The sequence below is a fragment of the Amycolatopsis tucumanensis genome, assembly GCF_021654135.1.
Lineage (GTDB): Bacteria > Actinomycetota > Actinomycetes > Mycobacteriales > Pseudonocardiaceae > Amycolatopsis_E > Amycolatopsis_E tucumanensis.
On the sequence record NZ_JAKGSD010000022.1, the window covers coordinates 25,298 to 124,475 of the forward strand.

Below are 99,178 nucleotides of genomic sequence, written 5' to 3' on the forward strand. Positions count from 1 at the left end.
ACGCGGGGTGGAGCAGCTCGGTAGCTCGCTGGGCTCATAACCCAGAGGTCGCAGGTTCAAATCCTGTCCCCGCTACGAGAGGCAGGGGCCCCTGTATCCGCGGAAAGCGCGGATCGGGGGCCTCTCTTCGTTGTGTCTTCTGGGGGTCGGACCCCCAGGCCCCCGGCAGGGGGCGAGCCCCCTGCACCCCCCGCGCGGTGCCGGATCTGTGGGGACGTTCGGTTGGGTGGGGCGGGGCCGGGTTTGCCCTTCGCGCCTGACGGCGCTGGGGCAATGGGTCAGCTGGGGTTGGGCGCGGATGCCAGGGGCTGGGGGTGTCTTGTGTGGACTGGGGGGCCGGGTTTGGGGGCCAGGGTGGGGTGTGTATAGTGGGTCTTACAGCGCGGGGTGGAGCAGCTCGGTAGCTCGCTGGGCTCATAACCCAGAGGTCGCAGGTTCAAATCCTGTCCCCGCTACCAGGGAAAAGGCCCGGTCTTCACGGACCGGGCCTTTTTCGTGCGCTTGGGGCACCCCCGATTGGGCCGGACGGGGGAAGGTAATGACCTTTGTGGACATTGATCGTGACCACTGTGGACAGATCGGCGGAAAAGTGGCACCTTGTAGGGGTGTCTGAACTCAATGCAACAGCAGCGGCATTGCTCGGCCTGCTCCAGGACGGCCCGGCCACCGGGGGGCAGCTGGTTGCGGCGGCGGAGGAGCGGTTCGGGACGTTCTTCAGCGTCACCCGCAGCCAGGTCTACCGTGAGCTGCCCGCCCTCGCCAAGGAAGGGCTCGTCCGGCTCGGCAAGCAAGGACCGCGCTCCAGCCAGCAGTACGTGATCACCGCCGCCGGGAAGAAGGCCTTCAAGGCCTGGCTGACCTCCGACGCCGGCCCCGACCACCTCCGCAGCCCCCTGATCCTGCGCCTCGTGCACGCCGCCTCGCTCACCGCGAAGCAGCGCGCCGGCCTCATCGAGACGGCCAGGGCCAGCTACCAGGAGGACCTGGACGAGGCCAGGGCCGCCGTCAAGGCAGCAGGCGACCCCTACACCAAGGCCATCGCCGAATTCGGCCAGGCGCACGCCCGCGCGGCGCTGAAGCTGATCGACGCGATCCCGGACGCCTGAGCGGCCACGGGGCCCCAAGCGGCCGGTTCCCGTAACCGGCCGCGCCCCGTGCCGTAACCTTGAAGGTTGTGAGTGGTGACTTCGCAGCCGACCTGAAGGACCTCGCCGGCAAGCTGACGCAGGTCGAGTCCGTCATGGACCTCGACGCCCTGCGTGCCCAGGTGGCTGACCTGGAAGAGCAGGCGTCCAACCCCAACCTGTGGGACGACCCGGAGGCCGCGCAGAAGGTCACCAGTCAGCTGTCCCACCGGCAGGCCGAGCTGCGCCGGGTCACCGACCTGCGCCAGCGGCTCGACGACCTCGAGGTGCTCCACGAGCTCGCCGAGGCCGAGGGCGACAACGCCAGCAAGGCCGAGGCCGAAGGCGAGCTGACCCGCCTCGCGAAGGAAGTGGACGCCCTCGAGGTCCGCACCCTGCTCTCCGGCGAGTACGACGACCGCAACGCGGTGGTCACGATCCGCGCGGAAGCCGGCGGCGTCGACGCGGCCGACTGGGCGGAGATGCTCCTGCGCATGTACCTGCGCTGGGCCGAGCGCCACGGCTACCCGACCGACGTCTACGACATCTCCTACGCCGAAGAGGCAGGCATCAAGTCGGCCACCTTCAAGGTCGCCGCGCCCTACATCTACGGCACGCTGTCCGTCGAACAGGGCACCCACCGGCTCGTCCGGATCTCCCCGTTCGACAACCAGGGCCGCCGCCAGACGTCGTTCGCCCACGTCGAGGTGCTGCCCGAGGTCGAGGAGGTCGACCACGTCGAGATCCCGGAGAAGGACATCCGGGTCGACGTGTTCCGCTCCTCCGGCCCCGGCGGGCAGAGCGTCAACACCACCGACTCCGCGGTGCGCATCACCCACCTGCCCACCGGCATCGTCGTCTCCTGCCAGAACGAGAAGTCGCAGCTGCAGAACAAGGCCGCCGCGCTCAAGGTCCTCCAGGCCAAGCTCCTCCTCAAGAAGAAGGAGGAGGAGCGCGCCGAGCTCGACGCGCTCAAGGACTCCGGCAGCAGCTGGGGCAACCAGATGCGCAACTACGTTCTGCACCCGTACCAGATGGTCAAGGACCTCCGCACCGAGCACGAGGTGGGTAACCCCAGCTCCGTGCTCGACGGGGAGATCGACGACTTCCTGGAGGCCGGCATCCGCTGGCGCAAGCAGGCCAACGCTGCGTAACCGCCGCGCCGGAGGCAATAGGCCAACCCGGGCTTAACGACGCCCATGGGTAGGATTGCCCACCGTGATTCGGCTCGACAGTGTCTCCAAGGTCTACAAGACGTCGACGCGTCCCGCACTCGAGAACGTGTCGGTCGACGTGGACAAGGGCGAGTTCGTCTTCCTGATCGGGCCCTCAGGGTCCGGCAAGTCGACGTTCCTGCGCCTCCTCCTGCGCGAGGAGGTCCCCACCAAGGGCCGGGTCTTCGTGTCCAACTTCGACGTGGCCAAGATGGCCCGCCGCAGGGTCCCCCGCCTGCGGCAGACCATCGGGTGCGTCTTCCAGGACTTCCGCCTGCTCGGCAACAAGACCGTCGCGGAGAACGTCGCGTTCGCGCTCGAGGTCATCGGCAAGCCGAAGCACACCATCAAGAAGGTGGTGCCGGAAGTCCTCGAGCTGGTCGGGCTGGAAGGGAAGGCCGACCGCATGCCCCACGAGCTCTCCGGTGGTGAGCAGCAGCGGGTGGCGATCGCCCGCGCGTTCGTGAACCGGCCGCTCGTGCTGCTGGCCGACGAGCCCACCGGGAACCTCGACCCCGACACCAGCCAGGACATCATGCTGCTGCTGGAGCGGATCAACCGCACCGGCACCACCGTCCTGATGGCCACCCACGACCACTCCATCGTGGACTCCATGCGGCGCCGGGTCGTCGAGCTCCAGCTCGGCAAGGTGATCCGCGACGACGCCCGGGGCGTGTACGGCGTCGGCCGCTGAGTCACCCCGAACCCCCCGCCTGCCCCCGACCTGAGGAACCACCCCCCGATGCGTGCCAGTTTCGTGTTCAGCGAGGTCTTCACCGGCCTGCGCCGCAACATCACGATGACCATCGCGATGATCATCACCACGGCCATCTCGCTCGGCATGCTCGGCGGCGGCCTGCTGATCGTGCGGACCATCGACAAGATGCAGGTCAACTACATGGCCGACGTCGAGGTCTCGCTCTACCTGACCCAGGACGTCAGCGCCAACGACAAGACCTGCACCCAGGACCCGTGCCGCGGACTGCTGGCCGACCTGAACAGCAACCCGGCCGTCGACTCCGTCGTGTTCGAAAACCGCGACCAGGCCTACGAGCGGTTCAAGAAGCTCTTCCAGGACAACCCGATCCTGGTGCAGTCCGCCCGCCCCGAGGCGCTGCCCGCCTCGCTGCAGGTCAAGCTCAAGGACCCGAGCCGCAGCGACGTCATCACCCAGGAGTACGGCACCCGGCCCGGCGTGTCCCGCGTCGACGACCAGAAGCAGTTCCTCGACCGGTTCTTCGGCGTGCTCGGCGGCGTCCGCGACGGTACCTTCGTCATCGCACTCATCCAGGCACTCGCCGCGCTGCTGCTGATCTCCAACACGGTGCAGATCTCCGCGTTCACGCGGCGCACCGAGGTCGGCATCATGCGGCTCGTCGGCGCCACCCGCTGGTACACACAGCTGCCGTTCCTCCTGGAAGCGGTGGTCACCGGCGTCATCGGCTGGGCGATCGCGGTCGGCGGCCTGATCGCGGCGAAGTTCGCGTTCATCGACCGCATCCTGTCCGTCACCGGCGGCATCATCCCGAACATCCAGGTGCTCGACGTGATCGTGGTGGCGCCGTGGCTGCTGCTCGCCTCGATCATCATCTCGGCCACCACCGGGTACCTGACGCTGCGGCTCTACGTGCGGCATTAACGCCGTGCTCCAGCCGGGACGTGTGGGATAACCTGGAACTATGCCCAAAGAACGAGGCTCCAAGGTGATCGCGTCGAACCGCCGCGCGCGGCACGACTACGCGGTGCTGGACACCTATGAGGCCGGGATCGCGCTGGTGGGCACCGAGGTGAAGAGCCTGCGCGCGGGCCGCGCCTCGCTGGTCGACGCGTTCGCCACGGTCGACGACGGCGAGGTGTGGCTGCGCAACCTCCACATCCCCGAGTACGAGCACGGCACGTGGACCAACCACGAGTCGCGGCGCAAGCGGAAGCTGCTGCTGCACCGCGGCGAGATCGAGAAGCTGATCGGCAAGACCAAGGAGGGCGGGCTCTCGCTCGTCCCGCTGTCCATGTACTTCAAGGACGGCAAGGTCAAGGTCGAGCTCGCCCTCGCCAAGGGCAAGAAGGCCTATGACAAGCGCCAGGACCTGGCCAAGCGCGACGCCCAGCGCGAGATCAGCCGCGCCGTGGGCAGGGCGTTGAAGGGCCGCCGCTAGGTGGGGCCGGAGCGCGACGAGGACATCCGGGACTGGGTGCGCGGCCTCGGCCTGGACGGTCTCGTCGACCTGCACCTGCACTTCCTGCCGGAACGGATGCTGGTCAAGGTTTGGGCCTACTTCGACCGGATCGGTGAGCGCACGGGCTACGAGTGGCCCATCCAGTACCGGGTGGCCGAGGACGAGCGGGTCGCGCTGCTCGAATCGTTCGGGGTGCTGCGGTACGCGCCACTGGCCTACCCGCACAAGCCCGGCATGGCCGAGTGGCTCAACGGCTGGCTGCGCGAGTTCGCCGAACGCGTCCCGGCCGCGGTGCCCACCGCGACGCTCTACCCGGAACCGTCGGCGGCCACCTACGTCGTCGAGGCGCTGCAGGCCGGCGCCCGCTGCTTCAAGGCGCACGTCCAGGTCGGCGCCTACGACCCGAGGGACGAGCTGCTCGACCCCGCGTGGGGTGCGCTCGCCGAGGCCGGGGTGCCCGTCGTCGTGCACGCCGGGCACGGGCCCGAGCGCGGCCCGCACACCGGGCTCGACGTGTTCGGCGAGGTGCTCGCCCGGCACCCGCGGCTGACCGCGGTGCTCGCGCACGCGGGGATGCCCGAGTACGCCGAGGCGCTCGCGCTGGTCGAGCGGTACCCGCGCGTGCACCTGGACACCACGATGGTCGGCGTCCCGTTCACCGAGGCGCTGATGCCGCTGCCGCCGGACTGGACGAGCCGGCTGGCGGACATCGCCGACCGGGTCGTGCTCGGCACCGACTTCCCGAACATCCCCTACTCCTACGCCACACAGCTGCGGGCGGTCGCCGGCTGGGCTGCCGACGACCGCCTCGGGGACGACTTCCTGCGGGCCGTCCTGCACGACACCCCGGCGAAGCTGCTCAACCTCTGACGGCGACCCGCACCGGCTTCGCCGCCAGCAGCAGCCCGGCCAGCACCAGCGCCACCCACGGCACGGGGCCGGCGAGCATCCCGGCGTCCAGCGGCGTGGTGAACCCCTTCGCGGCCAGGCCGAGCAGCCCGGCGGACGCGAGCACGGCAGCCGCGGCGAGCTGTCCGGCCGGGACGCCGCCCGCCGGGCTGGGCCGGGTTTCGAAGCGCCCGAACGCCTTCAGCAGACCGGCCAGCACGACTCCTGCCGCGCCGACCCACAGCGGGGCGACGGCGAACCAGTCCGCGCTGCCGGGTTCCGGTGTGGCGTAACCGAAGCCCAGCACGGCGATTCCGGCGACGACGACCAGCGCGGGCATGTGCCACAGGTACATGCTCATGAACCGCGGCCCGCTCCAGCGCAGCACGGCGGCGACGGCGGGGCGCTCGGCGAGCGTGGCCAGCGTGGGCTTGAGCGCCAGCCAGAACCCGGCCTGCCCGACGGCGAGGCTCATCAGCACCGCGGTCGGCGGGCTCATGTTGGACACCGGCGCGCCCGGCATGCCGATCATGCTTGCCGGGTACGGGCCGAACGCGACGGCCAGCGCGGTGACCCCGAACCCGGCCACGGCGAGCGCGGCCGCGCCACGACGGGTCAGCGTGCCGAGCCTGCCCTCGGCGTAGGAGAAGCCGAGCTGGTGCACCGCGAGCCAGACGAACACCGCGTTGGCGTAACCGAGCGGGCCGAACACCTCGAACCGTCCGAAGTCGACGATCACCGCGAGCCCGGTGAGCACCAGCGGCACGCGCAGTCCCCAGCGGCGGTGCGCGGCCAGCATGAGCGGCGTCGCGGCCACGGTGATCAGGTAGACGGCGAGGAACCACAGCAACTGCCCGGCGATCGCGCCGGCGATCTGCACCGGCTGCTCCGGCGCGCCGAGGTCGCGAAGCAGGTCCGGCGCCAGCAGCCACACCGCGAACAGCGGCAGGACCGGGACCAGCAGGCGCTTGAGCCGTGTGGACAGCCAGTCGCGCGTGGACGCGGCGCGGCGCAGCGACATCAGGTTGGCCGCGCCACCGGCGAAGAAGACCATCGGCATGACCTGGGACAGCCAGGTCAGCGCCCACCAGCCGGGGGTGGTCAAGGCGTTGCCGGTCGCGAGACGGCCGTGGTCGTAGCTGAGCACGGGCATCAGCCAGTGCTGCCCGATGACGGCGAGGATCGCGGTCGCGCGGACCACGTCGAGGAAGGTGTCGCGGGCTCCCGCCGGGGCCTGCCGCAGGCTTGTTCGCATGCGTTCAGCCTGGTCGGAACGGGTGCCGGGCACAGCCGGGCAGACCGCCGTCTTCGGGCGGGGGACAGGTGCAGGACCGTGGTGGGGTCCGCCCTACCTACAGCTCGCGAGCCTCGTCGACCTCGGAGGCGGGCAGGCCGCAGAGCCGGTACTCCCAACCGGCCTCCGGGGAGAACCCGAGCTGGTAGAAGGTCTCGATCTTGGGGCCCTCGTGCAGGTGGACGTGCCGCATGACCGTGCCGCTCACCGGGTCGTCGAGCGTCTGGACCCGGCCGTCGAGTGGGCCACCGAAGAACCGGACGTTCTCTTCGGTCATGGGGCCCTCCTCGTGCGGGGAAACGATGTCAACGTCCGCCCATGGTAGGTGAGCGGCGGACCGGGCGCCGCCGTCAGAACGGGTGAGGAGCGATTCACCACACCGGACGGACGGTGACCCTCCGGTGTCGCGCCATATCGTCCGCGAACGCCGACAACCCTTGGTGCATCCGGGCGAAATCGCCGGCGCCGATCAGGTGCACCCACCGTTCTTCGGCTGCCCGCGAGTGCGCCACCACCCGGTCGACGCACCGACGGCCGCGCGGCGTCAGGACGACCAGCCTGCTGCGCCGGTCGGTCGGGTGCGGCCGGCGTTCGACGTACCCGCGGGTGATCAGTTCGTCGACGAGCTGCACGGCGGCCTGCTTGGTGACGCCGAGGTGCTCGCCGAGCTCGACGGCCGTGGCGGGGCGGTGCGACAGGAAGTGGAACACGAAGCCGTGCGCCGGGCGGACGTCGTCGAACCCCTCGGCGGCGAGGTGCTCGTGGATCTCGTCCATCAGCGCGCGGAAGGTCAGCGCGAGCAGTCCCGGCATGTCGCCAGCGGTCATGGTCAAGCTCCTTGACTAGATGGTCAAGCTGCTTTACCTTAAAACTGGTAAACCTGCTTGACTACTTGGAGGTCGGAAATGCCTGTCGCGACGTTGGCGGAGGCGCCCCGGTTCGAGCGCGGCGGTGCGGTGTTCCGCCCGCTGGCCGTGCCCAGCCGCGGGTCCGCCGAGCTGGCGGTCTGGCTGCTGGAGCTCGAGCCGGAGCTGACCGGCGAGGAGCACTCGGTGAGCCGCGAGGAGGTGTTCGTGCTGCAGTCCGGGGTGCTCGAACTGACGCTCGGCGGCGAAGTCCACCGGCTCGCCCCCGGCGACGCGGTGATCGTGCCCCCGGACACCCTGTTCCGGCTGGACAACCCCGGCACGGAGCCGGCGCGGGCCACGGTCTGCACGTCGGCCGGAATGGTCGGAACGGTGGGCGGCGCCACGATCGTGCCGCCCTGGACGCGCTAGTTGTTGTGACCCCCGTGGAACGGGCCACTCCGAGCTGTTCAGCGATCCGCGCCGGCGGCCACCCCGCCTGACAACGCTGCACGATCAACTGCCGGGCATACACCGTGGTCCGTGCGTTAGCGTGACCCATCGAGGACCTCCAGGGCTGGTAGTGGATGCGTCGCAGCACCCACTCCGCCCGGAGGCCCTCCCCACAATCAACCCGACACGCCGTCCACGACCTCACCAGTCACAACAGCTAGGGGCGGCCGAGGTAGGTGAGGACCGCGCGGACCCGGCGGTGCTCCTCCGCGCTGGCCTCCAGCCCGAGCTTGGCGAAGATGTTGCCGATGTGCTTCTCCACGGCGCCGTGCGAGACGACCAGCGACGCGGCGATCGCGGAGTTGGACAGGCCCTGCGCCATCAGCCCGAGCACCTCGGACTCCCGCGCCGTCAGCGCGTCCAGCGGGTTCTTCCGTCCACGGGCCATGACCTGCGCGATCACCTCCGGATCGATGGCCGTGCCGCCCCGTGCGACACGGCGGACCGCGTCGAGGAAGTCGGCCACGTCGGCCACGCGTTCCTTCAGCAGGTAGCCGACGCCGCCTGCCCCGCCGGACAGCAGCTCGACCGCGTAGCTCTCCTCGACGTACTGCGAAAGCACCAGCACCGGCAGGCCCGGCACCGCCTCGCGCGCCGCCAGCGCGGCGCGCAAGCCCTCGTCGGTGAACGTCGGCGGCATCCGGACGTCGACGATCGCCAGGTCCGGCCGGTGCTCGGTGACCGCGCCGACCAGCTCGTCGCCGCGGTCGACCGCGGCGACCGTCTCGATTCCCTCGTCGGCGAGCAACCGCTCGACCCCGGCACGCAGCAGGACCGCGTCCTCGGCGATCACCACACGCATTCCGCCAACCCCCAGTTCGTGAGTGAATTCGCCCTATTCACTCACGAACCGGGTCACCAGGTACACGGCAGGTCGGCTCGCACCACCGTCGGCCCACCCTCGGGGCTCACCACCGTCATCACGCCGTCGATGGTGGCGGCCCGGTCGGCCAGCCCGGCCAGCCCGCCGCCGGGGCGCACCTCCGCGCCGCCGTGCCCGTTGTCGGTGATCTCGATGATCACCTTGTCGTTCGTGCGCCAGGCCTTGACCTGCGCTTCCGTCGCGCCGGAATGCTTGGCGACGTTGGTGAGCGTCTCCCCGGCGATGAAGTACGCGGTGGTCTCCACCGCGGCCGGCGGGCGCGGCTCGATGTCGACCGAGACCTCCACCGGGATCGGCGTCTTGGCCGCCAGCGCGGACAACGCCGCGTCGAGGCCGCGGTCGCCGAGCACCGCCGGGTAGATGCCGCGGGCGAGGTCCCGCAGCTCCGACACCGCGAGCTTGGCGTCGGTGTGCGCCTCCTCGATCAGCGCGCGGACCGCGTCCGGTTCCTTGTCCAGCTTGTTCTTGACCCGGCCCAGGTTCAATGCGACCGCGACCAGCCGCTGCTGCGCACCGTCGTGCAGGTCCCGCTCGATCCGGCGGCGCTCGGCCTCGGCGGCGTCCACCCCGCGCGCCCGCGAGGCCTGCAGCTGCTGCGCCTTCACGCGCAGCCGTTCCGCGCGGTTCGGTCCCAGCAGCGCGATGGCCAGCGAACCGTGCACCCAGCCGATCCACGGCGCGACCCAGATCGCCATCGGCACCAGCACGATCGACGCGAGGCCGACCGCGAACTCGACCACGCTCAGCGGGAACGCGATCAGCAGGTAGGCGAGGTCCCGCCACGTCGTGCTGTCCACCAGGCGCATCCGCCACCGGCGCAGCACCCCGCCCTCGACCGGCGCGCGGTCGGCGGGCGGCAGGGGAGTGCCCAGCATCCGGCGCACCCAGCGGCGCTCCAGGTCACCGAAACCACGCACCATGCTCGTGGTCCACAAGAGGATCGGGATGCCGACCCAGATCACCGTCGTCGCGATCCCCACCAGGCTGAGCGTCACGACCAGCACGAACTGGACCAGGCGCAACGCGAAGGAGGAGATCATGTACGCGATCGACTTGGCGGCCCCCGGACGCGGCTGCTCGATCGGCCCGTGCTCACCGGCCACGACGCTCATCATGCCACCGCACCAGGGCGCTCGGTGTCCGATTCGACGAGCCTGCGGGCCCGCGGCCCCGGACCGAGCATGGCCCGGGCGAACAGCGCGTGAGCCGTGCCCATGCCGCGGGTCAGCGCGATCGCGCACGCCAGGACGATCAACCCCAGCGCGGCCCACGGCAGCGCGTCGACCGGCGAATCCACCACTATCCAGCGCTCGTCGAAGGCCGGGAAGAAGTAGGCGCCACCAGGCAGGTAGGTGCAGTAGAACGGCAACGTCGTCGCCGCGAGCCCGACCGACCAGAAGGCGACCACGGTCGTGAACTCGGCGATCCCGAGCGGCAGCAGCAGCACCAGGTAGAGGACGTCCCGCCAGGTCGCGCCGTCGGTCAGCCGCGCACGCCAGCGAGCCTTCAGTCCGAACTCCGGCAGCGGCTTGTACGGCGTCACGATGTAGGCGCCCAGCATCCGGTACACCCTGGCGCGCTCGAACCGGCCGGCCGCGCGGGCGATCAACACCCCGGCGGCCAGCACCGGCAGCCCCACCCACACGATCGCGGTGCCCAGGCCGACCGTGAACAACGTCACCATCAACGCGAATCCGGCCACACCCAGCGGCAGGTTGCACAGCAGGTACCCCAGCGCGCCGAGCACCGGAGGGCGCGGCCGCGTGCCGTCCAGCGCGGAATACGTCGGCCCCATGATCCGTTCCTCTCTCTGCAACACGGGACCAGCATCGCGAGGTTCCCGCTGGTGAGCCATGGGGCGCGCGGGCGTCACCGGGGTAGGGACAACCCCACCGGTGCGGAACAAACCCGGTTGCCGGGGGCGTTATGCTGGTAACGGAACACCATCAAGGGGGTGAACGGTTTCGACTCTGGACGTTGAGTCAAGGGAAGCGTGCCGGTGCAGGCGAGAGACCACCGTTAAGCGTCGTCGTAACCAAATAAGCGCCAAGACTAATAGTCAGCGCGACTTCGCCCTCGCTGCCTGAGCGAGTGCGAGTCTGTCGGCCCGGGAGCGCCTCCGTCCCGGTAGCCGGCATCAGCTAGGAGGCTCACCTTCCGGACCCGGCCGCGGGGACCGGAAGGGAAAACCACAGCGGCTGGGCCCGTCACACCGGCTTGTTCGCGTGACCGGTGGGGCCGAGTAGAGGCACAGCGAACTGCGCACGGAGAAGCCTAGGCAAGGCGCCAGAGGACCCGGGTTCAATTCCCGGCACCTCCACTCGGCCGAAGGCCGAGGTCTGCTCGCGGAGAACGCTCGCAGGCCTCGGCCTTCGTCGTTTTCTCTGGGGGTCGAACCCCCAGGCCCCCGCCAGGAGGGCTTCGCCCCCTGGACCCCCATCTGCCGTGGTTGCGTCGCGTGGGTGAGTTCCGGTGGTGGTTGGGGCGCTTCGCTGCTGGCTTCGCCAGGGGCGCTTCGCTGTGGGTGCGTTGGGCGTTCCGAAATTGGGATTGGGTCTGGTGAGAAGCGTCGCCTGTTGAGGCGCGCGGTGTCAGGTGGGTGGGGGTTTGCCGCCTACCTGGCGCGTCAGTGCGGCTGCTGTCGCGGCGGCTTCCTGGGCCAGGTCGGGCCAGGTTCGCGTGCACCCGGTTTCACAGACGTGCCGGAACGTCACCGCCACGGACGCCAGCGGGCGCCCGTTGTGGTCGAACACCGCGTGCGCCACCGAGGCGAAATCGGCCGTCACCTGGCCGTCCTCCACCGCCCAGCCGCGTGACCGCACCGCGGCCAGCGCCTGCCGCAGTTCGGCGGGCGACGTCGGGCCCCGGCCGGTCCGCGTGACGAACGAGCGCGGGTACAGCGCCCGGACGTGCGCGTGCGGCAGGTGAGCCAGCAACACCAGGCCGCTCGCCGGCAGGTGCGCCGGCAACCGGACACCCACATCGGTCACCAGCGTCTCCGGCGCGGACGGCCTTTCCTTCACCAGGTACAGCAGCTCGTTCCCGTGCAGCACCCCCAGCTGCGCGGTGTGCCCCACCCGATCGGCCAGTTTCCGCAACAACGGCGCCGCCAGCCGCTCCAGCGGGTCGTGCCGCAGGTACGCCGAACCCAGCTCGAACGCGGCGATCCCCAGCCCGTACCGGCGCTCGGCCGCCAGGTGCACCACGAAACCCGCGGCCTCCAGCTCCGCCAGCAGGTGGTACGTCGTCGACCGCGGCAGGTCCAGCTCCCGCGCGATCGCGGCGGCCGAGATCGGCCCCGGCCGCGCCGCCAGGACCCGCAACACCGCCAGACCACGGCGCAGAGCGGGGACATCCGTCATCTGTCTGGGATACCAGACACAACCACCCCGCGGGGACCACCGGCCACCCCCGCGGCGGAGTGCAATGACGGCATGAGCACAGTGCGGTTGGACTCCGGACCACTCGACCGGCAGCAGGTCGTCGCCGTCGCGCGGCACGGCGCCAAGGTCGAGCTCACCGACGAGGTCCGCAAGACCCTCGGCGAGACCCGCCGCCACATCGACGCCCTCGCCGACGCCGACCAGCCGACCTACGGCATCTCCACCGGCTTCGGCGCGCTCGCGATCCGGCACATCCCGCCCGACCGCCGCACCGCCCTGCAACGCTCCCTGATCCGCTCGCACGCCGCCGGCACCGGCCCCGCCGTCGAGGCGGAGGTCGTGCGCGCCCTCATGCTGCTGCGCCTGCGCACCCTCGCCTCCGGGCACACCGGCGTCCGCCCGGCGACCGCGGACGCGCTGGCCGCGATGCTCAACGCCGGCATCGTCCCGGTCGTCCACGAGTACGGCTCGCTCGGCTGCTCGGGCGACCTCGCGCCGCTCGCGGCCGTCGCACTGGCGATGATGGGCGAGGGCGAGGTGCTCGACGGCCGTCCCGCCGCGCAGGCCCTCGCCGAGGCCGGGATCGCGCCCGTGACCCTCGCCGAGAAGGAGGGACTGGCCCTCACCAACGGCACCGACGGGATGCTCGGCATGCTCGTCCTCGCCCTGGACGACCTGAACCGCCTGCTCGACACCTCCGACCTCACGGCCGCGATGAGCGTCGAGGCACTCCTCGGCACCGACCGGGCGTTCGCGGCCGACCTGCAGGAGCTGCGCCCGCACCCCGGGCAGGCCCGCTCCGCGCGCCGGATGTTCGCCGCGCTCGCGGATTCGGAGATCGTCGCCAGCCATCGCGGACCGGAGTGCACCCGCGTGCAGGACGCCTACTCGCTGCGCTGCGCGCCCCAGGTCCACGGAGCGGCCAGGGACACCGTCGCGCACGCCGAACTGGTCGCCGACCGGGAACTCGCCGCCGCCATCGACAACCCGGTCGTCCTCGCCGACGGCCGGGTCGAGTCGAACGGCAACTTCCACGGCGCGCCGCTGGCCTACGTGCTGGACTTCCTCGCCATCCCGCTCGCCGACGTCGCGAGCATCGCCGAGCGCCGCACCGACCGGATGCTCGACGTGTCGCGCTCGCACGGTCTGCCCGCGTTCCTCGCCGACGACCCGGGTGTCGACTCCGGCCACATGATCGCCCAGTACACGCAGGCCGCGATCGTGAGCGAGCTGAAGCGGCTGGCCGTCCCGGCGTCGGTCGATTCGATCCCCAGCAGCGCCATGCAGGAGGACCACGTCTCGATGGGCTGGTCAGCGGCGCGGAAACTGCGCCGCGCGGTCGACGGGCTGACCTCGGTGCTGGCGATCGAACTGCTGACCGCCGCCCGCGCGCTCGACTTCCGCGCGCCCCTGCGCCCCGCGCCGGTCACCGCCGCGGTGCGCGACCTGCTCCGGGAACGCGTCGCCCCGCCGGGACCGGACCGCCACCTCGCCCCGGAAATCGCGGCAGCCGAGGAACTCGTCCGTTCGGGAGCCGCCCTCACCGCACTGGAGGAAGCATGAGCCGCACCGTCCGGGCCGCCCGCGGAACCACGCGGACGGCCAAGAACTGGCAGACCGAAGCCGCGCTGCGGATGCTGCACAACAACCTCGACCCCGAGGTCGCCGAGCGCCCGCAGGACCTGGTCGTCTACGGCGGCACCGGCAAGGCCGCCCGCGACTGGGCGAGCTTCGACGCGATCACCCGCTGCCTCACCGGGCTCGAGCAGGACGAGACCCTGCTGGTGCAGTCCGGCAAGCCGGTGGGCGTGTTCCGCACGCACGAGTGGGCCCCTCGCGTGCTGATCGCGAACTCGAACCTGGTCGGGGACTGGGCGACCTGGCCCGAGTTCCGGCGGCTGGAGAAGCTCGGCCTGACGATGTACGGGCAGATGACCGCCGGGTCCTGGATCTACATCGGCACGCAGGGCATCCTGCAGGGCACCTACGAAACGTTCGCCGCCGTGGCGGAGAAACGGTTCGGCGGCACGCTGCGCGGCACGCTCACCGTGACCGCCGGGCTGGGCGGCATGGGCGGCGCGCAACCGCTCGCGATCACCATGAACGGTGGCGCCGCGCTGGTCGTCGAATGCGACGCGGCCCGAGCCCGCCGCCGCCTGGAGACCCGGTACCTCGACGAGCTCGCGTCCGATGTGGACGACGCGGTGCGCCGGGTCACCGAGGCGAAGAAGGCCGGCGAGGCCGTGTCGGTCGGCGTGATCGGCAACGCCGCCGAGGTGCTGCCCGAGCTGCTGCGCCGCGGGCTCGAGGCGGACATCGTGACCGACCAGACCTCCGCGCACGACCCCCTCGCCTACCTGCCGAGGGGCGTCGACGTCGCCGACTGGCACGACTACGCGTCCGCGAAGCCCGACGAGTTCACCGACCGCTCCCGCGAGTCGATGGCCGAGCACGTGGGCGCGATGCTCGGTTTCCTGGACGCCGGTGCTGAAGTGTTCGACTACGGCAACTCCTTACGTGGTGAGGCGAAACTCGGCGGTTGCGAGCGGGCCTTCGACTACCCGGGTTTCGTGCCCGCCTACATCCGTCCGTTGTTCTGTGAGGGCAAGGGACCGTTCCGCTGGGCCGCGCTCTCCGGCGACCCGGCCGACATCGCCGCGACCGACCGCGCCGTCCTCGACCTGTTCGGGGACAACGAGACCCTCACGCGGTGGATCCGGCTGGCCGGGGAACGCGTGGCGTACCAAGGGCTTCCGTCGCGCATCTGCTGGCTCGGCTACGGCGAACGGCACCTCGCCGGGCTGCGGTTCAACGAGATGGTGGCCTCCGGTGAGCTGAGCGCGCCGGTGGTGATCGGCCGCGACCACCTCGACGCCGGCAGCGTGGCCTCCCCGTACCGCGAGACCGAGGCGATGGCCGACGGCTCGGACGCCATCGCCGACTGGCCACTGCTCAACGCGTTGGTCAACACCGCCTCCGGCGCCAGCTGGGTGTCGTTGCACCACGGCGGGGGCGTCGGCATGGGCCGTTCGATCCACGCGGGGCAGGTGTGCGTGGCCGACGGCACTTCGCTGGCCGCGCAGAAGATCGAACGGGTGCTGACCAACGACCCCGGCATGGGTGTGATCCGGCATGTCGACGCCGGGTACGAGAGGGCGGCCGAGGTGGCGCGGGACCGTGGCGTGCGCGTGCCGATGCGGGAGGAGGCGTGAGCCTGCTCGACGATCTCGCGGATGTCGGCCGCGCCCCCGGCGGCGGATACGCCCGCCACGGGTTCGACCGCGCCGAGACCGAGATGCGGGAGTGGTTCCGGGAGCAGGCCGGGCGACGCGGCCTGGACGTCGAGACCGACCGCAACGGGAACCTGTGGGCGTGGTGGGGTGCGCCGGGACCGGACGCGCTGGTGACCGGCAGCCACCTCGACTCGGTGCCCGGCGGCGGCGCCTTCGACGGACCGCTCGGCGTGGTCAGCGCGCTCGCGGCCGTCTCCCGGTTGCAGGACAACGGGTTTCGCCCCGCACGCCCCTTCGCGGTGGTCGTCTTCGCCGAGGAGGAGGGCGGCCGGTTCGGCGTGCCCTGCCTCGGTTCACGGCTGCTGACCGGCGCCCTCGACCCGGACCGGGCACGGGCCCTGCGCGATCCGGACGGGACGACACTCGCCGAGGCTGCCGCGAGCGCGGGCGTGGATCCGCGGCACTTCGGGCGTGACGACATCGCACTCGGGCGCATCGGCACGTTCGTCGAACTGCACGTCGAGCAGGGGCGGGCGCTGGACGTGCCGGTGGGCGTCGGCAGCACGGTCCTGGAACACGGGCGGTGGCGGTTCTCGTTCACCGGACAAGGGAACCACGCGGGTACGACAATTCTGCGCGATCGCCGGGACCCGATGTTGCCGGCGGCGGAAACCGTGCTCGCGGCCCGTAAAATCGCGTCCACAATGGACGTTCGGGCGACAGTGGGCCGACTCGTGCCGCACCCGGGCGGGACGAACGTCATCCCGTCCACCGTGGACCTGTGGCTGGACGCACGGGGGAACAGCCGCGAAGTGGTGGCGGAGCTGACCGAGGCGGCACAGCGGGCCGCGGCCGCGGAAGGGTGCGCGGTCACCGTCATCGAAGAGTCCTACGGCGGCACCGTCACGTTCGACACCGCGCTGCGCGACCGCCTGACCGGCCTGCTGAACGCGCCCGAACTGCCCACCGGCGCGGGGCACGACGCCGCGATCCTCGCCGCGCACGCGCCGACCGCCATGCTCTACGTGCGCAACCCGACCGGGATCAGCCACGCGCCGGAGGAGTTCGCCGAGGACGCCGACGTCGAGGAGGGCGTGGTCGCGCTCACCCGGGTACTGGAGGCCTTGTCGACATGACGACCTTGTGGGCCGAACGTGCCTGGCTGCCGGACGGCATCGCTTCCGCGGTGCGCCTGCAGATCGCCGACGGTGTCTTCACCGAGGTCAGCCCCGGCGCGCCACGCGAGGGAAACATCCTGCCCGGACTCGTGCTACCCGGTTTCGCCAACGGGCACTCGCACGCGTTCCACCGGGCGTTGCGTGGCCGGACGCACCACGACCGCGGCACGTTCTGGACCTGGCGCGAGCGGATGTACGCCCTGGCCGAGCGGCTCGACCCGGACTCCTACTACCGGCTCGCCCGCGGCGTCTACGCCGAGATGGCGCTTGCCGGGTACACGGCCGTCGGCGAATTCCACTACCTGCACCACGCGCCGGGCGGGCGGCGCTACGCCGACCCGAACGCGATGGGCCACGCCCTGGTCCAGGCGGCCGAGGACGCGGGCATCCGGCTCACCTTGCTGGACGCCTGCTACCTCACCGGCGGCTTCGGGCGCGAGCTGTCGGGCGTGCAACTGCGGTTCGGCGACGGGGACGTCGACGGCTGGGCAACCCGCGTGGCCGCGCTGAAGCCGGACTCGGCGCTGGTGGCGGCGGCCGTGCACTCCGTACGGGCCGTCCCAGCCGAGCAGCTGCCGTTCTTCGCCGACTGGGACGGCCCGTTGCACGTCCACCTGTCGGAGCAACGCGCGGAGAACGCGGACTGCCGCGCGCACCACGGCTGCACGCCGGCCGAACTGCTCGACCGCGCCGGCGTCCTGGGCTCGCACACCGTCGCGGTGCACGGCACCCATCTGACGGACACGGACATCGGACTGCTGTCGCAGGTCTGCTTCTGCCCGACCACGGAACGCGACCTCGGCGACGGCATCGGCGAGGCGCGGCGCCTGGCGGACGCGGGCGTGCGGCTGAGCCTCGGCAGCGACAGCCAGGCCGTGATCGACCCGTTCGAGGAGCTGCGGGCACTCGAACTGCACGAACGGCTCACGTCGGAGGAGCGCGGGCGCTTCGGCGTCGCGGAACTGGTGGCCGCGGGCACCCGCCACTCCGCCCTCGGGCGTGACGGCGGACGGCTGGCCGTGGGGGAGCCCGCCGACCTGGTCGTGGTCGCGCTGGACTCGGTCCGCACGGCGGGAACGGAGCCGGCGGGCGCCGTCTTCGCCGCCTCGGCCGCCGATGTGACGGACGTCCTGGTCGGCGGCCGGTGGATCGTGCGGGACCGGGCGCACCAGCTGGTCGACCGCCCGGCGGCGGTGCTCGCCGAGGAGGTGGCGGCGCTGTGGCAGTCCTGATCACCGGCATCGGCGAGCTGACCACGAACGACGACGAACTCGGCACGCTCACCGGCGCCGCGATCGTCTTCGACGGGCCCGTCATCGCCTGGGTCGGCCCCGCCGCGGCCGCGCCGGATGCCGACGAGCGGATCGACGTCGAGGGCCGCGCCGCGTTGCCCGGCTGGGTCGACAGCCACACGCACCTCGTGTTCGCCGGCGACCGCACCGCCGAGTTCGAGGCCAGGATGGCCGGTCAGCCGTACTCCGCGGGCGGCATCGCGGTCACGGTGGACGCGACCCGCGCGGCGACCGACGCGGAACTGACCGCCAACCTGCGGCGGCACGTGTCCGAGGCCGTGCGCCAGGGCACGACCTGCCTGGAGACCAAGACCGGCTACGGGCTGACCGTGGCCGACGAGGTCCGCGCCGCCCGCATCGCCGCCGCGGCCGCCGACGAGGTCACCTTCCTCGGCGCCCACCTGGTGCCCCCCGGCGCCGACGCGGAGTCCTATGTGGATCTTGTCTGCGGGGAGATGCTGGACTCCGTGGCGGGCTCGGTGCGCTGGGTGGACGTGTTCTGCGAGACGGGCGCGTTCGACGAGGCCCAGTCGGAGCGGGTCCTGCGCGCCGCCGCGCGGCACGGCCTCGGCCTGCGGGTGCACGGCAACCAGCTCGGCCCTGGGCCGGGCGTGCGGCTCGCGGTCCGGATGGGTGCGGCCAGCGTCGACCATTGCTCCCATTTGTCCGACTCGGACGTCGAGGCGCTCGCGTCGTCGGACACCGTCGCGACCCTGCTGCCCGCCTGCGACCTGTCCACCCGTCAACCGCTCGCGCCTGCCCGCAGGCTGCTCGACGCGGGAGTGACGGTGGCGTTGGCCACCAACGCGAATCCGGGCAGTTCGTACACCACGTCGATGGGCTTCTGCGTGGCGACCGCTGTCCTGCAGATGGGCATGTCCGTGGCGGAGGCAGTACGCGCGGCGACCCTCGGCGGCGCGAAGGCCCTGCGCCGGACCGATGTCGGCGTACTCCGCCCGGGCGCGCGGGCGGATCTGCACGTGCTCGACGCGCCATCCCGGACACACCTCGCATATCGCCCAGGGGTGCCCTTGACGTGGCGTGTGTGGCGCCAGGGAACGCCTGCGGCGTAAGGAGAATCACTTCGTGAACCGCGTTCACCACAAGTTCATCGGCCGAGCGGAGTAGCCCGTCACCCGAAAGGTACCGTGGGAGGTGTGGACCTCTCGCTGATCGTCCTGGTGGTCATCGTCGCCGCATTGGCCTTCGACTTCACCAACGGTTTCCACGACACCGCCAACGCCATGGCCACCTCCATCGCGACCGGCGCCTTGAAACCCAAGGTCGCGGTCACGATCTCCGCCATCCTCAACCTGATCGGCGCGTTCCTGTCCGTCGAGGTGGCCAAGACCATCTCCGGTGGGATCGTCGACGACACCAAGGTCACCCCCGTGGTCGTCTTCGCCGGACTTGTCGGCGCGATCCTGTGGAACCTCGTGACCTGGCTGGTCGGCCTGCCGTCCAGCTCCTCGCACGCACTGTTCGGCGGCCTGATCGGCGCCACCTGGGTCGCTTCCGGGGCCGACGCGGTGCACTTCGCCCAGGTCGTGCAGAAGGTCCTGATCCCCGCGGTGGCCTCGCCGCTGGTGGCCGGGCTGGTCGCGGTCGTCGGCACCTACCTCGTCTACCGGATCACCGCGAAGGTGCGGCAGGACGTGGTGGGCAAGTCGTTCAAGCGTGCGCAGGTGCTGTCGGCGTCGCTGGTCTCGCTCGCGCACGGCACGAACGACGCGCAGAAGACGATGGGTGTCATCACGCTCACCCTGATCTCCTCCGGCGCGCTGGCCGCCGGGTCCGGGCCGCCGCTGTGGGTCGTGCTCAGCGCCGGGCTGGCGATCGCGCTGGGCACCTACATGGGTGGCTGGCGGATCATCCACACGATGGGCCGCAAGATCACCGACGTGCAGACACCGCAGGGGTTCGCCGCCGAGACCAGCGCGGCTGCCACGATCCTGGCGTCCTCGCACCTCGGGTTCGCGCTGTCCACCACCCACGTCTGCTCGGGCGGCATCATCGGGTCCGGCGTCGGACGACGGCTGGCCGAGGTCCGCTGGAGCGTCGCGGGCCGGATGGCGCTGGCGTGGCTGCTGACCCTGCCCGCCGCGGCCGCGGTCGGCGCGGTCGCGGCGAAGGTCGCGACCCTGGGCACCGTCGGCACGGTGGTCGTCGGCCTGGTGCTGGTCGCCGCGGCGCTGGGCATCTGGCTCTGGTCGCGGCGCAACCCGGTGACGCCGCAGTCCGTGGCCGAGCCCGAGCAAGCCGTTCCCGTGGCGGTCTGAGGAGGCATTCCGTGCACATCGACTGGGCTGCCCTCGGCAGCGTGTTCGTGACGGCGCTGGCGGCGGTGGCCGTGGTGACCGGGCTGTTCGCGGTCGGCGTCCGCGGTGTCGCCGCCCGCGCCGACGCCAGGGAGACGGGGGAGAGCGGCACGGCGGGCGCGGTGACGGCGGGCGTGTGCTTCGCCGCGTGCGCGGCCGTCGTGCTCTACGGCATCTACCTCATCGTCGCGGCGTGAGCGAGCACGTTCACCACTGAGCCGCTGGGATCGGCCACGAAGAAACGCCGCACGCCCCACGCCTCGTCGGTGAGCGGGTAGACGACGCGCAGGCCCCGGGCGACGGCTTCGGCGTGGGCCGCGTCGACGGCGTCCGGAGCTCCCACGTCGACGCCGAACCGCGGTTCGGGTGACCCGGGCCGCTGGACGATGACCTGCGCCGCCGGGTTGCCGGGCGAGCGCAGGTTGAGCACCGGGTCCTCCATGGCCACTTCGAGACCGAGGACGCCGACGTAGAAGTCCCGCACTCCAGCGGGGTCCGTGGTGGTCAGGTAAGGCACTATTCGCTGGATCATGCCGTCCATGGTGGCGCCAGCGGCGGGCCGCCGGCTTGGACGAATGGGAACGGTCAGCGCAGGTGTTCCGGCAGCGCGGCCAGCCGCTCCGGCGGCAGCAGGTCGCGCACCTTGGTGATCCTCGCCGGGTCGTCGAGCAGCGCGGCGACCTCGGGCAGCGCGGCGTCCGGGATGAACTCCAGGCTGGTCACGATCGTCGCGTCCGGCAGGTGGTCGACGAACCGCGCGATGGTGATCCAGTCCCGCCGCCTGCTCAGCTCGCGCGCGACCGCGACGACCACCCCCGCCGGCAGCTTCGCGATGATCCCGCGCGCCCGCCGCGGGTCCAGCTCGGCGGCCACGTCGGCGAGGAACGCCGGGGACAGCCGCCCGGCGATCTCCGCCCCGCGGGAGGCTTCGACCAGGCCCGCGATGCGCGCGGCGAGCAACGGCCCGAACACCCGCTCGGCCATCTTCGCCAGCACCGGGATGGGCAGCAGCTTGCTCGCGCCTGCCATCCGCTCCAGCACGCCCAGGTGCGCGTCGAACAACACCGTGGTGGCGCGTTCCCGCAGCTCACGGAGGTCCTCGACGGGCACGTCGGCGAGGTAGCCGAGGCGTTCCGCGCTTACTCCGAGCACGCGGGCGAGCTTGCGGATCTCCGCTTCCTGGGGCGTCACAGGCCGACGGCCTTCCGGACGGCGGGCCGCAGCAGGGCGGGCACGAACTTCAGCGCGTCGTTGCCCGCCTTGGCCAGCGCCGCCGCCTGACGGCGCCGGGCGGAGCGCACGGCGTCGGCTAGGTCCTGCTGGTGGGCCGGGTCCAGCGCGGCGACGCCCGCGGGCGGTTCGGCGCCGAGCTGTTCGGCCAGGGTGCGTTCGGCCATGCCGATCATCATGCCTAATGTCGCGGCATGACACAGGACATCGAAACGTCACGGCTCACCGTCAACGGCCTGAACGCCTACCTCGCGCGGCCCGCGGGCGGCAGTGAGTCCGGGATGCTGCTGCTGCCGATGGTCACCGGCATCGGCGAGCAGTTGCGCGAGTGGGCCGAGGCGATCGCCGCGATCGGCGTCACGGCGCTGGTGTGGGACCCGTTCCACGGCCCGAGCAGCGACGACACGTCGATGCCGGACCTGCTGGCGAAGATGCCCGAACTCGACGACGCGGTCGCGCTGGACGAGCAGACACAGCTGCTGGACCACCTCCTCGGCGAGCTGGGCTGCGCCAAGGCGGGCGTCATCGGGTGGTGTCTCGGCGGGCGGTTCGCGTTGATCCTGGGTGGCCGGGATCACCGCGTGGCGAACGTGGTGGCGTACCACCCGACGGTGCCGGGAGAGACGCCGCCGAACCACACGATGGACGCGATCGCGCACGCCGGGCTGATCAAGGCGCCGGTGATGACGATGTACCCCACGGCCGACGAACTGGTCCCCCGGTCGCGCTTCGACGAGCTGCAATCGGCGTTGCAGGCGCGGGAAACCGGTCCGAGCCTGATCCACGTGTACCCGGCCGCCGAGCACGGCTTCGCCAACAAGACGCGGCACGGGGAGCCGGTCAACGCGGAGGCGTTCGCGATCTCGTGGCCGCAGGTCCTCGAATTCATCCGTGTGACGACAAAAACCTGTCTTTAGACAGATACCGTCCCTCCACCTTGGTCGGTACCGTTCCCTCTCGTGGGGAGATTCTGGGGAAGAACAGCGGAAGTGCTGGCCGGGGCGCCGGTCGTCGCCTTGCTGCTGTACGAGAGCAGGCACAACGCCCAGCCGTGGGAGCTGATCGGCGGGTTGGTGGCGATCGTGGTCGCGGTCGCCGCCACCCGGCGCAGCCCGTGGCTGTCGCTGACCGCCGCGGTGGCGTCGAGTCTCGCCATGATGTTCAGCTTCGGCGGCCGGGTTCCGGTGTGGCCGGTGCTGCTCATGGTGCCGTTCGCCTGCCTGGCCGGACGGCGGATGGAGTCGGTGCGCCCCGCGCTGGCGACGTTCCTGACGATCGGGGGCATCGGCGTCCCGCTGTCGCTCGCGATCGGCAGGCACGCCATGGCCGACTGGGGCGCGGTGATCGGCGTGATGCTGTTCGCCGCGGTGCTGCCGTGGCAGCTCGGCCGGTACATGCGTACGCGGGACGACCTGGTGCGGTCCGGGTGGCAGCGCGCGGAGGAACTGGAGCTGCGGCAACGGATCGTCGCGGAGGAGGCCCGGCTGCGCGAGCGGGCCCGCATCGCCAGCGACATGCATGACTCGCTGGGCCACGAACTGAGCCTGATCGCCCTGCGCGCGGCGGCGCTGGAGATGTCGGGAAGCGCGGAAGCCAAGGCACTGCGCGAAAGCGCCGCCGCGGCCACCGAGCGGTTGCGCGAGATCATCGGCCTGCTGCGCGAAGACGCCCCACCGGTCGACCCGGTCCATGGAGGCGTCCCTGCGCTGGTCGAGCGCGCACGAGCGTCCGGAGTGGACATCGAGTTCTCGGAAGAGCCGGCGGGTGTTGGGGTTGCGGGGGAAAACGCCGGTGCCCCGGCGCAGGCCGCCGCCCTACCGCAGGCTGCGGCGCGACCGCAGACTGCCGCTCCACGGCCGATTGATGCCACCTCGCCGCGGGCTGTGGCTCCGGGGTCGGCTGATGCCGCTTCGCGGCGGGCTGTGGCTCCACCATCGGCTGATGCCGCCTCGCGGCGGGCTGTGGCTCCACCATCGGCTGATGCCGCCTCGCGGCCGACTGTCGATCAACCGTCGGCCGAAGTCACCCCATCGCAGGCTGTCGCTCTACGGCCGATTGATGCCACCTCGCCGCGAGCGGTCACCCCACCGCAGGCTGTCGTTCCACGGCCGGCTGATGCTGCCACCCCATCGCAGACCGGCGCCCCAGCCCGGGCGGCTGCCGGTCCGCACGCTGATGCCGCTTCGATCGCCGACCCGACTCCGGGCATCGGTTCTGTTCCTCCGGTCGCCCCGGGCCAGGCCGGCTCCGGAAACGGTTCTGTTCCGTTCGCCGACCCGATGCCGGATGCCTCGGGTGCGGATGCTGCTCCGCCACTCGCACCGAACACCGACAACCCATCACCGGCTCCCAGCGCGCCGTCCTCTTCGGACGGACCAACCTCGGAACCGCCGATGGTCGAACGCGCCGCTTACCGCGTAGTCCAGGAGGCGCTCACCAACGTGACCAAGCACGCCCCCGGCGCCCGGGTCGCCGTCACCATCTCCCGCGGTCACCAGGAGACCGTCGTCCGGGTGTGCAACGGGCCGCCGCCCGCCGGGCCGTTGCCGGGTACCGTGTCCGGGCGCCAGGGGCTCGAAGGGTTGCGGGAGCGCGTCCGGTTGCTCGGCGGCACCCTCCGGGCCGGGCCGCTCGACGGCGGCTTCGAGGTGGTGGCCCGGCTTCCGCACGCCGCCGCTCCCGCGCCCGTCCAACCCGTGCAGTCCGAGTCCGCCCGCCGGCACGTCCAGGCCCGGCGTGAGGTGCGCCGACGGCTGCTCGCCGCGTTGATCGTGCCGCCCTCGATCATGGCGGGGCTGCTCGGTGTGGTGGGCACGGTCTACCTGTACGAGTGGCAGACCTCCGTGCTGGACCCCGCCGACTACGAGCAGCTGCGTCCCGGCCAGGTCCGCGCCGAGATCGCCGCCGTCCTGCCGCAACGGCAACGCGGCCCGCACGTCCGCGCGCCCGAGCCGCCCGGCCTGGCGTGTGAGTACTACGGCACCGGCCGCAGCATCACCCAGCTCCGCCTGGACGCCTACCGGCTCTGCTTCGCGGGCGACCGGCTCGTGAGCAAAGAACTCCTGACCGACGACAGTGACCGAGGAGAGGTTCCGACGTGATCCGTGTGCTGCTGGCCGACGACGAGGCCATGATCAGGGCCGGCGTCGCCGCCATCCTGTCCGCGGACGACGACATCGAGGTCGTCGCCGAGGCAGGGGACGGCCGCGAGGCCGTCGAGCAGGCCCGGCGCACCCGGCCGGACGTCGCGCTCGTCGACATCCGCATGCCTCGCCTCGACGGCCTCGCCGCGGCCGAGGAGATCCGCGGCCTGCTGCCCGGCACCGGCGTCATCATGCTGACCACCTTCGGCGAGGACGCCTACATCGAGCGCGCCCTCGCCGGCGGCGCCAGCGGGTTCCTGCTGAAGTCCGGCGACCCCCGCGAGCTGATCGCCGGAGTCCGCGCCGTCGCCGACGGTGCGGCCTTCCTGTCTCCGAAGGTCGCGCAGCGGGTGATCGCCCAGCTGTCCGGCGACCGCATGTCCCGGGCCGCGGTGGCCCGGGACCGCATCACCGTCCTGACCGCACGCGAGCGCGAGGTGCTCGCGCTCGTCGGCGCGGGACTGTCCAATGCGGACATCGCCGAGCGGCTGTTCGTGGTCGAGGGCACCGTGAAGGCCTACGTCAGCACGATCCTCGGCAGGCTCGACGTCCGCAACCGGGTCCAGGCGGCGATCATCGCCTACGAGGCGGGGCTGGTGACATGAGCTCAGGCATCCCGGCGCCGCAGCACCTCGTGCCCCACGACGAGCGCGGCGGTAGCCCACGCGGCGAGGATCAGCAGACCGGCCCACGACGGGTACGGCGGGACCAGCCCGGAGACCGGGTTCGGCTGCCCGGACGGCACGAGCGCCGCAGCGCCCGCGACACCGGGCATGTAGTTCACGACCCCGAGCCCGAGCGAACCGGCCACCATCGCGGTCATCAGCATCACCAGGAACGCCACCGTGACGCTGCCCGCAACGCTGCGCAGCGCTGTCCCGATCCCGAGGCTGAGCAAACCGGTGAGCGCGAAGAAGGCCCCGTTCGCCACGCACGCCTGGATGATCTCGCCGGTCGACGCGGCACGCCCGAAACCGTCCATCAACGGCGTCGCCACCGCGATCGCCACCGCCGCGACCACCACGCCGAGCACGAACAACACCGGAGCCAGCACCGCGCCCTTCGCAGCGAGGAACCGGCTCCGGACCGGCACCCACTGCAATGTCCCTCGGATGCTGCCCGTCGCGTACTCGCCTGCGATGAACAGGCTCGCCAACGCGATCACCGCGAACTCGGCGAGGTAGAAACTCCCGCCCGCCACCAGATCCGGCGCCGACTCCTGCGTGCTGCGGTTGTAGGCCACGGAAGTGGCCGACGGCAGCACGAACACCAGCATCAGCACCACCGCGCCGGCCAGGCCCCAGAAGGTCGAGCGCACGGACCAGAACTTGACCCACTCCGAGCGGATCGCCGCGGTCGTCGTCATCGCACACCAGCCTTCCGCGCGGAGTCCGCGCCGTACTCGACCGCGTCCGCGGTCAGTTCCATGTACGCCTGCTCCAGCGACGCCCGCTCCTCGCTCAACCCGTGCAGCCGGACGCCCAGCTCGAAGGCCAGGTCGCCGATCGACTCCACCGTCACGCCGGTCACGAGCACCGAGTCGCCCTCGACCCGCGCGCCGGGCAGCTGGGCCGCCAGCCGTGCACCGTCGGCCGGTTCCGCACAGCGGACCCGCACCACCGAACCGCCGGCGAGCAGCTCACCCAGCGGCGCGTCGGCCAGCAGGCGTCCCTTGCCGATGACGAGGAGGTGGTCGGCGGTCAGCTGCATCTCGCTCATCAGGTGGCTGGAGACCAGGATCGTCCGGCCCTCCGCGGCGAGCGAGCGCATCAGCTGCCGCACCCAGCGCACCCCGTCCGGGTCGAGACCGTTCACCGGCTCGTCGAACAACAGCACTCCCGGGTCGCCGAGCAGTGCCCCGGCGATGCCGAGCCGCTGCCCCATGCCGAGCGAGAACTGGCCGGCCCGCTTCCCCGCGACGTCCGACAACCCGACGGTGGCCAGCACCTCCTCGACGCGGCGGTCCGGGATGTCGTTGCTGCGGGCCATGGCCAGCAGGTGCTTGGCCGCCGAGCGGCCCGGGTGGAGCGCTTTGGCGTCCAGCAGCGCGCCCACCGTGCGCAGTGGCCACCGCAGGTCCCCGTACCGCTTGCCGTCCACCAGTGCCTCGCCGGAGGTCGGGCGGTCCAGCCCCAGCACCATGCGCATCGTGGTCGACTTGCCTGCGCCGTTCGGGCCGAGGAACCCGGTAACCTTGCCCGGCCGCACCGCGAAGGTGAGCTGGTCGACGGCGGTTTTCCCGCCGAAGCGCTTCGTCAGCGCGCGTACCGTGATCATGGCCTCGACGGTAGGAACCGGACACGCCGGGGCGCATCGGCCGAAGGGCATCCACGCACCTGCACTTTCGGCAGGGCAGAATGCGCCCCATGATTTCCCGGCGCAGGGTGAGCCCGCTCGACGTGGCGATGCTGGCGCTGGCCGTCGTCTCCGTCGGCCTGGTCGTCTACGTCACGTTCTTCCCGCACTCGCCCGAAACGGCGCACCGCATCTTCGTCATCGACACCTCGATCTGCGGGGTGTTCCTGATCGAGTTCCTCTGGCGGTGGTCACGCGCCGGGTGGGACAAGCGCTTTCCGCTGCGCAACTGGTACGAGATCCTCGGCATGATCCCGATCGCGCACCCCGCGCTGCGCAGTTTCCGGCTGCTGCGGATCGTGATCGTGATCGTGCGGCTGGCACGCACGGCCGACCGCGCGTTCGGCGAACTGTTCACACAGCGCCTGGTCGAGCGCATGTCCCGGCCGATCGTGTTGGCCATCAAGAAACCGATCACCATCGCGGTGCTCGACGAGGTCGTCAAGGTCATCGAGACCGGCAACTACCCGGAAAACCTGGCCAGGTCACTGGGCGAGAACCGGGAGACGTTGCGCGCCATCATCACCGAGAAGATCAAGGACGACCCGCAGGCGGGCAGACTGTCCAAGCTCCCGTTCCACGACGAGATCCTCCGGTCCCTTGTGGACACGACGATGCGGGTCATGCTCGAGGTGCTGATCGACCCGCGGACGGAAGCGTTCTTCGCCCACGTCGTGCGGGAGAACCGGGAGCAGATCCGGCAAGCGGTGGTGCTCGGCCTGCACGAGGAGGAGAACGAGGAGCTCGAGCGCGATCTGCCTGCCCGGCCGGAGCGGTTCTACGGCGCCTGAGGGTCCGCAGGCCAGGCGTGTTTGGGGTAGCGCCCGCGCAGCTCCGCCCGCACAGCCGGATACCCGCTCGCCCAGAACGACTCCAGATCGCCGGTGACCGCCGCGGGGCGGCCGGCGGGGGAGAGCAGGTGCAGCACGACCGGCACGCGCCCACCCGCGACCTTCGGGGTTTCCCGCCACCCGAACGCGAGCTGCAGCTTCACCGCGAGCACTGGCCGCCCGGACGCGTAGTCGAGCCGCAACCGCGACCCGGAGGGCACCTCGATCCGGTCCGGCGCCAGTTCGTCCAGCCGGCCGGCCTCCGGCCAGGGCAGCAGACGTCGCAACGCCGAGGCCGTGTCGATCCGCGCGAGGTCGGCGCGACGGCGAGCGCGGGACAGCTCCGGCTCCAGCCATTCGTCCACTCTGGACAACAGTGCGGCGTCGTCCACGGCGGGCCACGGGTCGCCGAGGACGTCGTGCAGGAAGGCGATCCGCGCCCGCAGGCGCTCGGCCTCGGTCGACCACGTCAGGACGTTTCCCTCGCGGAGGCCGGTCAGCAGGGCCTCGCGCACGAGAGCGGGGTCCGGGTCCCGCAGCGGCCGGTCACGCAGGACGATCGCGCCCAGCCGCCGGACCCGCCGCGCCACCACGTCGCCGTTCCAGGACACGTCGTCGTGTTCGGTCACCAGGTTCGGGGCAGCCCGCACCGCGAGCTCTTCGTCCGCACGGGCCGCGAGGCGGATCACCCCGTGCGCGCGGCCGGGGTCACGCGTCGCCTCGGCCACGGCGAGCCATTCCGCGTCGCCGAGGCCGCCGCTCGTGGGCAGTTCCGCGGCGGTGCCACCCGCCATCAGGTAGACCGGCGAATCCGGCCCCCGCCGCCGGGCGAGCCGTTCCGGGTGGGCGAGCGCGACCACCAGCGCCGGGTCGGGCGCTTCCGGGCCGCCGGGCACCAGCCGCTCCAGGCGCCGCACCTCGGCATGCCAGCGTGATCCGCGCTCGTCGCGCAGGCGGCGCAGCTCGGCCTCGACGTCGGTGAGCGTGCCGCCCGCGTCCATCAGCGCCACCACCTCCGCTGCGCAACGGGCGCCGACCTGGGCGGCCCCGTCGAGCAGCGCGCGGGCGAGGCGCGGGTGCAGGCCCAGCTCGGCCATGCGCCGGCCGCGTTCGGTGACCGTGTCGCCGTCCAGCGCGCCGAGCGTGCGGAGCAGGTCCTGGCCGGCGGCGAGCGGGCCGTCCGGTGGCGGATCCCACCAGGACAGGCCCGCGCCGTCGGGTGTCGACCAGCAGGCCAGCTCCAGCGCGAGCCGGGCCAGTTCGGCGGTGCGGATCTCCGGTTCGGGGTAGGCGGGCAGGCTGGCCTGCTCGTGCTGCGGCCAGCAGCGGTACGCCCGGCCGGGCGCCTCCCGCCCGGCCCGGCCCGCCCGCTGCTCGGCCACGGCCGCCGACACCCGGACGGTCGCCAGGCCGGGCAGGCCGCGGCGGTGGTCCACCCGGGGCACCCGGGTCTGCCCGGAGTCGACGACCGCCCGCACACCCGGCACGGTCAGGCTCGACTCGGCCACCGCGGTCGCCAGCACCACGCGGCGGCGGTCGCCGGGGCGCAGCGCCGCGTCCTGCTTGCCGGGCGCGAGCCTGCCGTGCAGGGGCAGCACGTCCACGTCCGGGAGGTCGAGCAACCCGCTGACCCGCGCGATCTCGCCCACGCCGGGCAGGAACGCCAAGACGTCGCCGTCGCCTTCGGCGAGCGCCCTGCGCACCGCCCGGGCGACGCACGCCTCGATCCGTTCGCCGCGGGCGGGTGGGACGTAGGTCGTCTCGACCTGGTAGGTGCGCGCCTGCGCGGTGACCACCGGCGCCCCGCCGAGCAGGTCCGCGAGCCGCCCGGACGCGACGGTGGCCGACGTCGCGAGCAGGCGCAGGTCGTCCCGCAGCCCGGCACGCACGTCCAGCAGGAGGGCGAGCAGCAGGTCGGCGTCCAGGTGCCGCTCGTGGCACTCGTCGAGCAGCACGGTCGCGACGCCGGGCAGTTCCGGGTCGTTCTGCACGCGCCGGACCAGCAGGCCGGAGGTGACCACCTCGACGCGCGTGCGCTTCGACACCTTCCGGTCGCCGCGCACGGAGTAGCCGACGGTCTCGCCCACCGGTTCGCCGAGCAGCGCGGCCATCCGGGCGGCCGCCGCACGCGCGGCGAGGCGGCGCGGCTCGGCCACCACGACGCGGCCGTCCGTCCGGGTCATCAAGTCCAGCGGGACGAGCGTCGTCTTGCCGGTCCCGGGCGGTGCGACCAGCACCGCGGTGCCGTGACCGGACAGGGCGTCGGCGAGTTCGCCGAGGACCGCGCGGACGGGGAGATCGGGCAGGTTCATGGCGTGAGCAACCGTAGACGGTGGGCGGTGGCTGAGTCCCTCGTCACCCGGACGTATGGCATTCGCGTGCTGGCCCCGGAACTCACAGGTTTCTCAGGGCAGGCCGCTAGCCTGGGTCCGTGTTCCGCCCGTCCCCCTCCGTGCTCGACGCCGTCGGCACCCTCGTGCGGCTCGGCCTGGCCGCGGTGTGGCTGGTCTCCGGGATCGCCAAGATCAGCGACTCCGGGCAGACGTACCTGGCCGTCAAGGCCTACGACGTCCTGCCCGACGCGCTGCTGCACCCGGTGGCGACCGCGTTGCCGCTGCTGGAGCTGGCCCTCGGCGTCTTCCTGCTGCTCGGGCTCGCCACGCGCTGGGTGGCCGTCGCTTCGGCCGTGCTGCTGGTGGTGTTCATCGCCGGGGTGGCCCAGTCGTGGGCGCGGGGCCTGACCATCGACTGCGGTTGTTTCGGCGGCGGTGGCGAGGTGGCGGCGGGGCAGACCCGGTACCCCCAGGAAATCGCCCGTGACGTGGGCTTCCTGGTCCTGGCCTGCTGGCTGGTCGTGCGCCCGGCGAGCCGGTTCGCGCTGGACGGCTGGCTTCGCGGCGGCGCGCCGCAGGCCGAGCTGGAAGAAGAGAGGATCTGAAGAACGTGGGTGGAGCGGAACGGTCCGCGCGCAAGCGCCGCCAGCAGCAGTCCGCGGCGGCCAGGGCGGTGACCCAGGCCCGCGGTGGTGGCGGCCCCAGCCGGAAGACGATCGTGTCGGTGGTCGCGGTGGTGGTGCTGGCCGCGGTGGTCATCGGCGGGGTGATCTGGACGAACGCGTCGAAGAACGAGACCGAGGGCACGACCATCACGCCCCAGACGGCGGCGGCCGCGCTGGACACCGCGGACGAGCGCCAGGGCGCCACGGTCGTCTCGGGCAAGGCCGACGCCAAGGTCAAGCTCGACATCTGGGCCGACTTCCTGTGCCCCTACTGCGCGCAGCTCCAGCAGAAGTACGGGACGCAGATCGAGGAGCAGATCCAGGCCGGGAACGTGCAGGTCACGTACCACATGATCCCGCTGCTGAACAACCAGTCGGACCCGGCGGGCTACTCGCTGGACTCGGCGAACGCCTCCCTGTGCGCGGCGGACCAGGGCAAGTTCACGCCCTTCCACGACAGCCTGTTCGCCTCCCAGCCGGAGGAGGGCAAGCGTGGCTACGACAAGGCCCAGCTGATCAAACTGGGGCAGGACCTGGGCATCACCGCGCCCGAGTTCGCGACGTGCGTGAACGGCGGCACCTACGACCAGCAGCTCAACGCTGCGCTGGCCGAGGTCTCGAAGGACCCGAACTTCCAGGGCACCCCCACGGTCCTGCACAACGGCCAGGTCATCAACTGGACGCAGGACGGCTGGCTGACGAACCTGGTCAACCAGGCGGGATGAACCGACGCGGGGGGTCGGTCTCGCACGACCGACCCCCCGCGAAACGGCCATCCCGGTGTCATGTAAAGTAGTCGCAGACGAGATGCGGAGTACAACTTCGCTCCGGGGCTATGGCGCAGCTGGTAGCGCACCACACTGGCAGTGTGGGGGTCAGGGGTTCGAGTCCCCTTAGCTCCACAGTTTTCAAGATCGCCTGACCTGCTTGAACTTGCAGGTCAGGCGATATTTTTTGGTGCACCTAAAATTTGTCCATTATGGATCGCGCTTCAGTTACCGTTCAGTAGGTGGGGCAAAACTGGGGCAGCGCCTGACCCCATTTGAAATGGGGTCGCGAAACCCGGCCCCAGGGTGGTCCTCCATCCGGGTGATCTTCCCGAGTGGATTTGGTGGCGGCCGAGGCGACCCGGTCAGGAGCGGTGGACGACGGCTGGCGACCGTGTAGCCCGTCGCGCATGCTGGAGGGGCCCGCCGGGGACGTGAGGGGGACAAGCATGAGCGCCGGAATCGGGGGCACGCTTCAGGCTAGGTTCAGCGCGGCGATCATGCTGGGCATTGGTGACGACGATGCCGTTGAGTGCGTGGTCGAGCAGGACTTCATGACCGAGCAAAAGGCTCGTCAATGGATCGAGCAGACCCTCCCGGCCACCCGTATGCCGGAGTGGGTCTACCGGCGCCCGCATGGCGCAGCCGGAGGCTTCCTGTTCGCCATCTACCGCGAGGGTTTCCGCGTCCACGATGACGACGGGGCTTCCCATTGGGAGGAATACCCGGACGACGCTCCCGAGCACACTGCGGATCTGGTCGATGGTCTTGTGACTTGGTGGCCAAGGGCTGAGTCCTGGTAAATGGCTGCAGCCCTGCGGTAGGGGGCTTCACGCCGGGAAGAGCGCGGGCCGAACGGGACGAGGCGGTGCGGGCGTGGCACGCCCAGCCCCGAACCAGGTGCCGAGACCTTACAGAGCCGGTAGCCCACGGGTGTCACCTGCGGCGACTCGCCGCCGCGAATAGTTCGCGAATATCTTGACCGACTTTTTTAAGTGTGCGACGATGGGGCCATGCTCCCGGACGTGATCTCGGAGGACGAGGCTCAGGCCCTCCTTGCTCCCCACCTCTCCAAGCTCGCCGAGGTGTGCGCCGCCGGCCTGCCCAGTTGGGAAGCGCTCCCGCCCGAGCAGACGATGAAGCAGAGCAAGTTGAGCCGAGCGACGTGGATCAGTGCTGCGATGGCAGCGAAGGCCCGCGAGTTGTTCGACAGTGAGCCGGGCGTCGATGTGTGTGAGAAGCGGGGGTTCCTGACCCTCACCTTCAGCGGTCGCCTCGTCGTGAGGTTCAAGAAGTTCAGCGGTCGGAATCTTCGCACGTCGGGGATACAGACGCTCCAGCGTCAGGCGTTCGAGTCGCAGCAGTTGAGCCTCGATGGTTTGACCGTGACCACGCTCGTCGCCGGGTACCTGTTGGACAAGCTCGAGCAGGAGTATGCCCGGTTGGCGATCGTGTGCCCGTTCAACGGGGACAACCTGTGGGAGATTAACCTGCAGATCCCGGGTGCGGGCGACGCTACGGTGGTTCCGATCGGTCCGAAGCCGACGCCACTTCCGGCCGTCGTAGTGGAGAGCGCTCACAAGAAGAAGACCAGCGAAGAGCAGGAGTAACGATGAACCCGCGCATGTTGGTCATGGCGCGGGAGTCGCGAGGGATGACCCAGAAGGACCTCGCGCAGGCGGCAGGCGTGCCGCAAGGCACCCTGTCGAAGGCGGAGAACGGCAGCACGGAGCTGTCCGAGGACAAGCTGCAGCGCTTGGCCGACGTTCTTCGCTACCCCCGCCATGTTCTTGAGTGGACGGACCCGGTCTACGGATTCGGCAGCTCGAGCTTCTATCACCGCAAGCAGCAAACCTTGCCACAGACGACCTTGCGGAAGATTCAGGCCAACGTCAACTTTCTCTCGATGCGGCTGCGACGACTCTCCAGCTCCATCGACATCAAGGCACCCTTCTCCGTGCCGTGTTACGACGAGGGCGAATACCCCTCTGCGACCGAAGTGGCGCGATCGATTCGCGCCCGATGGATGTTGCCGATGGGTCCGATCGACAGCGTCATCGCCATGCTGGAGTCCGCGGGCGTTTACGTCGTGCGACGCGACTTGGGATCGCCGAGGATTTCGGCCATCAGCGTGTGGCGTCCAGGCGAGAACCCGATGATGGTGCTCAACGAGGGGATGTCTGCAGACCGCGAGCGTTTCACCATGTGCCATGAACTGGGCCACTGGGTGATGCACTCCGAGCCGCCCCTCGAGGAAGGGCGTGCGGAACGAGAAGCTGACGATTTCGCGGCCGAGCTGCTGATGCCAGCAGCGGAAATCCGGCCGCAACTGCACGGCATTGACTTGGCGAAGGCAGCTGCGCTCAAGCGGTACTGGAAGACCGCGATGTCGGCTCTGATCCGCCGTGCCCGCGACCTTGAAGTGATCACCCCTTCTCGCTACCGGAGCTTGTGCGTGCAGATGTCGCAGCACGGCTTCAGCCGAAACGAGCCGGTCGAGGTCGCCCGCGAGGAACCGACCGTTGTCGACGCTATGGTTCGTATCCATCTTGCAGAGCACGGCTACAGTCGGCGTGAATTGGCCGACGTCGTAGGGCTCCGCAGTGACGAGTTTCTCGGTGAGTTTCCGGGGCCTGCGGTTGGTGGTCTCCGACGAGTTCAGTAATCGGAGTGCGGTTCGTCCGCCTTGGATCGCCGTCGCTGGCCTCGCGGATCCGGGCGTAACCAGCGCCGCGCCACGAGGGGTATCGGAGCCGAGTGCCGGCGGTTTACTGCCGGTGCTCGACCTCACCGACGAGCACGGGGCGCTTCATCAGCCTGACTGAGGCATCACACGACACCGGTGTGTCCGAACGGGCTTGCGTTCCGCTACGGCGGTACGAGACCTCGTTGGGGGTAACCGCGGCTCATGAACATCCCTTGCGGCATCCGACCTGAGAACGAGCGCCGTTACCGTGAAGCTGGTAACCGCCACTCGATCGTTGCTGGCCGCCGGCCCGTGGCCAAGAAGTCATGGGCGGTTCGCCGGATGATCTCGAGCGGCAGCTCCGCGTCGGCGGGGTACTCGGTGTCGTTGTCCTGGTAGTAGTACAGCGGCGGTTCCGGAAGCATCTCAGGGCCGTGCGAGTAATACGCCTGGCCGGATGCGCTGTAGAACGCCACGCCCCGGCCCCGCTCGCTGTCCAGTCCGATTTCGAGCATGCCTCGCCCGGGATCGCCAGCGACGAACAACTGGATGCTGTTCGCGCCTTCCCAGCCGGTGACGGTGTCAAGGACGGCGTCGAGGTCCGCGGGCGTCCGCACTGGGGTTGGGCCTTCGGCTTCGGGGTCGAACCACGCGTCTAGCTCCACCACGGTCGTGCGCCTCCTCGGTATACCTTCACTAGCGGCTGCCCATCGGGCTTGACACCGTGGACCGTGAGGGTCGAGCCCTTGGGCAGCAAGACGGGAACCAGCGTGTCACACCCGGCCGGACCAGTGCACGGGCGATTGTTGATCACCACGGTGGCGTGCCGGATGTGGTTCGCTGCCATGTGCGCCGCCAGCTTCATTTCGACATCCGCTGATCGAGTGACCGGCCGCAGTGGCATGCCAAGATCCTCCAGCCGTCGATCCACGAGCTGTTGGTCAGGGTCCCTGCCGCTGACGATCGGGACGGTCGCGCCGTCCGGGGTCCACCAGCGACCATGGGTCTTCCGCCCCCGCTCGCCCCGTCGAATGGGCGGGGGCAACTCAGCTCGAGCGGCCGCCACCGCGTCGTCTGCTGAGTGATCCTCAGCGGTCGGGGACTCCTTGCTGGCACGATCGTTCGGAGCACTCGGCCCAACCGCAGGCCGAGCTGATGTGGCGCCTAGGATTTCGAGGTAACGCTGCAGCATCGCTTCGACGACGCCCAGGGTGGAGTCGTTGCCGGTCATCTCCTGAGCAGCGTTACCGGCCTCGCTGGGGAGAGTGGCACCTTCACCGGTCGCGCCAGCGAAGGCCTGTCCCCAGTGTTCAGCTGCTTCTCCGGTGAGTCCCGCGGCAGTCCGCAAGGCGCGGCGGGCCATGCCGATGCATGCCAAGGCGCGGTGTAGACGCTCGGCTAACTCGTCGACCGACATGCAGCCCGCCCCCCAACAGTCGTCAGGCTGGCCCGGTGCAAATCCATACTCCCGCAAGCGATGTCCGTGTTTCCCGTCTTGCCAGGCTGCGGTGAGGAAATCGAGTGCGTCCTCGGGTAGCTGGTCCAGATTGGTCCACACCAGTTCGGTTCACTTGTGTGGCTTCCGGATGTGCGGGGTTCCGGTCCAGGAGTGGGCGGTGAAGAATAGGAAGTCGTGGGGATCGGGCATTGGCCTCCTCATCTGGCGGTGGCGAGGGCTCCGGGCTGGGTGGTGCGCGATCCGCTGACGTACTGGGAATGTCCTCGCAGCCGTCCTCGAACGCTTCTTTCACAGGTATTGTTCAACTGGTTTCGGTCAGGAGCGCGCCCGGTACTGTGCCCACGTTGTTGCGGCGTCGCGCATCCGCAGTTTCCAGGGGCGCGGGTCGTTGGCTGCGATCTCGGTCCACAGTGCGGCGTTGACTGCGGTGAAGGTGTCGAGCGCTTGCGGTGTCGCGGTGGTCCAGGTCGGGTTGCTGGCTGCCCAGGTCTCGGCGGTGACTGGGGGGTGTCCTTCGGCGATGAGCCAGAGTGCGGTGCAGGCGGTGTCGATCCAGGGCGCGCCGAGGGTCGGCCAGGTCCAGTCCACGAGGCGTGCCCCGTGCTCGGTGATGATGATGTTGTTCGGGTTGAGGTCGGTGTGCAGAAGATGGTCCCCGGCGAGTAGGGCAGGATCGGATGCGATTTGCTCGGCAGCGTCGGCCCACCGGTCTTCGATCCGGCGGCACCCGGTCGGCGGCGGCGGCAGTTCGGTGAGGTGAGCAAGCAGGGCAGCCACGGCCGGGAGATCGGTCGAGTGGGGCGAGAGGTCGGCTGGACGGCCTTCGAGGTGCTCGAAGCCGAGCACGTGCCACCCGGCGATGTCGATCTCCCACAGCAGGCGTGGTGCGATCGGGTACGCGTGTGGATTGATGAAGGCTTCCCGGCGTTGCGCGGCGGCACGCGCGCTGTGGGTGCCTTTGGCGAAAACCAGGCCCGTGTCGGTGTGCAGCCGCGCCGTGAACGCGGTGTTGAGTCCGGCGCTGATCGTCTCTGCGCGGCGGACTTCGCCGGCCCGTTCCTGCACGGCTGCTCGCACTGCCGTAGGCAACTGCTCCCACTGGAGCCGTGGTGCGGTGGGGTTCATCGCCTGCGCGGTGGACCAGGTGGAGGCGGGGGTCATGCGTGCACGGTGCTCGCATAGCCGAGTGGCCGCAGCCCTTCGGACAGGAACAGTCGATCGGATGCTCCATCGACACGTGTCTGGAGCAGTTGGTAATGGGCGCGGTGGTGCACGCTCCAGCGCTCGACGGCGCGCCACAGAGCTCGCCCGTGACCATGACCCCGCTGCCCAGGTAGGACCCCGAAGTACTGCGGCAGCAGCATTCGCCGGCCGGAGCGGTCGGAGATGATGGTCAGCGGGCCGATCGCGCCGACGACGCGGCCGCCGGCTTGGGTGACGAGGATGGGTCCGTCCTGGTGGCCGGCGTCGCGGCGATTGTGCAGGAATTCGAATCCGTGGTCGGCCATCGCTGCGGCGAAGTCGGCGAAGGTGGCGGCGACGTCGCGGTCGCAGTCGTCCAGTTCGGTCACCGCCGGGTCTGTCGTGGGTTCGGGGGCTGGGTGGTTGAAGTCCTTGACGAGCACCCGGGTCTGGTTTGCGTGGCCGGTGGGGTTGGTGCTGAACCACATCACCCGTCCGTGTGCTGCTGCGTAGGTGGTGCAGCAGCGGCGTGTCGCCGCCCGTAACGCGTCGAGATCAGGGGAGTCGCCGTAGAAGTAGGTCTTCACAGTGCCGCCGCCGCGTCGGGTGACGACTGGGATGATCGTGTGGTCAGGGCGGTGAACGATCTCGTCCATGAGCACCGTGTCGTCCTTGGTGGGGGACCAGCGGCGGTCCTTGTCGAACGGGAGTGCGACGCCGGTTCGGCTGGCGGTCAGCACTTCGGTGAACACGTCGATGAACATCTCCGGGGTGCACAGGTCGGGGTGCGCGGGTCCCAGAACCGGGACGTAGGGCACGGTCAGCACACGACTCAACCAGTCGGCCCGCAATCGCATGCGTTGCAGACTAGGACCGTACGGTGGGGCACCGGCGCGCGGACACGCCGATGCCCCAGTGGGCGGGTCAGTACGGGTTGTCGTCACCTGCGTTGCAGGAGCACTTCGAGGACTCGACCAGCACGTCGAGGTCGTCGACGAACTCCAGCTCGTCGGAGTCCGTACGCGGGGGCTGCAGCTCGAGCAGGACAGCGGTCACGGCGATCACCTCCTTCCGCGGGTTTCGGAGTCAGGATCCGTGTTGGCAGTAGGCCGATAGTGGTGCTTTGGCCTTGCGGTAGAGCTGCACCAGCGGCATACACGTGCCGCAGGAGCCTTGGAGCTGGCAGCCGGTGCAGCCGCCTTGGCGGAGCAGCAGCGCGTCGGCGATCCCGCCGAGCTGGGTCAGGCCCTCGACACCTTCGGTCATGAGCGGGATCTGCGGGTCGCGGCCGACTTTGCAGATGCTGGCCATGCCGTGCGGGTCGACGTGGAAGAAGGTGTGCCCGGCTGAGCAGCCGGTGAAGGGTTTGCGTTTGCGCAGGTACTCCTGCGACTGGGCGGGCAGGGACTCGGCGCCGCCGTAGATGGTCGGCGACATGTTGGAGAACACGTGGTAGGGCAGGTCGAAGCGCTCGGCCAGAGCTTCCATGGCGTCGACTTCGTGGGCGTTGGTGTTGGTGACGATCAGGTTGAGATTCATCGGCAGCCGGGCCTCGTGGGCGGCGGTGAGGCCGCGCAGGAACTTGTCGAACGAGCCGCGGCGGCGGGTCAGCCCGTCGTAGCTCTCGGCCGTGGCGCCATAGACGCTGATCGTCAGCCGGTACGGGCGCATCGTGGTCAGTAGCTCGAGGATCGCGGGGTTGTGCAGCCGGGAGCCGTTGGAGGAGATCGACAGCATCATGCCCTGCTCGAACGCGCACCGGTACACCTCGGGGAACAGCTTGTCGATCAGCGGCTCGCCGCCGGTCAGCTGTAGCCACAGCACGCCGGCGTCGCGCATTATGTGCAGCAGCCGCTCCCGATCCGGCCAGGACAGGCCCTCGAACTTCTTCAGCCCGAGGTAACAGTGCTTGCAGTCGTAGTTGCAGCCCAGGTTCAACTCATACGACGCCCGCCCATACCCGAAGGGGGAGACCGGACGAACCAGCACCGCCTCGCCGACCCGGTGGCCGGTGAGGTCGAGGTCGGGCCAGCGGCGCCGGACGGCGTCGACCAGCCACTGGGGGCATCGGCCCGTGCCGGACTGTTCCAGCTCCCGGTGTCGACGTGGGCCGATCTTGATCCCGCTGGGGCTGCCCGGACGCAGCAGAAGGAAGTCCTCGAGGAACTGGCTGGCGATCAGGTCATGCACGGGAACTCCTCGGAGTGTCGGCGAGAACGGAGTTGGTCGCCCGTGCCCGCGCGCGGGGAGGGTGCACAGTCGCGCGGGCACGGGCAGCTCAAGCGTGAGCCCGGAAGGACGGCCGAGTGCTGGCCTGCTCGATCCGCGTGGCCTCGTCCTCGAGGTAGGTCCCGACGTCGCGGAAGATCCCGGCCATCTCGCGCAACTCATGCGGCGGCAGGTGGCCGTGGGCGTCCTGGAACTCCAGCATCCGGCGCGTCGCGCCGCCCATACCCGCGTTGATGCGCATGAGGTTTCCCAGGACGTCGAACTCTCGCTTGACCTCGCTCACGCATCCAGCATCGCGGCAGCTCAGGTGCCTGTACAGCCCAGATAGCAGGTAGGTCAAGGGGATGTTGAGGGGATGATTGCTGGGACGTTCCCGGCTACCGGGCGGTTACGAACAGTGTCAGACTGAGCACGAACCCGTCGTCCGCCCGGAGCCCTGATGACCATCGAGCCGAACGACCGCCTAAAGCGTGCCCGCGAGCGCGTCGAGTCGCCCAATGCCACAGGTCAACCCCTCAGTCGGCAGGAACTCGCCGAGCTGGTCAACGCCTGGATCCGCACCCACAAGGATCGCCGTGACGACCTGAACGCCAACTACATCGGCAAGCTGGAGACAGGCCGCATCCGCTGGCCGCAGGACCCCATCCGCCGGGAAGCGTTTCGTGCCGTGCTCGGGGCGGCCACGGATGCCGACCTCGGGTTCCAGCGCCCGCGCCGTTCCCGCTCTACCGTGGCCGACGTGGACCGACAGCAGTTTCTTCGCGCAGCAGTAGGCGTGACCGCCGGTGCCGCGATCGCCAGGTCGTCCCTGGCCGATCTCCTGGCTCCCAGCGAGCGAACACCTGTTCCCGCCAGCATCGGCATGGACCACGTCCGTGAGGTCCGGACCGCGGCCTCCGCGTTCGGCTCCTGGGATGCCACGTACGGCGGCGGTGTCGTCCGCGAGGCTGTCACGGCGCAGCTGATTCATTGCGCGGAACTGCTCAATGCCCGCTGCTCACCTGCCGTGCGGCGGGACATGCTGTCGGCGGTCGGCTATCTCGCGCACGTCACCGCGTTCATGGCCTTCGACGCCTACGCCCACGAAGATGCCCGCCGCATGTTCGACTTCGCCCTCTTGTGCGCGGAGAACGCCGGGGACTGGCACTTGCGCGCCAAGGTGCTCTCCTCGATGGCCCGTCAGGCGATCTGGTGCGGGGACGCCGATGGTGGTCTGACCTACACCGAACTGGCCCTCGTGCGAGCGGATCGCCTCACCGCGACCGAGCAGGCGATGCTGCACACCGCCCGCGCCCGTGCCCTGGCCAAACTCGGCCGGGTCGAGGAAACCGCTGCCGCCGTGGGCGTCGCCGACGACGCGTTCAGCCGCAGTCAACCCGACAACGACCCGCCATGGATGGCCTACTACGACGCCGCACAACATGCCGGAGACACCGGACACGCCCTGTGGGACACCGCGATGCACGGCCATTTCAGGAGCGAGGCCCGCCGTCGCCTCGCCGCGGCCGTCGCGGGCCACGACGCGGGACACGCCCGATCACGTGCGATCTCCCAGATCAAGCTGGCATCCCTCGTGATGGTCACGGGTGACCCTGCCGAAGCGGCGGCGCTCGGGACACAGGCACTGGACTGGTCCGGCCCGATCAAATCACGCCGAGCCGCGGACGACCTGCGGGACCTGCGCAAACTGGCGCGTGACCATGATCGGGAGAACGCCGTCGCAGAACTGGCCCACCGAATCGGTGGAGCGGTGGCGCGATGAGCCGCGAGGACACCAGCCGTGCCGTGCTCGGCCAGGCAGCCCATCTGGCCGGGCTTGACGCATCCGGCGCCACCCTCATCCGCCTCGGGGAGAACGACCTGTGGCGGCTTCCGGGCGGCGTGGTCGCCCGCATCGCTCGTGCCGGGCAGGACGCCGCGGCTGCCAAGGAGGTCGCGGTCGCTCATTGGCTGGAGGAGGGCGGCGTAGACGCGGTGCGCGTGATCCGTGACATCGACCAGCCGGTGCACGTCGTCGGACGTCCGGTGACGTTCTGGCACGAGCTGCCACCTCACGAACAAGGAACTGTGGCCGACGTCGCCGCAGCCCTCCGCCAGGTGCACAAGCTGGACCCGCCGGCCGGGTTCACACTGCCGGCACTTGCGCCGTTCGTTCGGCTGGCCGAACGTATCGATAGGGCAACCACGCTCACTGGCACCGATCGGGCATGGCTGGCCGGGCACCTCACCGCCTTGCAGGACCGGTACGCCGGCCTCCCCGCCGGCCTACCTCGCGGCGTCGTGCATGGTGACGCCTGGCGCGGCAACATCGCCCGCACCGCGAACGGCCGGGCGATCCTGCTCGACCTCGAGCGCACGGCGATCGGGCCGCCGGAGTGGGATCTCGTCTCCACGGCTGTGTCCCGCGTCACCACCGGGTGGCTCGCCGAACCAGAGTGGACTGCCTACTGCGGCGCCTACGGCCACGACGTCACCACCTGGCCGGGGTTCGACGTCCTGAGAGACATCCGCGAGTTGCGCATGACGCTCATGGCCTGTCAGCTCGCTGCGGAGAATCCGCGCTACCAGGAGCAGGCCGCGCATCGGCTGGCCTGCATCCGGGGCGAGCGAGGGCCACGGCCATGGGCTGGGTGGGCAGCCGTCCCCTGACACACGTTCGAAGCAGCACGTGCCGGGACCTGCACGTCCCGGCGTGAGCAGCTGGCCGGCCGGAACCGTCTTGGCGGGTACTCCGACGGTGCATTGCCTGCTCGAAATCCGGATCTCGGGGCCGGCTTCAGCCGACGCGGACTCTGGGCCTTCAGTTTGAGCGCGTCCGCCGACCGTGAGTTTGAGGCCTGGCTAAGGTCGAGTCCATGGTTAGAGCGACCAAGGACTAACAGGTCAGCACGTCGTTAAGGGACTGGCGCTGGGTGTGATCGCCGCTCGGATCGAGGGCTTGACCAGCGACAAGATGGCGCTGGAGCTGAACTTCAACCACGTATGGGGGCGCTGGGGCGCGGCGGCGCGGTTCCCCAGTCTGGGCGGCATGAACCCGGGCAACCTGTTCTGGGGCGACGTTCACCGGTCCGCCGCGCGCAGGTGGGCCTCAACCGCGTGGGAGATCGACGGACAGTGGATTAGGCCCTACCTGAGAGATGGTTGGATGCTCGAGGAAGTCGCAACCTGCTTGGACGATTTCGCGGACGACCGTGCATCAGCGGCCGATTGGCTTGAACTCGGACGTTTTTATGTGGACAGGTTCACGGCAGAGGAGAAGATCCTCGGCTAATACTGCAACGGCAGTTGGCAGTGTTGTGGTAGATCATCCTCGTGGTGGTCGATGTGGTGATGGAGCAGCTGGATCGGGTGCATGAGCGGATCGGGGGCCGGTTCGCGCGGTCGGAACCGCGTGGTCGTGCGCGGGTGTATGTGTCCGGGCTGGTCGCGGGCTTGGAGCGGAAGAACGGGTGGACACTGGCCGAGCAGGCCGGCGAGATGTCGCCGGATGGGATGCAGCGGCTGCTGCGCTGGGCGGACTGGGACATCGACGGCGTGCGGGACGACGTCCGGGACTACGTGATCGAGCACCTCGGCGAGCCGGGCGGGGTGTTGATCGTGGACGACACCGGCTTCCTGAAGAAAGGCACACGCTCGGCCGGGGTGCAACGGCAGTACTCCGGAACCGCCGGGCGGATCGAGAACTGCCAGATCGGAACCTTCCTCGCCTATGCATCGCCTCGTGGGCATGCGCTGATCGATCGCGAGCTATATCTGCCCGAGCCCTGGATCGCCGACCCTGCCCGGTGCCGACGGGCGGGGATACCGGAGGGAACCGAGTTCGAGACCAAGCCGCGGCAAGCCATGGCGATGCTGGGGCGCGCGTTCGCCGCGAAAGTGCCGTTCGCCTGGATCACCGCCGATGAGGCATACGGCCAGGTCAAGTATCTGCGGATGTGGCTGGAAGCTCACGATGCCGCGCATGTGCTGGCCACCAAGGTTAACGACACCCTGGTCACCACCGGCGGCCGCGAGGCCCGAGCCGACGAGCTGATCGCGGGCCTGCCCACCCGGTCGTGGCGGAGGCTGTCGGTCGGCGCCGGGGCGCACGGGCCGCGGGAGTACGACTGGGCGCGGGTGCCGATCCGGATCGGCTGGCAGCCCGGACGCGGGCACTGGCTGCTCGCCCGCCGCTCACTCTCGGATCCGACCGAGATCGCCTACTACGTCTGCTACGGACCCCGCCGCTCGAGCCTGCTGGACCTGGCCTGGATCGCCGGCACCCGCTGGCGGATCGAAGAATGCTTCCAGCAGGCCAAGAACGAAGCCGGACTCGATCACTACCAGGTCCGGTCATGGCGCGCATGGTATGCCCACATCACGCTGTCGATGCTCGCCCATGCCTGGCTCGCCGTCTCCAGATCCCTTGCCATAAAAGGGGAATCGGTGTCAGCGAGCCGGGCATGATCGGGTTCACGCTACCGGAGATCCGACGACTGCTCACCAAACTCGTCCTGCGTGTCGCCGACACCGCCGAGCACGTCTGGGCCTGGTCATCCTTCCGCCGCCGACGACAACACCAAGCCCGCCTCAGCCACTACTAACAACGCGGCTACCCACTCACCTAACTGCCGTTGCAGTACTAAGCCACGATCCGGGGCGGCTAGGTCACCCGCCGCGAGGGCTGTGAAGGCCAAAGGGGCCACTTTCGTCAAGACCTTACGGGCATTACTTCGTGTGGTCGGGTACCGAGGGCAAGGTGGCTTGCGTTGCTCCGCTCAGCTCTCCGCGCACATCAGTGTGCGAAGTGCTTTCTCGAGATGATCGTGAGTCTGCTCGGCGGTTAACGCGAGACTGCCCAACTCGGCCAGGAGCGTCCGGTACCGTGCAACGACCTCCGGATAGGCCAGGTAGGTCGCGGTGTCGAGGTGCTTGAGGTAGACGACACTGTGGCCACCTTCGCGGTCGTACAGGACGAAAGCACCATGCTGACCGTCGTGCCAATCGAGTCTGTCCGGAACGACTCGCAGTTCGACGTTCTCCTGATCGACAGCCGAAAGCAGCCGTTCGATCTGCTCGGCCATGACGTTATCGCCGCCTACCCGTGATTCCAGCGCCGACATTCCGAGAAACACATTGTACTGTTTTGCCCTGTTCTGGAAAATCAAGCTCTGACGTCCAAGTTTCAACGCCACGTCCTGCGCAGGGTTCCTCGGCTCGGTACGGCGAGCATATCTCGCGGTTTGCAGAAGGTCGGGAACTCGCAGCGGTGACCATTCCGCGACCACGGTTGCTTCTGACTCGACTTCGAGGACTTCGGTCACTTGATCGGAGACGCCGAACAAGCCCACGGCGCCGCCGTGCGCGCTGACCCACCGGGTGACCTGCAGCAGATCCTCGCGTGCGCGGTCAGTTAGGCCGAGGGCGTCGGCGAAGGCCGATGTCTGGTCCTCTGAGGGGACAAGCGAGCCGTCGAGCCACCGGCTCAGCGTTGTGTGTGCCACGCCGAGGCCTTTCGCGATCGCCCGCATGCTCGTTTGCGGAGAGCGGGTCGACCAGTGGGCCCGAAGGAGTCGCGCCAAGGGCTGATCTCCGCTCGCAGGTATGCCTCCGCCGTGACTCGACATGAAGTGAAGAGTACAGACGCAGATCTCTTCCTGCGAACGACCCGATTGGGCTATTGCTGCCTCGTATCGACGTAATGCACGGTCGATGGTGGTGCGGTGACCGGGACCGCCCGCACCAAACATTAGGAAGAGGGAGTCATGTGGCGTTCAGAATTGTTTGCCCGGTCGTTGTCCAGGTTTGTTGGCCGAATCAAGGGGCAGCCTGGTTGTCGTCATGCGAAGGCTAGGCGGGAGAAGGTTGTCCTCAACGAAAAGAATGGCTGGGGGCGAGTTCGTGGAGTTCGGCGATGACCGAACGAGTCCGTGAACCCCACTATCGATATCTCGTCGCTTTTGAGGCCATCAAGTCGCGCATCGAAGCTGGGGAGTTGCCGCCGAATGCGCCGCTTCCGGCTGAGCGGCGTCTCGCACAGGAACTCGGCTTCGCTATCGGGACGGTTCGGCATGCGACTCGGCTACTTCGAGAGCATGGCTTCGTCGTCACTGTCCGGTCGAAGGGAACGTTCGTTGCGCCCGACGTTGGTCCATCGGATGGGGGTGAGAATGATGCAATACAGGAATAGGGAGTTCCTCTGCAGATGTCCTGAGTAGTTTTACTCAGCACCCCGTCGTCTTTTTACTTATGGTCCCTCACCCATCTGGGGTAACTGGGTTTCGGTCGGTTGCATGGAGTCAACTGATCAAGGTATGCAAGTGATGTTGCTGCGGGAGTGTCGATGCTGCTGTAAGACCAGGTCCCCAACGGTCACCGGGCATGGCGCAGTACGTATCTGAAGGGTCTGTACCCGTGTTGCGGTGCGGAGCCCGCTGGTCGGGGGGAACGTGAGGTCGATCAACAGCTTCGCGGCGGCCGTCCATCGTTGGCGGCGAGAGCGCGGTATGTCGCTGGGCGACGTCGCGGTTCGGGCAGGCTACAGCGTCAGCTACCTGTCGAAGATGCTGCATGGCCATCGCCGCCTACTGCCCTCAGTCGTCACGCGGATCGACGAGGTGCTAGGCGCGAGCGGTGAGCTCGAGCGGATCGCGCGCGACCAGGAGCCGTCGCGGCGGCCCCCGCCCAGGCCGATGCAATTGCCTTCGGGTGCTGCCGACTTCGTCGGCCGCGAAGCATACCTGCATCAGCTCGACACCGCCTTGATCACGAGGGCTCGGCCAGGCGCCGCAGCCACCATCGTCATCGAGGGCGGATTCTGGGTGGGTAAGACCGAACTGGCGCTGCAATGGGCCGCTCGCGTCCAGTCACGCTTTCCTGGTGGCTGCCTCTTCGCCGACATGCGGGGCTTGGCTCCCGGGGTGGCCGCTGACCCTGACGAGGTGCTGGACGCCTTCTTGCAGGCACTCGGTGCGCCGCCGGAAGCCCTGCGCGGTTCCACTGGTGACCGAGCGGCCCATTACCGTTCGCTGTTGGCACAGCGACCTGCGCTCGTCGTGCTGGACAACATCGCGAGTTATGACCAGGTGCACCACCTGTTGCCGGGAGCCGGCAGCGCCGTCGTGCTAACCAGTCGAGAGCACCAGTCCGCCCTCTTGCTGCGCAGCGGCGGCCTGCACATGGAGCTGCCGCCACTGTCGCGGGAGGAGGCGCTGACGCTACTGAGGCGCCGGGTCGGCGAAGCGCGAGTCGACGTCGAAGTCTCAGCGGCCGAGGCGTTGATCGAGAGGTGTGGCAGGCTTCCGATGGCCGTCCTCATCGCGGCGGAGCACATCCAGCAACATCACCACGGCTCGTTGGCGGGTTTCGCCGGCGAACTGACGGCCGAAGCGCGCCGGCTCGATCTGTTCGCCTCGACGGAGCCTGCGGTCAACATCCACGGCGTCATTGACCTGTCGTACCTTGCCCTCCCGCTGCGTGCCCGGCGGGTGTTCAGGCTGACGGGAATCAGCCCGGCCCCGCTCATGAGTGCGGAATCCACAGCTGCGCTGACCGGGCTGTCCCGGGACGAGTCGCGTGAGGATCTGGATCTGCTGCGCGCTGCACACCTGCTTGAAGACGTTCAGGGCGGCCGGTTTCGGATGAACGACCTCCTGCACGCCTACGCGCATCAACGCGCAGTCGTCGAGGAGTCTCTCGCGGAAGTGGAGCGAGCGCACGATCGTGTGCTGCGCTGGTACACCGCGACGGCTTGGCACGCTGCCAACGCGTTGGCCCCGCATTGGTCAGGGATGGCGTTGGCTCCGGACGCCGGTCGCGAGATCGAGCCGCTGACCTTCGAGGACAGCGGTTATGAAGGCGCGATGGCTTGGTGTGACGCGGAGGCGGAAACGGCGATCCACGTCGCCCGACGAGCGAAGAGCCACGTCGCGCGAGATGCGGTGTGGATGCTGCCGACCCTGTTCCTGCCGTACTTCTACATCACCAAGCAGTGGGGCAACTGGCTGACGGCGGCGACCGACAGCCTGGCAGCAGCACGCCGGTCAGGGAGTCGCCGTGGAATGGCCTGGTGTCTACACAGCCTTGGCTGGGCCCAGCACGAACTCGGTCGTACTGACGAAGCGTTGCACAACCTTCGCGACGCTCTCCGGTTGCGCAACGAACTCGGTGATGACGACCGTGTGCGAGGCTGGACGCTCTTCGCCCTGGGTACCGCCTGTCTCGGTGCGGGTGAGTGTGAGGAAGCACGCCGGCACCTCGACGAGGCTGACCAGCTCTTCGCTGAATTGGCCTTCTCGTTCGGAAGGGCGTTCACCTGCGCCTCTCTTGCGCATGTACACCAGGTTTTCGGTGATGTCACTGCCGCGACTCAAGCCGCGCTGGATGCCCTGACGTATGCCCAGGAGGTCCCAGCCGTGCCGGTGCTCAGCCTGGCACATCACCAGTACGGCCTCTTGTTGCTGGAACAACGGCACTACAGGACCGCATTGAGCCACTTCGATGCGGCGCTGAGGCTTCGACGGGCAAGTCGCGAGCGATGGGGCGAAGCTGACACCCTCATCGCGCGCGCCGACGCCCTGTCAAAGTCGGGCAATCTACCCGCGGCCCGCGTGTCGTATCACGAGGCCGCCGAGATCCTGGAGGCGCTTCACGATCCTCGCGCCCTCGACATCCGGACCCGGATCGCCAAACTCAACGCTGATCTCGACGACGCGTAAGGCGCGCGGAGTAACTGCCAGATGAAAACTCTTGTCGTTTTGACAAGATGAGCACAGGATCATCACCGAACGCAGGACAGAACTGTCCTCTGGGAACTGTTCCGTACCGCTCCTGGGTGCGACATAGTCGGCCCATGCGAGATCAACCTTTCGGGTTCACCGATTCAGCCGGGGGATCGATGACGCTGAAAGGTTTCGCGAGCCGGGTGGTGTCGTGCCCCCAGACTCCGCCCGGCTCATTCCTCCCCGCCACCGGGATCGCCCCGGGTGAGTCACTCCGAAGACGGTTACTGGCCTGGTCATTCCCGTGATTCGCCACGCGACGCGTCTAGCCGGTAACCGTGACCACAGCCAGCACGCCGCCGAGGAAACAGGGGCCGAACGGCACGACGGCCGCCCCGCGCTCATCTCGTGTATGTGCTCGCGGGATCGCGGAAAGCACCAAGGCCAGGACGGAAGCCACGAGCAGTGCAGCGGCGACGGCGGGCCAACCGGACCAACCCGTCACGAGGCCAACCACGGCGGCGAGCCGCACGTCCCCTGCGCCGATTCCGCCTCCGGTCGCCAGAGCCAGTATCAGACAGCATCCGGCCGAAGCCAGCAGAGCCCAGAGTGCTCGAAGGCCCGGGGCGGGATCAGCGCGGATCAACGACAGAGCCGCGAATCCCACCGCGGCGCCGACCAATTGGGGCAAGACCAACGCCCGGGGTAACCGATGTTCGCACCAGTCGATCACTGCCAACGGCACTCCCAGCACGGCCGCAACGCCGTACACGAAAACTTCACCACGGGTGCCGATTCGCCAACTGAGGAGCGCCAACACAGCTGCGGTGAGCACGGCGCCGAACCAGCGCGACCTGGCGACGGTGCCGCCCGTGAGCAGGAAGCGGCGAGTGAGGTCAACGGTTCCGGTGCCGAGCAGGGCGCCCGCAGCCGCCCAGCCTGCGGGCCACCACCAGTCGGTAGCCATGCTCTGCTCCAGGTCGCTTGTCAGGGCGTGAGTCTCCTGTCGGCCATCGTGCCAGCCCAGTGGCACCACGACCCGAACAACAGCGTGGAATGCGGTGGTACTTCGGGCAGTGTCCGCCCAACGGGTGAACTTCGCGTCAAACAGGCGGGGTCGATCTTCGGTGCGGCGAAGGTCGGATTGGACAAGAACGGTGAGCGCCCTCTGCCAGCGGCTTGCGCTCACCATCGAGAGTCGAGGCCGTGGGGGAACGCAATGGGAACACACCGTCGTCAGACGCTCGCCGGTATCGCGTGCGTCGCGTTCACTGTGGCCGGGTGCAGTTCCGGCGAGAGCGCGAACGTCGCCGAGCCGGCTCGGGCACCCGCACCTTCCTCCGCCGCCAGTGCCAGCTCGACTTCGCCCGTGGAGACCGCGCAGCAGAAGGCGGTGGACTCCTACCTGCGCATGTGGGAGGACGTCGCAGCCGTGGCGACTACCTCCGACTGGCAGTCGCCAAAGCTGGCCGACCACGCCACCGGCGACGCGCTGTCGGTGCTGTCCCGGCAGATGTACGCCGATCATTACAACGGGCTGGTCACGAGGGGAAAGCCGGTCAACAACCCGGTGGTCCAGTCCGTCGAGCCTCCGGACGTGCCCACCACAGTCCTGATCCGCGATTGCTCGGACGCCAGCAACTGGTTGAAGTACCGCGCCGACAACGGGCAGCTCGCTGATGACGAGCCCGGCGGAAAGCACTTGATCAACGCCGAGGTGAAGCTGGCTGTGGACGGCTCTTGGCGGGTGACCCGGTTCGCCGTCGAGGGGACCGGGACATGCTGATCGTCAGACGCGCCGGCGTCACCACAGTTCTGATCTCCATGGCACTGCTCGCCAGCGCAGCGCCGGCGATGGCGGGTGACTGGTACGGCGACGTCGACTGTGGTCAGAACCCGTATCCCGGGTGCGAGCTGGGAGCGGGCAGCCGCGACAACAGCGCACCCCAGCGCCGCCCGGTCGCAGTACCGTATCCGGGCACCCAACAGGCCCAGGAGCACAGGCTTGGCGAGAAGGCGCCGCCCCCTGGCGACCGCATTCTCGGCGGCGATTCCGGCCTGGCGAACTGTTCCTACGTCCGGAGCGACTACCAGCCGCCGTCCAATGGCGTGGCCACTGTGAGTCATCAGCCTCGTCCGGCGCGTGGCACGAGCGTGCATCTCGTCTCGCGCATCTCCGGCTACGCGAAGGGCGTGGTGCTGGCACAGGCTCCGGGGGAGAGCGGTGCGTGGTACGTCTACCAGTGTTCGGGCCCGGGCGGCCGGGATGCGCTGTACCGGGCTCCGGTATGGATTCCGGACGGTTCGGCGCCTGGGGCCGCGGCGTTGCCGTCGCCAGAGGAGTTGGCGGAGCACGCTCGGTCGCAGTTGCGGTTGCCCAGCCCCGTGATCGCGTCGAACCCTGCGGGCACGCAGCTTGTTCGGTTGCCGACGTGGTTGTGGGTGGACCGGGCGGTGTGGCAGCCGCGATCGGCGACGGCGTCGGTGCCTGGGGTGTCGGTCACGGCGACGGCGACTCCGACGTCGGTGTCGTGGTCGATGGGTGACGGCGGGACGCTGACGTGTACCGGCCCGGGGACTCCCTTCCCCGCGGGTGGCGACCCGCACGCCGCGTCGCCGGACTGCGGGCACACCTACCGGCGGTCGTCGGCGTTGGCGCCAGGGGAGCGGTTTCCGGCGGCGGCGACGGTGCACTGGCGCGTGACATGGTCGGGCGCTGGGGCGTCGGGCACGTTCCCGGACATGACGACGAGCGGTGCGGCGTCGTTCCGCGTCGCGGAAGCCCAAGCGTTGGGAACCGGATAAGACCCGCGATTCGACACAACCGAACTCTGTCCCTTTTCTGACTGCGTATTCCCCGTATGAATGCGCGGTTGGGCGAGCTTTGCCTGGAGGACCTACCGTGACCAGCACCGACACGCCCCACATTCGTGTTCAGGAAAGTTCTGCCGAATCGGCGGGACGATGGCTGAATTCCGCGGGGGCCCCGTCGGCGCCGCCTCGCCGGTCGCGCCGTCGGTTGCCGCACCTGGTGCTCGGTCTGCTCCTGGTCGTGGTGTGTGTTGGGGGCGCCTTGTGGTGGACCGCAGGCAGCGGGGACCGCGTGCCGGTGCTGGTGGTCGCGCGCCCGGTCACCGTGGGCCAGGTTCTGACGTCGGCGGATCTCCGTACTGCCGAGGTGGCGGTGCCGTGGGGTGTGGCGACCGTGCCCGCAGAACAGGTCTCGGGGGTGCTGGGGCGTCCGATGGCGACCAGCCTCGCGCCTGGTGCGCTGCTGACCCCGGACAGCGTCGGCGCTGCCGCGATCCCCGCACTCGGCCGGGCCGTGGCAGCGGTCGCGGTTAAGCCTGGCCAGTTTCCGCCCGAGCTCAGCCCCGGTGCGCCAGTGACGGTCGTCGTCACCGCCGACACCGCGGCGCCCGCCGTCGGCAGCGCGGGGCAGGGACAGGGCGTGCCCTGGCGAGCCACGGTCATCGGGGTCTCGCCCGCCGGCACCGATCAGGCCACGGTGGTGTCCCTGGAGCTGGAAAGCACCGCGGCCACCCAGCTGGCCCAGGTCCCGGCTGGGCAGCTTGCTCTGGTGATGCAAACGTCGGGAGGGACGCGCTGATGCTCATCGCTCTCGCCAGCTTGAAAGGCTCACCCGGCGTCACGACCCTTGCGGTGGCGCTCGCCATGCAGTGGCCCGAGGCCGCGCACGTACGGCGCCTGGTGGCCGAGATGGACCCGAGCGGGGGAGATCTGGCGATGCGGTTCGGGCTGCCCACGACCCCGGGCCTGGTCAGCCTCGCGGCTGCGGCGCGCCGCACTCGCGACCCCGCGATGGTGTGGGAGCACACCCAGGTCCTGCCCGGCGGCGCTCGTGTGCTGCCGGCTCCGCCGGGCGGGGTGCACGCCCGGGCCGCCTTGACCACGCTGACGGCGGCGCCGGACGGGCCAGTTCTGGACGCGACCGCCCGTGAGCCCGGCGTGTTGGTCCTGGCCGATTGCGGGCGGATCGATCCCGGCTCTCCGGCAGAGTCCCTCGCACGGCGCGCGGATGCGCTGGTGCTGGTCACCGGCACCTACGGGGACGATCTCGCGCACGTCGCCACGCGCCTGTCCGCGCTGTCGCGCTGGACGCCGCGGCCGGCGCTGCTGCTGACCGGGCTGGGCTACCCGACCCGTGACGTCGAGCGTGAGCTGGGCGTGCCGACGATCGGCCGGATCCCGCACGATCCGGCCACCGCGGCGGCGCTGGCCGGGCACCGCCCACCCGGCCGACGCCGCAGCGCCCTCGCGAGCAGCGTCGCCACGCTGGCTCGCACGCTGGCCGCTCCGCAGGAATCGGGCACGGCATCCAGTGGTCTCGCGAGTGTGCCCGGCGTTCCCGCCCAGCAGGTGCGCAATCCGGCCGGCACGGTCACCGGCCCACCCGACTCCGGTGGCTTCCTCCGCTCACCGCGTGAAGCCGAAACCGCGTCCAGTCGCAACGGCCATGGGGCGAATGGCCTGCCCGGAATGGAGTTTCCGCTATGACGTCGCTTGCCCACCCCACCTCCGCGAGGTCCGGGCACGACTCAGCGGCCGGGGATGCGGAGCAGCAGCTACGGGCACGGCTACGGCGCGTGCTGACCGCGGAGTTGCCGGAGCGGGTCGAAGCCGCCGCCCGGGCTGGGGAAGGCCCGTTGAGTGTGGCGCGGCGCCGGCAGATCGGCCGCGAGGTCTTAGAGGACGCGATCGCCGCGCACACCGAGGCCGAGTTGCTCGCCGGGCGCGTGCTGCTGGATCGCGCCGTGGAGCAGCGTGTCGCCGATCAGGTGTTGGACGAGGTGTTCGGTCTGGGCGGGTTGCAGCCGCTGCTGGCGGACAGCTCGGTGGAGACGATCAACGTCAACCGGTTCGACCGGGTCTTCGTCCAGTACGCCGACGGCCGCCGCGCTCAGGTCGCGCCGATCGCGGCGTCGAACGAGGAGCTGACGAATCTGGTACGTACGCTCGCGGCGCGCGCTTCCTCGGAGGAGCGCCGATTCGACCGCGGGTCGCCCGCGCTGAACCTGCAACTGCCCGGTGGTGAGCGGTTGTTCGCAGTCCTTGGGCTGACCGCGGGCGGGGTGACGGCGTTGACGGTGCGCCGCCACGGCTATCTGACCGCCACCCTTGCCCAGCTTCGCCGCCGCGGCACGTTGGACGCCGGCCTGGAGCGGTTTCTGCGTGCTCTCGTGCGCGCTCGGAAGAACCTGCTGATCACCGGCGGCACCGGCGCCGGGAAGACCACGCTGTTGCGGGCGCTGGCCGCGGAGATGGATCCGATGGAGCGCATCGTCACCGTGGAGGACGCGTTCGAACTCGGCCTCGGGCTGGACCCGGAGCTGCATGCCGACGTCACCGCGTTGCAGGCGCGGGAGGTGAACGTCGAGGGGGAGGGCGCGATCGACCAGGCCGAGCTGGTGCGCTGGGGGCTGCGCATGAGCCCGGACCGGGTGATCGTCGGAGAGATCCGCGGCGCCGAGGTGATCCCGATGTGCAACGCGATGAGCCAGGGCAACGACGGCTCGATGGCGACGTTGCACGCCTCGTCGTCGAAGATCGCGTTCACCCGGCTGGCGTCTTACGCCGCTCAGGGGCCGGAGCGGCTGCCGCTGGAGGCCACCGCGTTGCTGGTTGCCTCCGCCGTGCACTTCGTGGTCCACCTGGACCGGGCTGCCGACCGCACCACCCGCGTGATCGCCTCGATCCGGGAGGTCGTCGGGGCCGAGGGCGGCGCGGTGATCTCCAACGAGGTCTACCGGCGTGGTCCCGACCGGCGTGCGGTTCCCGTCGCGGGGGCTCTGCGGGCGGACACCCTCGATGACCTGGTCGCGGCCGGCTTCGATGCGGACCTGCTGGCCCAGCCCGAGGGTTGGTGGACGTCATGACTCTCGACACGGCGGTGGCCGCAGTGTTCGGTCTCGGTGCCGCGGCTGGGATCCTGCTGATCCTTGCCGCCTTGCGTCGACCGGCCGGGACGGTGTCGTCGACCTCAGCGTTCGGCGGGCGGCTGCGTGCTGTGCGCGGGCAGGATCGCGATCGCCGGTTCGTGCTGGGTGTGGTGCTCGCCGTCGGCGCCGGGCTGCTGACCGGCGCGGTCACGGGCTGGGTGGTCGGTGGGGTCCTGACCGGGGCGGCGGTGTGGTTCCTGCCGCGGCTTGTCGGTCCGGATCGCGCCCACGCGCGTCGCGTCGCCCGGATGGAGGCAATCGCGTCGTGGACGGAAATGCTGCGCGACGTGCTCGCGGCCGCGGCGGGGCTCGAGCAAGCCATCCTCGCCACCGCGCCGCTCGCGCCAGCGCCGATCCGCGGCGAGATCACCACGCTGGCCGCGCGGTTGGAAAGCGGGCAGCGGCTGGCGCCGGCGCTGCGCGGACTGGCGGGGGAGCTGGCCGACCCAACAGCGGACCTGGTGATCGCCTCCCTGGTGCTGGCTGCCGAGCACCAGGCGCGCCAGCTCGGCGACCTGCTCGGATCGCTGGCGACGACCGCCCGCGAGCAGGCCGCGATGCGGATGCGGGTCGAGACCGGGCGGGCGCGCACCCGCACCTCGGTGCGGGTCATCGTCGCCACCACCCTCGCCTTCGCCGCCGGAGTCGTGGTGTTCAACCGCGCCTATCTCGGCGTCTACGACACCGTCACCGGGCAGTTCGTGCTGCTGCTCATCGGGGGCCTCTTCGTCGCCGGGTTCGCCTGGCTCTCGCGCATCGCCGCCGGCGGCGACCAGGCCAGGGTGCTCACGCTGGACGTGCCGGCCGTCGAGAGCACGGCACCTGCCGCTCCCGGGGGTGAGCGCGCATGATCCCCGCCATCCTGTTCGGCACCGGGGCCGGTCTTGGCCTGTGGCTGCTCGTGGTCTGGGCGGTGCCACCGCGGCCCGCTCTCGGCGTTCGGCTGGCTCAAGTCAGCGCACAACGGCCCGTCGCACCGATCCTGCGTCCGGACGATGCGCCCTGGATCACCACCTGGGGGCGGGTGTTCGTGCCCGCCCTGCGCGCCGCGGGCCTTCCCGGCGCGAACCTGGTTAACGACCTGCGGGTCGTCGGCCGCGGTACCGATACCCATCTCGCGTCCAAGGCGGTGCTCGCGTTGGCCGGGTTGGCCGCGCCGTGGCTGCTGCAGGCGCTGCTGGCCCTCGGTGGTCTCTCCCTCGGGTTCGAGGTGCCGCTGCTGGCCGGGCTGGTGCTCGCCGGCCTCGGCTTTCTGGTCCCGGATCTCGATGTCCGCGCCCGGGCAGCCCGGCAGCGGCGGGAGTTCCGCACTGCCTTGTCGGCGTTCCTGGACCTGGTGTGGATCACCCTCGCCGGCGGCGCCGGTGTCGAGGGCGCGCTGCTGGATGCCGCCGCCGTCGGCCACGGCCCCGCGTTCGACAAGATCCAGCGCGCACTGGACGCCGCGCAGCTGACCCGCACCACGCCCTGGAACACCCTGCGCCGGTTGGGCGAGGAACTCGACATCCCCGAGCTGTCCGAACTCGCCGCCTCGATCTCCCTGGCCGGCACCGAAGGCGCCCGAGTCCGCGGATCCCTGGCGGCGAAAGCACAAACGCTGCGCACCCATCAGGTCACCGACGCCGAAGCCGATGCGCAGGCCGCCACCGAACGCATGGCACTGCCGGTGACGCTGCTGTTCATCGGGTTCCTCGGCTTCATCGCCTACCCGGCCCTCATTCAAGTCCTCAATGGACTCTAGGTCGGCCTGGGCGACGGAAAGGATTGCACGACAAGGAAAGAGGCGAACTCATGTTGTATCACTGCCGGACAGTGTGGAGCCTGATCCGGGCGCGGACCATGCTGCTGCGGGAAGACCCGGAGCGCGGCGAGATCACCACGACGGTCATCGTGACCGCCCTGATGGCCATCGCCGCGATCGCCATCATCGCGATCATCGTCGCGAAACTCACCGAGAAGGCGAATTCCATCGACCTCGGCCTCGGCGGTTGAGGTGTACGGCGCAAGAATCGCCGGTCCCATCCGGAGGGCGACCGGACAGGCCCTGCGGGGCGACCGCGGCGAGGTCACCGTCGAACTGGTCATCGCCACACCGCTGCTCCTGCTGGCGTTGCTGGCGATCGTCCAGTTCGCGCTGTGGTCACACGCCACCCACGTCGCGCAAGCCGCGGCCTCCCAGGCGCTCGCCGCCGCCCGCATGCAGAACGGCACCTCCTCTACAGGACATACTGCGGGGCAACGCCTGCTGGACGAGCTGGCGTCCGGTCCGCTACGGAACTCGCGGCTGGATGTGGCCCGCAGCGCAACCTCGGTGGCGGTGAGGGTCCAGGGCGAGGCGACCCCGGTGCTGCCAGGCGTGCATCTGCACGTGCAGGCCGAAGTGTTCGGTGAGGTCGAACGCTTCTTGCCCGATGTCGCCAGCGGGAGTGCGTCATGACGCGCACGGGTGACGGCACTCGGGCGACGATCGGACTTGGTGTCGCGCGGCCCCCGGCCGGCAAGGGCAGATGCGGGGCCGGTGTCGAGACTGCGCGGCGGTGGTGGAGCGGTGAGCGGGGATCGGTCACCGCGGAGGCGGTGCTGGTCGCGCCGCTGCTGGTCATGCTGATCGTGTTTGTCGCCGTCGTGGTGCACCGCGGGGTGGATGCCCGGTTGCGGCTCGACGACGCCGCGCACCAGGCGGCCCGAGCTGCCAGCATGCAACGCAGCAGCCCGGCGGCCACCGACGCCGCGCGCGCGACCGCTGCGAATGCGCTGGCCCAGGCCGGGGTGGTGTGCGGGGGCGTCACAACCAGTCTCAGTGGCGCGGTGGTGCCAGGCGGCACGCTCACCGTCAGCGTGCGGTGCACAGTGGACTTCGAAGAGGCAGTTCTACTCGGGGTTCCGGGTAGCACCACGCTGGAATCGACGGCCAGCGAGGTCGTCGACACTTACCGCTCCCAGACGGCCGGGACCACGCCATGATCAGCCGACGCTGGCAGGGATGGCGTGCGTGGTGGGTGGGCGAGGACGGCCGGGTGTCGGCGTTCGTGCTCGCTCTCATGCTGGGCCTGCTGGCCTTGGCTGGGTTGAGCCTGGACGGCGGTCTTGCGCTCGCGAGCAAGGTCCGTGCCGGCGGTCAGGCCGAGTCCGCGGCCCGCGCCGGCGCTCAGGCCCTGGATCTGACCGCCTACCGCGCGACTGGTGAGGTCCGGCTCGACCCCGCCCGTGCGCGGGACTTGGCGCAGCGCTACCTGTCCGCGGTCGGCGCCACCGGCGCTGTCCAGGTCGCGGGGGACACCGTCACGGTGCAGGTCACGACCACTTACCGCACCCAGTTGCTCTCGTTGATCGGCATCGACGACATCCACGCCCACGGCAGCGGCGCGGCCCATCCCCAGCGCGGCGTCACCGCCGTCGAACCGTAACAGCAGGGAAGGAGACCCGGCATGGTCACATCGGAAGAGGAAATCACCCGCCGTCTCAGCGAGAAGGACACCGCTCGCAGCGCCCGCCGCGCCGAGGCGGCCACCATGGTGGGCGAGCTTGCCCGTCGGCACGCCGCGCTCGCCGCCCAGGTTGCCGAGCTCGAGCGCGAACTCGGCGAGGTCCTGACCGCGGCCGGGGATGTCATCGACGTCTCCGAGCTGGCCCAGGTCACCGACATCCCCGCCGCTGACCTGACACGCTGGCGCGACAGCAGCAGCCGCGGCAAACGCCGTCGCAGCACGACAACGAAGGCCCGCAGCGGTGCCACCAACGGCCACCCCACGACCATTCCGCGTCCCACGCCGAAGCAGTCGGCCGAGTCCGCTGTGGCGGCCGCGAGCACGTGATGGTGCCGCTCACCCGCCGAGCCCGGCCGCTTCGTGCTGCCCGGCTCCTGGGGCGGGCGGTGCGCGGGCTGGTGGCTGCGGCGATGCTGCTCGCGCTGGTCGGCGGTCTGCCGTGGGCGTTGGTGCGGTTCGTGGGCTGGCCGCTGCCGGATCACCTGCCCACCCTGGACGAGATCGGCGCCGTGCTGATGGCTCCGATGTCCACGAGCTTCCTGCTCGACGGCGTGGCGTGCCTGGCGTGGCTGCTGTGGTTCGTCTTCGCCCTTGAGGTCGCCGCCTGCGCCCTGGATGTGGCAAGCGGGGCACGAGCGCTCGAACTGCGGCTGCGGACCGGACCGCTTCGCCGTGTCGCCGCCGTGCTGGTGGGCACGCTGCTGGTGGCCGTGCTCGGCCGCGCCGCCAGCGCCGCACCGGTCACCTCCGTCGACCCGGCACGGCCGGCGGGCCACGCGCCCGTCGTCGCGACCGCCCCCGCCTGGACCGCCACCCAACCGGAGAGCCACACGGCTCTCTCTTGTCCGCCGGGAACCGAGCGCGTCCGCGAGGCGGCCAACGGGGTGCACGACTCTCTGTGGCGTGTCGCGCAGCGGTGCCTCGGTGACGGCGACCGCTGGCCCGAAATCTGGGCCCTCAACCAAGGCAGCACCCAACCCAGCGGGCGCCTGCTGACCAACCCGAACCGGATCCACCCCGGGGACGTTCTCCGGCTCCCCGCTCAGGTCACCCCGGTGCCGCCCTCGGCCACCGGGGAGGACACCCCGCCTCCCGCACCGCAAACGCCGACCCCCACCGGGACACCGGCACCCGCACCGGCGAGGCCGGCTGACCCGCCGGCGGAGGACATCGGCGGGGGCGGGGTTACCTGGGGCGGCGAGATCTTCGTCAGCCTGGGCTTAGCGGGGGCCGTGAGCGCTCTGCTGGTGCTCGCACGGCGCCGGCGCCACGCGCGCTACCGGCCTGGCAGCGGCCGACGCGCCGACGATCTGCCTATCCCGCCCGCGGTGTACCAGCTGCGGCTGGCCCACCTGCGCGCCCAACACGGCGACGAGGACGAGGCGCTCCAGGCCGAGACCGCCGACACCGAATCCCCAGCTGGACCGCGCAGCGAGGACCAGATGCAGGTCCTCGCTGCGCGCGTCCGGCACGTCGTCCCCGCGCTGCGTTGGGACAGTGGCCTCGACACAGCCGTCCGGGAGGTCGACGGCAACGAGATCGAGCAGATCGCGCTCGATCTCGCGGCGGTGCATGGCCTCGGCCTGGTCGGCCCCGGTGGCTACGCCGCGGCCCGGGCCCTCGTGCTCGCCGCCCTCACCACCACCGACGGCCCGGTCACGGTGCTCGTCCCCGCCGACGACCTCACCCGCCTGCTCGGCCTTCCGGTCGCCGGACCGCTCCCGGACCGGATCACGGTGGTCGCGGACCTCGATGCGGCGCTGACCGTTCTCGACTCCCATCCCACGCACCAGGAGTCTCGGCAACCGGGCCTGCGCACCATCCTGGTTGCGTCCCCGCCACGCGAGCCAGAGCCGCAAACACGACTGCAGCAGCTGCTGGACAACGGCGCGCCATCGGGCATCAGCGCCGTCCTGCTAGGCCAATGGCGCGCCGGCGTGACCGCCTACGTCACTAGTGACGGGATCATCTCCGCGACCGACCCCGGGCACGGTGAGCCCCTGCGGGGCGCACGGGCCTTCACCCTGCCCGACACCGCCACCCGCGACCTGCTGGCCTTCCTCCACACCACCCAATCGCCCCAACCTTCACAGCCCCACGACGAGTCATCCGCCGAGGAGGCTGCGCCAGCCGACAGAACCCAGCGGCTGGAGATCGTCACCGGCCCACCACCCGCCGAGTCCGACGACGACCATCCCGCCCCACCGACGACCGAAGACAGATCGCCCGGGGTGCACACCCCGTTGACGCTGGCCATCTTCGGCGGGCCGACCCTGCATTGGCGGCCCGACCCTAACCGGCCGGGCGACCTGAGTGACGTGACCGGACACCTGACCAGCCGGCTGCTCGAGCTGCTGGTGTTCCTCGCCGTCCACCCCCGCGGCGTGTCCCGGGACGCGATCGTCGATGCCCTCTGGCCCGACCACCCGCCCCGCAACCCGGCGAGCGTCCTGCGCACCGTGCTCTCCCGCATCCGCCGGGCCCTCGACACCGCCACCCGCGGAACGATCCCGGACCTCGTGCTGGGCGAGCACGGCCACTACCGCCTCAACCCGGCCCTCGTCCACGTGGACTACTGGGCCTTCACCGACGCGGTCTCCCGCCGCCGCACCGCCCCCACTCCCGACCAACGCATCGAGGCCTACGAGGCAATCGTGGCTTGCTACGGCGGCACCCTCGCCGACGGACTGGACGCCGAATGGCTCACCGCCGCGCGTGAAGCGACCCGGCGGGACGCCCTCGACGCCGTCGCCGCGCTCGCCCGCGCCCACGTCGACACAGACCCCGACTACACCCTGGACCTCCTGGAAACCGCGCGCGCATTCGACCCGCACAACGAACTGCTCTACCGCGACATCATGCGCCTGCAACACGTACTCGGAAAGCACGACGCCATCTCCCGCACCCTGACCCTGCTGCACACCCGCCTCACCGAAATCGACGCCACACCCACCCCCGACACCATCGACCTCGCACAGCGACTACGCGCCTACCACACCGGAATCCCCACCGAGAAAACTCGCCCCTCCCCGGAACCATGAATCGGCGCACGAACGCGACTCGATGGAGGAAAAAGACTCGTCGGGAACAACGAAATACCTCGATTACCAGCCCCCAATCGGGCGGATCCAATGCTAACGTCGACGTGGCAGAACCACCGTCAAGGCCGGAAAAGAACTCCGTGCGCACCTTTCCAAATGTCTTTTTTCGATCGCGGGGATCGCGGGACCAGCGCCCGCAATTCTGTCGTGTGCGTGCGAACGATCTCAGGCAGAAGGGCGCCGGTGGGGACCTCGCCAGCGGCCGACCATCCCGTGCTGTCGCTGCGGGGCTACCTGCCGCGGGACGCGAGTGCCAACGGAGGAGCCGCTCACCGGACCGCTCAGCCTCGTCCTCCGGTATCCGCTTAAGTCGGATCCCCTGGTGCCCGCCGTCACCGCAGGTCATGCACCCGGTAAGGGGATCCACCGGTGTCCCAGACTCGCTTGCCGCCAAGCCGGTAAGCACATCAGGTCCGGCGGCGATGTCACGTACCTTCCGCATCCTGATCATGCTGGCAGCCTGTGTGCTCTGCTCACGTTCAATTCTCCCGATTTCTCTTAATTTTCTCTGGAGAAGACGACATTTCTATCCGGCTTTTCGACTGGCCGCCGGGCCGTTTCTGCATCCGCCTCAAACGTGCCTGACCTGCGCAAACGGCACGGAAATGTGAGCCAATTCGATGATGAAAAGGCGAACAAAATTCCCTGAGATCGACGGCGGAAAACTATTGCACGCCGCCCGGGATCGAGTTACTTTTGATGTGTCACCGGGAAAACCGGAAACCGTCACCAACCGCCCGCCCGGCGAATTCAGGAACGGGGATAGTTATGTGCTACACCGACGTCACCACGCACGCCGACGGAACCGCCACCGCGTTTTGCAACTGCGGGTGGACCGAAGAACACCCCAGCCACGCCGCCGCCGCAGCGGCCACCGACGCCCACCACGACGCCGAACTGGCCTACAGCTGAACCGCCCGAAAACCCGCGCCACATCCCAGAAAAGGGGGCCACGCCGTGAACCGCAACGCCAGCACCCCGCGAACCCCGGCGGTGCACGTCATCGACCCGATGGCCGATCCCGCGCCGCTGCCGGAAATTACCGTCGACCACTTCATGGAAAACGGCTGCGCGGTCGTGTGCGTGGTCATCGACCCCGCCGACGCGCAACAACTGTTGTACGGCACGGTCACCCGCCCCGACGGAAGACTCGCCGGGACCTACTACCCGGCCGACCGGGTGCGCGGCGACCACTGGCGGATCGTCGCCGCCGACGGCACCCACTACCACGCCGCCAGCGAATACGACGCCGTCGAATGGCTGACCACCAGCAACCGCGAAACCAGCACCCCGGACACCGGCACCGTCGAATGCGGCCACTGCTCGCAACCGTTGGAGATCACCCGCCAGCAGTGGGAGCGCGACAACGTCGCCCCCTGCCCATGCGGGGGCCACGCCGACCTCAACTTCCATCGGCGCCACGCCGAATGGGGCGAAAACTTCCAGCCCGGCTGACCTTGTGCCCCCGCTTGTGACCGCGAACGTCTGAAAGGGACACCGAACCATGAGCACGCCCGCCACGACTCCGGACCACGGCACCGCGCCCGCTGTCCCGGGCGCGACCACACCCCGGCTGCGCAACGGTGAACTCCGCCGCATGGTGGCCGAACAACTCGCCAAAGACCCCAACGCCGCGCTCACCGCCGGTGCCATCGCGCGCCGACTGGGGAAGTCCTCCGGCGCGGTCGGCAATGCGCTGGTGACGCTGGAAGCGCTCGGGCAAGCGCGACCGGTCGGCACCAAACCGGTCAGCTACCGTGCGACCGACAAAACCGCCGACGCCGCGAAAACCGTCACCGTCGCCCCGCGCACCACCACCGTCCCGACCACGTCGGCCCCCACCCCGCCCCCCGCCCCAACCGCCCTGGTCACCCGTCTGGTCCGCCGCCCGAACGGGCAGATGTACCACCCGCGCAAGCTGTCCGGGCTGTCGGACGTCACCGCGCTCCGCCGACTGCGCGCCGCCGGGGTGTCCGCGCTCATGTACGGCCCACCCGGCACCGGGAAGACCTCGGTGGTGGAGGCCGCGTTCGACGACCTGATCACGATTCAGGGCGACAGCGACACCGTCACCGACGACTTCGTCGGCTCCTACACCCAAACCCCGGACGGGCGCTACGAATTCGCCTACGGCCCGCTGGTCACCGCGATGCGCGAGGGGCGCGCACTGTTCATCGACGACGCCACCCTGATCCCCCCGACCGTGCTGGCCGTGGTGTACCCCGCGATGGACGGGCGCCGCCAGATCATCATCAAATCCCACCGCAACGAGGTGGTCGACGCCGCCCCGGGGTTCTACGTCGTGGCCGGACACAACCCCGGCGTGCACGGCGCGGTCCTCACCGACGCGCTCTCGTCCCGGTTCGCCGCCCAGATCCACGTGTCCACCGACTACGACCTCGCCGTCCAACTGGGGATCGAACCGAAAGCGGTGCGGGTCGCGCGGAATCTGGCCGCACGGCAGGACAAAGGCGAGATCGGCTGGGCGCCCCAGTTGCGCGAACTGATCGCGTTCAACCGCATCGCCGCCGTGCTGGGCACCGCCGCCGCCGCTGGCAACCTCGTGGGCATCGCACCCGAGGAGGACCGCGAGGTGGTCGCCGAAACGGTGCGCAACGTCTTCGGCACCAACGTCGCCCCGCTGTCACTCGGACCGCAGTTCTAGCCCGCCCACCACCCGCCCGACAGTCCGGAAGGGACACACCGATGAGCACCCACGTCGCCACCGCCGCCGCCACCCCCACCGCCGTGTTCCCGGCCGCCCCCGGATGGCTCACCCTGTCCGCCGCGTTCGGCGACGAGGTCCCGGCGATCGCCGACCGCGACGACCTCGTGGTGACCGTCGTGCCCGGAGCGGGCCACGGCGCCCCCGCGTGCTTCTTCCCCGACCTCGCCACCATCGAGGTCGACGGGGCTCACGTGGACAGCGGGGTCGATCCCGCCACCGTCGCCCCGCACCGGGTTGGCGACCGCAAGCGCTACCGCACCGCGTGGGGACTGCTGACCCACGAATGCGCGCACGCCAAACACTCGGTGTGGCGACCCCCGGACGACGCACCGCCCGGGGCAGCGGCGGCGGCGGAACTGCTGGAGGAGTCCCGCATCGAAGCGGCACACCTGCGCCGCCGCCCGGGCGACCGGTACTGGCTGCGCGCCAGCGCCACCAACCTCATCCTCGCCGACCTGCACGCCGACGACCCCGCCACCGCCCCGACGATGGCCACGCAGGACGCCGCCCAATGCGCCGCGCTGCTGCTGGCCCGGGTGGACGGTGGCGTCCTCAACCGCCGCGAAACCGCCGCCGTGGCGCGCCAGGTCGCGCAAATCCTGGACGCCGGCACCCTCGACACCCTGCGCGAGATCTGGCGCGAGGCACACCGCACCGCCGACGACGACGCCGACACGATGATCGACCTCGGCCGCCGCTGGTGCGAGGCCCTCGGTACCGACCCCAACGACCCGCCCCCCGAACCCGGCAACGACGGACAGAACCGCAACGGCACACCGTCACCGCTGGCGAAAGCGGTCACCAGCGCGGCGGCAGCGATCAACCGCGCCGTCGCGGCCGAAACCGCACCGACCGACCCCGTCACCCGGGCGCGGAAAGCGGCCGCCGTCGACGACGCAGCACGCCAGCAGGCGCGACGCGCTGCGCGCGCCGTGTTCGACGACCCCGGCGGGACCCCGACCTACGGCACCACCATCCGGGGCACCCGCCCGCCACACGCGTCGGAACGCACCGCCGCACGCCAACTCGCCCGCGCGCTGACCACCGCCGGAACCCGCGACCGCACCGTCACCAAAACCCACTCGGCCCTACCCCCGGGACGGCTACGGATGCGCGGCGCCATGACCGCCGACGCGCAACGAGCGGCGGGCGCGATCCCCACAGCCGAACCGTTCACCCACACCACCCGCGCGATCGTCCCCACCCCACCGCTCCGCATCGGGATCGCCTGCGATGTGTCCGGGTCCATGGGCGCCTTCGCCGGACCGGTCGCCTCGGCAGCCTGGATCCTGGCCAACGCCGCCCGCCACACCGCCGTCCCCGCCACCACCGCGACCGTCATCTTCGGCTACCACGTCCGCCCGATCACCCGCCCCGGCAGCACCCCGCACCGGGTCACCGAATTCGACACCGGTGACAGCGCCCACCACATCGACACCGCGATCAACGCACTCGACGGCGCGCTCGACCTGTCCCGGCCCGACGCCGCCCGCCTCCTGGTGATCATCTCCGACGGCTGCTTCGAGAACGCCACCAAAGCCCCGGGCCAGAAAATGCTCGACCGGTTACGTGCCAGCGGCTGCGCGGTGCTGTGGCTGGCACCCGACACGCGCTTCAACGAACCCATGCACGGCGCCACCGTGCACACCCTCACCGACCCCGCCACCACCGCCCGCGCCATCGGGCAGGCCGCCACCGCCGCCCTCCGCGCCACGCACTGAACCACCCCCCGAAGGAACGCAACGGAAGGAAACGCCAGCATGACCAGCGACACCTGCCCGAACGACCCCACCGTGCCACCCACCGCGGTCGCCCTCGTGCCCGCACCGCCGGGAGAGGTGCCGCTGCGCGCCCCCGCCGACACGTGGGCTCTCGTGGTCACCACCGTCCGCCTCACCCTGCCCCAGCAGACGGACACGCCTCCGCCCGCGCTCGCCGCCGAGCTGTTCGCGGGAGTGTGGCTGCCCGTGCCGCCGCCCGCCGAGGTGCACCGGGGCGATGTTGCGGTCCGGTTGCACCCGCCCGCCGACGGCGACCCGGCCCGGACCGATGTCGAGGTCCTCACCGCCACCCCGCAGTGCTGGCGGACCGTGCACACCCTGCCCGGGGTGGACACCCACTGGCCGCACGACGTCGCCGCTGTGGTTGTGAACTGGATGCGCGCCCTCGCCGACGAGGCCGAACGCAAGGTCGGCCTGCGGCTGTTCAGCTCGTCGATCGGCCGAGCCGTGGACCCGATGCTTCCGGGCCCGGACACGCCCGACGCGCTTACTCAGATGATCGACAGCGGGCTGGTCGCGGTCGGCGAGCAGCTGGGGTGGAACGGGCACACCGCCACCGTGGGCCCCGGCGGCGCCCTGGTGCACGGCACCGAACCCGCCCTGAGGTTCCCGTCCGCCGTCTCCGCGCTGGCGACCTGGCTCGCGAGGCCGGCCACGGTCAACGGCTGGTACCTGTGGCGCCGCACCCACGATGATCGTCCTCTGGTGGAGCTCCGCGCCGAACTCGCCACCGCGTCCCGGAGCGCGGAGCGATGACCCGCGACCGCGCTCGGGACGAGGACTTCGCCTCGTCGCGGTGTGGGGACGTGCGCGACACCGGCACCGGGCTGCCGCGCCTGCTGAGTACGAAGTGCACCACCTGCATCTTCCGGCCCGGCAACCTCATGCACCTGCCACCCGGCTACCGCGACCAGCTCGTGCAGGAGGCGCTGGACCGCGACAGCTGGATCGTCTGCCATGCCACGCTTCCCGCCACGGGAAACCCGATCGGCACTCAGGCCATTTGCCGAGGCTTCTGGGACGTCCACGCCACCGAGTCGGCGGGCTGCCGCCTCACCACCGCGCTGGGCGGTCCCGTCCTCGCCCCACCACCCGACCCCCACAACTTCTGACAAGGAGAAACCGATGCAGGACAGGAAGAAACGAAAAGGGTGGACCGTACTGGCCGTGGTGCTGCCGGGACCATGGACCCCGGTCATCGTGCTGGCCTACCTCCTCGGCCGCGCAGCCGAGAGCGACCAGGACACCGCCCCCGGGGCCCGTCCCGCGCCGACCCATGTACCCGGCCCGGACCCGTTCGCGCCGCCCCGCAACCCGACTTCCTACCCCACTGGAGGTGCGTGATAAGCCGCTCGACCACCCACGACTTCTACCTCGGGCGCGGACCTGACGCCGAGTGGATCGGATCGATCCACCTCGGCACCTGCGCGTGCTCCAGTGTCGAGAAGATCGGGCTGGCGCGTTCCGCGGACGAATTCGCCGATCTCGTGAACTCGTTCTTGCACGCCGCCGAGGTCGGTCAGGTCGGCGAGGTCACCCACCGAGGCCACCCCTGGCCGTGGCTCTGGCCGACCAGCCACGGCACCGATTACACCCACGCCTTCGACAGGGGCACGGTGTGGACAGCGCGGCGAGGGCAGCGCTGGTCGATGCGCGCGGGCGAGTACATCCCACCAGGACTGGGCGAGACCCCGGTCGTGTTTCCGCACGGCCGCGACACCTGCGGCTACACCGGGATCGACGCCGCCGATACTGTGGGGCGCCGCTACGGGCCGCTCCTGGGCGAGACCCACCGCCACGACCTGCATCAGCTCGGACTGCGCATCCTCGCCGACCTCACCCTGCCGTCACCGGGCCCGGCGCCCGCCCAGCTCGTCGAGCTCCGCGCGCAACTCCCGCCACACCTGCGGTACGTCATCAACGCCCACGAGACCACGGCAGAGCTGGAGATCGAGGTGTTCGGCTACCGAGACGGCGACCCCGCCGCAGACGCTACCGCGCAGGCCCTCACCGCACTGCCCGCCCTCTACGGGTGGACCGACCCCAACGGCGCGCCGCCCCGCTTCGGCACGCGCGTGCTCCTCGCCGATGACGAGCGCCACCTCACCCACCCCGCGCTGGCCGACCGTCACACCCGCGCAGTGCTGACCACCACCTGACACCCCCGCCACGACGACACCGACAGGAGGTCGACATGACTGACATCGCCGATTCGCTCGACGAGCTCTGCCCAGACTGTCACGCCGAGATCGGCCAAGCCCACACCGAGGGCTGCGACGTGGCCCGCTGTCTGGCCACCGGGCTGCAGCGCCTCGGCCACGGGCCGTGCCGCTGCCCTCAGGACGTGTGGACCGGGCGGTGGCCCGGGGAAGCCGAATGCGCCGAGTTCGGCTGGATGCTCGGTCCCGGCCTGCCCGACCTCAACCGGTTGGTCACCACCGCAACCTGGGACCCGGTTGCGTACCGCTGGACCCGCCCCTCCCATGCCACGAACGGTGAAGGTGACGCCCGATGAACACTCTCATCGCCGCCACGGGGCGTTCCGCGGGCATGGGAACCTCGCCCGCCGACGAGCCAAACCCTCCCGCCCCTGCTCGAGGTAAATCGGAAGGTGAAGCGTGAAGCATGTGTTTCCGCCCGGCGAGGTTCTGGTGGCGCCGCCGCATGAGCCCGCGTTCCCCGGAATCCCCACCGGCCAACCCCCAGCCACCGTCATCAACATCCTGGACACGCGCCCCGAACCGGACAGCGAGGACCGCCGGAGGGAGATAGGCCTGCGGTGCCGCCGATCCGTGGCGCAATGGATCGGCATTTACCTGGAAGCGGTCTACGGTGGCGCGCAGATCCGCTACGACTGGCAGGGTGACGTCGTGCACATCCATGACGACCCCTGGAGGTTCTCGCAGGAACCCCAGCCTCGCGTCATCCGGCCCGACGACGACGGCCGCTACGAGATCCGTGACGTGTGGTTCGCGCTCGCCTCGCCCCTCTCCGCCCAGTTGCAGCACCGCCACGGCGCCGCGCTGGCGGTTTTGGCCGGTAACGCTCCGCCGCGCGCGACGCCGGAGATGCTGACCTACCTTACTGATTGGCCCCGCACTGGACGGAACACACGCGACAACCTCGAAAAGCTGCTGGCCCGCGTTCACTGAATCCTTCCGGCGCCCCGCCCGTCCACCGGGCTTTCGAAGGAACAAGCTGTCGCCTGCGCTGCTACTGGTCTCCGCCGCTGTGAGGAGAAGTCGTAGGTACCGCCGCGGTGCCGCCGGCCGAGGAAGGGATTGATCGAACAAGGCGGCTCGCCGTGCGAGCGGATCAGTCCACGCGGCACAGGACAGGTTTGCCGCACTACAACCGCTTCGAATCCGGTCGTACCTACTGCGCCTGGTTCCTCACAGCCGTCCACGCCCTCACCAACGACGGGACGGCCTACGCCACCAGTTCCCAGATCGGGGTCGTTCCCTCTGTCCGCCAGCAACTCCATGACGACTTGATCCGCACGATCGTCTTTTTAGGACAAGCGCTTGACAAGGAGGCGGTGACGAAGCGTCCATAGTCGTGCAGCCCGAACCACCGGATGCGCACCGGCGGGCCACCGCTCCGGCCGGGGCATGACCAACAGATTTCATTCAGCACACAGGGAGTTCGTCATGTCCCCTAAGAACCACACGAACCGGACCACCGCCACCACCACCGACGACCGCCACTTGCACGCGGTCCCCGATCAGCAGAACGTGGCAATGGCAACGGAGGACAAGGTCCGCGCCGCGCTAGCCGACAATCCTGGGTTCACCGCGGCCGAGCTGGCGATGGCGGCCGGGGTCGGCCGCTCGACCGCCGCGAAGATCTTGGCCCGCTGGGACCGCGACGGCCACGCGATCCGCACCTCTGGCGCCGGTCCACGCAACCCCGACACCTGGGCCCTCGCACCGGCGTACGCCACCACCACGCCGGACGTCGACGACGAGCAGCCCGACGCGACGGGGACGGCGCCCAGCACCGATCAGGGAACCGATGACCCCCACAGCGCCGACGAGGCAGCCCCCGGGGATTCTGCCACCACCCAGGTCAGTGGCCCGGCCGTGGAGGAGTACCCGGCGGCCGAAGAGCGCAGCACCACACCGGAGACCGATGACAATGCCGTCCCCGATAATGCGCCGACCTCAGCGGCCGACGACAGCGCACCCACCGACGGTATTGCTGCTGCCCAGCTGGCCGAAACACTGACCACGTCTTCGGTCGACAACACGACCACGACCGAGTCGTCCAGGGACGTCCCCGCTGCGGACGCGGCATCCGTTGACACCACTCCGCCGGACAAGGGGCGGCTACGCAAAGGTGGGCTGCGGGCCTTGGTGGAGGAGTATCTGACCGAGCACCCCGGCGAGAGCTTCGGGCCCGCCAAGATCGGCAAGGACCTCGGCCGTTCCGGCGGCGCGGTCAACAACGCCCTGGAGAAGCTCGTCGCCGACGGGTACGCGCTCAAGACCTGCGAAGCCCCCAAGCGGTTTGCGATCAATCCGGCCAAGACCGACATCCCGCAGGAGGCTCGCGATAGCGCGTAGGAGCCCAACCGGGAGGCCGATATCTGCGCGTGCGGTCGTCGTCCGACGGGGCGGCGGCCGCACGCACGTGTCGATCCTTCGCATGTCCACGGCCCGCGCTCAGAACCTTGGGGCAGGGATTCCGCGTGCCTCGGATCCTAAGTCGAGGGGCGCGTGGCGCCGACGTAGGTGTCGTTGGGGTGGCGGTAGTTGTTGATCTGGACGGGGCTGCCGAAGATGGGTGCGTTGATCATCTTGCCGTTGCCGAGGTAGAGCGCGACGTGGGTGATGCTGGCTGGGGTGCCGTAGAAGACGAGGTCGCCGGGAAGTAGTGGGGATCCGTCTGGGATGCGGGTTCCGGTGTGGAATTGGGCGTGGGCGGTGCGGGGGAGGGTGATTCCGGCGGCGTTGTAGGCGGCTTTGGTCAGCCCGCTGCAGTCGAATCCGCGGTCTCCGCTGTCGGGTCCGTTGCCGCCCCAGATGTAGGGCAGTCCTCGTTGGCCGCAGGCGTAGTTGATGGCGGTCAGCGCCGCTGATGTCGGGGCTTGGATGTTGTTGCAGTCTCCGGTTCCGTCGAGGGCCGGTACTGGTTCGCAGCGGATGCCGGCGACGGCGGCGACGATGCGGCGGGCGTCGGTTTCGTGTGGTCCGTAGGCGTGCGGGAAGCCGGAGCGCTGGACGGCTTGGGTGGCGGCGTTGATGCTCATGGCTTGCCAGTTTGGGATGGTGAGCAGGTGCTCGTAGAACTGGGTCGCGGCGTAGGTGGGCGTGGTGATTTGCTCCGGGGTGCCCCAGCCCATCGAGGGGCGTTGCTGGAACAGGCCGAGGCTGTCGCGGTCGCCGTAGTCGAGGTTGCGCAGCCCGGATTCCTGGATGGCGGCGGCGATCGCGACGACCCAGCCCTGCTCGGGCACCCGCATCTGCTTGCCGACGCCCACGATGACGGCCGCGTTGCCCAACTGCTCGGCGGTGAAGCCCGGCACCGCGCCGGTGGGCGTGCCGTCGGGGGTGCAGGTCAGCGAGCCCGTGGCGCTGCTGCCGGTGAGGGCGCTGACGACGCCGGCGATCCCGGCGGCGAGGAGCAGCGGAATGGCCAGGACGAGCGCGGCGACCCCGGCCCCCAGTCGGCTTCCCATGGTCCGGCTCGGCTCCTTTCCGTGGCGTCGAGTCAGCGGGCGAGTCGGTTCGGCGTCGCGCGGGGCGGGACTGGGCTGGGCGGTGGTAGCCGGTAGGGCGCGGCGGCCGCGGTGTCGGCGTCCTCGTCGGCGGTGGTGGGGTCTGCTGGTGGGGGGAGCCCGGGCCAGGCGTCGGGCAGCTCGGTGAGGCGGTAGCGGGGTCCGGCGCGGTCGGCGCGTGCGGTGATGAGCGGCAGCCACACGGCCTCGGCGGGGCTCGGGTGCGCCGTGCGCGGGTTGAGCTGGTCGGCCGCGGCGGTGGCGACCGGCACGGCGCGCCGGTTGTCGAGGTCGGCGTGCACGCGGGCCAGCGCGGTGCGGGCGCCGGCTTCGCGGCGGGTGGTGGGCAGCCAGATGAGCACGGGGGTGGCGATGCCGGTGGCGTCGGCCAGCCGGGCGTAGCCGATGAGTTTGCGACCGACCTTGGTGAGGGATTCGGTGCCGGTGTCGAACTCGAGGAACCACTCGATCTCGCGGGTGGTGGTGCGCCAGCGGCCGTAGCCGTCGGGGATGACGAGGTCGCCGAAGTGGCGGGCGCAGCGTGCTTCGGACCACCACGCCACCAGCGCCTCGCTGCGGGTGGTGCGGGTGTGGGCGATCAGGGCGGTGAAGAAGTCGTTGACGCCGACGGTGTGGGCGAGGCGCTGGTTGTGGGCGATGGCCATGGCGCGGTCGTGGCGGTAGCCGAGTTCTTTGACCTCCAGGCCGTGTTCGGCGGCGAGGACGGCGGCGCCGGCGGGCCCGAGGACGTAGTGCATGGGGGCGGAGCCGCGTTGCCGGAACGGCTGGAACCGCGACACGACTCGCCACAGGTAGAGGTCACGCAGGCGTTGCCGGGCCGAGCGGCCGGAGGGGAACGCGGCGTCCTGGATCTGGCTGCTGGTCAGGACCCGGTGTTCGTGCAGCAGGGCCAGGATCCAGCGGTCGCGGGCGGTGAGCCGGGCGGCGAGCATGGCTTGGTGCTCGACCGAGCCGGCGGCGCGGGGGCTGCGGCGGCCGGGCAGGTGTCCGCGCAGCGTGTGCTGACGCGTGGTCGTCGTGATCACAGGCGATTCCTCAGGTCAGGGGCGGGCGCGGCGGGGGTCGGTTTTGCGCGGCCGGGTCGGCGCGACCGGTCGTGTGGTCGGCCGGGGCCGCGTGGTGGTGGCGGGCGGGTGTGCGCCGGTGCTGTGGGCGCGGCGCTGGGCGCGCAGGGCGGAGCGGATTTCCCGTGCTCGTCCGGGGATCGGGTCGGGCAGGGGTGTGGTGGTGAGGGTGAAGGGTTCGGTTTCTTCGCCGTGCACGACCAGGCGGGCGGCGGCGTGGTAGGCGCCGAGGTGGGACAGGTCGTGGTCGGAGAGCCGGGGTGTGGTGTGGCGGGCGAGTTCGCGGGCGTCTTCGGGGCTGGCGGAGAAGAAGATCTTTGAGCGGGCGTTGGTGGAGATGCCTTCCTTCAGTTCGCGGGGCAGCTGGCCGAGGTGCTGGTGCGCCAGGGTCATCGCCACCCGGAATCCCCGCGCCTCGGCCAGCATGTCTTCCAGCGGGTAGGGCAGGTTGAGGAAGTTGTGGCATTCGTCGACCACGAGGTTGGCGTCGGGCCGCAGGCGCTGCGGGACCCGGGCGCGGGCGGTGGTGGCCTGCCACGTACGCGCCACCACCAGCGAGCCGACCAGCCGGGTGGTTTCCTCACCGAGCGAACCTTTGGGGATCCGAACGAGGCAGATGCCGCCCTCGTCGAGGACCTGGCCCATGTCCACAGTGGAACGGCCGCCGGCGATCGCTTCTTTGACGAAGGGGCGCAGCAGGAACGCGCGCAGCTTGTTCATCAGCGGCGAGATCACCTGGCTGCGGGAGCTGTCGGTGAGGTCGTCGTACCACTGCCAGAATCCGGTGAGCACCGGGTCGGTCAGGCCGGCGGTGATGCGGGCCCGGAACGCCTCGCTGGCCAGCAGCTTGGGCAGGTCGGCCAGCGTGGGCACCCCGTCCTGGGCCCGGAGGGTTAGGCAGGCAGCGCGCATCAGGTCGTCGGTGCGCGGCCCCCAGAACGCCGAGTACACGCGGCGGAAGACGGAGACGAGGTTGTCCACCTCCCGGTCGGTTTCACCGCCCTCCAAGGGGTTGAGCACGGGTGGGCGGTGGCGGGAGTCGGCGTCGAAGAGCACCACCCGCTCGGCCGCGGTGCGGGGGAGGCGGTTGAGGATGTCGGTGACGAGGTCGCCCTTGGGGTCGATCACCACGACACCGCGGTGGTTCGTGGCGTCGTTGAGGACCAGGGTGCCGAGCAGGGTTGATTTGCCGGAGCCGGTGGCGCCGAGGACGTGCAGGTGGTGGCGGGCGTCGGCGACCCGCAGCCCGACCGGGCGGGTGTGGCCGGTGTCGGCGCGGCCGAGTGGTTTGACCTGCGGTCCGGGGGTGGCGATGCCGGGTGGTGGGGCGACGGCCTTGGCGCCGGCGCGTTCGACCCCGGGGATTGCGGCGTCGGTGGGCAGGTGCGCGATCGCGGCCAGCTCGGGCACCGAAAGCAGGTCACCGCGGTCGAGCCGCCGGGTGGCGAGGGCGCGGGCGGGGTGGCGCAGGCGGGTGCGGGTGTAGTGGTTGTGCTCGGTGTAGGCGGCGAACGCGGCGGCCAGCGCGTGGGCCCGGCCGCGGGCGGTGTCGCGGGCCTGCCGCACCAGCTCGTCCGGAGCGTCCGCGGGCACGTCGGCGGCGACGGCGTAGCGCACGAGGGTCTCGTACTGGGAGCCGCGTTGCTTGCCCACGATGGCCTTGTTCTGGGCGGAGTACTCCAGCGACAGCTGCGGGTCCTGGCTGATCCGCCGCGCGTCCGCGGTCCGGCCGCGTCGGGTGGCGTTGGCGCCGGGGGTGATCGCGTCGAGGATCCGGCCGCCGAGGCGGGCGGAGGAGCCGTGGTGGACCCGGCGGGCCGCGCGGCGGGCCTGGGCGACGCGGCGGCCGGTGACCGGGCGGGCGAGGATCTGGACGCAGGCGTGCTCGTCGCGGCCGAGCCCGACCGGCGCGCCGAGCAGGCCACGGATCGGGTCGGCGTCGAAGCTGGTGCGGATCGGCAGCGATTCCGGGCGGGCCAGGCGCAGCTGCCCACCCACCACAACCCGGCGTTGCCCGGTCGCCGGGATAGGGAAGGGGGAGGTGGCGGGGCTGGTGCGGGTGTGGGAGCCGGGCCAGGCGGCCTCCACCGCTCGCTCGACCATGTTGGGCGGGATGACGCCGGGAACCCAGAACTGCACGGTGACGCCGTGCTCGCCGAACACGTACTCCAGCGCGAGGTGAGGCTGGCCGGCCCACCACCGCCGCCACGCTGGGCGCAGGAGGCCGACGAGGTTGGACCAGACCGCGGCCCCGCCGGCGGAATCCACGGTGGGCGGGGCGAGCACCGTGATCCGGCGAGCGTCGACCTGCAGCGCGGCGTGCCGGCGCCGCAGCCACCAGCGCCGTGCCGCGACCCCACCCGCCACGGCCACGAGCAGCGTCGGAACGGCGACCGGCCCCCACATCAATGCCAAGCCCCGCAGGACGGCAAGCAGATCGGCGGTGACGCCGCCGGGGTCACGCAGGTAATCGCCCACCCAGCTCTGAGGTAAGGGTGTCGGCATGGCGGCCCTCCTTTCTGGACATTCGTCACTGGACCGGAGGGTCAGGCGGGATCGGTGTCATCGAGCAAGTCGTCGTTGGCGGGGCCGAGGTCGATGTAGGCGTCGGCGAGGCTGTTGTCGGTGGCGTCGGGGTCGTTCTCGGCGAGGCGGGCGAGTTCGGCGGGGTCGGTGGTGACGAGGAAGTTTTCGGTGGGCGAGGCCAGTGACTGGAACGCCACCCGCTGGGTGCCGGCCGACAGCAGCCCTTGGCCGCGGTCGGCGGAGAGCAGGAACTGCCGCTCCCCGGCGGACAGGCCGAAGGTGTCGGCGATCTCGTCGATGGCTTGCGGGGCTTGGCGCAGCAGGACCTGGGTGGCGGCGTTGGACACGATGGCCTTGCCGAGGTCGCTGCCGAGGACGTCGGCGGTGTCCTGGGTGGCGACGGTGAGCCCGGCCCAGTGTTTGCGGGCGGCTTTGGCCATGCGGAACAGGAACTTCGCGCCCTCGGGTTGTTGCATGAGCAGCCAGGCCTCGTCGACCACGACCAGCCGGGGCCGCCGGTGGGCGGGGTTGGACACCCGGCGCCAGACCGCGTCGAGCACGAGCAGGGTGCCGATCGCGCGCAGCTCGTCGGGCAGGTCGCGCAGGGAGAACACGACGAGGTGCCCGTCCGGGGTGGCGGTGGTGGGGCCGGCGAACAGGTCGCTGAACGCGCCGTCGACGAAGGGGTGCAACCGGGCCGCCAGATCACCGGCCACCGCGTCCCCGCCGTCCCCGGAGGCGGCGAGGGTGTCCCGGAGGTTGCGCAGCAGCGGTGCGGGGCGGGTCCAGGTGCGGGCGTCGCCGGTGATGCCGGCGCGGGCGTAGGTAGCGGTGATCGCGCGGTCGAGCACCGCCCGCTCGGCGGCGGTGACCGGCGTGCCGAACAGGACGGCGAGCACGGTGTGCAGGAAGAGGCTGCGCCGGTTGAGGGCGTCCTGCGGGGCGGTGCGCCGTCCGCGGGCGTCGGTGTGCACGGGCAGGTCGAACGGGTTGAGCCGCACCCCGCCCGCGCCGAGGTGCACGTAGGTGCCGCCGACCTGGGCGGCCAGGCGGGCGTACTCGTCCTCGGGGTCGACGACGAACGCCTGCACCCCGTCGGAGGCCCACGCACCGCCCTCGTCACTGTCGTCGTTGAGGTTGCGGTAGAGGCTGCGCAGGGTTTCGAGCTTGACGAAGTAGGACTTGCCGGCGCCGGAGCGGCCGAGCACGACGGAGTTGTAGTTGTCGCAGGCGAAGCGGTCCCAGTGCACCAGCCCGGAGCTGCCGACGTTGTAGCCGTAGAGCACCCCGGACGGCGCCGACGTGGTCGGGTCGGTGGGTGGCAGGTCCGGCGAGGTGAACGGATAGGCCGCAGACACCGCGGCCGTGTCGAACGTCCTCTTCAGACCGAGCGGGTCCAGGCCGAGCGGCAGAGTGGAGACCCAGCCCTGCAGTGCGCGGTAGGTTGCGGGTTTGGCGTCGAGCAGCAGCGACGCGCACAGCGACCGCAGCGCCGAGACCTCCTCGGCGAGCGTGTGCTCGTCCGGGGCGTGCACCGTCAGGTACAGGCCGAACCGGAACAGTTTCCCGTCGCCGCGGGCGATGCGGCGGGACAGGTCGGCGGCGTCCTCGGCGGCGGCGTCGAGGTCCGGGTCGTCGAGCCGGTCGTGCCGGGCGTTGTGCCGGCGGGAGGATTCCAGCCGGGCGCGTTGCTTGCGCAGACCGCTGGCGGCGGTGGCCGGGTCGACCGGCTGGATGTGCACGGACACGTCCAGCCGCGCGGGATAGGTCAGCAGCGGTGCCAGCCAGCCGGGATAGACCTCCTGCGGATAGCCGGTGACGCCGAAGCTGGCGACGAACTCGTTGCCGACCTCCAGGTGCCGGGCGGCCACCGACAACGAGTCCGGGGTGAACGCCCCCGCCGACCCGGACCGGAACTGGTGCCTGGTGCGCGCCATAGGGTTACCTGCTTTCGATCTCGTCGTCGTAGTCCCAGTCCTCGTCCTCGGACAGCCACGGCCCGGCCGGCGTACTGCCCCGTGGACGGGAGGGTTCGGCGGGTTGGTCGGGTTCGTAGAGGTCGGTGAAGGTGGTGGTGGCGGTGACGACCTCATCGGCGGCGGCCAGCGCGGCCGAGGGCGGGAGGAAGGTGTCGGGGTTGCAGGCCGAGGCCAGCACCCCGGTCGCTGCCGCGGCGTCGAGCGGGGCGACGACGATCCCGGCCGCCGACAGCAGCTCGCTCGCCTCGCCGAGGCGGCGCACCAGCCGTTGCTCGGCCGCCTGCCGCACCCCCGCATCCACCGGCTGCGCCGGGCGGCGTCGGCGGAGTACACCGGATGGGGCGGGGACGGGGTTGGTGTGCAGGGGTTCGCGTAGCACCAGCAGCACCTGGCGGCGCAGTAGCTCGGTCTGTGCGGTGAGCTGGGCGAGGTAGTCGGCGTGGTCCCGCGCGGCTGTCTCCAGCGCGGGGTGGGGGAGCCCGCCGGCGCGGGCGCGGAGTTGCGCGATCTGGGGTGCGAGGTCGAGTCGTTCGGCGCGGACGAGGATCTGGACCGGCGCGGTCAGGCTGTGCAGGTAGCGGGCGAAGGAGGCGACGAGCGCTTCCTGCTCGGCGGGGGTGCGCAGGCTGAAGTTGACGGTGGAGCACACGGCGATGACCGCGAGCCCGTCGCTGCCGAGGTCGACGATCCCGGCCTGCGCGCCGCTGTCGGCGACTCCGCTCGCCGGGAGTTCCAGCGGTGCCGGGGACACCGCCTCGGCACGACCACGCTGCGCCTGGTGGGCGGTGAGCCAGGTGGGGGCGGGGCGTACGCCTTCGGGGGCGGCGACCCGGTGCCGGGGGGCGAGGTGCTGGCGGATCGCGGCGAGGGCGAGCTTGTCCAGCGGGAGCCCGTCACGCTGCCCGAGCGCCAGCACGGCGACCGCGATCCCGGCCGGCACCGCCACGAGGAGGAACACCGCAAGCGGCAGCACCGTGCGGGTCAGCGAGTACAGGCCATAGAGCAGCGTCCCGGCGCCGGCGAGGATCGCCAGCTGCCGGGCGGTCAGCGGACCCAGCACTCGGTCCGGGCGGTCGACGTCGGCCGGAACACGCACAGGACTGGTCACGGCGAACACAACCTCACTTCCTCTTCCTGGCGCCCCGGCGGCGGGGCAGGTCCAACGGCAACGGCAGCTGCGTGCCCGGCCGCGGCTTCCGCACCGGAGTGCTCTCGCTCGGCGAAGGCTGGGGTTTGGGTTGGCGGCGCACGGCGAGGGGGAGTGGGTACTGGCCCGAGGCCAGTGGCCGGTTGCCGGTGTAGGCGTCGGGCTGGGGGCGGCGCGGGGCGCGGGCGGCCGGGTTGATCTGCCCGGACGGGGTGAGCAGGCCGGGCCCGGTCTGCCGCGGCGGCGGGACAGTGGGTTCGTCGGCCAGGGGGCGGCGAGCGGGTCGCGGTGGTGCGGGGCGCAGGTGGATCGGGAGCATCCCCGCGCTGGGCGCCACCAATGCCTGGGGCAGCCGCGCGGGTGGGCGCGCGTGGCGGTTGATCCGCCCGTCCGGTGTCAGCAGCCCGGGCTGCGGAACCGGCGAAGGAGGCTGGGTGGGGTCGTCGGCGAGCGTGCGGCGCCCGACCCGGTCCGGGTCGTACCGCGTGGTGATCGGCAACCCGAGCTGATCGGCTGGCAGCGCGTGCGGCAGTACGTCCGGTGGCAGCGCCCGCGGGTTGGGCGACACCTCCCGCTCGTCACCGGACCCGCTCGCGGTGAACAGCGACAGCTGCCCGCGACCCGGCCTGCGCTCCGACCCGCGCGCCGTGGTGGGCACCTCGCTCAGCCGGGGCGAGCGTGGGGCGGGGGAGCGGGTGCGGCGCAGCCGCAGCGGCAGCATGAACTGGCCCGACCGGGTCGCCGGAGGATCCGCCGCAGCGCCCCCACCACCACTTGGCCGCTTGCTTCCCTTCCGGCCGAGGGCGGTGCCGGCGCCGCTGAGCAGGCCCATCGTCTTATAGGCGATCAGGCCGCGGGCGAGGGAGCCGAGTAGCGAGCGGCGCCCGGTGCGCAGCGGTGCCAGGCACCAGAACGGGATCTTGATGAGCACCCACATCAGCGCCAGGCACAGCAGCAGGTTCACCAACCCTGACAGGGTCGGCCCGAACACGGTGAACCCGCCCGGGGCGAAGAACACCCGCAGCGCCACGACCATCGCAAGCGACTGCCCGATCTGGATGGCCAGCACCCCGCCGAAGGCCTTCCACCATGCCTGCGCGATGCCCTCGGTATGGGGGAGGGCGTGCCACATCAGCGCGATCGGGGCGGCCGCGATCAGCAGCACGGTGAGCATCACCCGGACGATGAAGGTGAGCAGCAGGACCACGACCATCACCGCGAGCGCGAGCCCGATGAAGATCAGCCACAGCCCGCCGCCGTTGAGCGCGCCGAGCACCATGTCGGTCAGCGCCTTGCCCGCGGTCTGCGGGTTCACGCCCTCGCCCATGACGGCCTGGGCGAGCGCGTTGGCGATCTGGATCGCCTTGGTCGCCACGAACAGCGACAGCGTCCCGGCGAGGAACCCGATCGCGACCCGGGGTGCGATTTCCTTGATGGTGTAGCGGGTCTGCAGGGTCTCGTAGCCCATCACGACGATCCCCGCGACGACCACGATGATGACGTAGACGGCGAGCAGGATCCGCCACGACTCGGCCCACAGCTGTCCGACACTCGGCAGCGCCGACGGCTCCGGGGTGGTCAGCAACGTCTTCCCGAGGAGCTCGAGCAAGGGGTTGAGTGCGTCGGTCACCACGGTGCGGAAGAAGTCGTCGATCGCTTCGGTGACGCAGGCGACCGGATTGGTGATGCCGCACGAGTCCTCGCCCTCCCCATCCTGCCCAGGCACCGGTGTCTGGCCCGGGCCGCCGGGTTCGAGCGGGGTCGGCTGTGGGATGCAGTTCGGCCCCTCACACGACGGAGGCGGGGTGGGTGTGGGTGTGCCGGTGCACTCGGGCATCAAGGCGCCGGGGAAGCACGACACCGGCGGCGTCGACGGGGCCGGCACCAGCGGTGTACTCGGCACCCCCGAGGGCGGCGGTGGGTTGCCGGTCGGCAGCAGGCATGCCGGGTCGGTCGAGCCCGGTGTGCACGACGGGTCGGTCGGCGGGAGCGGCAACGGCGGCGGTTGCGCCGGAGCGACTGCGACCGCGGTGGCATGCGGTGTCGAGCTCGTGGTGGCGAACGAGAGTCCGGCCAGCGCCGCCAGCAGCGGCACCAGCACCGCGAGCGTGCGCGCCGCACGCCGTCGGGGCGGTTGCGGCGGGTGGGTGGATGGGGTGGTCATGGCTTACACCCCGCCCACGATGCCCTTGAGGATCTCGACCACGAGCGGGGCGAGCGCGGCCAGCCCGAAGCCGATGCCGGCGGCCTTGAACGCGCCCTTGGCCTTCTCCACCTCGCCGGGATCACCGGAGGCCATCAGGTAGCGCAGCCCGCCGATCGTGAGGAACACGACCGCGACCCCAGCGAGGATGCCCATGATCCAGTTGCGGATGTTGTTGAGCACCTCGTCGACCGTCTGCGCGAGCGCGATGATGCGCACCGTCTCCGCCCGGGCGGCCGGGGAAGTCAGCAGCACCGCAGCGGTGAGGAGCCACGCCGTGAGCAGCGCGACCCGGCGAAGACGACGGTGGCAGTGGTGTGGGTTCAGTCGCATGAGCGGGCCTCCCGACGGGTGTGCGCGGCCGGGCCCGAGGTGGCGTCGTGGGTGCGGGCTCGGCGGTCTGCGGGCAGGCGGGTCCCGCGTGAGGCAATGCGAGATTGCGGGTCGTTCGGAGACACTTGTGCGCGCACTTTCCTCGACGCTGCGGCCTCCGCGCGGGTCGCGTTGCGTCGCCGGATTCGGCGAGTTCTGCCCGCCGACGCAGCGGTACCGGTGTGTTGTTCGGCGAGGTAGGCGCGGAGGCGGTGCTCGGCCCGGATGCGGCTCTTCTGGACCGTCTTGTACGGCAGCCCGCGCGCCTGCGCCGCCTCGGCGAGCGGCACGTCACCGACACGCGTCTCGGAGATGAGCCCGGCTTCCTCGGCGGTGATCACGCCCGCCTTCACCGCCGCGGCGAGGACCAGATCCGGGTGGCCTTCCGGACGCGGCGGCGGGCCGGAATCGAAACCCAGATCGCCCGCCGGGATCGGACCGCCGGCGGCCTCGTGCAGCGCCAGCCGTCCCTCCCGGTAGGCGGCCCAGTACAGCCGCGCCAGGATCGCCGGCCGGCCCAGATCGACCTCGCGCAACTCGTGCAGAAACCCGGTCAGCACGGCCGCGTTGAGGTCATGAGTGTCACCGGTGAACCGGCGCGTCACGATCGCCGCAGCCCGCAACAACACGGGCAGCGCCAACCCGACGCACGCCACCGTCCAGGTACCGCCCTCGGCGCGTGCTCGTCTGATCAAGTACGCCCACGCCGCGTCGCGCGTGGCCTGGGCGCAACCCCGCCTGAGCAGCACCGCGCCCAACTCGTCCAGCGGCACCGGGCGCGGCGGCAACCCCGCGATTTCGCGACCGTCCACCGACACCGGGTTCGGTCCGGTCACCAGCCACGCGAAACTGGTCCGCGCGGTCGCGAACACGTCCGAATCCCGGACGAAATCCGGGTTGGCGCGCACGTAGTAGCTCGGCTCGCGGGCCGGATTCGGGCGCGAAGAAGAATTCATGACAGCTCCCCGAAGAATCGGCTCTTTCGTGTGTTGTCAGGAAGCCACGCCGGGCGCCTCAAAACGGCCTCAAAACCGCCTCTGCGGCGCGACAAAAGTGCCTCAAAGCCGCCTCATTCGTTCTCGGACGATTTGGAATAGATGATCTCTGGTCAGGCTCATCGGTATGCCGACCTGCGGAAAGAGAGTGATGCCTCAAGGTGATTCGCGGCGTAGCGGGGCTCCAAAGACGAAGGCGCGAATGTTGTCGAGGGTCGAGGGAAACGCGTGGTGGCGGGCGCTGTCTCCAACACGCTGATTCTCCGGTATTGCCTCCGACAGCACGAATCAAGCCGGTTACTGGCCCGGCGTTTCTCGTCCGAGGAGGCCCCTCACATGGCCCAGCGCCCGCAGTCTCCGGACGGCCGTTCCGGCCGCCGAGGTGACTCGACCCGACCGCCGCGAACCAGGCGCGGCGGCGACCGCGTTCCCTACCCCGGAGCCGGCACTCACGACACCGCTGGGCGGGCCCGCGCGACCTCGCGTCCGGAGGGCCGGTCGACAGCGTCCCGGGCGCGCACGGCGGTGCCGATTCCGGCAACTGTCTGGAAGTCCGGGCCGGAGCCGATCGATGCGCACGAGCAGTGGCCGGTGCCGATCGTCGAGACCATCACGACCGCGCTCACTGAGCCCGGCGCGCGGGTCGTGCTGGTATCCGCCGGCACGTCGCCAACAACGGACGCGCAGCAGGCGGTGCGCGCACTCGGACGCACCGTTGGCGCCCTCGACTTCACGTCGCGCGCGGACGTCCCTGCGACGCAGTCACGACCGTTCTGGACGGGCTTCGTCACCTCGACCGGGACCGTTTCAGCGCCGCCGACGAACTTGCCACACGAAGGGGTGGCCACGGGTCCCGGTGCCCCGGCGGGACGCACTTCCGGGCGCGCGGATTTGGTGCTCGCGTCGCTGCCCGCGCGCGCCGCCGAGGCGGTGTCACTGGACCGGCTCGCCCTCTTGGCCGCGGACCGATTGCGGTGCGGCGGGATCTTCGCGGTCTACACGCACAGCGACTGGAACCCGGGCGAGCTGGCCGACCCGACCGGGGCGATCGTGGCCTCCGCGCAGCACGCCGATCTGCTCTACCTCCAGCACATCGTCACCCTGCACGCCCCGGTCCGCGAAGGCCGGCTGGACGCTGCGCCGACGCCCGCGATGGCGACCGAGTTCGCGCGAGCACGACACCGGGCGACTGTGCGCGGGCTGCCCGCGCCGCACCTACGCGTACACGGGGACGTGCTCGTCTTCGCACGCGCCGCGACCTCGCCCGCTGCTGCCGGGCACGAGCCCGATGAGGACCGCCGATGACACCGCCGTTCGCGCGCTCGCCCGAAGCCAGTCCAGCCGTTCCCCCGCGCACGGAAGGTGCCTCACCGATGTCTCACTCCGACCGTCCGGACACCACCCACACCCTCCCGGCTGGGTCACCCAACGACGGGGACGACGCGCCGACCATGCCGATCCCGCGTGCGGTCATCGACGCCCTCGACACCACACGCGAAGATGCCGCGACGGACCCGCGCATCCCCGCAGCAGGCAACCAGAGGGACACGGCCACCGCGACCGATGTCGCCGAGGACGAGGGGCTGCCGCTGTCGGTCTGGGTGACCGCGCAAACCTCTCCGGCCGCCCAGCGCAAGGGCCGCTACGTGGGCGACTCCACTGCCCATCCGGCGAAGATGCTGCCCGCGGTCGCCGCGCGCGCAATCCGGCACTACACGCGTCCCGGCGAGCTGGTCTTCGACCCCATGGCCGGGGCCGGCACGACCCTGGTGGAGGCGATCGACGCCGGGCGCCGCGCGGTCGGCGTGGAGTACGAACCGCACTGGGTCAAGGTCTGCCGCGCCAACCTCGAACTAGCCCGCGAACGCGGTCACGACCACGACGCCGAGATCGTGCACGGCGATGCCCGCCGCCTCCCGTATCTGCTCCCGGATCGCTACCGGGGGCAGGTGGCGCTGGTGGTCACCTCGCCGCCGTACGGACCGTCCACGCACGGGCAGGTCATCACCGCCGGAGACCCCAGCGGCGACGGCAAGGTGCACAAGTTCCACCACCGCTACGGCAACACCCTCGACCGCGGCAACCTCGCCAACGTCGGCCACCACCGGTTGCTCGCGGGGTTCACCCGCATCCTGGCCGGTTGCGCCGCTGTCCTGCGCCCGGGCGGGCACGTCGCCATCACGGTGCGCCCGTGGCGGGAGCACTCCGAGCTGATCGACCTGCCGTCGCAGATCATCGCCTGCGGCACGGCCGCCGGTCTGATCCCGGTCGAGCGGTGTGTGGCGCTGCTGGCTCGTGTCGCCGAGCGCGACCTCGTCGTCCGGGGAAGCTTCTTCCAGCGCGACTTCATCCGGAAACAGCGCGAGCAGGGCCTGCCACTGCATCTCATCGCGCACGAAGACGTGGTCGTGCTCCGCAAGCCCCTCGAGCCCACCGCGACCTCGTTTCCGGCACTCACCGCGGCGGCAGGCCGTGTCCGGGACTGACGTTACTGCCACGGCGGAGGCAGGATCGCCGCGGCAGGGGAGCGTAGCCGGGACGAAGCCCTGGGCGGCGCGCGCCGCGGGCTGGGGCGCGACGGGAATCCACCTGGCGGGGATCGCCGGGGCGAACTGGGCCAGTAGCAGCATTGCGGTCGTGCTGGGATCGCTCGTCATCCCGGCCGGCGCGGTCGTGGCCGGTGTGGTGCTCACGGCACGCGACGTCGTACAGGACACGCTCGGGTCGACAGCGGTGGTGGCTGCGATCGGTGGGGGCACCCTGGTCTCGCTGATCGTCGCGCCGCCCCGGCTGGTGCTCGCCAGCGCGGCGGCGTTCCTGGTCGCCGAACTCGTCGATTGGTGGCTCTACACCCGGCTCCGCCGCCGCAGCCGGTCCGCGGCGATCGCGGGGTCCAACCTCGGCGGGCTGGTGCTCGACAGCGTGGTTTTCGTGCCGTGGGCGTTCGGGTCGCTGGCGTTGCTGCCCGGGCAACTCGCCGGCAAGACCCTCGCCACAGTCACGGCCCTCGCGGCGACGGCCGCGCTGACCGCACGACGACGAGGCGGGGTGCTGCCATGAAGTTCTACCTGGGCGCCCACCAGCCCACGTGGCTGACACGCGACCTCGGGATCCCACTGCTGGTTTCGCACCGGCGCCTGGCACCCCGGCGCAGCCTGCCGCGGGCGACGGGGGAGTGGGCGCTCGACTCCGGCGGGTTCACCGAACTGTCGCTGCACGGCCGGTGGCGCACCGACGCCCGCACCTACGCCGCCGCGGTGCGCCGCTACGCCGCGGAGATCGGGCGCCTGTCCTGGGCCGCGCCCCAGGACTGGATGGTCGAGGCCCACATCCGGGCCCGCACCGGCGCCAGCTTGCGGGCCCACCAGCGCCGGACCGTGCGCAACTATCTCCAGCTGCGCGAGATGGCCCCGGAGCTGCCGTTCATTCCGGTCTTGCAGGGTGACTCCGTCGCCGACTACCACTGGTGCGCCGACCTTTACGAGCGCCACGGGGTCGCGCTGGCGAGACTGCCGTTGGTCGGCGTGGGCAGCGTGTGCCGCCGGCAGCACAGCGACCAGGTCGCGCGCATCATGCGCTCATTGCGCGAACGGGGCCTGCGCCTGCACGGGTTCGGCGTCAAGGTCGGGGGCCTGGCCCGCTACGCCGGCACGCTGGCCTCCAGCGACTCCGCGGCGTGGAGCTACAGCGGCCGCTACCAGCCGGGCTGTACCCCCAGCCACCGAACCGAGTCCAACTGCCTGCGCTACGCCCTGGACTGGCACACCCGGCTCTGCAGCACGTTGACGACCGCCCGGGCAACGGCCCGTCCCAGCGGAGCGGGAACACGGCCCACTCCGCCCACGCGACCGCGCGAGCCGAGCCACGCGCCGCGGTCGAGGCGACCGGACAACAGGCAGGAGGTGCACCATGCCCGCTGACCCGACGACACAGGCGCGAGGCGGGAGTGACGGGCTGCGATTCGTCGCGACCGAGGGCCCGGTTATCGGGTCATTGTGCACCGGCGTGGGCGGGCTCGACCTCGGCGTCGCCGCCGTACTCGGCGGGCGGATCGCCTGGTACTCCGAAGTCGACCCACACGCCTGCGCGGTCCTGGCCGCACGCGTGCCCGGCGCACCGAACCTCGGCGACCTGCGCGCGGTCGACTTCACCGCCGTCGAGCCCGTCGAAGTGCTCACCGCCGGCTTCCCCTGCCAGGACATCTCCGCCGCCGGGCGACGCGCCGGCATCGAGAAAGGCACCCGTAGTGGACTGTGGTACACCATCCTGGACGCCATTCGCGTACTGGGACCGCGGCTCGTCGTCGTGGAGAACGTCGCCGCCCTCCGCTGGCGCAACGGCGGACTCGACCGCGTACTCGCAGGGCTGGCCGAAACGGGGTATGACGCGGTCTGGCGTTGCGTACGAGCCAGCGACATCGGCGCCGCCCACCGACGAGAACGGGTGTTCTTGTGTGCCGTCCCCCAGCCGGAACGGCATCCGGATGATGCCGACCCCGCAGGCGCGCGACGGCGAGCCCCGCGGTCCCGTCGACCCGGCCCGCCGACGCGCGGGCGGGCACCAGGTCAATCTCAACGACGCGGTGGACTCGGTTCTCAATCCGGCCCGGCTGCTGCCGACACCGACGGCAGGGGACTCGCGGTCGGCCGCTATCCAGACCGTGCGGAAACCGGGACGCCCGATCCCAGCCGGATGCGTGACGCTGACCGACTCAGTACGGCTATTGCCCACACCAACTGCGTCCGACGCCAAGAACTGTACACACGCAACACACTTCGGCGGGCCGTCGCTGCCCGACCGCGCCCGTACTCTCACGAACCCGCCACGCACGGACCACGAAACCGGTTGCGCAGCATCAAAAATCGGGGGGGGGGGGGCTTCGTAGATGTCTCTCCCCGGGCGCGTGGGAGGGCGCTGCTGCCGACACCGACCGCGCACGACGGCTCCTCCAACGGAATCTCCGCCAAGTCCCGTCAAGGAGGCGCGTCTCTCCTGGAAACGCTACGCCTGCTTCCCACACCGCGCGCGACCGACGGCACGAAAGGCTGCCCGGCGCAGCGCGGCTCCAAGGGCGATCTGATGCTTCCCTCGGTCGTCATCGCCGTCACCCGCATCCCACAGGCCCAAGCGCCGGGAGGTGGTAACCATGATCGCGCGCACACCTCGCGCCCGCCGCGGCGCACAAGCTGAACCGCCACCGTTGGACTGGGGCGAGTACGCCGCAGCCGCACACCGGTGGGAGCTCATCACACAGCGATCAGCGCCATACCCCACACAAGCCGGCCGACACGGACGTCCCGTGCTCGCGCCACCTTTCGTCGAATGGCTCATGGGACTTCCACCGGGCTGGGTCACCGCCGAGCACCTCAACCTTCCCCGCACCGCGCAACTGCGTGCACTGGGCAACGGCGTCATGCCCCAGCAAGCCGCCCATGCGCTGCGTTTGCTGCTCGACGACCTCACCAGGCTTCGACTTGGACTTCGTGCCTATCGCGACTGAGGTGTGCTCAGGAGGGGCAGCAGCATGACCACCACGACCAACCCAGGAACCTCCGCTACCAACGGCCCGGGACCGGAGCACCGCGGCACTACCCCCGCACCGCCAGACGCCAGCGCCACGGCGGAACCACTTCTGTACACGCCTGCCCAGGCGGCCGAGAAACTCGCTGTTCCCGAGTCCTGGCTCCGGCGCAAGGCCGGCCTGCGCGTCATCCCGTGCACCTTCCTCGGCAAGCATCTCCGCTTCTCCGAAGCCGACCTCCGCGCCATCGTCGTGAACGGCAGCCGTCCGACGGGAGCTCAGCGGCGGCGTACGCGCCGGAAGCGTACGCGCTCTCTCTGAATCCACCGCGCCTCCAGGAGCGGAAACGAGTCTCTTTGTGCCAGGGACTGGCTCTCTGTCGCTAGTGGAGCGTTGATGGACGTCCGCGTTGACGCGGACCCCCACACCACTCGGAAGGAGTTCATCGTGCCGTGGCCCGAACCGGTCGGAGATGGAACTTGGCGAGTTCGCTACCGACGCGATGACGGCAGCAAAGGGGCTGTCCCCGGCTTCCCGGACGTGAAAGCCGCCGAAGCCTACATCACCGACATGGAGTCGGAACAACGCAAAGGAACCTGGATCGACCCGGCAGCAGGCCGGATTGTCGTTGCCGAGTGGGCGCCTGATTGGCTCGACGCGCTCGACATCGACCAGCGCACCGAGGAAAACTATCGAAGCATCGTCCGCAAGCACGTCGTCCCTCGCTGGGGGAGCACGGCCTTCAGCGACATCACCAACCTCAACGTTCGCAAGTGGGAGAAGCACCTTCGTGCCAGCGGACTGGCCAAAACGACGGTCGACGGCATCATTAAGTGCTTCTCGTTGATGCTGACCGACGCAGCGGACGAAAAGATCATCGCCACCAACCCCATCCAGGCCCGTCGCCGGGGACGGCGCCGCCGAAGTCAGCGCACACCCCGCAAGATCTGGGCCGAACCATCCGAGGTGCTGACGATCGCCGATCAGATCGCCCAGAAGTACGGTCCAGGGGGTGCGGTTCTGGCGGTGACCGCAGGCTGGACCGGAGCACGCTGGGGCGAACTCGTCGGACTGCAACGGCCGAACCTGCACCTGTTCGACGACGACACCGGCCAGTTCCTCGTCGATCCGGACATCGGATCCCTCCACGAGCCCAACACGGGGCCCCTGTTCCTGGGGCCACCCAAGACCGAGGAATCCGCCCGCATCATCACCCTGCCGCCCTTCCTGGTGCGACTGCTCCGCACACACTTGGCGAGTCACAGCCACAGGCACGTGTTCGTCACGCCGCAGAACGAACTGCACCGGCGCAGCAACTTCGCCCGCCGAGCGTTACGCCCCGCCGCCGACGGCAACGCCCACATCGCAAATCCGGCGATCCGGTTGCGCGCGGTGAAACCCGGGCTGACGTTCCACGGACTGCGGCATAGCCACAAGACCTGGATGATCGACGACGGCGTCCCCGAAATCGCCCAGGCGCTTCGCCTGGGGCACGTCCTGCCCGACAAAGTCCAGGAGACCTACTCCCACGTCGCGCGTGCAGTGGAACAGCGACTCCTCGACGCCCTCCAGTCCCGATGGGAAAAGGCCGTCGCCGACAGCGCCGCGCCGCCCGAGCGCACGATCTGGCGGGCGGCTGCTTAGCAGCCGGAGAGCTGCCGGATCGGGCTGACTTCACCCGCGCCGGCCTTCAACCCGTCCTTCGGCTAGGTTTGCACCGCGGTCGTGCACCGCGTCCATGGCAAGGTCATCAGAGCCCACGCGCCGAGAATGAGCGTGATCTCAGGGATCAGGTACCACGGCCAAGGACCCAGCACGTCCAGCAGGGAACCGGTCTCGGGTTTGCGGTTCAGGAAGCCGTAGTTGGTGCCGGTGAGGGTGTTGAAAACGAAAGCGGCGATGGCCCAGCAGGACGTGATCGCGACCGCCACCCGATAACTGTGCCACGTCGGCCGAAAGCCCAGGCCCCAGGTGAGGTAGATCGCCGCCCACACGACGAGCAGGTGCGTTCCCCAGAACACCAGGAACCCCGGATGCGGGAAGTCTGGGCCCTGCAGAACCGGCGCGACCAGGGCCTGGGTGCTCAACGCGAGGCCCCAGTAGTAGGTGAGGGCGAAGGCCCACCTGCGACGGGACCACAGAGCGTAGGCAGTCGCCAGACCGGCGAGGTCGGACAGGTGCAGGGGCAGAGACCCTTCGATGTTCCACCGCGCGGGTGTCAGAGCGTGGACCTGCATTCCCAGCTGCAGCCCCAGCAGCACCACAGCGAACGCACGGGTGAAGAGGCGATTCGCCCCCGAATCCCGGTGTTTGCGGCCGCAGATGACGAGGGCGGCCGAGCCTGTCGCGAACAACCCGAGGACCAGCCAGTGCGACAGGCCGTAGGCGGCGAATTCCCGTCCCGCCGAGCCCGGATCCACACCCCTCATTATCGCTGCTGTGCACGATCGCGAGCTTCCTCGCCCACTTTCTCGTTCAAGAAAGGGAGCGAGCCGCGGCAACTCGCTCCAGCGCGGATCGCCCCGCTGCTCCGAAGCGGTTCCGGCCCTACGGCGTGGCCTGGTGCTGCCCGGCGGCCGTCGGTTCGTCGCCGCCGAGGGCAAACGTGCCTGTCAATCGGGCGATCATCTCCTTCATTTCGAGTACGAGCTCGAGAACCGGGGTGTGCACGTCGCCCGAGACGAATTCCGACTCACATTTGTCGCGAAGGACCGGCCACAGCAGCTTGGCCAGTTCGACTTTGTCCTCCCTGAGGCCAAGTCGTTGGAGTGGCACCTTCACGTCGTAGTGGTTCGCGCGTGCCATGTGGAGTTCTGCCCGGACATCCTGCTCCCAGGTAGCAGAACTCATGCGCGGATTTCCTTGACGTTCCGCGAGCCTGGTAAGCGCAGGCAGCAGGTCATCATCGGCGAAGTTGGCGAGTTCGTACGTGTCGTCGCCCCAGACCCGGACGCGAACCAGGAAGTCCAGGTCAGCCTGGCTGATCTCGGCGTCCTGATACCGTACTTCCTCCCGGATGGCCTCCTGCAGATTCCGCCGAACCTTGTCTCGCTGGGCCGGCGTCGCGAAGTGGTTCTCCGGGTCCATCGCGATGAGCAAGGCGGTCGGTGATGCATCGAGGAGCCAACGATCTCCCAGCTTCCGGCCTACCCGCGGTGCCGCACTGTAGCGCGCGATGAGGTGAGCGTTGATCTTCGAGCTCTTGGTGTGCTGGACCCGGACGTCCTGCGGCTCCGTGATGCCGAACTCGGCGAGGAGTCGGGGGACGTGATAGCGCTCGGTCTCGCCCTCGATCAGGAGGACGACCTTCGGATGCGGCGACAGTCCCAGCTCGGCGAGCGCTCGCTCGAGGGTTTGCGCTTCCTCGAAGCGTGGCGTGAGCCGGTCGTGTTGCGGCGCGTGCCAAGACGCGCCTGTGAGGTCGGGTAGTGGCTCGACGACGCCCGCGGTGGCGAGCTCTTCGTGGGCCCTCAGGAGTACTTCGGCGGCGGTCCTCCGCCACATCGCGTCGAGTGGCTCACCGCGAAGCTTCGACCAGCCCCGGTAACTCGCGTGACGCACCAGCGGCAGCCACTTGGCCAGCGGATCGTTCTGCGCCTGCATGAGCAGGAAGTCGGCCTCTGCCTCGAGTTCGGACGGGTCGAAACCCGCGGTCCGGAGGAGCCCGGAGACATCGGCGGCAGCGCGGTACTCGCGGAGCCCCTTCTGGTCGACACCGGCCGGGAGGCTGAGCTGGCCCAGCACGCCCGGCAAGTAGGGTGTGGCCAGCGCGGCAAGGGCGAGCGTTATCCGCCGTTGCTGGGCGAGACGTCGGCGCACGCCGGGAGGTACCTGCCGGCTCGACTGCAGGAACTGGTAGTCGCTGACAGCGGCATCGACGTGCAACAACTGCCAAGACGAGTACACGAACCCGTTCCACCACGCGCTGGACTGCTCGTCCGCGGGCTGCTTGAACGGCCCGGCCGTCGAACGGTCTTCCGCGCCATCGCGAAGGCGTCCATCAGCGGCCGCTTCGAAAGTCCACCTCGTGACATTGATATTCATGCTCGGGGATACCACGGGAATGCGGCGGCCCTCGATGGCATCGTCGGTGACATGGTAAAGCGGTGGCAGGAGCCGGTGGCGGTGAAGATCCTGGAGATCGTCGAGAGTCAGGATGTGGCCGCGCTCTCGCGCCGCACGAAGGAATTCACCCGTCGTGAGCAGTCGATCCTGTGTAAAAACGTACGGGATCGTGAGAAGTGGCAGAGTGCTCACAGGTGAAGGGCAGTCGTTGTCATCCTCCGCGTTGGATGCCACGAGCGCATCCTAGCAATATGCGGGGTCTAGTTCTTGCCGAGCCGGTGAGGTGCGGGGTGTCAGGAAGTCACCCCGCACCTCACCGGTCTACGGACGGTTGTCCAGCGCCTGAGCTCGCTCGGCTGCGCTGAAACCTTGGCGCGTATGCGAGCCGTCGCAGAACGGCTTGCGGGCCGAATGCCCACAGCGGCACAGCACCTGTGTCCGGCCGGGGCCGAGCTCGTACTCGTTGTTCTCGTGGTCGACGATGCGTACCGGCCCCTTGATCTGATATGGACCGTTGTCCACCGTCTTGATGACGACGGGAGGCGTGGGCGCTTGCTCGGTCATGGGTGACGTCGCCGCCGTCGTCAGCCGACTACCGAGTAACCGACATCGGCGATCGTCTTGCGGATGGCCTCGCTGTCGATCGGCTCGTCGCTGATGACGGTCAGTTCACCGGTGGCGATGTCGACATCCACGTCCGACACGCCGTCCACGGCCGTCACCGCGTTGGTGACCTTGTTGACGCAGCCGGAGCAGGTCATGCCCTGGACGGTGTAGACGGTTGTGCTCATCGGTTTGTCCTCTCAGATCCGCTGTCTCGCGGTCGTTCACCCGCGCTCGCCCCGACTATACGACCTACCCCCAAGGGGTATCAAGGCGAGCACCGTGAGGAGGCCGCGGGCCGGGGTCAGTGGTGGTACGCGTGGGCGACCGCGTGTCCCTTGCCTCTGCCGATCAGCCACTTGTTGACCGGCATGGTCACCAGGAAGGCCACCAGGAAGGCGAAGGCCAGCGCGCCCCAGAACAGAGCGCTGTTCAGGCCCGCGTCCATGGCGCCCGGAACCACGACCATCACCGCGTTGTCGATGATCTCCATGACGGCGATCGACACGGTGTCGGCTGCGAGGGCGACCTTGAGCGCCTGCTTGAACCCGACGCCGGCGCGGAGCACGCCGCGCATGCTCAGCGCGTATCCGAAGAAGAAGGCCATTGCCACGGCGAGGATGATCGTTGGCACGGTGTGCCAGCCCAGCGCGGTGCCGATCACCATGCCGAGGATCTCGCCGATCGCGCAGCCGGTGAGGCAGTGCAGGGTCGCGGAGGCCGCCACGCCCCAGGTGGCTTGCTGGTGACCGGTGTGATGCTCGCCGCCATGGCTGGCGTGATGGGTGTGCTGATCGCCGTGCTCGTGGTGGTCGTGGTGCGACCCATGCTCCATGGAGGTGTGGTCATGCTGCTGCGCTTCGGGCACGTCGAGGCCTTTCTGTCGGTTTTGTGTAGTTCCTATACGGGGTACCCGTACGGTGCAACCGGGTTTCGGCGAACCACCTTGGTGCCCTGTTCGGCCCGCCTCGGGTGGCGGCCGATGAGCAGGTCGGACGACTAGCGGGCAGGTCGAGTGTGATCAAGGCGACGATCGCTCGCTCGGCGGCCCAGTGGACCGGGCCCTTGCGTCATATACGGGTGGGGGGTATAAATGGCTCCGTCAGGAAGTTAACTCACTACCCGTAAGGGGTATGCTGGGGAGGCTGACTGGTACAGGAGTTCAGGAGGGCTCACATGCGCGGCTACACCGGGGACAAGGACAACCTGCTCAAGCGGCTACGCCGTGTCGAGGGGCAGGTGCGTGGGTTGCAGCGGATGGTCGAATCCGACGAGTACTGCATCGACATCCTGACCCAGATCTCGGCGGCGACCAAGGCCCTGCAGTCGGTGTCGCTCGGCCTGATGGACGAGCACCTCAAGCACTGTGTGGCGGAAGCGATCGCCGAGGGCGGCGACAAGGCCGACGAGAAGGTCCGCGAGGCCAGCGAGGCGATCGCCCGCTTGGTCCGCTCCTGAACCGAAGATCACGATCAGCAGGAGGGAATCAATGTCCGAGGCTGTGTACACGGTACGCGGGATGACCTGCGACCACTGCGTCCGTGCGGTGACCGAAGAGGTCGGCAAGATCGACGGGGTGACCGGCGTCGAGGTGGACCTGCCCACCGGCAAGGTCACGGTCGCCAGCAACCAGGAGCTCAACGTCGACGACGTGCGCGCCGCGGTCGACGAGGCCGGGTACGAGCTCACTGCCTGAGCGGCAGGAGCCGGAGCAAAGGATTGCGATGAACACTGCAGCGAAGCTCTCCGCCTACGGTGCGGCGCTCGTCCTGGTCGCCGGTGGCGCCTGGGCGACCGGCACCGCAGTCGGTCCCTTCGCCGGTCAGACCGCCTCCGGTGCGGCGACCGGAACACCCGGTGGCGAGGACGCCGGGCACGGGGACGCTCACAGCGGCACCGTCGCGGAGACCGCGCAAACCGACCAGCCTGGCGGGCTGGCGTCGTCCAGGGGCGGTTACACCCTCACGCCCACCACGACCACGCTCGCCCAGGGACGTAACCAGACCTTCTCCTTCACGGTCACGGGACCGGACGGAACACCGGTGACCGCCTACGACGTGGAGCACGAGAAGCGCATGCACCTGATCGTCGTGCGCCGGGACACCTCCGGTTTCCAGCACGTGCACCCTGAGCTGGGCGCCGACGGCACCTGGACCGTGCCGCTCGACCTGCCGGTCGGCGGCAGCTACCGGGCCTACGCCGATTTCAAGCCCACCGCCGCCGAGGCGACCACCCTCGGCGTCGATCTCACGGTCCCCGGTGATTTCCGGCCGGTCGCCTACCAGCCGGCACGCGAGACCGTCGTCGACGGCTACCAGGTCCGTCTCGACGGGGACCTGAGCCCGGGACGATCGTCGAAAGTGACCCTGACCGTCAGCAAGGACGGCCGCCCGGTCACCGACCTGCAGCCTTACCTCGGCGCCTACGGTCACCTGGTGGCCCTGCGCGGCGGCGACCTTGCCTACCTGCACGTGCACCCGGAAGGCGCGCCTGGTGACGGGAAGACGCCGTCCGGGCCGTCGGTGACGTTCTTCGCCGAGGTTCCCTCGGCCGGGACCTACCGGCTGTTCCTGGACTTCCAGCACGGCGGCACGGTCCGCACGGCGGAGTTCACCATCCCCACCGCGGGCACCCCCGCGCCGATCCAGCCCCAGGCCCCAGCCGCCGGCGAGGGCCACGGCGGTCACTGACCGAGGAAGGAGACCGTGATGACCTCGACCACCCAACCTCGGTCCGCGGCCGGCGGCGAAGTCGAACTGGCCATCGGCGGGATGACCTGCGCCTCCTGCGCGATGCGCATCGAGAAGAAGCTGAACAAGCTCGACGGCGTCACCGCGACGGTGAACTACGCGACCGAGAAGGCCAAGGTCACCTTCAGCGAAGGCGTCGAGCCCGAGCAGCTCATCGCGCAGGTCGAGGCCGCGGGCTACACCGCCGAACTGCCCAAGCCTCAGCGCACTGAGGACTCCGCCGGCGACACCGCGGAGCCGGAAGATCCCACCCGGTCGTTGCGGCAGCGGCTGATCGGCTCGGTCGTGCTGTCCGTACCGGTGATCGCGCTGGCGATGATCCCGGCGCTGCAGTTCACCTACTGGCAGTGGATCTCCCTGACGCTGGCGGCGCCTGTCGTGGTGTGGGCGGCGTGGCCGTTCCACAAGGCCGCGTGGGCCAACCTGCGTCACGGCGCGGCCACCATGGACACGCTCATCTCGATCGGCACACTGGCGGCGTTCCTGTGGTCGCTCTACGCGCTGCTGTTCGGCACCGCCGGAACTCCCGGAATGGCCCACCCGTTCGAGCTGACCATCCAGCGGATGAGCGGCGACGGCAACATCTACCTCGAGGTCGCCGCGGGCGTGACCACGTTCATCCTCGCCGGCCGCTACTTCGAGGCCAGGTCCAAGCGGCGGGCCGGGGCGGCGCTGCGGGCGCTGCTGGAGCTCGGCGCGAAGGACGTCGCCGTGCTGCGCAACGGCACGGAGACCCGGATCCCGGTCGACCAGCTGGCCGTCGGAGACCGGTTCATCGTGCGGCCGGGCGAGAAGATCGCCACCGACGGCGTGATCGAGGACGGCAGTTCGGCGGTCGACGCGAGCATGCTGACCGGCGAATCGGTGCCGGTGGAGGTCGGGCCGGGCGACGCGGTCGTCGGCGCGACGGTCAACGCCGGTGGCCGCCTGGTCGTGCGGGCCACGCGCGTCGGGTCGGACACGCAGCTGGCCCAGATGGCCAAGCTCGTGGAGGACGCGCAGACCGGCAAGGCGCAGGTGCAGCGGCTGGCCGACCGGGTGTCGGCGGTGTTCGTGCCGATCGTGATCGCGCTGGCCGTCGGCTCCCTGGCCTTCTGGCTCGGTGCCGGTGGCTCGGTCGCGGCGGCGTTCACCGCGGGTGTCGCGGTGCTGATCATCGCCTGCCCGTGCGCGCTCGGCCTGGCCACGCCGACGGCGCTGCTGGTCGGTACCGGCCGCGGTGCCCAGATGGGCATCCTGATCAAGGGGCCGGAGGTGCTGGAGTCCACCCGCCGGATCGACACCGTGGTGCTGGACAAGACCGGCACCGTGACCAGCGGCCGGATGTCGCTCGTCGGGATCCACGTGGCGGACGGCGCCGACGCCGACGAGGCACTGCGGCTGGCCGGCGCGCTCGAGCACGCGTCCGAGCACCCGATCGCGAAGGCGATCGCCCAGGCGGCCCGGGACAAGCTCGGCACACTGCCCGAGGTCGAGGGCTTCACCAACGTCGAAGGACTCGGCGTGCAGGGCGTCGTCGACGGCAAAGCGGTGCTGGCCGGGCGGACGGCTCTGCTGGCCGACTGGAGCCAGCACCTGCCGGACGAGCTGGCCGCGCTCAAGGCGGCGGCCGAAGCCGAGGGCAAGACCGCGGTGGCGGTCGGCTGGGACGGCCAGGCCCGCGCCGTGCTGGTGGTGGCCGACACCGTCAAGCCGACCTCGGCCGAGGCGATCCGGCAGCTGCGGGCGCTCGGCCTGACCCCGGTGCTGCTCACCGGCGACAACGAGGCGGTGGCGAAAGCCGTCGCCGCCGAGGTGGGTATCGACGAGGTCATCGCCGAGGTCCTGCCGGCCGACAAGGTCGACGTGGTCAAGCGGCTGCAGGGAGAGAGCAAGGTCGTCGCGATGGTCGGCGATGGCGTCAACGATGCGGCCGCGCTCGCTCAGGCCGATCTCGGCCTGGCGATGGGCACCGGCACCGACGTCGCCATCGAAGCCAGCGACCTGACGCTGGTGCGGGGGGACCTGCGTGCTGCGGCGGACGCGATCCGGTTGTCCCGGCGCACACTCGGCACGATCAAGGGCAACCTGTTCTGGGCGTTCGGCTACAACGTCGCGGCCCTGCCGCTCGCCGCGGCCGGATTGCTCAACCCGATGATCGCGGGCGCGGCGATGGCGTTCAGCTCGGTGTTCGTGGTGTCGAACAGCCTGCGGCTCCGGCGCTTCCGCAGTCTCAGCGGCACGGACGCCGCGGAGAGCCAGCGGGTCGGCTGAGCGTTTGAACGGCGGGAAGGGCGTCGCTACCGAACCGGCAGCGACGCCCTTCCCGTGTTCTCACGACGGTACGCTGGTGTTGGCGTCGGCGGGGAGACTCGAAGGATGATCGCCCGCCCGAGACTCCGCGGCCCCGGAAGACCAGGGCAATGCCTGATGGAGACCAGCTATGAGCGGATCGCATCTTCCTACCTGTCGAGTGGTGCTCGATCTGCAGGGCATCCCCTGGGCGAAGGATCCCCGCACTGCGGCCACGATGTTGCGGAGCCAGCCTGGCGTCATCGACGTCGAAGTGGATCCGGAAACCGCACGGGCTGTGGTCGTCCACGACGCTGAAACCTCGCTCCCGCGATTGTGGAACTGGCTCGTGCGCTGGCGTATCGAGCCCGATGGGCCGGAGTCAGACTCGGAGCCCGAAGGGCACTCGCCGGCCAGGTGATCGAGGTAGGCGCAGGCAACCGCGGTTCCACGTTGCTCGGCCCCGGCACCGATCCGCTCATACATCCTCGCGAACCGCGGGTGCTGGAACCGCGGCAGATCCGTCATCGACGTTCGTTCCCCACGCGTCCGCGATCAGTCTCCGGGATGCAGGCGAGCGGATTCCTGCGTGACGAGCCAGCGCCCGTCGGGCTGGCGCTGGAGGACAACGTAACTCGTCTGCGGGTTCCGAGCCTCGCCCGTGGTCGCCGACCACGTCGCCTGGTAGGCGATCGTCTGCCCGGTTTCGTCGGCGAAGGCGACCTCCAGCCGGTCCACCACGGCGGTAGTGGTCTGCCCGGTCGGTGGCGCAACGACGACGAGGCCCCGGGGATTGGCCGGGTTGGTCGGCGCGAGGTACGGGAGTACCCGCCGATTCGTGCGATCGCGGTCGGCGTCGGTCAACGAATGTGCCGCGACCACATAGGCACGAGCGACCACTTCCGGCCGGGCGAAATCAAGGCCCGGCGGGATGGCGGCACCCGACTCTCCGGGTAACTGAGGCGGCCCGGAGGCGGCACGCCGCGCGTCCGGTCCGATCGGTCCGGAGGCCGTCGTCCAACTGGGTGGCGAGACCCCGCTGTCGCCGGGAGAGCCCGCCTTCGAGCCGACCAGCCACAGGAGACCGAAGCCGGCGGCGACTGCGGCCGCCGTGAGGATGCGTCGTGCGTCCCACATGGTTGGGCTCACTCATTCCGTGAAGCTGACGTGGATGTGGTCGTAATGCCCACCCGTCGGATCGGCCGTGTTGTACACGCCGCCCCCGGTGTAGCGCTCACCCCAGCCTCCTTGGTCGCCGGTCGTCGGGTCCCAGTACCTGCCTTGCCAGATCACGTACTTCACCCGCAGTGCCGCGGCATTGGCTCGCAGCCAAGCGGCCATGCGCCACCCGGCGGCGAGCGGTTCGCCCTGGGGAAAGATCCCTGCCCGATCGGGGAACACGTCACAGGCGCGACCCGACGGGTGGTCGCTCGTCGGGTTCCACGGCCGCTGTGCCCAGCACCCCGCAGAGCGGATCTGCGGGCCGAACGCCTTCTTCAGCTCCTGGTACGCGTGGGCCGTGGCAGCGGTGACGCAGCCCTTCGCACTCGTCGGGTCGGGGGAGGTGCAGCCAGCCGGGCCGCCGGTGAACGACGCTGCACCTGGTAGTGCCCCGACCTCGACTCCGTCCGGCACGGCACCGGGTGCGCCGGAGTCGGTCGGCGACGCGGTCCACCGGCTTTCGTAGTTGTGGATGTTGTCCAGGTAGCGGCGGATCAGCGATGCGCACCGCTGGTCGCATCCGGCTTCGCCTGCCTCGGGGATACCGCTGCGGCTGTTGATGACGCGGCTGCAGCCCGCAATGTGGCAGACGCTCATCGCGTCCAGCGGGTCGATCGACTTGCCCGCCTGGCGCAGGTGCAGCGTCATCGCCCGGAGGTTGCCGCACAGGAAATTGACACCCAGCGCCAGGTGGACGCTCGGATCGTAGATTTCGGATCCGGACGGAGGGGGTGTGCCGGCCCAGGGCTGACCACCGAGACTGATCCAGTTCGCTTCGTTGATCTGTAACAAGCCGGCCGCCCCGCCGTTGACGTCCTCGCTCCACGCCTCCGGGTTCCACCCGGATTCGGCCGCGACCTCGGCCAGCACACGCAGCACGCTGAGCTCGGAGCACTGCTGGTCGACCACCGTGGCGACGAACGGCAGCATCTGCTTGGCCAGGGATGGCAGCATCGCGATCGCCACCCCCGCCCTCGTGGGTGAGGGTTTGACGGGTGTTGGGCGGGCAGCCGTCATGACCGCGACGAACACCACGGGGGCAACGAGAACGGGAATACCGAGCAGGCACAGCAGCAGCACGATGTGCCGTGGGCGCATCCACACTCCCGTCCGGATCCGGGTCGCTACCGAAGGCAACCAACCGTTGGGATACTAGCTTCGATAGTAGACAAATCGGGAGGTTCGCCATCCGATCGGCGCAGTGGTGCCCGGGTCGGACGTTCTCCCTGGCGGTCGAACCGCTCGTGCTGGTGCGCACGCGGCCCGGCGGATCTGCTGCTGGTCCGCCGGGCCGCTCCCTTTTCCATGCGCAGCGTCGATGACGCTGACGCGATACTACTATCATTCGTAGTGGGTCGGTAGGGCGAGCTGAGGGTTCTCCCCAGCTCGCCCAACGGCGGAATCTTCAGGGTGTACGACGGACAGTCGTCGGGAATCAGTGGCTGCTCACCTCCTGCTTCGGCGCGGGGTCCCTGCGGGCGGTGCGGACCGTGGCCAGTGCGAGGAACCCGCCGAGGACGGCGAGTGCGGCGGCGCCGAGGAAGGCGGCGGAGAAGCCGTCGGTGAGGGCGACGGCGTTGCCGAGTTCGCCGGCGCCGGAGGAGAGGGCGACCGCGGTCATCGCGGCCAGGCCGAGCGCCGAGCCGATCTGGTAGGCGGTGTTGACGATGCCCGAGGCGAGCCCGCCTTCCTCCGGTTTCGCGCTGGAGATCGCCATGCCCAGCGACGGGATGAACGCCAGCG

103 protein-coding genes, 3 tRNA genes, 1 other RNA gene and 2 pseudogenes are annotated in these 99,178 nt (G+C 70.2%); 70 read left to right on the forward strand and 39 right to left on the reverse strand.

From position 1 onward, the window contains the following. Nucleotide 1: 1 nt before the first annotated feature. From L2C96_RS21865 to L2C96_RS21900, 8 genes are all read left to right on the forward strand, one after another. A tRNA-Met gene (locus L2C96_RS21865) sits at nucleotides 2-75 on the forward strand. 306 nt (nucleotides 76-381) lie between these two features. Continuing rightward, a tRNA-Met gene (locus tag L2C96_RS21870) sits at nucleotides 382-458 on the forward strand. Nucleotides 459-605: 147 nt separating this feature from the next. Beyond that, nucleotides 606-1,106, forward strand: a complete 501-nt coding sequence (locus L2C96_RS21875; protein ID WP_027935800.1) for a PadR family transcriptional regulator — start codon at nucleotides 606-608, stop codon at nucleotides 1,104-1,106. Nucleotides 1,107-1,174: 68 nt separating this feature from the next. Then, nucleotides 1,175-2,278, forward strand: coding sequence for a peptide chain release factor 2 (gene prfB, locus L2C96_RS21880; RefSeq protein WP_020417601.1), 1,104 nt, complete (start codon nucleotides 1,175-1,177; stop codon nucleotides 2,276-2,278). 64 nt (nucleotides 2,279-2,342) lie between these two features. Beyond that, nucleotides 2,343-3,032, forward strand: a complete 690-nt coding sequence (gene ftsE, locus L2C96_RS21885) for a cell division ATP-binding protein FtsE (RefSeq protein WP_017987098.1) — start codon at nucleotides 2,343-2,345, stop codon at nucleotides 3,030-3,032. A 48-nt stretch (nucleotides 3,033-3,080) separates the two neighbouring features. Further along, nucleotides 3,081-3,977, forward strand: coding sequence for a permease-like cell division protein FtsX (gene ftsX / locus L2C96_RS21890; RefSeq protein WP_017987099.1), 897 nt, complete (start codon nucleotides 3,081-3,083; stop codon nucleotides 3,975-3,977). Between the two features lie 40 nt (nucleotides 3,978-4,017). Then, nucleotides 4,018-4,494, forward strand: a complete 477-nt coding sequence (gene smpB, locus L2C96_RS21895) for an SsrA-binding protein SmpB (protein ID WP_026153846.1) — start codon at nucleotides 4,018-4,020, stop codon at nucleotides 4,492-4,494. Then, nucleotides 4,495-5,385, forward strand: coding sequence for an amidohydrolase family protein (locus L2C96_RS21900; protein ID WP_020417602.1), 891 nt, complete (start codon nucleotides 4,495-4,497; stop codon nucleotides 5,383-5,385). On the opposite strand, the gene L2C96_RS21905 is transcribed toward L2C96_RS21900, so the two are convergent. From L2C96_RS21905 to L2C96_RS21915, 3 genes are all read right to left on the reverse strand, one after another. After that, nucleotides 5,375-6,658, reverse strand: coding sequence for an acyltransferase family protein (locus L2C96_RS21905; RefSeq protein ID WP_020417603.1), 1,284 nt, complete (start codon nucleotides 6,656-6,658; stop codon nucleotides 5,375-5,377). The genes L2C96_RS21900 and L2C96_RS21905 overlap by 11 nt on opposite strands. Nucleotides 6,659-6,755: 97 nt before the next feature. Further along, nucleotides 6,756-6,974 carry a DUF8847 domain-containing protein gene (locus L2C96_RS21910; RefSeq protein ID WP_020417604.1) on the reverse strand — a complete coding sequence of 73 codons (219 nt, stop codon included), beginning with the start codon at nucleotides 6,972-6,974 and terminating at the stop codon, nucleotides 6,756-6,758. Between the two features lie 94 nt (nucleotides 6,975-7,068). After that, the gene (locus tag L2C96_RS21915) at nucleotides 7,069-7,524 is read right to left on the reverse strand and encodes a MarR family winged helix-turn-helix transcriptional regulator (RefSeq protein ID WP_237337545.1); all 456 of its coding nucleotides are present in this window, start codon (nucleotides 7,522-7,524) and stop codon (nucleotides 7,069-7,071) included. A 78-nt stretch (nucleotides 7,525-7,602) separates the two neighbouring features. On the opposite strand from L2C96_RS21915, the gene L2C96_RS21920 reads away from it, so the two are divergent. Then, on the forward strand, nucleotides 7,603-7,974 hold the full coding sequence (locus L2C96_RS21920; protein ID WP_237337546.1) for a cupin domain-containing protein: 372 nt from the start codon (nucleotides 7,603-7,605) through the stop codon (nucleotides 7,972-7,974). A 25-nt stretch (nucleotides 7,975-7,999) separates the two neighbouring features. Here the strand turns inward: L2C96_RS21920 and L2C96_RS45350 are convergent. The 4 genes and pseudogenes from L2C96_RS45350 to L2C96_RS21935 all read right to left on the reverse strand — a co-directional run. Further along, nucleotides 8,000-8,104: pseudogene (locus tag L2C96_RS45350) on the reverse strand (IS481 family transposase); the annotation flags it as partial. 108 nt (nucleotides 8,105-8,212) lie between these two features. After that, nucleotides 8,213-8,857 (reverse strand): response regulator transcription factor, encoded by a 645-nt coding sequence (locus L2C96_RS21925; RefSeq protein WP_020417607.1) that lies wholly within the window; start codon nucleotides 8,855-8,857, stop codon nucleotides 8,213-8,215. 53 nt (nucleotides 8,858-8,910) lie between these two features. Beyond that, on the reverse strand, nucleotides 8,911-10,050 hold the full coding sequence (locus L2C96_RS21930; protein ID WP_237337627.1) for a sensor histidine kinase: 1,140 nt from the start codon (nucleotides 10,048-10,050) through the stop codon (nucleotides 8,911-8,913). Next, complete coding sequence (locus tag L2C96_RS21935) at nucleotides 10,050-10,733, reverse strand: sensor domain-containing protein (protein WP_237337547.1); 684 nt, start codon at nucleotides 10,731-10,733, stop codon at nucleotides 10,050-10,052. Before L2C96_RS21935 ends, L2C96_RS21930 begins: the two co-directional genes overlap by 1 nt. A gap of 155 nt (nucleotides 10,734-10,888) precedes the next feature. Between L2C96_RS21935 and ssrA the strand changes: the two genes are divergently transcribed. Then, nucleotides 10,889-11,261: a transfer-messenger RNA gene (ssrA, locus tag L2C96_RS21940) on the forward strand. 268 nt (nucleotides 11,262-11,529) lie between these two features. Here ssrA and L2C96_RS21945 read toward each other — a convergent pair. Next, on the reverse strand, nucleotides 11,530-12,300 hold the full coding sequence (locus L2C96_RS21945; protein ID WP_237337548.1) for an IclR family transcriptional regulator: 771 nt from the start codon (nucleotides 12,298-12,300) through the stop codon (nucleotides 11,530-11,532). A gap of 72 nt (nucleotides 12,301-12,372) precedes the next feature. Between L2C96_RS21945 and hutH the strand changes: the two genes are divergently transcribed. The 7 genes from hutH (at nucleotide 12,373) to L2C96_RS21980 (ending at nucleotide 20,539) form a co-directional block, all read left to right on the forward strand. Further along, a complete protein-coding gene (gene hutH / locus L2C96_RS21950; protein WP_237337549.1) occupies nucleotides 12,373-13,884 on the forward strand; it encodes a histidine ammonia-lyase in 1,512 nt (503 codons plus the stop codon). Next, nucleotides 13,881-15,533, forward strand: a complete 1,653-nt coding sequence (hutU, locus tag L2C96_RS21955) for a urocanate hydratase (RefSeq protein ID WP_237337550.1) — start codon at nucleotides 13,881-13,883, stop codon at nucleotides 15,531-15,533. Before hutH ends, hutU begins: the two co-directional genes overlap by 4 nt. Next, the gene (locus L2C96_RS21960; protein WP_020417613.1) at nucleotides 15,530-16,690 is read left to right on the forward strand and encodes an allantoate amidohydrolase; all 1,161 of its coding nucleotides are present in this window, start codon (nucleotides 15,530-15,532) and stop codon (nucleotides 16,688-16,690) included. The genes hutU and L2C96_RS21960 overlap by 4 nt, the downstream gene beginning before the upstream one ends. Beyond that, a complete protein-coding gene (locus L2C96_RS21965; protein WP_020417614.1) occupies nucleotides 16,687-17,964 on the forward strand; it encodes a formimidoylglutamate deiminase in 1,278 nt (425 codons plus the stop codon). Before L2C96_RS21960 ends, L2C96_RS21965 begins: the two co-directional genes overlap by 4 nt. Then, on the forward strand, nucleotides 17,952-19,097 hold the full coding sequence (hutI, locus tag L2C96_RS21970) for an imidazolonepropionase (protein WP_020417615.1): 1,146 nt from the start codon (nucleotides 17,952-17,954) through the stop codon (nucleotides 19,095-19,097). The genes L2C96_RS21965 and hutI overlap by 13 nt, the downstream gene beginning before the upstream one ends. 84 nt (nucleotides 19,098-19,181) lie before the next feature. Next, nucleotides 19,182-20,303, forward strand: a complete 1,122-nt coding sequence (locus tag L2C96_RS21975) for an inorganic phosphate transporter (protein ID WP_020417616.1) — start codon at nucleotides 19,182-19,184, stop codon at nucleotides 20,301-20,303. 11 nt (nucleotides 20,304-20,314) lie between these two features. Further along, nucleotides 20,315-20,539, forward strand: coding sequence for a hypothetical protein (locus L2C96_RS21980; protein ID WP_020417617.1), 225 nt, complete (start codon nucleotides 20,315-20,317; stop codon nucleotides 20,537-20,539). Here the strand turns inward: L2C96_RS21980 and L2C96_RS21985 are convergent. The 3 genes from L2C96_RS21985 to L2C96_RS21995 are packed head-to-tail and all read right to left on the reverse strand — an operon-like array spanning nucleotide 20,518 to nucleotide 21,739. After that, on the reverse strand, nucleotides 20,518-20,874 hold the full coding sequence (locus L2C96_RS21985; protein ID WP_237337551.1) for a VOC family protein: 357 nt from the start codon (nucleotides 20,872-20,874) through the stop codon (nucleotides 20,518-20,520). The two genes, L2C96_RS21980 and L2C96_RS21985, sit on opposite strands and share 22 nt — an antisense overlap. 53 nt (nucleotides 20,875-20,927) lie before the next feature. Beyond that, the gene (locus tag L2C96_RS21990) at nucleotides 20,928-21,533 is read right to left on the reverse strand and encodes a hypothetical protein (RefSeq protein ID WP_237337552.1); all 606 of its coding nucleotides are present in this window, start codon (nucleotides 21,531-21,533) and stop codon (nucleotides 20,928-20,930) included. Continuing rightward, nucleotides 21,530-21,739: a hypothetical protein gene (locus L2C96_RS21995; protein ID WP_027935804.1), complete on the reverse strand. Its 210-nt coding sequence runs from the start codon at nucleotides 21,737-21,739 to the stop codon at nucleotides 21,530-21,532. The genes L2C96_RS21990 and L2C96_RS21995 overlap by 4 nt, the downstream gene beginning before the upstream one ends. 27 nt (nucleotides 21,740-21,766) lie before the next feature. Here L2C96_RS21995 and L2C96_RS22000 point away from each other — a divergent pair, with 27 nt between their 5' ends. Genes L2C96_RS22000 through L2C96_RS22010 form a run of 3 tightly spaced genes read left to right on the forward strand, consistent with a single transcriptional unit; the run spans nucleotide 21,767 to nucleotide 25,320 of the window. Next, nucleotides 21,767-22,489: a dienelactone hydrolase family protein gene (locus L2C96_RS22000; protein ID WP_020417621.1), complete on the forward strand. Its 723-nt coding sequence runs from the start codon at nucleotides 21,767-21,769 to the stop codon at nucleotides 22,487-22,489. Nucleotides 22,490-22,531: 42 nt separating this feature from the next. Further along, nucleotides 22,532-24,673, forward strand: coding sequence for a histidine kinase (locus L2C96_RS22005; RefSeq protein WP_237337553.1), 2,142 nt, complete (start codon nucleotides 22,532-22,534; stop codon nucleotides 24,671-24,673). Next, on the forward strand, nucleotides 24,670-25,320 hold the full coding sequence (locus L2C96_RS22010) for a response regulator transcription factor (protein ID WP_020417624.1): 651 nt from the start codon (nucleotides 24,670-24,672) through the stop codon (nucleotides 25,318-25,320). Before L2C96_RS22005 ends, L2C96_RS22010 begins: the two co-directional genes overlap by 4 nt. 2 nt (nucleotides 25,321-25,322) lie before the next feature. Here the strand turns inward: L2C96_RS22010 and L2C96_RS22015 are convergent, their stop codons facing one another. Together L2C96_RS22015 and L2C96_RS22020 are read right to left on the reverse strand one after the other, a co-directional pair. Further along, a complete protein-coding gene (locus L2C96_RS22015) occupies nucleotides 25,323-26,081 on the reverse strand; it encodes an ABC transporter permease (protein ID WP_237337554.1) in 759 nt (252 codons plus the stop codon). After that, nucleotides 26,078-26,992: an ABC transporter ATP-binding protein gene (locus L2C96_RS22020; RefSeq protein WP_237337555.1), complete on the reverse strand. Its 915-nt coding sequence runs from the start codon at nucleotides 26,990-26,992 to the stop codon at nucleotides 26,078-26,080. Before L2C96_RS22020 ends, L2C96_RS22015 begins: the two co-directional genes overlap by 4 nt. 89 nt (nucleotides 26,993-27,081) lie before the next feature. On the opposite strand from L2C96_RS22020, the gene L2C96_RS22025 reads away from it, so the two are divergent. Continuing rightward, nucleotides 27,082-27,861, forward strand: a complete 780-nt coding sequence (locus L2C96_RS22025) for a hypothetical protein (RefSeq protein WP_027935805.1) — start codon at nucleotides 27,082-27,084, stop codon at nucleotides 27,859-27,861. Here L2C96_RS22025 and hrpB read toward each other — a convergent pair. Next, nucleotides 27,849-30,212 carry an ATP-dependent helicase HrpB gene (hrpB, locus tag L2C96_RS22030; protein ID WP_237337556.1) on the reverse strand — a complete coding sequence of 788 codons (2,364 nt, stop codon included), beginning with the start codon at nucleotides 30,210-30,212 and terminating at the stop codon, nucleotides 27,849-27,851. The two genes, L2C96_RS22025 and hrpB, sit on opposite strands and share 13 nt — an antisense overlap. Nucleotides 30,213-30,331: 119 nt before the next feature. Between hrpB and L2C96_RS22035 the strand changes: the two genes are divergently transcribed. The 6 genes from L2C96_RS22035 to L2C96_RS22060 all read left to right on the forward strand — a co-directional run bounded on the left by L2C96_RS22035 (nucleotide 30,332) and on the right by L2C96_RS22060 (nucleotide 34,330). Further along, complete coding sequence (locus L2C96_RS22035; RefSeq protein WP_020417629.1) at nucleotides 30,332-30,838, forward strand: MauE/DoxX family redox-associated membrane protein; 507 nt, start codon at nucleotides 30,332-30,334, stop codon at nucleotides 30,836-30,838. Nucleotides 30,839-30,843: 5 nt separating this feature from the next. Beyond that, the gene (locus L2C96_RS22040) at nucleotides 30,844-31,623 is read left to right on the forward strand and encodes a DsbA family protein (protein WP_020417630.1); all 780 of its coding nucleotides are present in this window, start codon (nucleotides 30,844-30,846) and stop codon (nucleotides 31,621-31,623) included. A gap of 104 nt (nucleotides 31,624-31,727) precedes the next feature. Further along, nucleotides 31,728-31,800 (forward strand) — tRNA-Ala (locus L2C96_RS22045). 314 nt (nucleotides 31,801-32,114) lie between these two features. Further along, the gene (locus L2C96_RS22050) at nucleotides 32,115-32,468 is read left to right on the forward strand and encodes a hypothetical protein (protein WP_237337557.1); all 354 of its coding nucleotides are present in this window, start codon (nucleotides 32,115-32,117) and stop codon (nucleotides 32,466-32,468) included. 222 nt (nucleotides 32,469-32,690) lie between these two features. Then, nucleotides 32,691-33,275: a hypothetical protein gene (locus tag L2C96_RS22055; protein ID WP_237337558.1), complete on the forward strand. Its 585-nt coding sequence runs from the start codon at nucleotides 32,691-32,693 to the stop codon at nucleotides 33,273-33,275. A 2-nt stretch (nucleotides 33,276-33,277) separates the two neighbouring features. Beyond that, a complete protein-coding gene (locus L2C96_RS22060) occupies nucleotides 33,278-34,330 on the forward strand; it encodes an XRE family transcriptional regulator (protein WP_237337559.1) in 1,053 nt (350 codons plus the stop codon). Nucleotides 34,331-34,614: 284 nt separating this feature from the next. Here L2C96_RS22060 and L2C96_RS22065 read toward each other — a convergent pair whose 3' ends face one another. The 7 genes from L2C96_RS22065 to L2C96_RS22090 form a co-directional block, all read right to left on the reverse strand. After that, nucleotides 34,615-35,019 (reverse strand): Imm1 family immunity protein, encoded by a 405-nt coding sequence (locus L2C96_RS22065; protein WP_237337560.1) that lies wholly within the window; start codon nucleotides 35,017-35,019, stop codon nucleotides 34,615-34,617. After that, the gene (locus L2C96_RS22070) at nucleotides 35,007-35,768 is read right to left on the reverse strand and encodes a DddA-like double-stranded DNA deaminase toxin (RefSeq protein ID WP_237337561.1); all 762 of its coding nucleotides are present in this window, start codon (nucleotides 35,766-35,768) and stop codon (nucleotides 35,007-35,009) included. Before L2C96_RS22070 ends, L2C96_RS22065 begins: the two co-directional genes overlap by 13 nt. Before the next feature lie 357 nt (nucleotides 35,769-36,125). After that, a complete protein-coding gene (locus L2C96_RS22075; protein ID WP_237337562.1) occupies nucleotides 36,126-36,971 on the reverse strand; it encodes a phosphotransferase family protein in 846 nt (281 codons plus the stop codon). Next, nucleotides 36,968-37,849: a GNAT family N-acetyltransferase gene (locus L2C96_RS22080; RefSeq protein WP_237337563.1), complete on the reverse strand. Its 882-nt coding sequence runs from the start codon at nucleotides 37,847-37,849 to the stop codon at nucleotides 36,968-36,970. Before L2C96_RS22080 ends, L2C96_RS22075 begins: the two co-directional genes overlap by 4 nt. Before the next feature lie 67 nt (nucleotides 37,850-37,916). Beyond that, nucleotides 37,917-38,048, reverse strand: a complete 132-nt coding sequence (locus tag L2C96_RS44595; protein ID WP_272883045.1) for a hypothetical protein — start codon at nucleotides 38,046-38,048, stop codon at nucleotides 37,917-37,919. Nucleotides 38,049-38,078: 30 nt separating this feature from the next. Next, nucleotides 38,079-39,182, reverse strand: a complete 1,104-nt coding sequence (locus L2C96_RS22085; protein WP_237337564.1) for a radical SAM protein — start codon at nucleotides 39,180-39,182, stop codon at nucleotides 38,079-38,081. Between the two features lie 88 nt (nucleotides 39,183-39,270). Continuing rightward, the gene (locus L2C96_RS22090; protein WP_237337565.1) at nucleotides 39,271-39,504 is read right to left on the reverse strand and encodes a hypothetical protein; all 234 of its coding nucleotides are present in this window, start codon (nucleotides 39,502-39,504) and stop codon (nucleotides 39,271-39,273) included. A gap of 156 nt (nucleotides 39,505-39,660) precedes the next feature. Here L2C96_RS22090 and L2C96_RS22095 point away from each other — a divergent pair, with 156 nt between their 5' ends. From L2C96_RS22095 to L2C96_RS22115, 5 genes are all read left to right on the forward strand, one after another. Beyond that, the gene (locus tag L2C96_RS22095; RefSeq protein WP_237337566.1) at nucleotides 39,661-40,983 is read left to right on the forward strand and encodes an NsdA family TPR-like regulatory protein; all 1,323 of its coding nucleotides are present in this window, start codon (nucleotides 39,661-39,663) and stop codon (nucleotides 40,981-40,983) included. Then, nucleotides 40,980-41,870, forward strand: coding sequence for a phosphotransferase family protein (locus L2C96_RS22100; protein ID WP_237337567.1), 891 nt, complete (start codon nucleotides 40,980-40,982; stop codon nucleotides 41,868-41,870). Before L2C96_RS22095 ends, L2C96_RS22100 begins: the two co-directional genes overlap by 4 nt. A 289-nt stretch (nucleotides 41,871-42,159) precedes the next feature. Further along, nucleotides 42,160-42,492, forward strand: coding sequence for a hypothetical protein (locus L2C96_RS22105; RefSeq protein WP_237337568.1), 333 nt, complete (start codon nucleotides 42,160-42,162; stop codon nucleotides 42,490-42,492). Between the two features lie 41 nt (nucleotides 42,493-42,533). Next, on the forward strand, nucleotides 42,534-43,667 hold the full coding sequence (locus L2C96_RS22110; RefSeq protein WP_237337569.1) for an IS701 family transposase: 1,134 nt from the start codon (nucleotides 42,534-42,536) through the stop codon (nucleotides 43,665-43,667). Beyond that, on the forward strand, nucleotides 43,664-43,804 hold the full coding sequence (locus tag L2C96_RS22115) for a hypothetical protein (protein ID WP_237337570.1): 141 nt from the start codon (nucleotides 43,664-43,666) through the stop codon (nucleotides 43,802-43,804). The genes L2C96_RS22110 and L2C96_RS22115 overlap by 4 nt, the downstream gene beginning before the upstream one ends. Before the next feature lie 174 nt (nucleotides 43,805-43,978). Here L2C96_RS22115 and L2C96_RS22120 read toward each other — a convergent pair whose 3' ends face one another. Next, nucleotides 43,979-44,731, reverse strand: coding sequence for a DUF5753 domain-containing protein (locus tag L2C96_RS22120; RefSeq protein WP_237337571.1), 753 nt, complete (start codon nucleotides 44,729-44,731; stop codon nucleotides 43,979-43,981). A gap of 383 nt (nucleotides 44,732-45,114) precedes the next feature. On the opposite strand from L2C96_RS22120, the gene L2C96_RS22125 reads away from it, so the two are divergent. Together L2C96_RS22125 and L2C96_RS22130 are read left to right on the forward strand one after the other, a co-directional pair. After that, the gene (locus L2C96_RS22125) at nucleotides 45,115-45,390 is read left to right on the forward strand and encodes a winged helix-turn-helix domain-containing protein (RefSeq protein WP_237337572.1); all 276 of its coding nucleotides are present in this window, start codon (nucleotides 45,115-45,117) and stop codon (nucleotides 45,388-45,390) included. Between the two features lie 259 nt (nucleotides 45,391-45,649). Beyond that, nucleotides 45,650-47,917, forward strand: a complete 2,268-nt coding sequence (locus tag L2C96_RS22130) for a tetratricopeptide repeat protein (RefSeq protein WP_308191171.1) — start codon at nucleotides 45,650-45,652, stop codon at nucleotides 47,915-47,917. Nucleotides 47,918-48,245: 328 nt separating this feature from the next. Here the strand turns inward: L2C96_RS22130 and L2C96_RS22135 are convergent, their stop codons facing one another. Next, nucleotides 48,246-48,887, reverse strand: a complete 642-nt coding sequence (locus tag L2C96_RS22135) for a prepilin peptidase (RefSeq protein WP_237337574.1) — start codon at nucleotides 48,885-48,887, stop codon at nucleotides 48,246-48,248. Between the two features lie 402 nt (nucleotides 48,888-49,289). Here L2C96_RS22135 and L2C96_RS22140 point away from each other — a divergent pair, with 402 nt between their 5' ends. The 24 genes from L2C96_RS22140 (at nucleotide 49,290) to L2C96_RS22255 (ending at nucleotide 69,543) form a co-directional block, all read left to right on the forward strand. After that, a complete protein-coding gene (locus L2C96_RS22140; protein WP_237337575.1) occupies nucleotides 49,290-49,706 on the forward strand; it encodes a hypothetical protein in 417 nt (138 codons plus the stop codon). Beyond that, nucleotides 49,700-50,725 (forward strand): hypothetical protein, encoded by a 1,026-nt coding sequence (locus L2C96_RS22145; RefSeq protein ID WP_237337576.1) that lies wholly within the window; start codon nucleotides 49,700-49,702, stop codon nucleotides 50,723-50,725. Before L2C96_RS22140 ends, L2C96_RS22145 begins: the two co-directional genes overlap by 7 nt. A gap of 97 nt (nucleotides 50,726-50,822) precedes the next feature. Then, nucleotides 50,823-51,530, forward strand: coding sequence for an SAF domain-containing protein (locus L2C96_RS22150; RefSeq protein WP_237337577.1), 708 nt, complete (start codon nucleotides 50,823-50,825; stop codon nucleotides 51,528-51,530). Then, the gene (locus tag L2C96_RS22155) at nucleotides 51,530-52,438 is read left to right on the forward strand and encodes a CpaE/TadZ family protein (protein WP_237337578.1); all 909 of its coding nucleotides are present in this window, start codon (nucleotides 51,530-51,532) and stop codon (nucleotides 52,436-52,438) included. The genes L2C96_RS22150 and L2C96_RS22155 overlap by 1 nt, the downstream gene beginning before the upstream one ends. Further along, nucleotides 52,435-53,817 (forward strand): TadA family conjugal transfer-associated ATPase, encoded by a 1,383-nt coding sequence (locus tag L2C96_RS22160; protein WP_237337579.1) that lies wholly within the window; start codon nucleotides 52,435-52,437, stop codon nucleotides 53,815-53,817. The genes L2C96_RS22155 and L2C96_RS22160 overlap by 4 nt, the downstream gene beginning before the upstream one ends. After that, nucleotides 53,814-54,731 (forward strand): type II secretion system F family protein, encoded by a 918-nt coding sequence (locus tag L2C96_RS22165; RefSeq protein WP_237337580.1) that lies wholly within the window; start codon nucleotides 53,814-53,816, stop codon nucleotides 54,729-54,731. Before L2C96_RS22160 ends, L2C96_RS22165 begins: the two co-directional genes overlap by 4 nt. Next, nucleotides 54,728-55,621: a type II secretion system F family protein gene (locus L2C96_RS22170; protein WP_237337581.1), complete on the forward strand. Its 894-nt coding sequence runs from the start codon at nucleotides 54,728-54,730 to the stop codon at nucleotides 55,619-55,621. The genes L2C96_RS22165 and L2C96_RS22170 overlap by 4 nt, the downstream gene beginning before the upstream one ends. 50 nt (nucleotides 55,622-55,671) lie before the next feature. Continuing rightward, nucleotides 55,672-55,872, forward strand: a complete 201-nt coding sequence (locus L2C96_RS22175) for a hypothetical protein (RefSeq protein WP_237337582.1) — start codon at nucleotides 55,672-55,674, stop codon at nucleotides 55,870-55,872. A gap of 1 nt (nucleotide 55,873) precedes the next feature. Further along, nucleotides 55,874-56,317, forward strand: a complete 444-nt coding sequence (locus L2C96_RS22180) for a TadE/TadG family type IV pilus assembly protein (protein ID WP_237337583.1) — start codon at nucleotides 55,874-55,876, stop codon at nucleotides 56,315-56,317. Next, nucleotides 56,314-56,844: a TadE/TadG family type IV pilus assembly protein gene (locus L2C96_RS22185; RefSeq protein ID WP_237337584.1), complete on the forward strand. Its 531-nt coding sequence runs from the start codon at nucleotides 56,314-56,316 to the stop codon at nucleotides 56,842-56,844. Before L2C96_RS22180 ends, L2C96_RS22185 begins: the two co-directional genes overlap by 4 nt. Continuing rightward, nucleotides 56,841-57,287: a hypothetical protein gene (locus L2C96_RS22190; RefSeq protein WP_237337585.1), complete on the forward strand. Its 447-nt coding sequence runs from the start codon at nucleotides 56,841-56,843 to the stop codon at nucleotides 57,285-57,287. The genes L2C96_RS22185 and L2C96_RS22190 overlap by 4 nt, the downstream gene beginning before the upstream one ends. Before the next feature lie 21 nt (nucleotides 57,288-57,308). Continuing rightward, nucleotides 57,309-57,695 (forward strand): hypothetical protein, encoded by a 387-nt coding sequence (locus tag L2C96_RS22195; protein WP_237337586.1) that lies wholly within the window; start codon nucleotides 57,309-57,311, stop codon nucleotides 57,693-57,695. 59 nt (nucleotides 57,696-57,754) lie between these two features. Next, entirely contained in the window at nucleotides 57,755-60,409 is a 2,655-nt protein-coding gene (locus tag L2C96_RS22200; RefSeq protein ID WP_237337587.1) for a BTAD domain-containing putative transcriptional regulator, read from the forward strand. A gap of 828 nt (nucleotides 60,410-61,237) precedes the next feature. After that, nucleotides 61,238-61,381 (forward strand): hypothetical protein, encoded by a 144-nt coding sequence (locus L2C96_RS22205; RefSeq protein ID WP_237337588.1) that lies wholly within the window; start codon nucleotides 61,238-61,240, stop codon nucleotides 61,379-61,381. 81 nt (nucleotides 61,382-61,462) lie between these two features. Further along, complete coding sequence (locus L2C96_RS22210; protein WP_237337589.1) at nucleotides 61,463-61,924, forward strand: hypothetical protein; 462 nt, start codon at nucleotides 61,463-61,465, stop codon at nucleotides 61,922-61,924. Between the two features lie 49 nt (nucleotides 61,925-61,973). Continuing rightward, nucleotides 61,974-63,134 carry an AAA family ATPase gene (locus L2C96_RS22215; RefSeq protein WP_237337590.1) on the forward strand — a complete coding sequence of 387 codons (1,161 nt, stop codon included), beginning with the start codon at nucleotides 61,974-61,976 and terminating at the stop codon, nucleotides 63,132-63,134. 41 nt (nucleotides 63,135-63,175) lie between these two features. Continuing rightward, nucleotides 63,176-64,918 (forward strand): vWA domain-containing protein, encoded by a 1,743-nt coding sequence (locus tag L2C96_RS22220; RefSeq protein WP_237337591.1) that lies wholly within the window; start codon nucleotides 63,176-63,178, stop codon nucleotides 64,916-64,918. A gap of 39 nt (nucleotides 64,919-64,957) precedes the next feature. Further along, nucleotides 64,958-65,734 carry a hypothetical protein gene (locus tag L2C96_RS22225; protein WP_237337592.1) on the forward strand — a complete coding sequence of 259 codons (777 nt, stop codon included), beginning with the start codon at nucleotides 64,958-64,960 and terminating at the stop codon, nucleotides 65,732-65,734. After that, nucleotides 65,731-66,090: a hypothetical protein gene (locus L2C96_RS22230; RefSeq protein ID WP_237337593.1), complete on the forward strand. Its 360-nt coding sequence runs from the start codon at nucleotides 65,731-65,733 to the stop codon at nucleotides 66,088-66,090. Before L2C96_RS22225 ends, L2C96_RS22230 begins: the two co-directional genes overlap by 4 nt. A 13-nt stretch (nucleotides 66,091-66,103) precedes the next feature. Next, nucleotides 66,104-66,322: a hypothetical protein gene (locus L2C96_RS22235; protein WP_237337594.1), complete on the forward strand. Its 219-nt coding sequence runs from the start codon at nucleotides 66,104-66,106 to the stop codon at nucleotides 66,320-66,322. Continuing rightward, a complete protein-coding gene (locus L2C96_RS22240; protein WP_237337595.1) occupies nucleotides 66,319-67,137 on the forward strand; it encodes a hypothetical protein in 819 nt (272 codons plus the stop codon). The genes L2C96_RS22235 and L2C96_RS22240 overlap by 4 nt, the downstream gene beginning before the upstream one ends. A gap of 35 nt (nucleotides 67,138-67,172) precedes the next feature. Beyond that, complete coding sequence (locus L2C96_RS22245) at nucleotides 67,173-67,493, forward strand: hypothetical protein (RefSeq protein ID WP_237337596.1); 321 nt, start codon at nucleotides 67,173-67,175, stop codon at nucleotides 67,491-67,493. A gap of 103 nt (nucleotides 67,494-67,596) precedes the next feature. Beyond that, nucleotides 67,597-68,130, forward strand: a complete 534-nt coding sequence (locus L2C96_RS22250) for a hypothetical protein (RefSeq protein WP_237337597.1) — start codon at nucleotides 67,597-67,599, stop codon at nucleotides 68,128-68,130. Between the two features lie 498 nt (nucleotides 68,131-68,628). Then, nucleotides 68,629-69,543, forward strand: coding sequence for a MarR family transcriptional regulator (locus L2C96_RS22255; protein ID WP_237337598.1), 915 nt, complete (start codon nucleotides 68,629-68,631; stop codon nucleotides 69,541-69,543). 137 nt (nucleotides 69,544-69,680) lie between these two features. Here L2C96_RS22255 and L2C96_RS22260 read toward each other — a convergent pair whose 3' ends face one another. The 8 genes from L2C96_RS22260 to L2C96_RS22295 are packed head-to-tail and all read right to left on the reverse strand — an operon-like array spanning nucleotide 69,681 to nucleotide 80,917. Beyond that, nucleotides 69,681-70,658 carry a C40 family peptidase gene (locus tag L2C96_RS22260; RefSeq protein WP_237337599.1) on the reverse strand — a complete coding sequence of 326 codons (978 nt, stop codon included), beginning with the start codon at nucleotides 70,656-70,658 and terminating at the stop codon, nucleotides 69,681-69,683. A gap of 32 nt (nucleotides 70,659-70,690) precedes the next feature. Continuing rightward, entirely contained in the window at nucleotides 70,691-71,743 is a 1,053-nt protein-coding gene (locus L2C96_RS22265; protein WP_237337600.1) for a replication-relaxation family protein, read from the reverse strand. A 15-nt stretch (nucleotides 71,744-71,758) separates the two neighbouring features. Continuing rightward, entirely contained in the window at nucleotides 71,759-74,287 is a 2,529-nt protein-coding gene (locus L2C96_RS22270) for a DUF8128 domain-containing protein (RefSeq protein WP_237337601.1), read from the reverse strand. Nucleotides 74,288-74,328: 41 nt separating this feature from the next. Then, on the reverse strand, nucleotides 74,329-76,245 hold the full coding sequence (locus L2C96_RS22275; RefSeq protein ID WP_237337602.1) for a VirB4 family type IV secretion system protein: 1,917 nt from the start codon (nucleotides 76,243-76,245) through the stop codon (nucleotides 74,329-74,331). A gap of 4 nt (nucleotides 76,246-76,249) precedes the next feature. Then, nucleotides 76,250-77,395, reverse strand: a complete 1,146-nt coding sequence (locus L2C96_RS22280; RefSeq protein ID WP_237337603.1) for a PrgI family mobile element protein — start codon at nucleotides 77,393-77,395, stop codon at nucleotides 76,250-76,252. A gap of 13 nt (nucleotides 77,396-77,408) precedes the next feature. After that, the gene (locus L2C96_RS22285; RefSeq protein WP_237337604.1) at nucleotides 77,409-79,598 is read right to left on the reverse strand and encodes a TrbL/VirB6 family protein; all 2,190 of its coding nucleotides are present in this window, start codon (nucleotides 79,596-79,598) and stop codon (nucleotides 77,409-77,411) included. A 3-nt stretch (nucleotides 79,599-79,601) separates the two neighbouring features. Further along, nucleotides 79,602-79,970, reverse strand: coding sequence for a pilin (locus L2C96_RS22290; protein WP_237337605.1), 369 nt, complete (start codon nucleotides 79,968-79,970; stop codon nucleotides 79,602-79,604). Continuing rightward, a complete protein-coding gene (locus L2C96_RS22295; protein ID WP_237337606.1) occupies nucleotides 79,961-80,917 on the reverse strand; it encodes a sigma-70 family RNA polymerase sigma factor in 957 nt (318 codons plus the stop codon). Before L2C96_RS22295 ends, L2C96_RS22290 begins: the two co-directional genes overlap by 10 nt. A 678-nt stretch (nucleotides 80,918-81,595) precedes the next feature. Here L2C96_RS22295 and L2C96_RS22300 point away from each other — a divergent pair. From L2C96_RS22300 to L2C96_RS22330, 8 genes are all read left to right on the forward strand, one after another. Continuing rightward, entirely contained in the window at nucleotides 81,596-82,309 is a 714-nt protein-coding gene (locus L2C96_RS22300; RefSeq protein WP_237337607.1) for a hypothetical protein, read from the forward strand. Nucleotides 82,310-82,377: 68 nt separating this feature from the next. Then, nucleotides 82,378-83,490 carry a TRM11 family SAM-dependent methyltransferase gene (locus L2C96_RS22305; protein ID WP_237337608.1) on the forward strand — a complete coding sequence of 371 codons (1,113 nt, stop codon included), beginning with the start codon at nucleotides 82,378-82,380 and terminating at the stop codon, nucleotides 83,488-83,490. Continuing rightward, on the forward strand, nucleotides 83,477-84,064 hold the full coding sequence (locus L2C96_RS22310) for a VUT family protein (RefSeq protein WP_308191172.1): 588 nt from the start codon (nucleotides 83,477-83,479) through the stop codon (nucleotides 84,062-84,064). The genes L2C96_RS22305 and L2C96_RS22310 overlap by 14 nt, the downstream gene beginning before the upstream one ends. Further along, complete coding sequence (locus L2C96_RS22315; protein WP_237337610.1) at nucleotides 84,061-84,924, forward strand: deazapurine DNA modification protein DpdA family protein; 864 nt, start codon at nucleotides 84,061-84,063, stop codon at nucleotides 84,922-84,924. Before L2C96_RS22310 ends, L2C96_RS22315 begins: the two co-directional genes overlap by 4 nt. Continuing rightward, nucleotides 84,914-86,194 carry a DNA cytosine methyltransferase gene (locus tag L2C96_RS22320; protein ID WP_237337611.1) on the forward strand — a complete coding sequence of 427 codons (1,281 nt, stop codon included), beginning with the start codon at nucleotides 84,914-84,916 and terminating at the stop codon, nucleotides 86,192-86,194. Before L2C96_RS22315 ends, L2C96_RS22320 begins: the two co-directional genes overlap by 11 nt. A gap of 109 nt (nucleotides 86,195-86,303) precedes the next feature. After that, nucleotides 86,304-86,504 (forward strand): hypothetical protein, encoded by a 201-nt coding sequence (locus L2C96_RS22325; protein WP_237337612.1) that lies wholly within the window; start codon nucleotides 86,304-86,306, stop codon nucleotides 86,502-86,504. Between the two features lie 24 nt (nucleotides 86,505-86,528). Continuing rightward, nucleotides 86,529-86,846 (forward strand): helix-turn-helix domain-containing protein, encoded by a 318-nt coding sequence (locus L2C96_RS45355; protein WP_345075256.1) that lies wholly within the window; start codon nucleotides 86,529-86,531, stop codon nucleotides 86,844-86,846. Nucleotides 86,847-86,921: 75 nt separating this feature from the next. After that, nucleotides 86,922-88,169 carry a tyrosine-type recombinase/integrase gene (locus tag L2C96_RS22330; protein WP_237337613.1) on the forward strand — a complete coding sequence of 416 codons (1,248 nt, stop codon included), beginning with the start codon at nucleotides 86,922-86,924 and terminating at the stop codon, nucleotides 88,167-88,169. A 62-nt stretch (nucleotides 88,170-88,231) separates the two neighbouring features. Here the strand turns inward: L2C96_RS22330 and L2C96_RS22335 are convergent, their stop codons facing one another. The 5 genes from L2C96_RS22335 to L2C96_RS22355 all read right to left on the reverse strand — a co-directional run bounded on the left by L2C96_RS22335 (nucleotide 88,232) and on the right by L2C96_RS22355 (nucleotide 92,028). Then, nucleotides 88,232-88,954, reverse strand: a complete 723-nt coding sequence (locus tag L2C96_RS22335) for a YwaF family protein (protein WP_372491251.1) — start codon at nucleotides 88,952-88,954, stop codon at nucleotides 88,232-88,234. A 118-nt stretch (nucleotides 88,955-89,072) separates the two neighbouring features. Continuing rightward, a complete protein-coding gene (locus L2C96_RS22340) occupies nucleotides 89,073-90,824 on the reverse strand; it encodes a hypothetical protein (RefSeq protein ID WP_237337615.1) in 1,752 nt (583 codons plus the stop codon). Nucleotides 90,825-90,911: 87 nt separating this feature from the next. Beyond that, complete coding sequence (locus L2C96_RS22345; RefSeq protein ID WP_237337616.1) at nucleotides 90,912-91,154, reverse strand: CDGSH iron-sulfur domain-containing protein; 243 nt, start codon at nucleotides 91,152-91,154, stop codon at nucleotides 90,912-90,914. A 20-nt stretch (nucleotides 91,155-91,174) separates the two neighbouring features. Then, complete coding sequence (locus tag L2C96_RS22350; RefSeq protein ID WP_237337617.1) at nucleotides 91,175-91,381, reverse strand: heavy-metal-associated domain-containing protein; 207 nt, start codon at nucleotides 91,379-91,381, stop codon at nucleotides 91,175-91,177. A gap of 116 nt (nucleotides 91,382-91,497) precedes the next feature. Next, nucleotides 91,498-92,028 carry a DUF4396 domain-containing protein gene (locus L2C96_RS22355; protein WP_272883076.1) on the reverse strand — a complete coding sequence of 177 codons (531 nt, stop codon included), beginning with the start codon at nucleotides 92,026-92,028 and terminating at the stop codon, nucleotides 91,498-91,500. 341 nt (nucleotides 92,029-92,369) lie between these two features. On the opposite strand from L2C96_RS22355, the gene L2C96_RS22360 reads away from it, so the two are divergent. Genes L2C96_RS22360 through L2C96_RS22375 form a run of 4 tightly spaced genes read left to right on the forward strand, consistent with a single transcriptional unit; the run spans nucleotide 92,370 to nucleotide 96,196 of the window. Next, nucleotides 92,370-92,651, forward strand: a complete 282-nt coding sequence (locus L2C96_RS22360; protein WP_237337619.1) for a metal-sensitive transcriptional regulator — start codon at nucleotides 92,370-92,372, stop codon at nucleotides 92,649-92,651. Nucleotides 92,652-92,682: 31 nt separating this feature from the next. Beyond that, on the forward strand, nucleotides 92,683-92,889 hold the full coding sequence (locus L2C96_RS22365; protein ID WP_237337620.1) for a heavy-metal-associated domain-containing protein: 207 nt from the start codon (nucleotides 92,683-92,685) through the stop codon (nucleotides 92,887-92,889). A 28-nt stretch (nucleotides 92,890-92,917) separates the two neighbouring features. Continuing rightward, complete coding sequence (locus L2C96_RS22370) at nucleotides 92,918-93,883, forward strand: DUF8832 domain-containing protein (protein WP_237337621.1); 966 nt, start codon at nucleotides 92,918-92,920, stop codon at nucleotides 93,881-93,883. 18 nt (nucleotides 93,884-93,901) lie between these two features. After that, nucleotides 93,902-96,196 (forward strand): heavy metal translocating P-type ATPase, encoded by a 2,295-nt coding sequence (locus L2C96_RS22375; protein ID WP_237337622.1) that lies wholly within the window; start codon nucleotides 93,902-93,904, stop codon nucleotides 96,194-96,196. A gap of 573 nt (nucleotides 96,197-96,769) precedes the next feature. On the opposite strand, the gene L2C96_RS22380 is transcribed toward L2C96_RS22375, so the two are convergent. The 3 genes and pseudogenes from L2C96_RS22380 to L2C96_RS22390 form a co-directional block, all read right to left on the reverse strand. Then, nucleotides 96,770-97,351, reverse strand: a complete 582-nt coding sequence (locus L2C96_RS22380; RefSeq protein ID WP_237337623.1) for a hypothetical protein — start codon at nucleotides 97,349-97,351, stop codon at nucleotides 96,770-96,772. 12 nt (nucleotides 97,352-97,363) lie between these two features. Continuing rightward, entirely contained in the window at nucleotides 97,364-98,533 is a 1,170-nt protein-coding gene (locus L2C96_RS22385) for a VldE C-terminal domain-containing protein (RefSeq protein ID WP_237337624.1), read from the reverse strand. A 337-nt stretch (nucleotides 98,534-98,870) separates the two neighbouring features. Next, nucleotides 98,871-99,178: pseudogene (locus L2C96_RS22390) on the reverse strand (MFS transporter); the annotation flags it as partial.

Bases quoted from the DNA above. Each gene is read 5' to 3' on its own strand.
- L2C96_RS22160 (WP_237337579.1), top strand. From the start codon at position 52,435: ATGACGTCGCTTGCCCACCCCACCTCCGCGAGGTCCGGGCACGACTCA.
- L2C96_RS22015 (WP_237337554.1), bottom strand. From the start codon at position 26,081: ATGACGACGACCGCGGCGATCCGCTCGGAGTGGGTCAAGTTCTGGTCC.
- L2C96_RS22135 (WP_237337574.1), bottom strand. From the start codon at position 48,887: ATGGCTACCGACTGGTGGTGGCCCGCAGGCTGGGCGGCTGCGGGCGCC.
- smpB (WP_026153846.1), top strand. From the start codon at position 4,018: ATGCCCAAAGAACGAGGCTCCAAGGTGATCGCGTCGAACCGCCGCGCG.
- L2C96_RS21995 (WP_027935804.1), bottom strand. From the start codon at position 21,739: ATGGCCGAACGCACCCTGGCCGAACAGCTCGGCGCCGAACCGCCCGCG.
- L2C96_RS22230 (WP_237337593.1), top strand. From the start codon at position 65,731: ATGACCCGCGACCGCGCTCGGGACGAGGACTTCGCCTCGTCGCGGTGT.
- L2C96_RS22370 (WP_237337621.1), top strand. From the start codon at position 92,918: ATGAACACTGCAGCGAAGCTCTCCGCCTACGGTGCGGCGCTCGTCCTG.
- L2C96_RS22290 (WP_237337605.1), bottom strand. From the start codon at position 79,970: ATGCGACTGAACCCACACCACTGCCACCGTCGTCTTCGCCGGGTCGCG.
- L2C96_RS22165 (WP_237337580.1), top strand. From the start codon at position 53,814: ATGACTCTCGACACGGCGGTGGCCGCAGTGTTCGGTCTCGGTGCCGCG.
- L2C96_RS22020 (WP_237337555.1), bottom strand. From the start codon at position 26,992: ATGATCACGGTACGCGCGCTGACGAAGCGCTTCGGCGGGAAAACCGCC.
- L2C96_RS21965 (WP_020417614.1), top strand. From the start codon at position 16,687: ATGACGACCTTGTGGGCCGAACGTGCCTGGCTGCCGGACGGCATCGCT.
- L2C96_RS22235 (WP_237337594.1), top strand. From the start codon at position 66,104: ATGCAGGACAGGAAGAAACGAAAAGGGTGGACCGTACTGGCCGTGGTG.
- L2C96_RS21910 (WP_020417604.1), bottom strand. From the start codon at position 6,974: ATGACCGAAGAGAACGTCCGGTTCTTCGGTGGCCCACTCGACGGCCGG.
- L2C96_RS22155 (WP_237337578.1), top strand. From the start codon at position 51,530: ATGCTCATCGCTCTCGCCAGCTTGAAAGGCTCACCCGGCGTCACGACC.
- L2C96_RS22170 (WP_237337581.1), top strand. From the start codon at position 54,728: ATGATCCCCGCCATCCTGTTCGGCACCGGGGCCGGTCTTGGCCTGTGG.
- L2C96_RS22255 (WP_237337598.1), top strand. From the start codon at position 68,629: ATGTCCCCTAAGAACCACACGAACCGGACCACCGCCACCACCACCGAC.
- L2C96_RS22115 (WP_237337570.1), top strand. From the start codon at position 43,664: ATGATCGGGTTCACGCTACCGGAGATCCGACGACTGCTCACCAAACTC.
- L2C96_RS22350 (WP_237337617.1), bottom strand. From the start codon at position 91,381: ATGAGCACAACCGTCTACACCGTCCAGGGCATGACCTGCTCCGGCTGC.
- L2C96_RS21915 (WP_237337545.1), bottom strand. From the start codon at position 7,524: ATGACCGCTGGCGACATGCCGGGACTGCTCGCGCTGACCTTCCGCGCG.
- L2C96_RS22000 (WP_020417621.1), top strand. From the start codon at position 21,767: ATGACACAGGACATCGAAACGTCACGGCTCACCGTCAACGGCCTGAAC.
- hutU (WP_237337550.1), top strand. From the start codon at position 13,881: ATGAGCCGCACCGTCCGGGCCGCCCGCGGAACCACGCGGACGGCCAAG.
- L2C96_RS21935 (WP_237337547.1), bottom strand. From the start codon at position 10,733: ATGGGGCCGACGTATTCCGCGCTGGACGGCACGCGGCCGCGCCCTCCG.
- hutH (WP_237337549.1), top strand. From the start codon at position 12,373: ATGAGCACAGTGCGGTTGGACTCCGGACCACTCGACCGGCAGCAGGTC.
- L2C96_RS22345 (WP_237337616.1), bottom strand. From the start codon at position 91,154: ATGACCGAGCAAGCGCCCACGCCTCCCGTCGTCATCAAGACGGTGGAC.
- L2C96_RS22070 (WP_237337561.1), bottom strand. From the start codon at position 35,768: ATGTCGGTCGACGAGTTAGCCGAGCGTCTACACCGCGCCTTGGCATGC.
- L2C96_RS22320 (WP_237337611.1), top strand. From the start codon at position 84,914: ATGCCCGCTGACCCGACGACACAGGCGCGAGGCGGGAGTGACGGGCTG.
- L2C96_RS22270 (WP_237337601.1), bottom strand. From the start codon at position 74,287: ATGCCGACACCCTTACCTCAGAGCTGGGTGGGCGATTACCTGCGTGAC.
- L2C96_RS22315 (WP_237337610.1), top strand. From the start codon at position 84,061: ATGAAGTTCTACCTGGGCGCCCACCAGCCCACGTGGCTGACACGCGAC.
- L2C96_RS22145 (WP_237337576.1), top strand. From the start codon at position 49,700: ATGCTGATCGTCAGACGCGCCGGCGTCACCACAGTTCTGATCTCCATG.
- L2C96_RS22190 (WP_237337585.1), top strand. From the start codon at position 56,841: ATGATCAGCCGACGCTGGCAGGGATGGCGTGCGTGGTGGGTGGGCGAG.
- L2C96_RS22080 (WP_237337563.1), bottom strand. From the start codon at position 37,849: ATGCGATTGCGGGCCGACTGGTTGAGTCGTGTGCTGACCGTGCCCTAC.
- L2C96_RS21985 (WP_237337551.1), bottom strand. From the start codon at position 20,874: ATGATCCAGCGAATAGTGCCTTACCTGACCACCACGGACCCCGCTGGA.
- L2C96_RS22095 (WP_237337566.1), top strand. From the start codon at position 39,661: ATGACCATCGAGCCGAACGACCGCCTAAAGCGTGCCCGCGAGCGCGTC.
- L2C96_RS22375 (WP_237337622.1), top strand. From the start codon at position 93,902: ATGACCTCGACCACCCAACCTCGGTCCGCGGCCGGCGGCGAAGTCGAA.
- L2C96_RS22175 (WP_237337582.1), top strand. From the start codon at position 55,672: ATGTTGTATCACTGCCGGACAGTGTGGAGCCTGATCCGGGCGCGGACC.
- L2C96_RS22125 (WP_237337572.1), top strand. From the start codon at position 45,115: ATGACCGAACGAGTCCGTGAACCCCACTATCGATATCTCGTCGCTTTT.
- L2C96_RS22120 (WP_237337571.1), bottom strand. From the start codon at position 44,731: ATGCGGGCGATCGCGAAAGGCCTCGGCGTGGCACACACAACGCTGAGC.
- L2C96_RS22220 (WP_237337591.1), top strand. From the start codon at position 63,176: ATGAGCACCCACGTCGCCACCGCCGCCGCCACCCCCACCGCCGTGTTC.
- L2C96_RS22260 (WP_237337599.1), bottom strand. From the start codon at position 70,658: ATGGGAAGCCGACTGGGGGCCGGGGTCGCCGCGCTCGTCCTGGCCATT.
- L2C96_RS22385 (WP_237337624.1), bottom strand. From the start codon at position 98,533: ATGCGCCCACGGCACATCGTGCTGCTGCTGTGCCTGCTCGGTATTCCC.
- L2C96_RS22335 (WP_372491251.1), bottom strand. From the start codon at position 88,954: ATGAGGGGTGTGGATCCGGGCTCGGCGGGACGGGAATTCGCCGCCTAC.
- L2C96_RS22100 (WP_237337567.1), top strand. From the start codon at position 40,980: ATGAGCCGCGAGGACACCAGCCGTGCCGTGCTCGGCCAGGCAGCCCAT.
- L2C96_RS22355 (WP_272883076.1), bottom strand. From the start codon at position 92,028: ATGGAGCATGGGTCGCACCACGACCACCACGAGCACGGCGATCAGCAC.
- L2C96_RS21945 (WP_237337548.1), bottom strand. From the start codon at position 12,300: ATGACGGATGTCCCCGCTCTGCGCCGTGGTCTGGCGGTGTTGCGGGTC.
- ftsX (WP_017987099.1), top strand. From the start codon at position 3,081: ATGCGTGCCAGTTTCGTGTTCAGCGAGGTCTTCACCGGCCTGCGCCGC.
- L2C96_RS21925 (WP_020417607.1), bottom strand. From the start codon at position 8,857: ATGCGTGTGGTGATCGCCGAGGACGCGGTCCTGCTGCGTGCCGGGGTC.
- L2C96_RS22225 (WP_237337592.1), top strand. From the start codon at position 64,958: ATGACCAGCGACACCTGCCCGAACGACCCCACCGTGCCACCCACCGCG.
- L2C96_RS22060 (WP_237337559.1), top strand. From the start codon at position 33,278: ATGAACCCGCGCATGTTGGTCATGGCGCGGGAGTCGCGAGGGATGACC.
- L2C96_RS22025 (WP_027935805.1), top strand. From the start codon at position 27,082: ATGATTTCCCGGCGCAGGGTGAGCCCGCTCGACGTGGCGATGCTGGCG.
- L2C96_RS22365 (WP_237337620.1), top strand. From the start codon at position 92,683: ATGTCCGAGGCTGTGTACACGGTACGCGGGATGACCTGCGACCACTGC.
- L2C96_RS22305 (WP_237337608.1), top strand. From the start codon at position 82,378: ATGTCTCACTCCGACCGTCCGGACACCACCCACACCCTCCCGGCTGGG.
- L2C96_RS22185 (WP_237337584.1), top strand. From the start codon at position 56,314: ATGACGCGCACGGGTGACGGCACTCGGGCGACGATCGGACTTGGTGTC.
- L2C96_RS22330 (WP_237337613.1), top strand. From the start codon at position 86,922: ATGGACGTCCGCGTTGACGCGGACCCCCACACCACTCGGAAGGAGTTC.
- L2C96_RS22275 (WP_237337602.1), bottom strand. From the start codon at position 76,245: ATGGCGCGCACCAGGCACCAGTTCCGGTCCGGGTCGGCGGGGGCGTTC.
- L2C96_RS22380 (WP_237337623.1), bottom strand. From the start codon at position 97,351: ATGTGGGACGCACGACGCATCCTCACGGCGGCCGCAGTCGCCGCCGGC.
- L2C96_RS21920 (WP_237337546.1), top strand. From the start codon at position 7,603: ATGCCTGTCGCGACGTTGGCGGAGGCGCCCCGGTTCGAGCGCGGCGGT.
- L2C96_RS22050 (WP_237337557.1), top strand. From the start codon at position 32,115: ATGAGCGCCGGAATCGGGGGCACGCTTCAGGCTAGGTTCAGCGCGGCG.
- L2C96_RS22075 (WP_237337562.1), bottom strand. From the start codon at position 36,971: ATGACCCCCGCCTCCACCTGGTCCACCGCGCAGGCGATGAACCCCACC.
- L2C96_RS22285 (WP_237337604.1), bottom strand. From the start codon at position 79,598: ATGACCACCCCATCCACCCACCCGCCGCAACCGCCCCGACGGCGTGCG.
- L2C96_RS22245 (WP_237337596.1), top strand. From the start codon at position 67,173: ATGACTGACATCGCCGATTCGCTCGACGAGCTCTGCCCAGACTGTCAC.
- L2C96_RS22215 (WP_237337590.1), top strand. From the start codon at position 61,974: ATGAGCACGCCCGCCACGACTCCGGACCACGGCACCGCGCCCGCTGTC.
- L2C96_RS21905 (WP_020417603.1), bottom strand. From the start codon at position 6,658: ATGCGAACAAGCCTGCGGCAGGCCCCGGCGGGAGCCCGCGACACCTTC.
- L2C96_RS22195 (WP_237337586.1), top strand. From the start codon at position 57,309: ATGGTCACATCGGAAGAGGAAATCACCCGCCGTCTCAGCGAGAAGGAC.
- L2C96_RS22360 (WP_237337619.1), top strand. From the start codon at position 92,370: ATGCGCGGCTACACCGGGGACAAGGACAACCTGCTCAAGCGGCTACGC.
- L2C96_RS45355 (WP_345075256.1), top strand. From the start codon at position 86,529: ATGACCACCACGACCAACCCAGGAACCTCCGCTACCAACGGCCCGGGA.
- L2C96_RS22205 (WP_237337588.1), top strand. From the start codon at position 61,238: ATGTGCTACACCGACGTCACCACGCACGCCGACGGAACCGCCACCGCG.
- L2C96_RS21930 (WP_237337627.1), bottom strand. From the start codon at position 10,050: ATGAGCGTCGTGGCCGGTGAGCACGGGCCGATCGAGCAGCCGCGTCCG.
- hrpB (WP_237337556.1), bottom strand. From the start codon at position 30,212: ATGAACCTGCCCGATCTCCCCGTCCGCGCGGTCCTCGGCGAACTCGCC.